Source organism: Hymenobacter sp. HDW8, assembly GCF_011305775.1.
Lineage (GTDB): Bacteria > Bacteroidota > Bacteroidia > Cytophagales > Hymenobacteraceae > Hymenobacter > Hymenobacter radiodurans.
The window spans coordinates 2,412,376-2,525,079 of record NZ_CP049907.1 but is presented as its reverse complement, the minus strand read 5'-3'; the positions used below and the strand labels follow the sequence as shown (position 1 = coordinate 2,525,079).

Here is a 112,704-nt window from a genome sequence, read left to right as displayed (position 1 = left end):
GGGTTGCTTGGCCAACAGCTCGCCAATAAAGCCGAAGTCGAAGCCGACCATATTCAGGCCTTGGCCCTTATGAACCGCCTCCCAGGCCTTGGTGTAGTCTTCCTGGAAATAATAGCCTCGCGCCATCTGCTGCCACGCCACCGCATTGTTTGGGTCGGCGGCAATGGCCTTTTGCAGGTATTCCATGCCAGTGGTCAGGTCCTTTTTCTTTTTGGATTGCTCGAAACGAATCAGGTAGCTAGCGCCCAGGTCGCTGAGCGTATTCCCATCGGCTGGGTTAACGGCTAAGGCTTGCGAGAGTAGCTTGATCGACTCGTCGGGCGTGGGGTTGCGGCTGGTTACTACGCCCAAGCCACGGTAGGCATCAGCGTTTTTCTGATCGAGCAGCCACGCCAGATTGAAGCGGTACATAGCCGTGTCGGGCTGGTTTTCAGTTAAGTACTCAAAGCCTTTGGTGGAAAAAAACTTGCTAGCCTCGGCCCGCGAAGGGAAATTGCGGTCGATATCAGCCAGGAAATTTGGGCCAACTACCTGCTCGGCCTGAGCCGTGCTGATGCCGCCAAATAATGGCAACAAGCGATTGGCCTTGCTGACAGGAGCGGTAGCCGCCGCCGCTTTTTCCTTTTTATTTTTGCGCTGTGCCAACGTAGGCGTGGCACCAAAAGCCAGCAGCAGCGCCGCCAGTACCAGAATATTTTTCATGCAACAGGTAGAAAGAAAATGCTAAAAATTGCCCCCCAGCATCAAAATGCCGGTCGGGCTCTCGTACAAATATAACGCCCTCAGCCCAAGGATAGTCTATGGGGGACGCTGTAGCTGATGGAAGGCACAAATGGGCGGCGAGTACACACCGATTAAGGCAGGAGGCTAACTGGGGGGCTTTTTTAGTGGCTCGCTACAGGCTGGCAAACCAGTAAGCAAATCCACGAGTATATGCGGGCTAATCCGGAGGCAATTCCAGTGTGGAAGCGCCCACTATCTATTCCCTTTCGATGCGTGTTTCTCGTGTATTAGTGCTGTCAGCGTTGCTTGTGTTGCTACTTGTAATAGTCGGGGCCAACGAATATGCGGTGGCCCGGCCCAGCCGCCGCACCCAGGATATTGCCTACGTAGCTGCCACCGAGGCCAGCTTCAGCACCGAGCGCCACCGCCTCGATGTATATGCCCCGCGGCGCAAAGCGGCTGACAGCCAGCCAGTTGTGCTCTTTATTCACGGTGGCAACTGGGACAGTGGCAGCAAAAGCATCTATACCTTCATTGGGCGGCGGCTGGCTAAGCAGGGCGTAGTGGCGGTCATTATCAACTACCGACTCTCGCCCGAAGTGCAGGTGCCTGCTATGGCCGACGACTGTGCCCGCGCCGTGCGCTGGACCCAGCAGCACATTGCCGAGTATGGCGGCGACCCCCAGCGTATTTTTCTGATGGGGCACTCGGCTGGGGCAAGCTTAGCGGCGCTGATTGCGACTGATAACCAGTACTTCACCCGGCTGGGAGTAGCCCAAAATCCCGTGCGCGGCGTCATCCTCGACGACCCCGCCGGCCTCGACATGTACGACTATCTCCTCAAGAAGCAGTATGCCGGCGACGAGCAGTACCTCACCGCCTTTGGCCGCGACCCGCAGGGCTGGAAGGCCGTATCGGCGCTGTATCACCTCACGGCCGCCAGTCCGCCTTTTCTTACGTTCGTGGGGGGCAAAACGTATCCTTCCATTGCCAGTAGTAGCCAGAAGTTTCGGAGCCGGTTGGTGGAGCTAGGCGTGCGGCCGCAGTTCACGGTGCTGCCAGATAAAAAGCACATTCCGATGGTGTTACAACTGTATTGGCAGCACAACGTAATTTACCGGCAGCTACTGCCGTTTATAAGCAAAGCCAACTGATAGTTGAAGGTATATAAGAATGCTGGCTGCTAGGCTGACTTAAAAAAAGTCACAAAAAATGTAGCCGGAAACTAATTAAAAATCAGACATAAACGTAAAGGGGTATTTCCAGATTTTTAAAATGCTATAGGCCCCTTTATCGTTATAAATCAGGTAGATGAAAAATAAGGAACAGTTGCTTACCTCATCTGGGGAATTGAACCGGATGCGGATTCTGGGCCGCTATACGATTCTTCGTACGCTACCTGAGAACTTACTCGATGATTTGATTTGTCTGACGGCCGCTCTGTTTGATGTGCCAATAGTGCTGGTGTCGTTTGCCGCGGCCGAAACGGAGGAGCAAGCGGCTACTTATGAGGCATTTGGCTGGGATACTAGCGGAGAAGAGGATTTCGGCACCGTGGCCATACGACGGAGCGAAACCGCGTTGCTCGAAGAAATGGCCCCCAAGCCGCTGGAACTGGCAAATCCTTTTGTGACACGCGCCCTCAACTTCCGGTTTTACGCCGCCACCTCCCTAAAAGGCACCCACGGCGATAACCTAGGCAACTTGTGTGTGGTCGGCCGGCGGCCGCGCACGTTTTCCCCCACCGAGCGCGATGTGCTGAGCAATATGTCGGCCTTGGTAAGCCGGCTCCTCGACGTGCGTCGGGTATTAGGGCCAGCGAGCCTGGCACTGGCGGGCTTGTGGAACACTATCTATGCGGCCAGCGCCGATCCGCTACACCGCATTATGGCCCTGACGGATCGGCTGAAGAATCAGGAAGATCTGGAAACCATTACGGCTGTTATTCAGCGGAAGCTTATCTGTAAAGATGCCAATCTGATAGCGGGCATTGCTAATCAGCATATCAGCAGCCTGCTAGAGAATCAATAACAAAGCGTGGCTAAGCGCCTGATTATTACATGGTGGAAGTTGCCTTTCTCTGCACTGATTGAGTGTCGGTAGCCGAAGTGAGCACCTGCTCTATATAGGCCTGCGCCCGCAGTAGCTCCTCTGCGTATGGCTCGTAAAGAACTCGTGTGGGTGGTCCATCCGGCACTAACTCCGCATCCCACAGGCCAGATTGGTGCCAGTTATCCTGAAAATCCCAGTCGGGCCGGTCGATGATAGGGTAGAGGCAAACGCCCCACAGAGGAACCCCCTGCTGCAGCGCAATGGCACACTCCCGGGCGATGTGCTGCATCCAAAGTGGCCGATCAATACCCGGATGACTGGTTTCGGTGAGTACTACCGGGCGCTGGTAGCGTTTGTAAGCCATTTGCAACAGCGCACTCAGCGGCTTCCAGCGCGGATCAAGCGGCGAATCGGCCCAGCCCAGCGTTTGGCGCGGCTCTAGCTGCCACTGGTTGTCGTAGTAGAAGTTGAAGCCCAGAATATCCAGAAAATCGGGGGAGCCGCCGAGTTCGGGGCACAATCTGCCCGCCAGCATATCTACCGATTGAAACTGATTGATAGTGAACTCAGTAGTCCGGTTGCGCTCGGTCCGACTGGCGCCAATGCGGGGCACAATGTTGATGAGCGGCTCTGTGGTGAGTATACGAATGCCAGGATCCATCTCACGTAGAGCCGCCGTACCTTCGATGTAGGCCCGCATCAGCCCGCGCTTTACTTCCCAACCCTGGCCCACGCAGTAAGGAGAAGTGCCGCGCACATCGCCCCCCAGCCACGACATAAAGCTGACCTCGTTGATGGGCGTCACGATGAGAACGTCGTCGGGGCGCTGGCTACGGTAAAACTCCACGAAGGCGCGGCACAGGGCGGCAAAGCGCCGGGCGAACATCGGGTGCAGTGGCGTCAGGTCGTCGGGGTATCCGAAGTGGCAGAGGTCCCATACCTGTTGGATACCGTGGCGCTGCCCGGTAGCCAGCATCGACGCTACCGTGCTCCAGTCGTAGTGGTAGGGTGTACGCTCCACTTGGCTCCAGCGGATGCCTTCCCGCACTGTGCGAATACCGAAGGGATGCAGTGCCTGATAATCGGCGTCTAGCTTCTGAAAGTGACCGGTAAGATGCAGAAAATCAACCCGGTGGCCAAAAGCATTAAGCTGATCAGTACATTCGTAGCCACCCATCCAGAACGACTGAAAAGGGTTCTGGGGGGCTTTATCATAAACGTGGTACATGGATGTGTCGTCGTAAGGAAGTTGCGGGCAGGCGGGGGGCTTTTGGTAGCTCAGGCCACTGCCTAAACGGATGTTTTGTGCGCAACCTCTGTGATAGATTTGGCTTCGATAAAAATGCGCTTGAACTCAGGATGCTGGGCTTTAATAGCACTCTGTAGGCGCACAATAGCCTGCTCTACTTCCCCAGCCGAAAGGTTATCATGAAAATCAATGTCGAGGGCCAGCACTACGTCGCGCGGGCCCAAGTGCAGGGTCAGCGGCCGGCGAACCTGCCGAACAGTGTCGTCTGCACAAGCAAGCTTTTCCAGTGTTGCAATCGTCTCGTCGTCTACGCCCTCCCCTACAAGCAAACCTTTGGTCTTGTAAATCAAAAAGATGGCGACTCCAACCAGCATAATACCGATCAGAATAGAGGCGGCTCCATCCAGGTAAGGATTGTTGAGCGAATGGCCAAAGTACACGCCAAACAGGGCAATGGCTAAACCCAGCAAAGCCGCCATATCTTCCATCAGAATGGCAAATACTGAGGGGTCTTTGCTGCGGACTATACTGCTCCAGAATGGCGCATTGCCTCGCTCCCGATTGAAAGCTTTGAGGGCTAAATAACAGGAGGTGGACTCAAAAACGATGGCTAAGCCCAGCACCACGTAGTTCCAGGTGGGATCGGTGAGGGGTGAGGGATGTTGCATGTGGGAAATGCCCTCATAAAAAGACATGCCGCCGCCAACGGCAAACACAAGCACCGCCACGATAAGCGACCAGAAGTAAAGCTCTTTGGAGCGCCCGAATGGATAGCGGGCATCGGCTGGCTTCTGCGCCCGGTTTACTCCCAATAATATCAAGCCGCCGTTGCCGCTGTCAACCAACGAGTGAATCCCTTCTGACAGCATCGCTGAACTGCCCGTGAAGTAGGCGGCTACGAATTTGGAGATGGCAATAGCAATGTTGGCACCAATAGCCCCGTAAATGGCGGTTTTTGATTCGGAGTTGTTGCCCATAAGGAAGGAAAGACAAAGAAGTTCACAGCTACGCAGACTACAGCACAGAGGTTAGTAGAAACACGAAGCGGCAGCGTTTCTAGCCGCCAACACGTAGGCCACCAGTAAGCCATTCGACAGCCAAAAAAAGCCCCCCAGACGCCTGAAACCGTAGCTAGCTCAACTACTAGCTGAACATTCTGCTTTTCTCCGACTTTTAGGGCGCCGTCTACCTCATCTCTGCCCCCGACTGTCTCCTTCCGACCTATGCCTCAACTCGACTCAGCAAAGCCGCCTACTCTTCGCCGCGACTTAGGGCTGGTGCAAGCCACCGCCCTGAACATGATTGATATGGTGGGCATTGGGCCGTTTGTGGTGCTGCCGCTGGTCATGCACCTGATGGGCCCCTACTTCCTGCTGGCCTGGATGGTGGGCGCGGCTTTGGCGGTCGTCGATGGTATGGTGTGGGCCGAGCTGGGGGCGGCCTACCCTGAGGCCGGCGGCAGCTACCGCTTTCTCAAGCTAGCCTATGGCGAAGCTAAGTGGGGCCGGCTGATGTCGTTTCTGTATGTGTGGCAAACCCTGGTGCAGGCGCCGTTGGTGGTGGCGTCGGGAGCCATTGGCTTCGCTCAATACTTTGGCTATCTGGTGCCGCTTACCGAGTGGTGGCAGCCTAAGCTGGTGAGTGGCGTGGTGGTGCTGCTGCTTATTGCGTTGCTCTATCGCCGTATCGATGATATTGGGCGCCTGGGGGTGCTACTGTGGGTGGGCGTATTGTGTCTTATGGGTTGGCTGATTTTTGGAGGCATCACGCACTCAACTCACGAAGTGGCCTGGCTGCCCGTGGGGGGCATTTCGGACGTGCCGGGGCTGCTGTTTTCGGTAGCTTTGGGGCAGGCCGCCGTCAAAACCATCTATAGCTACTTGGGCTACTACAATGTGTGCCACTTGGGGGGCGAAATTCGTAATCCGGAGCGCGTTATTCCGCGCAGTATCTTCCTTAGTATTCTCGGAATCGCGGCGTTGTACTTGCTGCTAAATTGGAGCGTAGGCACCGTCATTCCGTGGCAGCAGGCCCAGCACTCCGAGTTCATCGTGAGCACCTTCGTCGAGACAATATATGGCAGCACGGCTGCCAAGCTGGCTACGGCGTTGGTGCTGTGGGTGGCGTTTGCGTCGCTGTTTGCCGTGCTGCTGGGCTACTCGCGCATCCCGTACGCCGCCGCCGCCGATGGTGAGTTTCTGCCGGTATTTGCCAAAGTGCATCCTACCAAGCAGTTTCCGCACGTTTCCTTGCTCATACTCGGGGGCGTAGGCTTCGTGTTTAGCCTACTGTTTCGGCTGGGTGAGGTGATTACGGCCATTCTGGCCATGCGCATTCTAATTCAGTTTGTAGGGCAGGCAGTTGGCTTAGTGGTACTCCGCCGCCGCCGCGGCACCACTGGTTTGCCTTTCCGAATGCCATTATATCCCCTGCCCGTTATCATAGCGGTAGCGGTGTGGCTGCTGATTTTCTGGAGCACCGGCCCCGCCTTTATGCTTTCGGGCCTGACGGTAATTGGGGCGGGTGTAGTCGTGTTTCTGCTCTGGAGCCGTAAGTTGGAAAGATGGCCTTTTGAGAAATAAAAGGCTAACCTTCTCAAAACATGGTGAATGTCTTAAGGAAGTTTAGCGCTGACTATACATTCATAAAAAAGCCCCCAGATTATTCTGGGGGGCTTTTTTGGATTCATTTGCCTTAGCCGCGCCGGAGCACCTGCGCCGCCTCCTTGGCGAAATAAGTCAGGATGGCGTCGGCGCCTGCGCGCTTGATGCTGAGCAGCACTTCCATCATGGTACGCTCGCCATCTACCCAGCCGTTTTGGGCCGCCGCTTTCACCATCGCGTACTCCCCCGATACGTTGTAGGCGGTGACGGGCAAAGTAGTCGCATTGCGCACTTCCCGGATGATGTCGAGGTAGCTCAGCGCGGGCTTAATCATCACCATGTCGGCGCCTTCCTGCTCATCGAGGGCTAGTTCGCGTAGCGCTTCGCGGCGGTTGGCGGGGTTCATTTGGTAGGTTTTCTTGTCGCCTTTTTTGGGCGCCGAACCCAGCGCGTCGCGGAATGGACCGTAGAAAGCCGAGGCGTACTTGGCGGTATAACTCATAATGCTCACGTGGGAGAAAGCGTTGCGGTCGAGCACATCGCGAATGAAAGCCACGCGGCCATCCATCATATCAGAAGGGCCGATAATGTCGGCGCCGGCACGGGCCTGGGCCAGAGCCATTTGGCCGAGTACTTCCAACGACGCATCGTTCATTATCTCACCGCTTTCGGCATCTACAATACCATCGTGGCCATCGGAGCTGTAAGGGTCCATGGCTACGTCGGTCATGAGCACGACCTCTGGGAAATGGCGCTTGATGTCTGCTACCGTGCGCAAGTACAAGCCCTCGGGGTTGGCGCTTTCGCGGGCCAGGCGGTCTTTCAGCTCCTCGTTAATCTGCGGAAATGGAGCAAATGATTTGATGCCAAGCTCTACACAGGCGCCAATTTCATCGATGATACGGTCGGCGGAGTAGCGGAAAATACCCGGCATCGACTTCACTTCCACCAACTGATTCTGGCCTTCGGTGAGGAAAATAGGATAGATAAAATCGTGGGTGGTGAGGTTGGTTTCCTGCACCATATTGCGAATGACTTCAGACTTGCGGTTGCGCCGGGGGCGGTGCGTGGGGATAAGCGCCATAGGTTGTTTTTCAGTAATAAGACGAGGTAGAACAACGGGTGCAAAGGTAAGGTTACCGTAGCGCCCCAATCCCTGTGAGCCTTGTTGCCACTGGCGGAGTTAAAAAGCTTCCCGGTTTAAAGATTAAAAAACTCCTGAAAGATTTCGGTCCAGGCGTGCGGGCCACCCATTCCCAAGATCAGGAAATAATAGCCCAGCAACACAATCAGCGCCCCAATGCCCAAGCCCAGCCAGCCGCCCAGCACTAAACCTACTACTACCCCGCCCACTACCAGCAGCCCACCCAGCGCAAGGTTTAAAAGTTTTCGGTCAGTTGTAGTATGGTTTGCCAATGCAGCCGAAGGAGTCTTCTTGAATTGCACAACCGGTAGCCCCCTTTGCGCCAGACTTTTGGGCTTAAGTGAGCTGGGCATTACCTGCTTATTCTGGCTTGAGGGAGAAGTAGCCACAACGTCCAGCGCATAAAATGCGCGAGTTTTGCTGACCGCAGCCGTCGCCACGGAAGTACTGTCTGCTAGTACGCTGGTGTATGCCAAGGGCTTAGTTTTGGGCGGTTGAAAGGTGAAGGCTGCTTGCTGGCCTCGGCAACCGACAAACGTTACCAATAAAAAGGCCCCCCAGAGGCGCCAACGTATTAAACTCATGGGTTGAAAATCAAAAAAAATTAGCGGACTTCCCGGCGTGGAGAAATCCGCTTAGTGAGAGCAGAAAACAGGATTTAGAAAGCCAATAGCACCGATTCGATGATGTCGCAGGCTTCGTGCAGCTGCTCTTCGGTAATAACCAGCGGGGGGCAAATCGGATGATATCGCCGTGGGTGGGCTTGGCTAGCACACCGCGCTCCATCAGCGTCACGCACACATCCCAGGCGGTGCGGCCATCGTCGGTGGGCCGAATAATTACGGCGTTGAGTAGGCCTTTGCCCCGCACCAGTTCTACTACATCGGGGCGCTTTTGCTGGACTTTGCGCATCCGCTCGCGGAATATTTCGCCGAGAATGCGGGCATTATCAACCAGATTTTCATCCCGAATGACGTCCAGAGAAGCCCGCATAACGGCACAGGCCAGCGGGTTGCCGCCAAAAGTAGAGCCGTGCTGCCCCGGTTGAATCGTGAGCATCACCGCATCCTGCGCCAGCACCGCCGACACCGGCATAGCGCCACCCGATAAGGCTTTGCCCAGAATCAGAATATCGGCGTGCACACCGTCAGCATAACTGGCCAACCACTCGCCGGTCCGGCCCAAGCCGGTCTGAATTTCGTCGGCAATAAACAGAACATTATGCGCTTTGCACAACGCCTGTGCCTTTGCCAGGTAGCCTTCGGACGGCACCACTACGCCCGCTTCGCCCTGAATAGGCTCTACCATAAAAGCGCACACCTGATGATCCTTTACGGCTTCTTCCAACGCCTCTAGGTCGTCGTAGGGTACTACTTGGTAGCCAGGGTTATAAGGGCCAAAGCCGCCGGTGCTATCGGGGTCGGTGCTGAAGGAGATAATACCAGTGGTGCGGCCGTGAAAGTTGTGCTCAGCCACCAATATGCGGGCCTGGTTGGGGGCAATCCCTTTTTCCTGGTAGCCCCACTTGCGGGCTAGCTTGAGGGCAGTTTCCACAGCTTCGGCGCCGGAGTTCATCAGCAGCGCTTTGTCATAATTGAATAACTCGCACAGCTGCTTTTCGGCCAAGCCAAGCTGATCGTTGAAGAAGGCGCGGGAGGTTAGCGTGAGGCGCTGGGCCTGCTCCACCATCGCCCCAATAATACGCGGGTGACAATGACCCTGATTCACGGCCGAATAAGCCGACAAAAAGTCGAGGTACTGCTTGCCCTCCACGTCCCAGAGGTGCACGCCCTCGCCCCGGCTCAACACCACTGGCAAGGGGTGATAGTTGTGGGCGCCGTAGCGGTCTTCGAGGTCCATAAACTCCTGACTGCGGTGGGCGGTGGCGGTGGTTTCCATAAACTAGAGCCTGAGTGGGGATAAAGCCGGAAGAATTTCCTACTTCGAAAGTACGCAAAAACGCTGGGAAGGGTGTTGGGGGGCTTTTTGGCCAGGCTGCGCGAGAGTAACAGGTAGGATAACCTAAACGGAAAAGCAGTGTTTGCGGCCGGCAAGCAGAACCCGGAAGATGTGGATATGGACTTCGCCAGCGCTGGCACGCTCAAAGACATGAAAAACATTCCGAAGTAGGAAAAGCCCCCCGCATTAATAATAGTGGAAATCGGGGTGGGCCTGAGGCAGTAGCGCTTTATCAACGACGATGCTTTTGACATCAAAGTATAGGGCCGTTTCAGTATTAATATAGTGACCTGGTTCTGTGGTCAACTCCCATTCCGTAATAAGCACTCGGTAGGGCCTGATACCTAGAAGCGGCTTTACCACAACGTGCTCCACACCTTTCGACCATGCTCCGCGCAACTGGGCTTCGCGGGCCAGAAGCTGTTGGTCGTAGGACGGTGCGCTGAAAAGCAGCTCTTGCCAGGCCCGGCGCGGTATGCCTATCCAACTGAAAACACCAATATATAGTACCGGCCCCCAGCGTAATAGCCAAGTGGGTAGCTGCCACCGAATAGGGCGGGCGTAGTAGGTTAAACCAGCCCAGATACTCAACAGCCCAGCCGGGAAGAGAAACAACAGTAGGCCGTTGATGGCGCGGTCGGGGGGCATTTGCTTCATAACGCCAATAAACAGCAGCATACTCAGCGCGTAGCTTATCAGCATAAAAAAAGCCCCCCAATACCAGGGAAGCCGGATAGTAGTGCCCAGCCAGCCCCGGCGCTGCCAATAAAAAGCCACGAAAAGCCCCAGCACCGTCGGCAGCAGTAGCTTAAAGGCCAAGCCACGGCGCACCAGCAGCCGAAACATAGCATCGGGTGTGCCGGGTATGGCTGCTAGCACTTGCTGCACCAGATTGGCACCGTTCGCCTCCTGCGCATACCCTTCAAACTGCATGCGGACATAGTTGCCGGGTGCTATTACCGTAATTACGGCCACTACCAGTGTCAGCAGTAGCAATGCACCCCACCAGCGCAGTTGCGACCATTGGGCGCGGTACCAGCTGATGCCCAGCACAAGCGCCAAGCTTAGCAGCAGGTGCAGCAGCGTCATTTCATTGGCGGCCGCGGATATTACAGCACAGCCAACCGCAAGTGCTCGCCAACCAAGCCGGCTCTTAACCTTAGTAGCCTGTCGGGCGCGTTCGGAAGCAATGAACACGAGCAGTAAAGTAAGGCCTGCCAGATGGTACACCACGGAGCCCGTAAACCAATAGATGGCCGAATACGGGTCAGGAATCATGTGCAGGTAAAATATCAGAAAAATTCCCGCCGCCACGGCGGCCTGCAAGCGCGGCAGCTGCCGCTGGCTAAGGGTGCGCAAACCCAAATAAATAGTCCCCAGCGTAGCGAGCAGGGCGAGGGCCGGGGTCCAGCGAAATCCATCGTACCAGCCATAAACCAGCGGATTGGCCGCCGTTACCAACAGAGAAGACGAAAAGCGCCCCGTCCAGCGCAGATACAGCTCTATCTGCTGAGCCCACAGGCCGGTGGTGCGCACATTGGCGGCATTGTAATAATCATCCATGAAGGGATGATTATAGTAGCTCAGGAGCAGAAAGGGTGTCACCGCTGCCACCGTTACTGCCACCAGAATTAGGTAAGGCAAACGGGAGGTGAGCCGAGTAAAAAGGGCCATAAGCAGGCTCAGATCAGACTGAGAGAAGCTATATAGATGAGCCGCGGCGCTATCCGTCGGCGTTCGAAGCGGGAAAGATACAACAAGCGAACCGTCGTACTTTTGCCCATCATCTTGTTACTAGTTCATGCCCGCAACTCCGCAACCGCTCCATCCCGGCGACTTTTACTTTACTCCTGAGGGCTATATGGTGTTCACCGAGCAATACCACCGGCGGCGGGGCTATTGCTGCAAAAGCGGCTGTCGACACTGCCCGTGGAGCTTTGGCCGCGAGAAAAAAAAGCCCCCCAGCGGCGCTACGGGCAGCTAACATGCTATTTTTCAGTGGGCCAGTTTGACGTTGTCGGACTTTTACCGATATTTGCGTCCCTTTTTCCAGTACTGAAACCTCTAAGTTCCTGATATCATGGCCCGAGTTTGTGATCTAACCGGCAAGCGTACCCGCGTAGGCAACAACGTGTCGCACGCCAACAACAAGACGAAGCGCAAGTTTTACCCCAACCTGCAGAAGAAGCGCTTCTACATTCCCGAGGAAGATGCTTGGGTTACGTTGAAAGTAGCTACCAGCACTATCCGCACCATCAACAAGAATGGCATCATGGCCACCTTGAAGAAGGCCAAGGAAAAAGGCTTCATCGTTTACTAAAGATTTTTCGGCAGTTTTAGGAGCCGAAAGACGCGACGGGTAAACTACCCGGCCCAAACGCAACGTTTGGGCGCTAGCCGCAGTCTTTCTTTTATTATGCCCCTATCCTTGCTGAAAAAAGCCCCCCGGCTGGTTCGTGTTGCTTGCGTAGCGACTCTGCTGGCGAGTTTTGCACCAGAGGTTAGCGCTCAGCGCGCCGCTGGCCCCGACCGCCCCGCCGATTTTATGGACCCCGCCTTTCACCGGCAACGGAGAGAGCTGCTGCGACAAAAGCTGCCAGCTCGCTCCGTTGCCGTTTTGTTTGCGTCTCCCGTCCGCAACCGGGCCAACGACGTGGACTTTAAGTATCATCAGGACCCGGACCTTTTCTACCTCACTGGCTATGAGGAGCCGGATGCCGTGCTGGTTCTTTTCAAGGAGCCACAGACGGTGGGAGGGCAAAGTGGCGTAACCGAAGCGCTATACGTGCAGCCTCGCAACCCCAGGGCCGAACAGTGGACAGGGCGCCGCCTCGGGACGGATGGGACCAAGCAGCAGCTCAAATTGCAATATGTAGCTGATAATAAAGAATTTGCTGCTGCCAAATTGCCTTGGAGCAGCTTCGAGCAAGTTCTTTTCTTAGATCAGCCCCAGGATGCCCGCGATGATACCAGCAACCCCGGCGATGTGTACAGCCTCATCCAAACCTTCCGTCAGGGGGCAAACTTTCCCGCCGACTACAATCCGAGTCGCAATGAGGCGTATGCAATGATCCGCAGGTACTCTGGTACGCCAGGTACCGCCAACTTAGCTCCCTATCTGACCAACTTAACTCAAGAGCAGCCTCAACTGGGCTCCGACCGCTACCTGCAAGCCTATTTGAAAGCCAGCACCGACGACGCCCGCAAGCAAGCCGTTGCGGCCTTGCCCACGTCGCGCTTCGATGGGGCTGCTTTGTCGACTTTGTTGGATGAAATGCGGGAGATTAAGACCTCTGAAGAGATAAAGCACTTGCGGCAAGCCATTCGTATCTCGGCGGTTGGCCAGCAAGAGGTTATGAAGGCCATGAAGCCGAATATGACCGAGATGGAAGTGCAGGGCCTGCACGAGTTTGTATACCGGAAATATGGGGCCGAATTTGAAGGCTATCCCAGCATTGTAGGCGCCGGCAATAATGCTTGTGTGCTCCACTACACCGTCAATGATAAGCCGCGCCTTGGAAACGACTTAGTGCTGATGGACTGCGGGGCCGAGTATCACGGCTACACCGCTGACGTAACCCGTACCATTCCTGCCACGGGTAAGTTTACCACCGAACAGCGCCAGATTTACGAGTTGGTGCTAGCTGCCCAGCAAGCCGGCTTCGAGCAGTGCAAGCCCGGCAGCGCTTTTCGAGCACCTGACGAAGCGGCCCGGAAGGTGGTTACGGAAGGATTGCTCAAACTGGGCATCATTAAAGACGCCAAAGAAGCTCGACAATACTTCCCGCACGGCACTTCGCACTACCTTGGCCTTGATGTGCACGACCGTGGTACTTACGGGCCACTGCGCGCGGGCAATGTCATTACTGTCGAGCCAGGAATTTACATTCCCGAGAACAGCCCCTGCGATAAGAAGTGGTGGAATATCGGGGTGCGTATTGAAGATGACGTGCTGGTAACGGACAAAGGCTGGGAAAACCTATCCAAGGAGGCTCCGCGCACCGTGGCCGAAATTGAAGCACTTATGGCTAAATCGAGCGCCCTAGATGACTTTAAGCTTCCGGAGCTGAAGTAGCTCTGAGCTGGAGTTTAGGGTGCATTTGCCTTAAGCCAAAGTAAAAAGTAGAATTTACATTGTGCTGACCATTTGGTAATTCCGCAAAGGCTCGTACCTTTGCAGTCCTTAATCCAAAAACCCCCAGTCGAGATGGCTAAGAAAGGAAACCGGGTGCAGGTAATCCTGGAGTGCACCGAGCACAAGAACTCGGGCCAGCCAGGCACCTCGCGCTATATCACTACGAAGAATCGTAAGAACACTCCTGAGCGCATTGAATTGAAGAAATTCAACTCTGTGCTGAAGAAGATGACCGTTCACAAGGAAATCAAGTAAGCTGAGCAATGGCTAAGAAAGTAGTAGCAACCCTGAAAGTAGCGGGCGGAAAAGACTGGGCTAAAGTCATTCGCGCCGTGAAGTCGCCAAAAACTGGCGCTTACACCTTCCGTGAGGAAATGGTGCTCGTAGACAAAGTACAGGAGTATTTGGCCTCCGGGACCAAGTAATTTGACGCCTTTGTGGCGTTCCTGTAGTAAGTGAAGAAGTCCCGCCAGCAGTGGGACTTTTTTGCGTTGTAGCGCGAAGCTCCAGCTTCGTGCGTCGTTGCCCAATTAGTTTAGCTAGCTTGTGGTAACTATTTGCATGCAACGATACGCGAAGCTGGAGCTTCGCGCTACTTCCTCACCCATGGGACTTTTCGACTTTTTCAAAAAGGATAAAGAAAGCAAAGAGCAGCAGGAGTCGCTGGACAAAGGGCTGGAAAAGTCTAAAACCAGCTTCTTCGATCAGCTCAGCAAAGCTGTTGTTGGTAAAAGCAAGGTAGACGAGGAAGTACTCGATGACCTAGAAGGTGTGCTGGTGCACGCCGACGTAGGCATCGACACTACGGTGAAGGTTATCAAGCGCATCGAAGACCGCGTGGCTCGCGACAAGTTTGTGAGTACCAGTGAGCTTGATCGTATTCTGCGTGAAGAAATTGCCGAGTTGCTCTCCGAAAACAACTCCGGCAGCGCCGTTCTCGACCGTTCTGATATGGGTGCTTATTCGGGGCCCTTTGTGATTATGGTAGTAGGTGTGAACGGGGTAGGCAAAACCACAACTATTGGTAAGCTAGCGCATCGCTTTCATTCAGCAGGGAAAAAAGTGGTGTTGGGAGCTGCTGATACCTTCCGTGCCGCCGCCGTGGATCAGCTTATTGTGTGGGGACAGCGTGTGGGTGTACCCGTGATTTCGCATGGCATGAACACCGACCCTGCTTCTGTAGCCTACGATGCGGTGCAGAAAGGCGTGGAGATGCAAGCCGATGTAGTGATTATCGATACGGCCGGGCGCCTGCACAACAAGGTGAACCTGATGAACGAGCTAAGCAAGATCAAGCGCGTGATGCAGAAGGTGATTCCCGATGCGCCCCACGAAGTGCTTTTAGTACTCGATGGCAGCACCGGTCAGAACGCTTTTTTGCAGGCGAAAGAATTTACTCGCGCTACGGAGGTATCGGCTTTGGCCATTACCAAACTCGATGGCACCGCTAAAGGCGGCGTGGTTATCGGTATCTCCGACCAGTTTAATATTCCCGTGCGCTATATCGGTGTAGGGGAGAAGATGACCGACTTGCAGTTGTTTGACCGGCATACGTTCGTTAACTCGTTGTTTTCTAAGAAGTAATTTGCAGGATTAGAAAAAGCCCCCCAGTGCTGCTCGTGCGGTGCTGGGGGCTTTTTGCTTCATTCACGCAGCGAGATCATCCCATATAAGGCTGGAAGCAGATCAACTAGCCTTGCCTGTATGAAGTTGTTACTTGGTTTTTAGCATAGCATGGAAGGAGAGCAGGAGCCAATGCAGGCTATTGAACGTTCGGCCTAGGAAAAGGCGTTGGCTCGTACGTACCTTTGCGCTCCCATTTTCGCGACATGCGGCTAGGGGCCAATTCATTCAGGATTAGGCGCTTCAATCTCTTCCTGACATACCCAATTGACATGAAAGTAAAAGGCACTCGGGCCAATAAAGTAAACGTCATCACGCTGGGCTGCTCCAAAAATGTAGTGGACTCGGAAGTGCTGATGGGCCAGCTCCGGGCCAACCAGTTCGATGTAACGCACGAGGCGGCGACTAGTGATGCTAACATCGTGATTATCAATACCTGCGGCTTCATTGATAACGCCAAGCAGGAAAGTATTGATACCATTCTGCGCTACGCCGACGAGAAGGAAGCAGGCCGATTGGAAAAACTCTACGTAACGGGTTGCTTGTCGCAACGCTATAAGTCGGACTTGGAAGTCGAAATTCCGCAGGTAGACGCGTATTTCGGTACGCTGGAATTGCCGCAACTGCTGAAGACGCTGGAAGCCGACTACAAGCACGAATTGGTGGGTGAGCGGCTGATTACCACGCCTTCACACTATGCGTACTTCAAAATTGCCGAAGGCTGCAACCGACCTTGCTCGTTTTGCGCCATTCCGTTGATGCGCGGCAAGCACGTAGATCGGCCGATGGAAGACTTAGTGCGCGAAGCCAAGCGTTTGGCTTCTATGGGCACGAAAGAATTGATTCTTATTGCCCAAGATCTGACTTACTATGGCTTGCAGGCGTATGGTGAGCGGAAATTAGCTGATTTGCTCCGCAACCTGTCCGACGTAAACGGCATCGACTGGATTCGGCTGCAGTACGCGTATCCTTCGCAGTTTCCGCTGGATGCGCTGGATGTAATGGCCGAGCGCTCCAACATTTGCAAGTACTTAGATATGCCTCTGCAGCATATCTCGGATAACATGCTCAAAACCATGCGTCGGGGAATTAGCAAGCGCCGGACGATAGAGTTGGTAGAGACCATGCGCCAACGCGTGCCGGGCATTGCCCTGCGCACGACGCTGATTGCGGGCCATCCCGGCGAAACGGAACAGGATTTCGACGAGCTGTATGATTTTGTGGAGCGCACCCGCTTTGATCGGTTGGGCATCTTCACGTATTCGCACGAAGAAAATACTCATTCGCACTCGCTAATTGACGATGTGCCTGCCGAGCTAAAGCAGGAGCGCGCCGACCAGATTATGGAGCTGCAGCAGGGTATTTCGATGGAGCTGAACGAGCAGAAAGTAGGGCAAACGTACAAAGTACTGTTTGACCGCAAGGAAAGCGGCTACTTCGTGGGCCGTACGGAGTTTGACTCGCCGGAAGTAGACAATGAAGTATTGGTAGCCGCTACGCCCGACACCCACGTGCGCTTAGGCGACTTCGCGCCCGTGCTCATTCACGACGCTTCCGACTTTGACCTTTATGGTACGTTAGTGCGCTAAACCTAGCATTGAACCAGGTAGAAAAGCCCCCCAGAGCCAGCTAAAACTTGCTCTGGGGGGCTTTTTGGTGCATTTGACTACAAACGACCAGCTCCCATTAGGGCAGAATACCCTCACAGACAGATATCTCACGCTACTTTTTGCTGCCCAGCGAGGCCGGAGCTAAAATAGGCTCGGCCGCCGACGGAATTGGCGCAGCGGTGCGCGACCGGCCTTTCAAACGGAGAAAGGGCGTCTCGAAGTAGCGGTAGCTTACCCAGGCCATAGCCGCACTGATCAGCAGTGCCAAGGCCGAGTAAACCAGCACGAAGCTCAGATCTTCAGGTCCGGGCCAGAAGCGGCGCACACCTATCAAAGCTATTTGCAGGCCGATGGGGTGGAGGCAGTAAAAACCGTAGGTAAAAGTGCCCCAGTAGGTAAAGAGGCGGTTGCGGCTCATTTTGTAAAACGACTGGGTGGCATAGTTTTGCTCCAGAATAACAAATACAAAAAACAGCGCTAGCACCACGCGCCGCCCAGTGAGCAGCACAGGGCCGGTAAGCAAGTGCTCTTGCCCCAAAATCAGAATACAGCCCGCTACGTAGCCCAACACGATGGTCAGCCGAGACCAGGAACCTACCCAATCCCGAAAGCTGGGCCGGTGAAAGGCAAGCCACGCCGCGCCGCCGCCCATCACCAGATCGGACAGAACAGAGAACGTGTGCTGGTAGAGTACATCGCCGTCGGAGCGATAGAGGTAGCGGAAGGCCAGCGAGGAAGCAATGAGTAGGATAAATAACGTGGGTCGGGCCCGACGAAACAACAACAGGAGCAGCGGCCAGAACAAATAGAATTGCTCCTCAATCGCCACCGACCACAGTACGCTCAGGTTGAAAGCGGCCGCATCTATTCCATCGTGAAACAGCGCCATATTGGCCAGAAAGGTTAGATAATAGAGGGGGCTGGCACTTTCTACCCATTCCTGCCCCATCTTCGCTTTCAGCACGGGCATTACCAGAAAGCCGAAGGCCACGCAGGCGTAATACAAGGGCCAGATGCGCACAATGCGGCGGCGGTAAAAAGCGGGAATGTCGTAGCGACCCCAGTTTTTCTCCTCTTCTAGAAGCAAGTAGGTGATGAGAAAGCCCGACAGCACGAAGAAGAAATTGACGCCTACGTGACCCGTGCTCAAAGCATTAAGACCGTAACGGTAGGCCGCCGTTGACTGCACCTCGGGGCTGGGAAGATTGATGAAACTGTGAATAAGAAAAACGGCCAGACACGCCACTGTCCGTAAGCCGTCGAGGTTGGGAAAGTAAGGACGTGAAGCCATGTAGCGGGACTAAAAGGGAAAAGTGAGGCTAATTTACTGAAGGCCGAATACAGCGTCGATATAGTTCTATGAATAAAAATGGCTGGTATTTCGGAGGCATTACGGCCAAATTCGGGAGGTCGGCACGGGCAACTACGGAAATAGCCCGTTACTTTGTTGGGCTTTGCTGGTTAAACCAGCTTATCACACTCCAATCATGCACGTGACCACCCTCCCGTACGCCGCTACCGGTGCTTTTTCTGCTTTAGTTACCGATTACTTAGCCCAGCAAGCAGCGCTGAAGCCTTTCTATCACCGCTTCCCCACCTTAGAGGCCTTTGGGGGGCAAATTGAGGAGAAACAAGCCAGCTATTCTGCTGAAAGTCGGGAGCGGCTGGTGGTTGGTCTGCGGGAGCAATATAAAGAGGTGAATTTGCCCCCCAGCGTAGCGGCTAACCTTGAACTGCTGGCGCAGCCCACTACCTTCACGGTTACCACAGGGCACCAGCTAAACCTGTTCACGGGGCCTCTGTACTTCATTTATAAGATCATAACTACCGTCAAGCTGAGCCAGCAGTTGAAGGAAAAGTATCCGCAGTACGACTTTGTGCCGGTGTACTGGATGGCTACCGAAGACCACGATTTCGCCGAAATCAACCACTTTCAGCTGTTCGGTAAGCGCTACGAGTGGCAGACTGAAAATGTAGGCGGTCCTGTTGGTCGGATGACGTTGGACGGGTTGGAGGAGAATGTGCTCAGCCAGTTGTCGGCGGATGTGCCAGCCGCTTTTATAGAAGCATACCGCAAATCATCGACCCTAGCTGAGGCCACGCGTCTGCTTGTGACGGAACTGTTTGGTGAAATGGGCTTGGTTTGTTTGGATGCCGATATGGCCGCGTTGAAGCAGGCGTTGGTGCCCGTGCTGAAACAGGAAATTAGCGCCCAGGCTTCCTTTAAAGCGGTGCAAACCACCAATGAGCAGCTTACGGCTGCCAACTATAAGCCGCAGGTGTATGCCCGCCCGGTCAACCTGTTTTTTCTGACTGACCAAGGCAAGCGCGAGCGGATAGAACCCGAAGACAACGCTTTTGTGGTGCGTAATACGGACCTGCGCTACAGTACGGAGGAATTACTGGAGCTAGCCGGTAAACAGCCCGAATGCTTTAGCCCCAATGTGGTGTTGCGCCCGCTGTATCAGGAGCTGCTGCTGCCCAATTTGTGCTATATCGGAGGTGGCGCGGAAGTAGCCTACTGGTTTCAGCTCAAGCAGGTTTTTGCCGATAACCAAGTGCCTTTCCCAATACTGTTGCTGCGCAATTCGGGCCTATATGTGGGTAAGGCTAGTGCGGGCAAATTACGTAAGCTAGGCCTGACAGCTAACGCCTTATTTCAGCCGCTGCCGGAGTTGAAAAAACAAGTCGGCAGTGCAATAGGCCAAGAGGAAGTGAGCTTGAAAGCGCAGCAAGAAGCGCTGGGGGGCATTTTTAAGGAGATAACCGACCTCGCGCAGCGCCTCGACCCTACGCTGGTTAAAACCGTAGCGGCCGAAGCTCAAAAAGCGGCCGCTGGCATCGGTAACTTGGAAAAGCGCCTGAGCAAAGCTGCCGAAAACAAGCACGAAATTGTTTTTACCCAGCTTACGGCTTTGAAAGACAAGCTTTTCCCCAATGGCGACTTGCAGGAGCGGGTGGAGAATGTGCTGAGCATTATCATCAACAACCCTGAGTTTCTGCAGCAGCTGCTCGACGCTTTTGATCCGCTGGCGCTGGAGTTTACGGTGCTGGAGGAAGAGTAGACTTTTGCTTATCTACGAAGCGTGAGTTTGAGTGCTCAGGTCGCTTGAGGGGCTTTTTGCTGATCCTTTTATGCTGAAAGCAGACATACGTCGCACCTTTTCAACTCGCCGCCGCACGCTAACAGAAGCAGAAGTGGAACGACGCAGTGCGCTGCTTAGCCAGCAGTTATTCGAGAGCTTTCCCGTTGCCGACTGGCGCTGGCTGCATGTGTTTCTACCTATCGCGAAGCAGCACGAGCCGGATACCTGGCTGATCATTCACCGCATCTGGGCTGAGTTTCCGCTAGTGCAGTTGGCCGTACCCATAGTGCAGGCCGACGGTCATACGTTGCGCCACTATCACCTTACCCCTGACACGCCCCTGGTTACGAATCGTTGGGGAATACCGGAGCCGGTTGGAGCGGAAGAAAAGCCCCCCATGGTCTTTGATGCGGTGCTGGTACCGCTGCTGGCGTGCGACTTGAGCGGCCATCGGGTAGGATATGGCAAGGGTTTCTACGACCGTTTTCTGGCGCAATGTCGGCCGGAGGTGCAGCGGATAGGGTTGTCGCTGGAGCCACCCGTTATCCAAGTTGTGGATGTAAACACTACTGATCAGCCGCTGACGGCTTGTATCACGCCTGAGCAAATATTCTGGTTTCGCTAAGGCCGAGGTGCCGCCAGGCTGTCCGATGCGACTATTTCTACGCCCGTAATGCGGGCCTGACCCCAGGGAGCAATACTAATATTGACGAGAAGTGGCTTCCGTGCTCCTCGTCGCTCCAACTCCTGACCGGTTCCTTCGGGTACGTAGTAGCGCTCCAGATTGTAGCGAATGCGCAGGTTGCGGCGCCAACGGTCGGCTACCCAGCCGCGCAGCACCACTTGGTCGGCGGGTACGTCGGGTTTTTTTGCATACACGCGCACTGCCTCATACGCCTCGCCAGCCGGCCGAAGTACCACGTACACCGGGTCGCCGCGCCGTGGGCGCGGACCGGGCTCCCGCCACAAACTGGTGGGCAACTGACTAATGGAATAATTCAGCGTAACGTAGTCGCCGTAGAGGAGGTCGCGCGGATCGATAGGGGTGGTTCGGAGGGTAATGACGCGGCCATAGGCCGTGGTAGCGTAGCCCGCCGCCGCTACGGCCACAATAAATAGCACCTGCGCCAGAATCGTGAGTAGCAATAACCGCCGCCGACGCGCCAGTGGCACCTGATCTGATAAGAGCGAGAACATACGGGACGTGATTAAATGTGATTAGCGACTACTGGCGCGGGCATTGCGCCGCCGCAAATACCAACTCAACCCAAGTAATAGCACGCCGCCACACAGAAAGAAGAGCGACTTATCCATGAATTCCCAAGTCAGCTTGAAGTAAGCTACCATAGTAGTCAGGATAAATAAAATGGTCCCCAGCGTGATGCGGTCGGGGTTTTGCTCCACCTGCGCCCGCCACAGTACGGCTCCTGAGTAAGCGTAAAGTACGACCAAGGAAGCAATGGCTAGCGGCAAACCGCCTGGCAAATAAAAGCCCGGCAGCAGCAGCAGCCAATCGGTGGCACTGCCCATCCGGTCGCGGGTACGCTTGCCGGCCAGTGAAAGAGCAAATACGAATACGAGGGCCGCTACGTAGGCCAGCAATGGTGGCCGCAGCATGCCCGCGTAGCTACCTACTTCCCCATAAAGCGCGAGTCCCAGCATAAACACAAAGGCCGTAATCAGGGGTGGCCCTTGCAGGGCGCGGCCAGCGGGGCGGTCGGTTTGCCAGTCGCCAGCGGCGTAAATGAGCATGGCCGGCACGAAAAACCACGTGATTTTGGCGTGCAGATGCCCGATAAGCAAACCTGTTTGCCAGAGCAGGCCGCTAGCCAATACACCGCCCAGTAGCACATCGGGGAGGCGCCACCAGTAGTAGCCTAGTCCGCCCGCCGTCAGTATAGCCGCCGCGTAGCTGAAAGCGCCCAACTGGCCGGTGGTATAGCCCTGCACCACGCCCCCGATTACCACGGTGAGTACAAACAGAAACCGACTGCGGTACAGATACGTGAGCAAGGTGCCTGCTACGGCCCAGGCTACGAGCCCCGTTACGTCGTAACCGATGAGCTGGTACATCTGCCCGGTCAGGATGATGGCTGCTCCAAAGAGAATCAGGCCTAACCCCACCAAACCGATGCCCACTGAACTATTGCCCCGGCGCAGAAAAAACTCGCCGCTGGCGTAGGCGCCCAAAAAGCCCCCCAGCAGCAGCCCAATCCGCAGCCACTCCGGTAGGCCCTGCCAGTTGGCCGCTACCAAACTCAACGCACTTAGGCCAACCAGCAAACTGCCCAGCAGCGGCAGCAAGCCAATAGCCCGCACATCTTCCGGGTATAGCTCCAGCAATTGTCGGTGCTGCTCGGGGTGATAATCCCCTTCTTTACCCAGTCTGGCCCATCAGTTTCGAGGAGTTTGCGGCTCATGTGGGCAAGTTAGAAAGTTTGGAGATTGACAAGTATAGAGAAGTAGCGGATGAAAGGATATGGCCAAGATTTGCTGAGTCGATTTTTATAATCTTAGAACCGCAACAAGACGCGTCATGTCGCTTTTCAACTCAATTTTCTAGCTCGCGTCATCTCACGCTTACCGGGCGGACCAGGAATTTTCTCCACTACCCATCCCGCCGCCTTTAGGCTGCGCCGGAAGCTGCCTTTAGCACAGTAGCTCGTCAAAATGCCCCCCGGCGCGGTAGCGGCAAATAGCTGATCGAACACGGCATCGGTCCACATGTCGGGTTGCTTTTCGGGAGCGAAGGCATCGAAATAAACCGCGTTGTAATGCGCTGCGGGCAGGGCAAAATCTTGTAATGCCGTGTGGAGCTTTCGTAAGGTGAAACGGGAAGTGATGGGCACGGCCTCATTCCAAGGCGCAGCATGCAGCTGGTAGTGAAACTCCTGTAGCTCAGGGTTTAGAATGTAGCGCTCCACGCCCAGCGCAGCAACAACGTGGGGAGGTAGTGGATATTTTTCCAGCGTATCGTAGTGAATAAGCTGGGGCGCACTCAGGCCGCGCTGCAAGGTGAGCAAGGCATTTAAGCCGGTGCCAAAGCCGATTTCCAGCACTTGAATTTGCCCCCCAGACGCCAAAGCTGGCTCTAGTCCTGCGCCCAGGTACACGTGCTGCGCCTCCTGCACGGCGCCATGGGTGGAATGATAATGCTCATTCAGCGCTGGCACGTACAAGGTGCTGGAGCCGTCTTGCGTCACTCTTACTTCTACCTTTGGCTCCGCGCGTAATTCTTCGTTGCTCATCTTTCTTATTCAAACATGGCCCGTGTAAAAGTAGCTCTGCCCGACGCATTCCCGCTTACTGTTCAGATTCCGGTCCGCATCACCGATCTCAACTACGGCGCCCACCTCGGCAATGACGCCCTGCTAAGCATCTTACACGAAGCCCGCGTGCAATTCCTCCAACATTGCCAGCTACCCGAATTCGACCCGGCTACCAAAACCGGCCTCATCATGGCCGACGTGGCGATGGAATACAAAGGAGAAGGCTTCCACGGCGACATGCTGCACATTCAATTAGCCGCTACCGATCTTCACCGCTACGGCTTTGATGTGGTGTATTGGGTAAAAAACCAAGATGGGAAGGAAATAGCCCGCGCCAAAACCGGCATGCTGTGCTTCGACTATAACACCCGCAAGCTCCGAAATTTGCCCCCCGACATGGAAGCGCAGTTTGGACTCGCACCTACTACGTAATGACTATCTTCAAGCTCTAGCTGTTACCTATTCCTATGCTTCCATTCACTCGAATTATTTGCCGGTTAACGCTGCTACTCAGCTTTGTAGCCGTCGGGTTAATGGTCCAAGCCCAATCTTCTCCAAAGAAGCCCGCTCAGGTAAGGCTGCCCATCGATTCTACCAAAGTATACACATACGTAGAGCATATGCCTGTGTACTCAGGTGCTGGCGACATGAAGGGCTTAACTGCGGATTTTCTGCGCGAGTTTCAAGCTGCCAGCGCCAAAGGCGGCTGCTCACCACATACCCCGGTCTTCGTTAGCTTCGTTGTCGGGCCCAGCGGCGGTATTTATGATGTCACTAGTGTTCATGAACTGCAAAACGTTTCATATCCCAAGCTGTCGGCCACGTGCGAAACGGCGCTAATAAAGGCCAGTCAAAACTTGTCCCGCTTTAAGCCTGGAATGCAGAATAACCGCCGCGTAGCAGTAAGATACATCTTGAAGTTGAGCGCCACGAAATAAGTCGTAACTCAATAATAGGCGCAGAAGTCTATATTCTGGAACCCAAGCGCCTGCTACGTTGTATCTTTGCCCTATGATATCCTTGCCCGTACTGACCAAGCGCGACATTCGCAAACTCACACCCGACGAGCTCAAAGCCTTTATGGTGGAGCACGGCGAAAAGCCTTTTCGTGCCAAGCAGGTGCTGGAGTGGCTCTGGAAAAATACGGCCTCCTCGTTTGAGGAGATGAACAATATCAGCCTGTCCACGCGCGAGCTGCTAGCCCAGCACTTCGTTATCAATGGCGTGACGGTGCAAAACCACCAGCTCTCCAACGACGGCACCATCAAGTCGGCGTTTCGTCTGCACGATGGCAATATCGTGGAGGGTGTGCTCATTCCGCACGATACGCGCATGACGGCCTGCATCAGCTCGCAGGTGGGCTGCTCGCTAACCTGTAAGTTTTGCGCCACCGGCTACATGGAGCGCAAGCGCAACCTCGACGCGGCCGAAATCTACGACCAGGTGGTGCGCATCCGGGAGCAGTGCGAAAGCCAGTACGGCACGCCGCTTACCAATATCGTGTACATGGGCATGGGCGAGCCGCTACTCAACTACGCCAACGTGGTGAAAAGCGTGGAGCGCATCACCGCCCCCGACGGCCTGAACATGGCCCCACGCCGCATCACCATCAGCACGGCCGGCATTGCCAAAATGATCAAGAAGCTGGCCGACGACGACGTGAAAGCCAATCTGGCCCTGAGTCTGCACGCGCCCAACGATACCAAGCGCAACGAAATCATGCCTATCAATGAAGCCAACTCGTTGGCGGCGCTGAAGGAGGCATTGCAGTATTATCACCAGAAAACCGGCCGCAAAGTCACCTACGAGTACATCGTATTCGAGAACTTCAACGACACGCTGGAAGACGCCGCCGAGCTGTACGCCATCAGCAAGTGGCTGCCTTGCAAGGTGAACCTCATTGAGTACAACCCCATTGAAAACGCCGATTACCAGAACGCCGAAGCCGACAAGATCGCCGCCTTCCACAAGTTCCTGGCTGACCGCGGCGTACAAACCAACATTCGTCGCTCGCGGGGCAAAGACATCGATGCAGCCTGCGGGCAGCTAGCTGTGAAAGAGAAGCCAGTAGCCGCCTAAGTTAACCAGCTACAAAAAAGCCCCCCAACAATAATTGGGGGGCTTTTTTGGCTTTCATTCTTCGTGTAAGCCGCTATTTTACTTTGCCGAATCGATAGGTAACTTCTAAATAAGCGGGCACAACTATTCCGTCTTCGCCGTCGGTACCGTACAAAATTCCAATGCTGCCGCTCAGCCGGGCGGCGGCTATACGCAAGCCTGCCAAACCACCAAAGCCACCATCGACGATGTAGGTCTCATTGAGAAGCGATACACGGCGCGACACGCGTGTAGCGCCGCCAATTACCACTACCGGGCTGCTTTCTACTTCGCCGTCGGCGAATAAATAGCCGAGCCCGAGCGTCACGTTATTGTCGGCGGTGCCGTAGGTGCCGAGGCCATAGCCTATGCCGCCCGTTTCGCCAAATACGCTGGCAAACAAAATACCCGCTCCCACGCTGAATTTCTCCGTCACGGCAACACCTACTTTGGGCGTAATAGCTAGAATATTCAGCCCTGCGCCCGGAAATAACCCCACTAGCCCACCAATGGATATGTTATTGGTAATGCCATAGTTGCCTCCCACGATGAAAATATCAATGTCCTGCACATAGCCCTCACCTTTTCGCAGGGTGCGGGCGGTAGGTGCGAAAAAGAGGCGGGTGCCGTTGCCAACTGGCTCCCAGCCCCTTCCGGCCTGGTCTGATGTCAGCGGCTGCATGTTTTTTATGTTGGCCTGCTGCACCGTGATGCGCCCTACGTCCGTAGTCTGAAACTCATATTCTCCGGCCCGCTGAGCTACGAGTCGGCCGATAAAGGAAGTGCCCGTACGAAGTTCTACGGAATACATCTGACCCAACGAGTCAGGCGTGCCAATTGCACCCGCGGCAAGGCCAGGAGTAGCACTTAGCAACTTCTGGCGCTCTTCAATGCTGGCGCGCACGGCCCGGAAGTCACTGACAGTAAAGGGGCGTTGCTTGATGCTGCCATCGAGCATGGTCGCTTGTAGCGTAATTGAGCTATCAGGCGTGAGAGCTTGAAGGAAACGGGCTTCCCGGAAGTCATCGAACGAGAAGAACGGAAACAGCCCGTACGTAACCTTCTCCTGCTTATCAATCGATTCGCCTACAATTGGGCTCACCGTCAGTACTCGAGTTTGGGAACTGGTAGTTTGCTGAGCTACTGCATGTTGGGGCGTAAAAAAGCCCCCCAAGCCAAGCAGGAGCAATAGAAGACGGTAAAGTGATTTCATACAAAAAAGTACATCAGGGCAGTGCCGTAAACGTACTCGTTTGCTTCAATATTTAAATACCACTAGGTCTGAATAATCAACCTTTTATTTTCGCCAAGTGCCCTGCGCCCGCGGGCGGCCCGTGGCGATTTCTTCATTTGACTCGCCAATGGGCACTTCGCTTACTCGTATGCGCACAGCGTGGGCTTTGGGCTGTACCTTTTGCCCAAAAGCATCGGCAAACTCCTGCGTGAACTCGGCCCCGAAGAAGATAATCAGCGACGAGTAATTAACCCACAGCAGCAGAATAATAACGGAGCCCGCAGCACCGTAGGCCGAAGCTGGTTCGGCCTGTGCGATATAAAAGGCAATCAGAAATTTGCCCAGCACAAATAAGCAAGCCGTAATAAAAGCGCCAATCCAGACATCGCGCCACCGGATAATAGCGTCGGGCAGGAAGCGGTAGATTAGCGCAAACAAGGTGGTGGTAATGGCAAGAGACAGCGCCAGATCAAGCAAGCGAATAAAAAACACCGCTACGCCGGGCAACAGTTGCTGTAGGTAATCGGTGAAGGCAGTAAGCACTGCGCTGACGACGAACGAGATAAGCAGAAGCAGAGCCACGCTCAGAATCAAGCCAAACGACAGCAAACGGTCGCGGACAAACTGCCATATACCGTTGCGAGGTTTTACTTTCAGATTCCAGATGTCATTGATGCTTTCCTGTAGCGTAACGAAAAATGTAGTGGCAGCAAAGATCAGGGTAGCAATACCAATGAGCGATGACAAGCCGCCTTGTTGTGACTGGTTGAACTCGTTGATGGAATCCTGAATGAACTTGGCCTCCTCAGCCCCAACTATACCTCTGATTTGCTGAAAAAGCTGGCCTGTAATGGCCTCAGCACCAAGGATCGTGCTGGCCGAAGTGATAACAATGAGCAGCAGAGGCGGGAGCGAAAATATGGTGTAGTACGACAGCGCCGCCGCGTGGCGAAACGAGTTGTTCTGCATAAATTCGCCAGCCGTAGATTTGAAAATGCCAACGATGTCGGAAAGGCGATAGGGCGTCATAAGAAAGGGAAAGCGAACGATAGGCTTGGAGTACTGGCTACTAGTACGGGCTGGAAGTGCCATGCGTTCGGTTGAGTGTTTCATATGGCCACCCACTCGTGCTTCTCGTATAGATGCGCCCGCACCTCAACTAGTCAGCAAAGCTCAACGCTAGGTCGGTATTTTTCACATCTTCTATCTTCTTGTTAATGAAGGCTTTTTGTCCTTTCCTGCGCACCGTTGGTCTCAGCATGGTGATTGCTTTTTCGCTTTACACGATGAGTTGCCAACGCATTCGCGAGGTGGCTACTATCAGCGCTACGCCAGCTTATCCGGCCGGCCAGGGCTTCGACCTCGCTGGCTCCGACGAGCGTGCCATTGCCATTGCCGACACCGTGATGGCTCGCATGGGTGGCTATCAGAACTGGCAGAATACCCGCTACTTGGCGTGGAGCTTTTTTCGGGGCCAATACCAGATTTGGGACAAATACACCGGCGATTTTCACTGGGAGCAGGACAGCTTAGTGGCCAATTATAACCTGCTCACGCGCACTGGCAAAGCCTTTAAAAGCGGCAAGGAAATAACGGACACACCTGGCGGTCAGGAGCTACTCGAAAAAATGTATCCGGTTTGGGTAAATAACTCGTGGTGGCTCATCATGCCTTTTAAGCTGAAAGATTCCGGCGTGACGCTTACTTACCGCGGCTTAGGTACCACCTTCGAAAACGAGCCTGCCGACATCCTGCAAATGACGTTCAAAGACGTAGGCGTGACACCCGAAAACCGCTACGAGATTCGGGTGCTGCGCAGCAGCGGGCTCGTGCATGAGTGGTCGTACTTCGCTAAGGCCGATGATCCACAACCTACCTTTCGCCGCCGCTGGAGCGACTACGCTCAGCACGGCAACATACTGCTCGCCTCTGACCGCAGCGACCCTACCAAGCCTGCGCGCATCACTGATATAGCCGTTCGGCAAACTGTTCCGGTTGGCATTATGGACAGCCCTGTACCGGTGCAGAAGCTGAAAAGTTCACTATAGTTGGTGTTTGGGGGCTTTTTTGAAGCTCTACGACTTCACAAGCTTCCACCGCAACGTCTCAATAGGAGCTTCGCGCAAGCGCGCCGATAGCTCCGCATCGTCTTGGAACTGAAGCTGAGCCAACATACTAGCCTCGACGCTCACGGTGAAGTGAGAAGCTGCAAAGGGCCAGGGCGTAATGGTCACGGGGCCATCGGCGGTTGGGCGGGTCACGTCGTAGCGCCTCCCATCAGGACCTTGACTGATTTCGAGGGCTCGACCCATCTCCGGCAGCTCCCGACGACAGAGAATCAGGGAGAGTCGGTCGCACCACTGCATGAGGTCGTAGGCTTGTTGGGCATCTGCTTTATTGATGCCTAAGCCTTTGCGCCAGCGCTGCTGATTGGCTTTTTGCTCGTCTAGAAAAGCGTCCAACTCCTTTTTTTGCCCCCTGAGTGCTTCGTATAGAAAGCTCAGATGCATACTGGTAAGCAAGCTGCGCCACTGGCCCTGAAATCGCGCGGCCCGAAGTACGTTGGTGGCCTGTTCCATGGAGAAGTCCACCATCGTGAAATCAGCGGGGGCACCAGTGGGGGTGAGGCCGTAGTGGCCGTCCCAGGGGCGCTGCTCGTCGTCGTGCTGGGCTATGGCTGCCAAGAGGCCTACCCAGCGGTCGGTGGGCCCAAACGGAGTCCAATGCCAAGCTATCTGCGCGGCTAATAGGGCATGTGATTGTTGGTAAATAATCTGCCAGCCGTCGGCCGTGTAGTTGACTATCATTTTCTCACAGCAGGTTCGCGCAGAGATACACGCATGTTAGCAGAGAACGGTCGTTGCAAAAAACAGTTTTGCAATCACAAAAAAAGCCCCCCAGATAATTTCTGGGGGGCTTTTTTTGTGAAATCAAAAGCTTAGCGACCTACAGCTACTTGGGGCTCAGCTTGATGAAGGTGTAAGAGCATATCGGCCGTCATTTTATCTAGGTCAAACTCAGGCTGCCAGCCCCAATCCTGGCGGGCGCGGGAGTCGTCGATGCTGGCGGGCCAGGAGTCGGCAATCTGCTGGCGCGAGTCGGGCTTGTAGGTTACCTCAAAATCCGGCTCGTGGCGCTGAATAGCGGCCGTAATTTCGGCTGGCGAGAAGCTCATGGCCCCGAGGTTATAAGAAGAGCGCACTTTGATTTGCTCGGCCGGGGCGTGCATCAAATCCAGGGTGGCTTTGAGCGCGTCAGGCATGTACATCATCGGTAAGTACGTGTCCTGCTGCAAGAAACACTCGTAGGACTGGCCGGCTACGGCTTTGTGGTAGATATCCACGGCGTAATCAGTGGTGCCGCCGCCGGGCAAGGTTTTGTAGCTGATCAGGCCGGGGTAGCGCAGGGAGCGTACATCGAGACCGTGGTTTTTGTGGTACCATTCGCACCACTGCTCCCCGGCCAGCTTGCTGATGCCGTACACCGTGCTGGGGTTCATAATGGTCAGTTGGGGGGTATTTTGGCGGGGCGTATCGGGCCCGAATACGGCAATGGAGCTGGGCCAATACACCTGCGCCACTTTATACTTTACCGCCAGGTCCAACACGTTCAGCAAGCCATCCATGTTTAGGCGCCAGCCAAACTCCGGGTTTTTCTCCGCCGTGGCCGACAGCAACGCGGCCAGGTGGTAAATCTGCTTGGGACGATACTGCGCAATAATGGCTTCGAGGCGGGGGCGGTCGAGCACGTCGAGCAACTCGAAGGGGCCGGCCTCTTGCAGCTCCGGTTGCTTGGGCGGGCGCACGTCGGCGGCAATGACGCGATGAGCGGCGTAGCGCTGGCGCAGGGCGTGAGTGAGCTCGAAGCCGAGCTGGCCGCAGGCACCAATAACGAGAACGGTATCGCTGGGAGTGGTTTCCATGCTGAGAAAAGGGGAATGTGGGTGGGGTGGGACTACAAAGATACCGGGTCGGGTGGTTATGCCAGTAACTTGCCCGTCAGCAAGCATAGCGGCACTCGCTCCGCAACTCCCGTGCCCAGCCCAAGCTCATCAGACAGATGCAACCGCTTTTGTCTACTTTTGGGTAACCCTCAAACAATACTGTATGCGGCGTTTTGTCCTGCTACTGGCCTTTTATTGCTGTATTGCCTCTGTGGCGCAAGGCCAAGCGGCCGCACCTGTTACCACCTACCGCAACTTGGTGATGGAAGGCGGGGGCATTCGGGGCATTGCTTATGGCGGCGCGTTGGCTGAATTGGAAAAACAGGGGGTGCTGGCGGGTATTCAGCGCGTTGGCGGGACCTCGGCGGGCGCCATTCAGGCGGCGTTACTGGCCGTAGGCTATTCACCGCAGGAGATTATCGAAGTAGTAAATAATACGCCTGTGCAGCGTCTGAATGATGGTCGCCTGATATTTTTTGGCGGTAGCACGCGCTTACTCAAACAGTACGGCTGGTACCGCGGCGACCAGTTTACGAAGTACCTCAGCGACTTAGTGGCCCGCAAAACCCAGAATCCCAACCTCACGCTGGGCCAGCTTCACGCGCTAGCCCAGCAAGGCAAGGGCCGCGACCTGTACGTGACAGGCACCAACCTCACTACCCAGCGCACCGACGTATTCAGCTACGAAACCCACCCAAACTTGCGCGTGGCCGACGCCGTGCGCATCAGTATGAGCATTCCGCTGTATTTCCGGGCGGTGCTGCTCGATGAGCAGGGCCAGGTAGTGCGCAAGCCGGCTAAAGAACAGAAAGTAAACGTGTTGGTGGATGGTGGATTGCTAGCCAATTACCCGCTCAACCTGTTCGACCACGCTCGATATTTGCCCCCCGGCGCTGCCACCCCCGACGCTGGGGGGCTTTTTATCAACCCCGAAACCCTAGGCTTGCGCCTCGACCGGGCCGAGCAGATTGCCTATGATACCCAGCCCGATGGCCGCCGCCAACTGGCGCCCTACGACATTCATGATTTCGGCAGCTACATGGGCGCATTTTATACCTTGGCCATCGAAAATCTGAACCCCACGGCAGCCACCGACTGGCCGCGCACCGTTAGTATCAATACGCTGGGGTTCAATCCCAAAATCAAGCAGGTATCGGCGGCGCAAAAGCAGTCGTTAGTAGATAGCGGCCGACAAGGAGTGCAGGATTTCTTTGCACGAACGCAAGCCAAAAAATAACGGAAATTGCCCCGGTTTCTGTGTAGTAATTGACATTCAACCTTTCCCATCCTATGTATACCACCCTCCAACCCGACCTTGAAACCCAGCTGGCCGATATCAAAGCCAACGGGCTGTTCAAGAAAGAACGCGTCATTACCTCGCCTCAAGGCGCGACTATCGAAACTAATGAGGCTGGCGAAGTGCTGAACTTTTGCGCCAATAATTACCTGGGCCTGTCGTCGCACCCCGAGGTGATTGAGGCGGCCAAGGCGGCTATTGATAGCCACGGCTACGGCATGTCGTCGGTGCGCTTTATCTGTGGCACTCAGGACATTCACAAAAAGCTGGAGCGCAAGCTGGCTGATTTTCTGGGCACCGAGGATACCATTCTGTATGCGGCCGCTTTCGATGCCAACGGCGGCGTATTTGAGCCGTTGTTCAACGAGCAGGACGCTATTATTTCCGACGCGCTGAACCACGCTTCCATTATCGATGGTGTGCGTTTGTGCAAGGCCCAGCGCTACCGCTACACACACAACGACATGGCGGACCTGGAAAAGCAACTTCAGGACGCTACCGCTAAAGGCAGCCGTCACCGCATCATCGTCACCGATGGCTCCTTCAGCATGGACGGTACCATCGCCCGCCTCGACCAGATCTGCGACCTCGCCGATAAGTATCAGGCGCTGGTGATGGTAGACGAGTGCCACTCGACGGGCTTTTTGGGCAAAACGGGCCGTGGTACCCACGAGCTGCGCGGCGTGATGGGCCGCGTGGACATCATCACTGGCACGCTGGGCAAGGCGCTGGGCGGTGCCATGGGCGGATTCACCACGGGCCGCAAAGAAATTATTGAAATGCTGCGTCAGCGCAGTCGGCCGTATTTGTTTTCTAACACGCTGGCCCCGGCCATTGTAGGCGCATCATTGCGCGTGCTGGAATTGCTGAATGAAAGCACAGAGCTACGCGACCGGCTGGAAGAAAACACCAAGTATTTCCGCGAAAAAATGACTGCCGCTGGCTTCGATATTAAGCCCGGCGAGCACCCTATTGTGCCGGTAATGCTGTATGATGCCAAGCTAGCCCAGGAATTTGCGGCCAAAATGCTAGATAAAGGCATTTATGTTATCGGGTTTTACTACCCCGTCGTGCCGCAAGGTCAGGCCCGGATCCGGGTGCAGCTGTCGGCCGCGCACACCCGCGAACATCTGGACAAAGCTATTGCTGCCTTTATCGAAGTTGGTCGGGAGCTAGGGACGCTGAAAGACCGAAGCGCCGCTCAGCCCGAAGCCGGCCAAGTAGTTACGAATACCCCTTAATCGACCTTAGTCAAGATAAAAAAGCCCCCGGATACTTTCTGGGGGCTTTTTTGTGCTTCTGTTGGTTTGTATCCCGCTCTTGCTTTCGCCCGAATACGGAATTGCCTAGTTTGGACCGCCGCTACTGCCGAGGATAGCCGAACGCATAACGTTCTGCGTAAGTGACCACCTAGGCCTTTCGCAGTTTCTATGTCAGTATACAATATTGCCCTCGTCATGATGGGGGTGGCCATCCTGGGCGTAGCGTGGCTGCCGTCCTTGCTGGAAAAATATCCGCTTTCATACCCCATCCTGTTTATCGGGCTAGGTATGGCTGCCTATTCGTTGCCCCTCGGCTTGCCGCCCGCCGATCCTTTTGCGCACCCTAAGCTGGTCACGCATTTGTCGGAGCTGTGCGTGATTGTGGCGCTGACTGGCACCGGACTCAAAATTGACCGTCCGTTTTCATTTGGCACCTGGCGCACTCCCATCCGGCTGGTATTGGTGCTGATGGTGCTTACTATTGCCGGTATCACGGTAGCGGGCATTACTCTGGCCGGTTTGGCTTTACCCTCAGCAGTATTGCTGGCGGCCTGCCTGGCGCCCACCGACCCGGTATTGGCCGGTGACGTACAAGTGGGCGACCCCGGCGAAGGTCGCGAAGACAACGTTCGCTTTGCCCTCACCGGCGAAGCGGGCCTGAACGATGGGCTGGCTTTCCCTTTTGTGTATCTAGCATTGGCCCTGCTGCCGGCGGCAGAATCCTTATCTGCCCGTCTGATTGAGTGGGCCTGGATGGACCTGATCTACCGGGTGGGCGCTGGCGTGATGCTGGGCTGGCTGTCGGGCCTGCTGCTGTCCTACCTGATCTTCAACCTACCCAAAAAGCTCAGCATCAAGCCCAGCGCTTATGGATTTGTGGCGCTGGCTGTCACGCTTACCAGCTATGGTGTAACTGAGCTGGTGCACGGCTACGGGTTCTTGGCCGTATTTGTGGCCGCCGTTACGCTGCGGGGGCGAGAGCGTAAACATGAGTATCACAAGCAGATGCACGCCTTTACCGATCAAATGGAGCGTCTGCTAATTGTGGTTATTCTGATACTCTTTGGTGGTGCCATTATCGATGGATTGCTGGCGCCGCTCACTTGGTCGGGTATGCTGATTGGCTTATTGCTGGTGCTGGTGCTACGGCCTCTGGGGGGCTTATTGACGCTGCTGGGGGCCCGAAAGGTGAATGTAGCCGAACGTAGCGTGATTTCCTTTTTCGGAATAAGAGGCATCGGCTCTATTTTCTACCTGGCTTTTGCGCTGGAAAAGGCTGAGTTTCCGCAAGCGCGTGAATTGTGGGCCATTCTGGGCTTCACAATGCTGGTATCGATTAGCCTGCATGGCGTGCTGGCAACGCCGGTGATGAATTGGCTGGACCGCCGCCACGGCCGAAAAATTGCCGCCGAACTTAGTGAGTGCGAAGAAGATGAGGAAGTTAAAGTAGCTACGGTTGAGTAGAAAACCTTAGTTAAGCCGCGACTTCCGTAGCTGCTGACGCTGGGGAGGTGGGAGTTTTGGCGGCCAAATCGAACAGCATCTCGTTTAGCTTGGCGCGCAAATCAGAGGAAGACAGATTGCGAAATACCTCTCCGGCACGCACCAGCGAGATCTGACCGGTTTCTTCACTCACTACCAGCACTACACTATCGGTAACTTCCGTGAGGCCGATGGCGGCGCGGTGCCGCAAACCTAGCGAAGCCGGCACGTCGGGGTTTTCGCTGACGGGCAGAATACAGCGCGCCGCCTTGATGCGGTTGTTGGCAATAATAACGGCGCCATCGTGCAGCGGGCTGGTTTTGTTGAAGATGCTCATCAGCAGGCGCTTACTAACGGCAGCATCAATCAGGTCACCCGAATCGGCGTAGAACTTTAGCTCCGAAGTCATGGTAAAAGCAATGAGGGCACCAGTGTTTTTGCCCGCCAGACTTTTGGCCGCTTCTACAAACGGTACAATGCTCATGCGTTCAGTAACTTGTTCGCGGCGCCACGGAAACACACGTACTCGATCGAAGGCCGTTGCTTTGCCAATGGTGAGCAAAAAGCGCCGGATCTCCTGCTGAAACAGGATAATGCCCGCCAGCACACCCACGCTCATAAACTGACCTAAAATACTGGTCAGAAGCTCCATGCCGGCGGCTTTCACCACCAGATAAAGTAGGTAAATGGACATAAAGCCCAAAAAAACCTTCAGCGCCACGCTCCCCGTTAGCAGCTTGTACAGCTGATAAAACAATACCGTGACCAGTAAGACGTCAATCACGTCTATCCAGCCTATGCGCAGGAAGCCGACGGAGAATGAGCCGATCACGAGGAGGAGGGAATGAGGGTTTGTTGCACGAGCCGCACAGTGTGCACGGCTTCCGCTACATCATGTACGCGCAACAATCGCGCACCGTTGAGCAAAGCGACGGTATTTACGGCAATTGTACCGGTGAGCGCAGCGTCGGGAGTGAGGCCTAGAGGCTTGTATACCATCGACTTGCGCGAAAGACCGGCCAGTACCGGCAAACCCAGCAGCGCCAGTTCGGGTAGGCGACGCAGTAGCTCATGGCTTTGAGCCGGCGTTTTAGCGAACCCGAAGCCAGGGTCGAGAACGATATCCGTTACGCCGGCGGCATACAGAAGAGCCAGCTTATCGCGGAAGTAACGCACGAGATCTGTTACGATATCGTCTTCGTAGTGCGTTTGCTGCGCCATATTCTGAGGCGTGCCGCGCATGTGCATGAGCACGTACGGTACCCCAAGCCGACCCGCCGTAGCAAACATATCGGCATCAAGTGTGCCACCGCTCACATCGTTGATAATATCGGTGCCGATGGCTACTGCTTCAGCGGCTACATCAGCCCGGAAAGTATCGACGGATAAGACTGCTTCAGGAAAAGCCCCCCGCACGGTCTCCAAGGCGGGCAGCACGCGGGCTTTTTCTTCTTCGGCCGAGATATCCTCAGCGCCCGGCCTAGTGGAATAGCCCCCCAGATCGAGAACAGCCGCGCCCGCCTGCAGCATTGCGTCGGCCCGCCGCAGCAGGTCGTCGGTGGTGGCGATGCGGTTGCCGGCGTAGAAGGAATCGGGGGTCAGATTCAGAATACCCATGACCTGCGGCTGGCGCAGATCCAATACCCGTCCGTCGCGGCAGCGCAGGGTTTGCCTCGGGGAAAAACACGTATCTTTCGCGGCGGTCTGGAGCATGATAATCTAGGGTCTGAGCGCTTAGGGACTTGGTTTTAGGCAAAAAGCTGCATGGTTCGGGCTTCTTTCAGCAGAAGTCAAAGCGAAACAAGCTTGCGCCACAATTGGCCCTAGTTCTCACTGCCAGCCTACCTTCCAGGTGCCCACGTATCCACGATCCGAAGTTCCTTAAATCTATAGTGAAAATCTTGCAAACCCAAACCCAGCAGGAGTACGACCAGGTGATAGAGCAGTGCCGGGCGCTGTTTCTGGCCAAAACCCACGATTACGGCACGGCTTGGCGCATTCTGCGCTTGCCCTCCGTTACTGATCAGCTGTATATCAAGGCCCAGCGCATTCGCTCCATTCAGGAAAAAGGCACCCAGCTGGTAGCCGATGGCGTGAATGAGGAGTTCATTGCCATCATCAACTACTGCGTGATTGCCCTGATGCAGCTGCACTTGCCCGCCGATTCATCCCACGATTTGCCCCCCACGGAAGTAGCCGCCGCCTACGACCGTGAGATACAAGCCAACCGGGATTTGCTCTTCGCCAAAAACCACGATTACGGCGAGGCCTGGCGGCAAATGCGCGTGCCTAGCATCACTGATATTATTCTGATGAAGCTGCACCGCACCAAGCAGATTGAGGACCTGGGGGGCAAAACGTACGTGTCGGAAGGCGTGGAGGCCAACTACCGCGATATGCTGAATTACGCCGTATTTGCCTTGATAAAGCTGGAAGGGGAAAAGGGTAAATCAAAGGCATAGAGCGCTAGGCAGAGCGGCGCCGAAGCATGCCCGCCTGATATTTTCAATCATAGTATCTGCTACTTCCCCGACCTTTTTGTTTGCGTATGGGGTTTTAAGCCCCAACTTAGTAGCCAACTCTTAGCCTCTTAGCGCCTTGAAGTCTGCCAGATCCATCCAATTAATGAAACTTATCACGCATATCTGCTGGGTGCTGCTCGGCGCGGTTTTTATTTTTTCGGGATTAATAAAGCTCAACGACCCAGTGGGTATGGGCCTCAAGCTGGAAGAATATTTTGAGGTGTTTGCTGAAGATTTCGGCTCCTTCTTTCTGGTTTTCAAAGGCTTTGCCCGCACGATGGCTATTCTGCTCAGCTCGCTGGAGGTAGTGCTGGGCGTGTCGTTGCTGCTGCGCTGGCACCTGCGCAAAACGCTGCTCACGTTGCTGGTGCTGCTCGTGTTTTTCGGCTTCCTGACGTTCTATTCGGCCGCCTTTAATAAAGTAACCGACTGCGGCTGCTTTGGCGATTTTATTAAGCTCACGCCCTGGCAGTCATTCTCCAAAGACTTGTTTTTGTTAGGCTTATGGGCAGTGGTATTCTTCAATCAGCGCTTCCTGCGGCGGGTATTCGCCAAGGGTACGCTGGGGGTAATGTATATCACGGTGGCTTCGGCCGTGGCTATTGGCATCGGTGTGCGGGCCTTGGGGCACCTGCCATACTTCGATTTTCTGCCTTATAAAGTGGGCAACGATATCGGGGCCCTGATGAAACCGCAGGAGCAGGCGCGCTACAAGTATGTGCTGGAGCGCAATGGTCAAACGCAAGAGTTTGACCAATACCCAACCGACACAACCTGGAAGTACAAAAGCATGGAGGTGCAAAACCCCGAAGCTTCCCGGCCGATTATTACCGACTTTGCCATCTTCGATAGCGACGGCAAAGACCATACGCAGGAAATACTGAAGGGCAATAAGTTGTTGCTCATTGTGCAGAACACAGTAAAATCGGACCGCGACCGATACAATCTGATAAATGCCCTGATTGCCAGCGCCAGTAAGTCGCCGAATAAGATTATGCCGCTAGTACTCACCAGCAGCAGCCCCGCCGACATTGATGCTTTCCGCCACGATGTTAATCTGTCGGCTCCGATTTACTACGCCGATGCTACCGTGCTCAAATCCATGATTCGCTCCGATCCGGGCATTATGGTGCTGCAAAACGGCGTCGTGAAGGGCAAATATCATTACCACGACATCCCCGATCAGGAAACCGTCGATCATCTTTTATAGCGAAACTCTCCTTTAGGATGACTCACGTGACAGTGATGACGAACTAATTTTGCCCCCCAACCTATGTTTTCCTTTGTACTGCGCCGCCTAGGACAAGGTGTGCTGATACTGGCCGGCGTAGCGCTCACCGTCTTTTTCCTGTTTGCGGTACTGCCCGGCGACCCCGTAGCGCTGCTGGCCGGTCAGCGCTCCGACGTGGCCACTCGCGCTGCCATTGCCGCTGATTTGGGCCTTGATCAGCCCTTGCCTGCTCAACTAGTTGGTTACCTCAACGATGTGTCGCCCGTGGGCCTACATCCGCGCGACTCTGCGGGCGTGGCCAAGTATGGTGGCACGGCCCTGCTGCCGCTGGGGGGCAAAAATGCGCTGGTACTCAAATCGCCTTATTTGCGCCGCTCTTTCCAAAGCAATAAAGACGTGCTGAGTATCCTGCTCGATCATTTCACGGGTACACTTTGGCTGGCCCTGGCCGCCATGCTGATTGCCGCCGTGTTCGGTATTCTGTTTGGCGTAATAGCCGCCGTGCGCCCCCATTCCTGGCTAGATCGGGCGCTGATCACCACGTCTGTGCTGGGTATTTCGGTGCCTTCGTTTGTGGCCGGTATTCTCATTGCCATGACATTTGGCTTTTACTGGAGCCACTGGACGGGCCTCAATCTGACCGGGCAGCTCTACGAAACCGATCCGTTTACGGGGCGCCACTTAGTGCTACGGAATCTGTTGCTGCCAGCTTTTGCGCTCGGCATCCGTCCTCTGGCCGTTATCACCCAGCTTACGCGCTCTTCCATGCTTGATGTATTGAGCCAAGATTATATTCGGACGGCGCGGGCAAAAGGACTTTCCAGCTACCAGACAATTGTGGGCCATGCGCTCAAAAATGCGCTCAATCCGGTTATTACGGCTGTGTCGGGGTGGCTAGCTTCGCTGATGGCGGGGGCCTTTTTTATCGAGTATATCTTCAACTGGAAAGGCTTGGGCACCGTGACGTTGCGAGCCGTCGAAAACCTAGATTTTCCGGTTGTCATGGGTGCTACCATCTTTATCGCCTTTCTCTTCGTTGTCATCAATATCGTGGTCGATGTGCTGTATGCTGTGCTTGACCCTCGCGTGCGTCTTTCCTGACAGCTGTATGTAGGCTAGGGGCACAGTACCTGTGCTCGTGGTCCAATTGATAAGCAGAAGCGGGTGAATAGAATAAGAATCTGATAGGCAGTATGATAACCGATGATAGCCTTTACCTGATTGGAATGCCGGGAGCGGGCAAAACGACGCTCGGCCGAGGGGTGGCTGTGCGCCTGGAAATGCCTTTTCGTGATTTGGATGAGGAGATTATCGCTCATGAAAAGCGCAGTATTCCCGAAATATTCGCTGCTGAAGGACAGGATTATTTCCGGGAGGTAGAAGCAGCCGTGCTGCGGACATTGGTAGCCGAGCAGCCCCGCATGGTACTGGCTACGGGCGGCGGGACGCCCTGCTTTCACCAGAATATGGACCTGCTGCTCGCCACAGGCACCCCGCTGTATTTGGCCGTGCCGGTGCCCGAATTGGTACAGCGGCTTCGTCGTAGCCTCAGTCGTCGGCCACTTCTGACGGATATTCCCGACGAAAAGGCACTAACAGTTCATATAAGTGAAACCTTAGCTCTTCGCCATCAGTTTTACGACCGCGCGCCATTGCGCTGCGAAGGGATCTGCACGGTGGAGGCGATGTGGCATTTGCTGCATTCGTATTACACCACTGGCTAGTCAGTTGGCTTCTTCGCCAGCCCATAGTGCGTTATTTGCGCTGTGGTTTGTACTTTTGCTCTGAATAAGAAGCTTATTTGTATATGAATACCGCTCCCTCTCCCACACCTGATTTACAACCCACCCCGGTAAAAACGCCCGGTGCCATTAAGCCCAAGCATAAAGGCTCAGCGCGGTTGTTTGAAAATCCGGTACTGGAAAGACTTACGCATACCCATATTGCTCTGCCTGTATCCATCTTCATGATTACGGCCTTAGGCAGCCTCTATTACGGGCTTACGCATGGCTTGATTGCAGGCTTTTCGGCTTTCGGCTTGTTTCTGCTAGGCTGGTTTATGTTCACATTCGCGGAGTACGCAATGCACCGCTACCTGTATCATTTGCCGGCTACTACGCCCAAGCGTGCCAAGTTTCAGTACACCATGCATGGCGTACACCACGAGTTTCCCAAGGATAAGTCGCGCTTGGCAATGCCGCCTATTGTATCGGTTTTTGTCGCCTCGCTGCTTTTCTTCCTGTTTCGGTTTGTGTTCGGTAACGCTGCTTTTGGTATTCTATCGGGCTTTATCTTTGGCTATGCACTCTATTTGTTTGTGCACTATGCTATTCACGCTTACGCCCCGCCCAAAAACTTTTTGAAAGTATGGTGGCATCACCACGCCCAGCATCATTATCGGCAGGATGAAATTGCTTTCGGAGTGAGTACCACTATCTGGGACCATATCATCGGTACTATGCCAGATCAGAAAACCAGTAAGTAGAATGCCAGTACTTTGCTCAATAAAAAAGCCCTCCAGAGCAGTTCTGGAGGGCTTTTTTATTGAGCAAAGTGTATGCTAGCGTCGCATTTTCCGCACTAAGAACGCGATGAGCACCACCACGATAAACACACCGATCAGCGCGGTCCAGGCACCGGCCTGGAAAATGTCACCTATCAGGTCGCAGCTGCTGAGCGAAAACGTGAGCAGTACGAGGAGGCCGAGGAGGAAAGGACGAAAGTTTTTCATAAGATATCAGACGGAGGAGAGGGAAAGCCAGCACAAGGCCGGACTGCCTGATGATACTGCCTTGGCTTCTAAAAGGTTAAGAAGGCCTACTAAACGTATGCCTGACGGCCATCAGAACACAGTGGCAACATCCTTGCGGTCTAGAGTGGGTTATCAGAATCAGAGGGGCGCGAATGCCTTGTCACTTATTATCTATCTGCCAAACAGATAGGATTCACCACCAATTTGCCTACTTTTCGTTTTCCTTCTACCTAAAATCTAATTACCGTGAAATTATCGTTCCTCTTTCTCAGCAGCTTCCTTTATCTGCTGCTACCCATCAGGGGAATAGCTCAGACCGGAAAAACCACTCCGGGTACGTCGGTTTTGCAGAAAGCAACAACAACTCCAGCGCCACCGGCCGCTCCCACCACATCGGAGGCTAAGCCCATAGAGCCCACTAATCTGACAGGGACGGTAGTTAATGAAGCTGGCAAGCCTCTGGCTGGGGTTACGGTGAGCTTAGTAGGAGCGCCGCAGGAGTCCAGCATTACCAACTCGGCGGGGGCTTTTTGCTACGCTCCACCCTGGCTTCGCCCGTGCTGCGCGTGAACTATGCCGGATATGAACAACAGGAAGTAGCCACCAAAGGAGCAACTCCGATGGCCATTCAGCTCAATAAACTACCGAACTACGAACGGCAGCGCAAACAACAGAAAAAGGCGGCCGAAAAGGCGTATCGCAAACCTTAGTAAAACGACACAGGCTCATACTGACGGACATTTCATCCGGCGTGCCTTAGAGTTGTAGTGCTAGAAAAGAGAAAGGCCAGTAACAGACTGATGTATAGTCTATTACTGGCCTTCTTGGCGCTCCCTCCTGGGCTCGAACCAGGGACCCTCTGATTAACAGTCAGATGCTCTAACCGGCTGAGCTAAGGAAGCGGTTATGGCGACTTTATCAGTCGTTGCGGGTGCAATGTTAGGGCAAAGCTGTAAAAATCACAAATGCTTTCTACTTTTTCTTTCAGCTGAATTTATTAATTCGTGATTGTCAGCAAATTACCAGACAGCGAAGTGGCGTACTGACGGAGCGGACGGGGGGCGGGGCCACCGCGTGGCTGGCCTTGCAGCGTAAATTGCGAGCCGCAGCAGTCGTCAATCAGAAATAAGCGGGAAGCATCAATAGTTACCGTGGAACACGCCGCATCGTAGGGGCGATAGGGGCAGTTGCGCTCAAAAGCCAGGTACGTGGTAGCATTTTGGCGCACGATGATAAGTCCTCGCACACCGCCGGCTATCTCCACTGAGCCGTTGTCGGTGCGCAGCTGCGGGTAGCGCTGGTCCAGAATGCTTATGCTCTCATTAAAGCTAACAAAAGGGATTAGCGGCTCGGCGCTGCTGGAGTCGCCACAACTTGCCAAACCGAGTGCAATGGTGAGTGACAAGGCCATAAAGGCACGCTGGGGGGCTTTTTTAACGAGAATAATCATAGAACCCCTTCCCCGTTTTACGGCCATGATGGCCTGCGTCTACTTTCTGCTGCTGAATGCGGCTGGGCCGAAACTTAGGATCGAAGTGAAACGCTTCAAACATGGCGCTGGTCACCGAGAAGTTGGTATCGACGCCAATCAAATCCATGAGCCGAAACGGGCCCATCCGAAAGCCGGTGGCTTCCAGCAACTCATCTACAACCTCAAACGACGCTACCTGTTCCTCGACTAGCTTCAGGCTCTCCACGTAGAAATGCCGGGCCACCCGATTCACGATAAAGCCCGGCGCATCGGCGGCGCGTACAGGCTGTTTGCCAAGCTTTTCAGCCAGAGCCTGCACGGCATCGGCTACTGCTGGAGCCGTGGCTACACCGCTAATTACTTCAACCAGCGGCATAAGCGGCGCCGGATTGAAGAAGTGCATTCCTACCACCCGCTCCGGGTGTGGAACTGCCGCTGCTAACCGCGTTATCGGCAACGATGACGTGTTCGAAGCTAGAATGGTCTGGGGGGCATTTTGGGCCGCTAAATTCTGGAAAAGCTCATGCTTCACCGTCAGCCTCTCCACCACTGCCTCTATAATCAAGTCGGCCTGTACAACGGCTAAGTTAGTGGTCGGACGGAGGCGGGCTAAGGCGGCTTCCCGTTCTGCGGGGGGCATTTTTCCCTTCTCCACCAGCTTACCCAAGCCCGACGCAATAGCAACTTCTGCCTTCGCCAGAATATCGGCGTTCAGGTCAAATAAGATGGTCGGGAAGCCGTGCTGCACGCAGAGTTGCGCGATGCCCAATCCCATTGTGCCCGCACCCACCACCGCTATTGTCTTGATCTGCTGCGGAACCGATTGCTCAGGAGCTATGGCGTTTTCAGTGGATGTAGTCATAGCTAATCAAGCAAAAAAGGGAAGAGGCGGGCGTGTGACCTAGGTTAAAAGCGCAGCGGTTTATTAAGAGATAATGCCCTCAAACTGCCGCAGAAACCGCAAATCGTTCTCCGTGAACAAACGCAAATCCTTGATCTGATATTTCAGCATTGTAATGCGCTCAATGCCCATGCCCCAAGCATAGCCAGAGTATACTTCGGGGTCGATGCCAGAGTGTTGAAGCACCGCCGGATCAACCATGCCGCAGCCGCCAATTTCCACCCAACCTGAGCCTTTGCAGATGTTGCAGCCCGTGCCTTTGCAGATAAGACAGGTGATATCAATTTCAGCACTAGGCTCGGTGAAAGGGAAAAACGACGGCCGGAAGCGAATGTTAATATCCGCCCCGAACATCTCCTGCACGAAGTAATATACCGTCTGCTTCAGGTCGGCGAAGCTGACGCCTTCATCAATAAAAATGCCCTCCACTTGGTGGAACATCATATGGGCGCGGGCCGAAATAGCCTCATTGCGATACACGCGGCCGGGCATAATGCTGCGAATAGGCGGCGCTTGCGACTCCATCACGCGTACCTGCACGGTGCTGGTGTGGGTGCGCAACAGGAAATCCTCCTTCGGCTCACCGGGGTTGCGGCGCACGAAAAACGTGTCCTGCATGTCGCGGGCCGGATGGTTTTCGGGGAAGTTCAGGGCCGTGAAGTTGTGCCAATCATCCTCAATTTCGGGGCCTTCCGCTACATTAAAGCCAATGCGAGCGAAGATGCGCACCATTTCCTCGCGCACCAAGCTCAGCGGATGGCGCGTACCCAAGGCCTGTGGGGCCGGCAAGGTATAATCGAATTCAGGGTTCTGTGGGGCATTTTCGCGGGTCGCCTCCAGCTCCTGCTGACGCTGCGTGAACCGATCGAGGGCAAGTTGCTTGAGCTGATTAAGCTCTTGGCCAACAGCACGGCGCTGCTCCTGGGGTACGGTTTTGAGCTGATCGAACAGGTCGGCTAGCTGCCCCTTGCGGCCCGTAAAGGCTAGGCGAAACTGCTCTAATTGTTCGGGTGTGGAAAGGTCGTGGGCTTCAATGGCCGCCCGCAGCTGGGTGATAGTCTCCTGCATAGTATAGCAAAGGTACACGTCCGGCTCAAAATCCGATGGACCCTATTACAGCGCGTATCAAATTCGGGCTTTGCAGAAATTGGTACGATTGCTGCAAAAAGCTAGACAGAAACGGGGTAAGACTAAACGTGGGGCGCCACCCGTTTGTCTTCCGACGGTGACCAGAGGTACTGGTCCGATACTCATCGCCAACTCACCCTTCCTATGAAATCCTTTTTGTTATCTGCTCTGGCGCTGGTCGCCATCTTCCATACTTCCGCTCAAGCGCAAACCAAGAATAGCACCCAGTCAACGACCAACGAGTGGTTTGAGCCAGCCGCTCCGGCTGCTCCAGCCTCTGCTGACGACGACGTATGGGGCAGCGCCCCAACAACGACTACAGCCGCTCCAGCTGCCGCTTCTGAAGAAGAAACCGGCTACCGCACTGGCTGGATGAGTGCCCCTGGCATTAGCCTGAGCACTCACCAGAAGCCTACCACCGATTATTGGGGTAAGCCGTTGAAAAAGCAGACCAAGGCTGCTAAGAAAGCCGCCGCTACCGTTGCCGCCGCTGGCACAGAAACGGAAGCCGCTACCGAAACTGATCCTATGATGCGGTCTTCTGGTGTGATGGTAGCGCCGGGCATGAGCAGCTCGCCATACCGTGGCGTGAGCACCGATTACTGGGGCCGTCCGTTGAAGCGCAAAATTCGTCGCTCTTCATCCTCATCCCTGGCTGCACAGCCTGCCACGGCTCCCGCTAACGCTGACGACGATACGCCAGCTTCCTGGTAATTAGCCATCAGTTGAGTAATTGTCTAGAGTACGTAAATACGATTTTCAGCCTCATCTATCCGTGCTGCCAAAATGCACGTATACGGCAAGAGTACCATCAATCATTAGTTTATTGTGATGATACAAAGGGTTTAACTGGCGTTGTCTTTGCTTTTCTGAAGACTTAGCCAATGTAAAATTGTCCCCACAGAACACACTATATGTATTCGATGTGGGGTGAAACTCAGAGTAATGGGGTAACGGCGATAGGCTGTTGCCCCTTTGCTTTGCTTATACAGCCACCTCTACCCCTTACCCCATGAAAATCAGTTTACTTGCCTTCGTGGCTCTCGTGTTTCTGTTTGTGGTGGAGCCCGCGCAGGCTCAAACAAAGAAAACCACCACGACTACCAAAAAAACCACCAACGGCTATCACCGCACTAGCAATGTGCGTGCGAAACCCCGCGCCGGTGCCTACTCCCGCTACGACCGCTCCGGACGGCGCAACGAGGAGACCACAAAATTGGCCCCCGGTATGCGCCTGAACATGCCCAGCCCACCCACTACCGACTATATGGGCCGCCCGTTGAAAAAGCCTGTTGCGAAGACCACCTCTAGTTCTTCAACGCTTTCTTCGGAAAAAGCACCCGCGAAAAAAACGACGACAGTTACCACGAAAAAGAAGCAGTAACCGCTTGGTTTTCAAAGCTAAAGTTGAAGGTGCCTGAATAGTTTTTTGAATAATCGACTACTATTCAGGCACTTTTGTACGAGAAATCGTATTAGGGGCGTTACAACCTGTAACAGCTAACCTACATTACTATGCTTCGACTTGCTTTTTCAGCCTTACTCTTGACCGCCTTCGTGGGTGGAACCAAAGCGTTGGCCCAACAGCAGCCCGCACCGGCTGCTCCTAAAGCTGCACAGCCCACATCTGAAGCCGCGCAGCCCGCGACGCAGCCAGCAGCCCAGCCTGCTGCTAAAACTGATGCGCCCCCATCTACTTGGATTGCAGCAGCAGCTTACGCAGATGATGCCGAGAGCGACCCAATATCGCGTAGTGGTGGTCAGCAAGTAGCTCCTGGCTTTACCGCCGCTCCTACCCACCGCGTCACCACTGACTATATGGGTCGGCCCCTGAATAGACCAGCTAAGCGCACCCGCCGGGTAGAAGCCCAGCCAGCTCAGGCTCCCGCACCAGCTACCAACACGATGGGCAACCAAACGGCTCCCGTACAGCCTGCTCCAGCCAAGCCAGCTCCTGCTGGGAGTGACTGGTAAGAGCTAGCAACGACTTGCAAAAAAGCCCCCAACAACTTGTGTTGGGGGCTTTTTTGTGTGAAATAATTTTGATCAAGCACTTATTAGTTGGCTCTATTCAGCAACCACTAGTTCCTCAACTGCTTTAGGCTGGGCCCGATAATACAAGGTGCTGCTGTTTTCGGGCCGCAGAATTTCTTGAGCGGCTGCCAGCACGTGCTCGGGCGTAACGGCCTGAATACGGGCACTTTCCTCGTTTACCAAGTTGGCGTCACCCATAAGCTTACTGTAAGCCAAGTTCATCGCGCGGTTGAGGAGCTCAATTTCGCTGAATACAATGCTGGCCTCAGCCTGATTCTTAACTTTTTCCAGCTCCTCAGCGGTTACGGGCGTAGCGCGCAATTCGGCTACTACGGTTTCTACGGCGGCATCTGCCTCTTCTAGGCTTACGCCGGTGTTGAGTTTGCCACTGATAACAAGCAGACCAGGCTCCAAGGAACCCGTGCAGGAAGCGGAAATGCCGTTGAATAATTGCTGATCCTTCACAAGCCGCTGATAAAGGCGCGATGATTTGCCCCGGCCCAATACGTCCGAAAGCAGATCAGCAGCAGTGTAGGCCTCATCGGCGCGACCGGGCATGTGGTACACTTTGTAGAATGCACTTACAGGCACATCGGCCGTGATTTCAAGAAAGCGGGCTTCTGTTTGTCGGGGCTCAACGGGCAGCTGACGCTCGTAGCGCGGACCACCGGGAATGGGGCCAAACCACTTTTCAGCCAGACGCTGGGCTTCGGTCAACGACACGGCGCCCGCAACTACCAGAATAGCGTTTTGGGGGCATAATGCTTGGCAAAGAAATTTCGGACATCATCCATCACCGCATTCTCGATGTGGCTGATTTCCTTACCGATAGTCGACCAGTTGTAGGGATGGTGCTGATAAGCCAGTGGCCGCAGGCGCATCCACACGTCGCCGTAGGGCTGATTTAGATAGTTCTGCTTGAACTCCTCCACTACCACTTTGCGCTGTACTTCCAGGCCATTATCAGAGAAGGCCAGCCCGAGCATCCGGTCCGATTCGAGCCAGAAGCCGGTTTCGATATTGGCAGCGGGCAACGTGAGGTAATAATTAGTAATGTCGGGGGAGGTAAAGGCGTTGTTTTCGCCCCCACGCGCTGCAATGGCTCATCGTAGCTCGGAATATTCACCGACCCCGAGAACATCAGGTGTTCAAACAAGTGGGCAAAACCAGTATGACTTGGGTCTTCATCGCGCGAGCCTACATTATAGAGCACGTTCAGCACGGCCATCGGCGTAGAATGGTCTTCGTGTACGATGCAACGCAGGCCGTTGGCGAGGGTAAATTCTTGGAAGTGTATCATCAAAACCTAAGGTAGAGTCGAAGAGGTGGGTTAATAGCAAACCGTCAGTTAGGCTATTCGGTTCGGGCGGCTGTCAGCGGCGCGCCTCCAGCCGGAACGTTACGCAGGAGTCGGTGCGGAATAGAACGCGGGTTTGGTAGTACTGTTGCCATGGCCGCCAAGCTTTGGCTCCGCAAGCAACTACAGTGCGGGGTGGAGTGGCCCAACCGACCTGCCAAGGCCCCACCCGCGTGATGCGGTGGCCATATTGCGTCGTGATGGCAGCCATATAAAATTCAGGGCTGTCATTAAAAATACCGTTGTCGCCCAACATGTACTCACGCAGGTGAGGAAGCTGCTTGGCCTGTGCCCGCAAATGACGACCGTATAGTAAGGACGAGTTACGCAGAGCCACATCGGTAGAGCGACGGATGAGCAATAGCTGAACGCCGTAGGGTAGGGCTGCTATCAGCAACACCGCCGCTAACCGAGCGGTGGGCGAAGGATAACGGTGGTAATGAGCCGCCACGGCACGCCCTGTCCATACCAAGCCACCAGCGGCCAGCAGAGCCAGCAATGGATAAATGGGCGCATCGTACCACAGAAGCTGGGTCTGGACTGCCGATATAACCAACAGAAACGCAACCGCGACACTTCCCAGCACCCGACTTAGCCACCAGCCCCGACTGCGGCGCGGCATCCACCAGCCCAGCCCCATGCCTATCAGCGCTGCCACCAGCCACGCCTGAAACTTCGTTTCGGCCAGCTTGCTTAGGTACCAGTAAACCGGATGGCCGTGACCTTCCAATGCCTCCCCAGCCGGCCCGCCTACCTCATACTGCCACACGCCAGCCAGATAGCCGGGCGCAATCAACTCACGCACGGTATACCAGGTAATTCCAGTACCTAAAATCAGCAAAAAAGCCCTCCAAGGAGAAAATTTGCGTAATCGGCGCAGCTGCCCCGTCAATAAGGTTGCTAGAATGATACCGGGCCCAAACAGCAGCCCCGCAATGCCTTTCGTCAAGACGGCCAACGCAAAGGCCGCACCTGTTCCCCAGGCATGGCGGGTACGGCCCGTAGCCAGATAGGCCAGCCAGTTGAGTGTGCCCAGCGTAGTCCAAAGGGTGAGCAGAGCATCAAAGTCGCCGGTACGCGAAACGTGTAAGGTCACATAGCCCTGCGTTGTCAGCAGAATCAGGGCGGCTAATAAGCCTGCCCGCCAGCTCCCCAGCCATCGGCTGCCGGCAAAATATACCACCAGTACTGTGGCCAGCGCTGCTAGCGCCGAGGGCAAGCGCAGGGCTACTTCTGTGGGTCCTAATAGCTTAAAGCTGAGCGCCATGAGCCACGGCGCCAAGGGTGGTTTGCTGTTCCAGAGGTCGGGCTCGCCGCGGTGAGTGAGCACCAGCCAGTTGTTGCTCCGCAGCATCTCAAGGGCATTGAGACCAGTGCGCGACTCATCCCACTGTTGGGCGGGTAAGCTGCCCAGCAGCCAAAACAAGGGTAAGGCGGAAACGGCTAGCACCAGCAGGAGCCGAACCAGATGCTGCGTAAGGGTGGGAGCGGAGCGAGAGCGTGGCAAAAAGCGAATAGCTAATCCAGTGGTAGGGTTGAACTGGAAAGTTGGTGAAAAACCGGCAGTTGAAAATTTTACGGGCTAAAAGATAGTGGCGGGCTCCTTCAAGCTCCAGTGTGGCAGGATAGCCTGCTTACTTGGCCTTATTGCGTCACCGTTTTAACTCAAAAGGGGTGAACTCCGGACAAAGATAGGAGAGAGCAAGAGCAGGATAGCGTGCTCTTCTGCCCAAACCCGTACTTTTGAACCCCTATCATTCCCTCCCATTCTTCTCATGTCAGTAGCTACCCCCGCCCTTCAGTTCGACCGGAAAGAGTATACTCAAGAAGTACTATTGCACTTATACCAAGGCCTGCTGAAGCCCCGCCTTATTGAAGAAAAAATGCTCATCCTGCTGCGTCAGGGCAAAGTGAGCAAGTGGTTTTCGGGTATTGGGCAGGAAGCCATTTCGGTGGGTAGCACACTGGCGCTGGAAGCCGACGAGTATATTCTGCCCCTGCACCGCAACCTGGGCGTATTTACGGGCCGCAATGTACCACTGGATCAGCTGTTTGCGCAGTGGCAAGGCAAGACCACTGGCTTCACAAAAGGCCGCGACCGGAGCTTTCACTTCGGTACCAACGAGCACCACATTGTGGGCATGATCAGCCACTTAGGTCCCCAGTTAGCCGTGGCCGACGGTATTGCGCTGGCTGATTTGCTCGATAAAAACCCAAAAGTGACGTTAGTGTACAGCGGCGACGGTGGAGCCTCAGAAGGCGACTTCCACGAGGCGCTGAACGTAGCGGCAGTGTGGCAGTTGCCAGTCATTTTTATGATTGAAAACAACGGCTATGGCCTCAGTACGCCTAGTCGGGAGCAATTTCGGTTCGGCTCATTCGTGGACAAAGGCCCGGCATACGGCATAGAAGCGGTGCAGGTAGATGGCAACAACGTGTTGGCCGTGTACGACACCGTGCGCCGCCTCGCGGAGGATATGCGTCAGAACCCCCGGCCCGTGCTGGTAGAAGCGCTGACCTTCCGTATGCGCGGGCACGAGGAAGCTTCGGGGACCAAATATGTCCCCCAGGAGCTGTTTGAAGAGTGGACCAAGAAAGACCCCGTGACTACCTATGAGCAGTGGCTGTTGCGTGAAGGTATTTTGGATGAAGAAGCCAAGATGCGCTTTCGCGAAACCATCAAGCGGGAAATAGAGGAAGGGCTGCGCGTGGCCGACGCCGTGCCCATGCCAACGGCCAACATAGCGGAGGAAATAGCCGATATGTACCGTCCCTTCGAAGCGCCTGCCCACGAACCCGCCGAAAATGCCCCCCAGACCGATAAACGCTACGTGGATGCTATCGGCGACGCCCTGCGCCAGAGCATGGAGCGCTTCCCTGAGTTGGTGCTCATGGGCCAAGATATTGCCGACTACGGCGGCGTGTTTAAAATAACGGATGGCTTTGTGGCGCAGTTTGGCAAAGACCGGGTGCGCAATACGCCGCTGTGCGAGTCAGCCATTTTGGGCGCGGGCCTCGGACTCTCCATCAAAAAGAAGAAAGCCATGGTGGAAATGCAGTTCGCTGATTTCGTGACCTGTGGCTTCAACCAAATTGTGAATAACCTAGCCAAAAGCCATTACCGCTGGGGTCAAAACGCCGATGTAGTGGTGCGCATGCCCACCGGCGCAGGTTCGGCAGCGGGACCGTTTCACTCCCAAAGCAATGAAGCTTGGTTTGTGCACACGCCGGGCCTGAAAGTTGTTTTTCCCAGCAACCCTTACGACGCTAAGGGCCTGCTGAACGCTGCCATTGAAGACCCAAACCCTATTATGTACTTCGAGCACAAACTGCTCTACCGTTCGGTAAGTGGGCCAGTGCCGGATGAGTATTACACGGTGCCTATTGGTAAAGCTAAGGTGGTGCGCGAAGGTGATACGCTCAGCATCATCACCTACGGTTTGGGGGTGCATTGGGCTACTCGACTCGCCGAAGAAATGGACCTCGATGCCGACATCTTGGATTTACGCACGCTGTTGCCTTGGGATGAAGAAGCCGTGCGCCAGACGGTGGAAAAAACTGGCCGGGTGTTAATACTCCACGAAGATACCCTCACGGGTGGTCTGGGGGGCGAAATTGCGGCCTGGATTGCCGAGCATTGCTTTGAACACCTCGACGGCCCTGTGCAGCGTGTCGCTTCTCTTGATACAGCCATTCCATTCTCGCCGCCACTGGAGCAGGCTTTCCTTCCTCAACAACGTTTGCGCGAGAGGGTAGAAAAGCTGCTCGCTTACTAGCGAATTCGTGAAGCTGAGGCCGCTAACATTTGGTTGACGGCCTCAGCTTCACGCAAGCTGCCTAAGCTTTTTGCGTTGGATTAATAATTGAGGAGAGGTGGTCGAAGTTTGGCCGAGGCTAGTTGCTACTGCCCAATGATAGCGAGTATTCTTACGTATTTAGCCATGTTTACCCCTAGCTGCCGCTGGCTGTTTGTGCTTGTCGCTCTGACTTTTGCTACTGCCTGCCGGCCCTACCGCCTGCCGAGCCCAACAGCACCACCCCAGCCCAAAGCCACTACCAGTACGGGCGACAATGGTGGCGTAGCACCGGTTACGGCACTTAAAGGCCAACGCAACAGCTATGATAAAAATGGCTTGTTGAAAAAGAAGAAGTACGAGCGCCGCCGCATCAAGCGTAAAGTAGGGCAGCGAATGCTCTTTGGGCGGCCACTGCCATTTCAGTAAGTTGGCTGTGAATTGCCTGACCAGCGCAACTTTACGTATAGTCAAATACTATTAAAAACCCCTCAGTATTAGGATGTCCGGGGGGCAAATTTATCGAGTTCATACCCTACTACTCGTTACTCCCATGCGTTTTGCTATCCTGTTACTCGTCGGATTTGCGCTTAGCTGCTCCATCTCTACCGCTTCAGCCCAAACCGCGGATACCAGCCCGGCGCGGTTGCGGGCCGAGAATCGCAAAGCTTTACGTGAAGCCCGCAAGTACAAGTCCGAGTATAAAGAGTCGCATCTGGCCGTGAATCGGGACGACTTGCACCGCAGTCAACCCCGGGCACTTCCGCAGGATGGCCGGGGCCGGTTGCAATTCGATCACACCGGTACGGCGAAAGTAAGCGAACCATCCCGCGTGAATCTGCGTCTAGGAAAGAAGAAAAAACTCATTCAACCTTCCTCCGAATTATGATTCCTTGGCAACAGCTCACCCAAGCAGACCAACTGACTGACATTGCCCGCGAGTCGCACGAGCAGCCAGTTCTCATTTTCAAGCACAGTACTACCTGCTCTATCAGCGCGGCAGCGAAAAGCAAGCTAGAGCGTCAATGGGCCGATGCTGGCCTGGGTGATGCTAAAATTTATTACTTGGACTTGTTGCGCTTTCGCCCCATTTCCGGCGCCATCGCCGAAACGTTTGGTGTGCGGCACGAGTCTCCTCAACTCCTGCTTATTCAGGATGGCGAGTGTAGCTATAATGCATCCCACATGGGTATTCGCCTCAGCGAGGTGAAAAGCCTACTCAGCGCCTAAGCTTACGAACCTAATAACACAGTGTGGCCCAGCCGAAGCAATGCTTCAGCCGGGCCGCACTGTGTTGGGGGGCTTTTCTACTCGTAAGAGAAGTGAACCTGCTGGCGAATTTCCGGGTTCAGACTGAGCGCCACGGGGCAAGTACGCGCTGCGTTTTCGAGCACTGCACGGTCTTTCGCCGAAAGCGTAGCGGGCATCTGAAAGTGAACATCGATCTGGGCGATACGGCGGGGCTCGCTCGCCATGTGCTTGGTTACGGAGAAGGTTGTGGAAGTGAGGTCGAGGCCGCTGCGGTCAGCCACAATTCCCATGATGGTCATCATGCAGCTACCAAGCGCCGTGCTTACCAAATCGGTGGGTGAAAACCCCTCGCCCCGACCGTGGTTATCTAGGGGAGCATCAGTGAAAATAACGTTACTGGAAGCACTGTGCGTGGCTTCGGTGCGTAATTGACCCGTATAGCGGGCGGTGGCGGTGCTCATAGTCAGATAGTAAGAAAGAGTGCAATACTTTGAGCGCAAATTTACGTACTTTCGGTGGGGCCGCTGTCAGGAGGCCAATTTCGTTTGAATTTCTCAGTTGTATAGCTGTGTTGCTACCCATACGACCTCTGTTTTTTTTCGGCATTGCCCTGCTGCTGTTGGGAGCTGGATCGGCTGCCCAGGCCCAGGCCCAGGATGCCACCCCCAACGAGACGCCTTCGTATCGGAAGGAGTTTACGTATGGTGTAAACTTTAACACCAGAGGCGGCCTGATTGGGGGCGTTAACGTGCGCTCTACCCGCGTGCTGAACGACAAATGGTCGCGCTTCTGGAGTATTGAGGGCGTAGAGGTAAAGCACCCCAAAGAGCAGCGCGTCGGCAACCAGTTTACGGGCGGTACTTATGTACTGAACAAGTCGAACTACATGTTCGTGCTGCGGCCATCCTTTGGTGCTCAGCGCGTTATCTTTCGTAAAGCACCGGAGTCGGGTGTGCAGGTAAATGCGCTGGTTGGGGGCGGCCCGTCGGTGGCTTTGCTGATGCCGTACAATATTTACTACGATTACACCGAGCGCGTTGGTGGCCGGCCCGCCGGTGCCGAAGACATTCGAACCGAGCAGTTTGACCCGGCTATACACGGCGAGTCCCAGTTCATTGTCGACAGAGCCCCATTATTCAGTGGCGCCAATAACGTAAAGCCGTCTGCTGGTGTTCACTTGCGCGGCGCACTCAGCTTTGAGTATGGCCGTTACCGTGACGCCGTGGCGGGTATCGAAACCGGATTTTTGTTTGAGTATTTCCCCAGCCGCCCTACTATCCTGCGGGCTACAGGCATCTCCGATGCGAAGCTCAACGAAACCTTCTTTCCGTCGGTGTACCTCACTATCTATCTGGGGACTCGCGGTTAGAACAGGGTGTAAAAGCCCCCAGCCTACCTGCCCTGTAGCGGGAACCAGTATAATGGTCCGTTGCAGGGCATCTTTATTCCCTTCTCGTTTGTTATAGCGTCTGCTGTGCGGGCCAAGCCCAACATGCGGCTAACTCCTGCCTGACCCTTACCTTTGTAGTATGGACGAACTGTTGCTGACCTTACCAATTATTCAGCCCGAGCCGGCGGCCCCGGCCCGGCCGCGCAAGCCTGATTGGCTGCGCGTAAAACTGCCTGTCGGCCCCGAGTACGCTAAAGTTCGTCGGCTTGTAGATGAGCATAAGCTGCATACCATTTGCGAAAGCGGCAATTGCCCCAATATGGGCGAGTGCTGGGGCGCAGGCACGGCCACCTTTATGATTCTGGGCAACGTGTGCACGCGCTCCTGCTCGTTCTGCGCCGTGGCCACCGGCCGCCCCAATGAATATGATACCGACGAGCCCCGCCGCGTAGCCGAAGCCATTCAGCTGATGGGCGTAAAGCATGCCGTAATTACCTCCGTAAACCGCGACGAGCTGAAAGACCGTGGAGCCAGCATCTGGCTGGAAACGGTGGTGCGCATAAAGCAGCTGTCGCCTACCACCACCATCGAGACCTTGATTCCGGACGTGAAAGCCAACTGGGAAGCATTGGATACCATGATTGCTGGCGGTCAGGAGGTGGTATCACACAATGTGGAAACTGTGGGTAGCTTGTACCGATTGGTGCGCCCGCAGGCCAAATACGACCGCTCACTGGAGCAGATTCGTCGGACCAAGGCTGCTGGTAAGCGCACCAAATCTGGCATTATGCTGGGCTTGGGCGAAAAGAAAGAGGAGATGTATAAGGCCATGGACGACCTCGCCGCCAACGGCCTCGACATCCTGACCTTAGGCCAGTACCTCCAGCCTACGAAGCGCCACTTAGAAGTGGCCGAGTTTATTCACCCCGATCTGTTTGCTCACTACCGCGAGGAAGGTCTTGCGCGCGGCCTGAAGTATGTCGAGTCGGGGCCGCTGGTGCGCAGCAGCTACCACGCGGAGCGCCATGTAAACGTCCCGATTTAAGTTTACCTGAGCAGCATCAAAGCAAAGGACTCGTCTATCAGAAATGGAGACGAGTCTTTTACTTTAGCGCCATTTTGTAGCCGAGATATATTCAATAGTTTTGAATGTTCAGTTTCTTATAAATCAACCCAGTACTGCAGCTTGAAGGAATTTTTTATGTTTCGTGGACGGCTACGCCGTCGGGCTTTCTGGGGCAGAGTCGCTGCCCTCTACACTGGATTCCTGCTGACTTATGCCAGCCTTGATATGTGGGTGTATTACCAAGCTGATAAGAAAGACTATGCGATATTGGCACTGGTATTTCTGCTTACTGTAACTACGGCCTTGGTTGTTGTCCAGACTGTCAAACGCCTGCACGATACCAACCTGACAGGAGGATGGTGGTGGTGGCTGTTGGTAGTACCAATAATAGGAAATCTGTTTGGGGCTGGAATCCCGCTGGTAGACGGCACAGCCGGACCTAACCGCTTCGGCCCCGATCCTAAAAAGCGCCTTGCTTACAGCCCACCTGCCAACGCTGAAAATTTGCCCATTATATAAAAGCAAAAAGCCCCCCAGTAGTATACTGGGGGGCTTTTTTATAAAGAATAAAGAGGGAAATTAACGACGGGCGTTAGAATTGGTCCCTTCCTGGGGAGGATAATTCTCTAAAATGCCCCCCACAATGCGGTACACTTCCTCCTCAGAGATGGTGTTCTTATCTATCTGCGCTTGGCCCTGGCCGCGCCACGCCAATTCCTTGCGCTTAGCGTCTACAAGGTCGATGATAACAGTGCCGGCTTTGTACTGAGTTACAGGCGAATATGGACCGCGGCCGTACATGCCATAGCCATAGTAAGGATAGCCATAGCCACCATAATAAGGCGAAACCTGTTGCTTATCCTCTACTTTGGCGTTGTAAGCAACGTACAAATCGGGGCTTTGCTCGGCGTAGGTCAGGCCTTTTTTCTTCATTTCGGTTTCTACTGCGGCCCGCATACGCTTGTCGAGGAAGGACTCGTAGCCACGGGCCGGCCCGCCCTCAGCATCAGCGGTTTGCTGCGGATACCACGACCACGTTTTGAAGGTGCGGAAATTAACTGAGTGGTCGTAGTCGGAAGTGACGCCTACCCGAGCAGAAGAGCAACTGGTAGCGCCCAATAACAGTGATAAGCCTACGGCTACCAAAGTAACCGGACGGCGAAATAAACTTGTGAATGCGTTCATATACGTTGGCGAAGAGTTGAGTGAAAGAGCTACGCGCACTGCGGGACTAACGTAAAGTGAGCCCCTCAAAGTACGTGCTTAACTCTGGCTATACAACGCCGCGGTGGGGGGCAATGTTCCAAATATGGAGGTCTGCAAAATGAGTAAAAGCAAATTTTTTCAAGGAAAAAACCTTGATCAACTTGAAATTTCTATATCTTCCCAAACTTAAACCTGACCTATGCACAAACTCTACCCTTGCCTGTTTGGCCTCGCTTTACTTGCTTCCTGCAGCGCCGTCCGCGACGATTCCTTTAGCTCTTCGCGGAGCAACAAAAAACCAGTAGCTCATAACACGGTCGTGGAGTGCATTCTCTACGATGGCATGACCAAAGAATCCACTCAGCTCACCAATCTCGGCGTAAACACCCAAGTCCAAGTGCTCGACACGGTTGACGCATACTTTGTCCGGGCCCGCGTGACGGAGAATGGGAAGGTGCTCAATGGCTACCTCTACCGCACCTGCTTTTCCCAGCGCTAGCGAGTAGCCAACTAGTCACAAAAAAGCCCCCCACGCTCGGCGTGGGGGGCTTTTTCTTTAGGTATGACAATGCTTAGTACGATGGGCCACGGTCGGTTTCAACCAACTTCTCCTCAGCATCTACATACTCCTCAATGGGCGTGCAAGCGCAGATAAGATTCCGGTCGCCAAACGCGGAGTCGATGCGGCTGACGGCAGGCCAGAACTTGGCGGCGCGCACATACTCGATGGGGTAAGCCGCCTGCTCGCGGGTGTAAGGACGGGTCCACTCATTGGCCATGATGGTAGCAGCGGTGTGCGGTGCGTGCTTGAGCAAGTTGTCCTTGGCATCAGCGCGACCTTCTTCCACCGCCCGAATCTCGTGACGAATCTTGATCATGGCGTCGCAGAAGCGGTCGAGCTCCTCTTTGCTTTCGCTTTCGGTCGGCTCCACCATCAGCGTGCCAGCCACGGGGAACGACACGGTAGGCGCGTGGTAGCCATAGTCCATCAAGCGCTTGGCAATGTCTTCTACCTCAATGCCAGCCTTCTTGAAGTGGCGGCACTCCAGAATCATCTCGTGGGCGCACCGGCCTTTCTCCCCCACGTACAGCACTGGGTAGTGCTCTTCTAGGCGAGCCTTGATATAGTTGGCGTTCAGAATAGCGATGCGCGTAGCCTGCGTCAACCCTTCACCGCCCATCATAGAGATGTAAGCATAGGAAATAGGCAGAATGCTGGCTGAGCCCCACGGAGCAGAAGAAACGGCGCCCGTAGCTTTCTCGTGGCCAACTTCTATCACCACGTGACCGGGCAGGTAAGGCGCCAGATCAGCAACTACGCCAATCGGACCCACGCCAGGACCACCGCCACCGTGAGGAATGCAGAAGGTCTTGTGCAAGTTAAGGTGGCATACGTCGGCGCCAATGGTGGCAGGCGACGTGAGGCCTACTTGGGCGTTCATGTTGGCGCCGTCCATGTACACGCGGCCGCCGTGCTGATGAATAGTGCGGCAGATGTCGATGATGGTTTCCTCATACACGCCGTGCGTGCTCGGGTAGGTCACCATCAGGCAGGAAAGATTGGCAGCGTGCTGCTCCGCTTTCTGCTTCAAGTCAGCTACATCGATGCTGCCATGGTCGTCGCTCTTCACCACTACTACCTGCATGCCAGCCATTACGGCCGAAGCGGGGTTGGTGCCGTGGGCCGAAGCCGGAATCAACGCAATGTTGCGGTGGCCTTCGCCCCGACCTTCGTGGTAAGCGCGAATAACCAGCAGGCCAGCGTACTCGCCCTGTGCGCCGGAGTTAGGCTGCAAGCTAACGGCGGCAAAGCCAGTTACCTCGCACAGCCACGCTTCTAGCTCTTCGAAAATCTGCTTGTAGCCTTGCGCTTGCTCGCGGGGAGCAAAAGGGTGAAGGCTACCGATTTCGGGCCACGTCACCGGAATCATTTCGGCGGTAGCGTTGAGCTTCATGGTGCACGAGCCCAACGGAATCATGGAGTGAGCCAAGCTCAAATCCTTGTTCTCAAGCTGCTTCATGTAGCGCAGCATCTCATGCTCCGAGTGGTGCGTGTTGAAGATGGGGTGGGTGAGGTAATCGCTGGTACGAACCAAACCTTCCGGCCAAGTCAACTCAACATCAGCAGGCATCTCGATGGAGCCAGCTTCTTTGCCCAGTACTTTAGCGAATACGCTTACGATGTCGGCGACGTCTGACGCCTCCGTGTTTTGGTGCAGCGAAATACCTACGCGTACCTCATCGAAGTAGCGGAAGTTCAGGCCTGCGGCTTCAGCTTCGCGCTTCACAGCTTGCTGGAGTTCTTGGCTTTCCAAACGCAGGTTCAGCGCATCAAAGTAGAACTCATTGCTCTGCTCCACGCCCAAGGCCGTCAGCGCCTTTTCCAGCGTTTGAGTCAAGGCGTGAATGTTTGTGGCGAACTGACGAATGCGCTCTGGGCCGTGATACACAGCGTACATACCAGCCAGCACCGACAACAGCACCTGTGCGGTGCAGATATTAGACGTGGCTTTCTCACGACGAATATGCTGCTCACGAGTTTGTAGCGCCATGCGTAGCGCCTTGTTGCCGGCCGCGTCGATGCTTTGACCGATGAGACGACCCGGAATAACGCGCTTAAACTGGTCTTTGGTAGCGAAGAAACCGGCGTGCGGGCCACCGTAGCCCATCGGTACACCGAAGCGCTGGGAGTTGCCTACACAAACATCGGCGCCCATTTCGCCGGGCGACTTCAGCAGCGTCAGCGCCATCAGATCGGCAGCTACGGTTACGAAGAGGCCGCTGGCGTGGGCTTGGGTGATGAAATCGGTGTAATCGAATACTTGGCCGTCGGCGGCTGGGTACTGAAGCATAGCGCCAAACAGCGCCTCATCGGAAAGGTCGGCGGTGCGGTGGTCACCGATTACCAGCTCAATGTTGAGCGGCGTCGCGCGGGTACGCAGCACGTCGATGGTCTGGGGCAATACTAGCTCCGAGACGAAGAACTTCGTGGTGTTCTTTTTCTTGGTCTGGCTATGAAACATGTTCATGGCCTCGGCGGCAGCCGTGCCTTCGTCGAGCAAGCTGGCGTTGGCAATTTCGAGGCCGGTGAGGTCAATTATCATCGTCTGATAATTGAGCAAAGCTTCTAAACGACCTTGGGCAATTTCCGCTTGGTAAGGCGTATAGGCGGTGTACCAGCCGGGGTTTTCGAGAATATTGCGCTGGATAACGGGGGGCAGCTGGGTATCGTGGTAGCCCAGGCCGATGTAGTTTTTATAGATTTTATTCTGACCAGCTATCTGCTTAAACTTTGCCAGAAAAGCCCGCTCGGTGAGGGCCGCCGGCAAGTTCAGCGGCCGCGGGAGGCGGATGGCCGCCGGCACGGTTTCGTCGATAAGCTGATCGAGGGATTCCACGCCAATGGTGCGCAGCATTTGGGCTACAGCAACTTCGTCGGGGCCGTTGTGACGGTCCACAAACACATCAGCGGGCTTGGTTTTCAGCAACATAAAGAGAAGATAGAGGTGGCGAGAAGATGTGGCTGCACAGGCAGCCGAACCTTTAACAAAGGTAAGGCGAAAACCTCTCCGGACGATAGGATTATTAGGCTGATGGCGGTGGTAGCGCCTATACGCCAAAATATTTAACCAGATTTGCCCCCCCAACCCACCCAATCCGTTTTCTCAAATGCGCCCCTTAACCATTGGTATCATTCGCGAAGGAAAAACGCCCCCCGACCTGCGCGTGACGCTCACCCCCAAAAAATGCGTGGAGGCCGAAACACTATTTCCCGGCCTACGCATTGTGGTGCAAGAATCTCCCGTGCGCAGCTTTAAAGACCAGGAGTACCGCGACTTAGGTATTGAAGTTCGCCCGGAAGTGTCGGACTGCGACATACTGCTAGGGGTGAAAGAGGTGCCACCCGACAAGCTCATTCCGAATAAAACCTATATGTTTTTCTCCCATACCGTGAAGAAGCAGCCGGCCAACCGGGAGCTGTTGCGGCAGGTCTTAAAGAAGAATATCACACTGATTGACTATGAGTTGCTGACCAATGAACAAGACGAGCGAATAGTGGCTTTTGGGCGCTGGGCCGGGATTGTGGGCGCTTATAACGGACTGCTGACGTATGGCCGCAAGCACAACTTGTATGAACTGAAACCGGCCTACCAATGCATCGACATGGAGGATATGCAGGAGGAGTTCTTCAAAGTCAAAAAATTGCCCCCCATCAAGATGGCCGTGACGGGGTCGGGGCGGGTGGCGCAGGGCGCGGTGGAGGTGCTCGACAAAATGGGGATTCGGCGGGTGAGTGTGTACGATTATCTGTACCTGGATTTCCACGAGCCCGTGTATACCCAGCTTCGGAGCAGCGACTACAACCGCCGCCGCGACGGCCGCGTGTGGGATACGCCCGATTTTCACCGCAACCCGCAGGAGTACGAATCTACGTTTGGGGCTTTTTTGCCTGTTACTGATTTGCTGCTAGCCTGTGCCTACTGGCACCCAGCGGCGCCTAAGCTGTTCAGCGAAGCGGACACGCAACGTCCAGATTTTCGCATCAATACCATCGCCGATATCACTTGCGACATGAATGGCTCCGTTCCTACTACCAAGCGGAGCACCAGCATTCAGGATCCGGCTTTTGACTACAATCCGCAGACCGGCGAACTGGAGCCGCCCTACTCCAGCCCCACTAATATTACGGTGATGGCCGTGGATAACCTTCCCTGCGAACTACCCCGCAATGCCAGCCGAGACTTCGGCCGGCAGCTGTTAGACAATGTATTCCCGTATTTAGTGAGCGACAAACCCGAGCCGATTATCGAGCGAGCTACCATCGCGGCGGGGGGCAAATTGACGCAACGCTACGCGTATCTGGCTGATTACGTGGCCGACTAGAAAAGTCATTATCAATCTGCCATAGAAAGGCCCTTCTCTCATTGAAGCATATTATTCAATGGGAGAAGGGCCTTTCTATGGCAGATTGATAACCAGAAAAGCGCTTACAGAGATGACTTATACGCCGCGCAGCACGGGGTATTTAGCCTGCACCAGCATATACACACCATAGGCCATCAGACCCAAGGCGACAATGGCGAGCACAACGGGACCCATGCTGGCTAGCAAGTCGAAGGCACCTTCTGTACCCTGAGCTTTGCCTGAGTTAGACTGCATGGCGGCCTGCAGGAGGAAATAGCCGATAATTGCCATTACAATACCCCGAGCCGTGTAGCCAATCTGGCCCGTGCGAAATACGATCTGCTGCTGTTCGGCGGGGAGGCTGCTGCTATTCACATGCTTGGCAAACTTGCCCGAGTAGGCCCGGTAAATCTGGTACAGGCCTGCCCCAATAACACCTAGCGCAACGGCGCCAACCAGCCACTGACCATACGGCTGGTCCAATATTTTTGCCACTATCGACTGTTGGGTGCTGCCTCCACCATTGTCGGCGGCCCCGCCGCTGAATGCAGCCCGGCCCGCCGTATAGGCAATACCGGTATAAAGCAATCCACTACCTGCATAGCCCAATCTGCGAGCCAGACCCTTGGCGTCGGAGCCTTTGTCCTCCGTATCGCGAAAGGCCTGCACTAAGCGCCAGATAACGTAGCCTAGCAAGCCGAAGGCAACCAAGCCTAGGAGAAACCGACCAAAGGGCAGATCCTGGATGGTTTGCAGGGCCTGCTCTTTATCAGCTGTTTTGCCCCCCTGCGTACCCGTAGCGGCCATTACTGCAAGGGTACCCAACACAATATACACAACGCCTTTGGCTGCAAAGCCAAAACGGGCCAACGCTTTGATGCCCGACGAGGGGGAGTGAGGTAGAGAAGAAGTGAGTGAGGAAGTTGACATAGCTGGAAAGTAGAAAAAGAGCGGAAAGAAAGAACCAGGTGGAAACGGGCAACCCTAAGCACTCATCGAGTATAGAGTGGGCCCTCCCAGCAAACCTTCAGGTTGGTATAACTCGGCTCCGGCACGAAACAGGGGTTCGTTTTCGGCTAAGTCGAGGGTGAAGATTGGCTTGCCATCCAGGGCGCCGCTAAGAAATAAGCGCTCCAAATTGCCCCCCGCTGCCATGTACGGAATAAAGAATTGATCGGCCAATTCTGCAATCAGCAAATTGCGGATGTCAGCGGTTTCCTGAGTTATAGTGGTCAGTTCTTCTTCGAAGGGAGTGAGAAACAGCAGCCGGTCTGCCGCTAATTCTGCTTCATATTCCAGCCCCATATTCGTCCGCATACCTCGGCCGAGGGCATACACGATGGGTTGCTGCTCACCTTGCAGTAGATAGCGAAATACAGTTTGCTCCAGCAAGGAGTGAAAGCCGGACAGCACACAATGACTGTTCGTTCGTTGCTCCACAGCCCACAGACAAGTGGGATGCTCAATGTAGCCGGGATAGTTGCGGGAGCAAAGAAAAGCGGTCTTTGGAAGGGTCAGCAGGTCGAGGTTTCCCAAGGTGTGCAACTCTTCCGGGGCAATATTCATACGCGGAAGACTAGAGAAAACTGGCGGCTAAAAGCCTTACAGTCAAAATGAAAGCATAACGTAGCTGCGGAAAATAACAAAAGCCCCGCACTAGCTAGCTACAGCTGGTACGGAGCTTTTGTTATTAAAGGTCAACCGTGGGGGTTAAAAATTACGGCTAAACCAAGATTTTATTTCGTCGGCTGTCTTGCCCGCTTTCTGCTGCAGCTCGCCCAGCCATTCATCTTGCTTGCCTTCCTGATACTCCATATCATCGTCGGTGAGGTTGGCGTGCTCCTGCCGAAATTTACCTTTTACTTCATTCCAGTTGCCGCGGGCACGCCATTCGGTGCTTTTGTCAATATCCATTGTCGTAGGGCTTAAGGGTGGAAATGAACTACTTACCCTCTAGCTTACGCCTACTGCGCTGTAAAGTTGAGCTTAGGCCATTAGAAATGGGTGGTATTGGCCAGCGCAATGGTAATCCATATGGCCGCCCCGCTTATTAGCCCAACTCCAAAGCCAGCTGCTGCATTACCCAGTTTTTTTCGTTGTGCTTGCTTCTCGTAGCCACGGGCATAGTTTGGGTCATTCAGCAGAGTCTTGTCTGGCACGATAAGATTCTTGTCGTTGGGTGGTGAAGCAGCGATAGCAGCTCCAGCAGCCACACCACCTAGCCCACCGAGCACCGGAATGCTTATGGCAGTAGCACCGAAAGTACCCCAAAAAGCGCCTGGGGCTTTAAAATGCTTCCGGGCGTCTTCACGACCCTGCGTGGTCATCTCTTCTGGTGTGCGCCCCAATACCGACGCCGACTCTGGTTTGCTTATAAGCTCTTTGGTGCCATTAGCATACCGAATCAAGAAAACCTCGGCAGCCTGCATAAACAACGTGTCCGAACTTGGTGGCTCAGTGCTAGGGACATAAGATACCTCGGTAGGCGTAATGGCCAGCACGTGCACCTTTATTTCATCGCCATTGCGACGCAGGATTGTGTCTTGGGCTTGCGCGCGCAATGCGCTGCAGAGTAGTAAGTATGTGAGTAGAAAAAGACGCATATGAATAGCACGCTATAAGATGAGAGAAGTTAATTAAGTGTTGAAATCAATACGCGTTAAACAGGGCAGCTATAATAGCAACGGTTGCTACCGCCCCCGCAGCTATTCCTACGCCAAAGCCACCGGCTGCTTTGCCTAGCTTCTGCCGTTGGGCTTGCTTTTGATACCCACTCACATAGTTTGGGTCATTTAGTAATGCCTGATCAGGTACAATCATATTGTGACGTTTGGGTGGGGTAGCAGCAATGGCGGCGCCCGTCGCAATACCGCCTAGCCCATACGCTGGCGTACTTAAGAACGTAGCCCCGGCAGTACCCCAGAAAACGCCTGTGGCTTTAAAATACCTTCGCGCATCTTCTCTTCCTAAATCATTCATTTGCTGCGGAGTACGTTCCACTCCAGACGAAGGGGTAGTAGTTGCGGCAGTCACGATTTCTTTAGTGCCGTTGGCATAGCGAATCAGAAATACCTCGGTTGCAAGCAGATGTAGCGTGTCGGTGATAGGGGGCTCGGTGGTGGGTACGTAGGCTATTTGAGTGGGCGTGATAGCCAGCACTCGAGCCTTCACCTCGTCGCCGTTGGTTCGGAGAATAGTGTCTTGGGCGTGCACGCTTACTGTGACGCAAAAGAGAACGCAGCTAAGTAGAAAACAGCGCATGTTGGTAGTTATCAAGTAGTGAGGTAGAAAGAAGCATGCGCTTAGCGCCGACGCGAGTTAAAGCCGACCAACAGACTGAACCGGGCCCCTCCATTGCCGGGTACCACCGCGAAGTTCACCGGGAAGTTGATGCCATTCGAGCGGAAAGAGGTGCCGATAGCCAGCGCTACATTGGCGCTCACCGGGGTCAGATTCGGGCCCAATCCAAACTCAAACCCCTTTGGCCCCCTGATACCAACCAGCGCATTGATGCTCGGGATAAACTTGCCTTGCTCTAAGCCACCTATCAACGGCACAATTTCCAGTAGCCCGGCCGTGCCGTTGGGCATCCGGAAGATGCGGGTTTCAAACTGCCAGCCAAATTGGGTAATAAACGGGTTCAAATTGCGCAGATAGCTGCCCTCGCGTGCTTTATCCAGCACGCCTTGGGAGAGGATGGTAAACCCAATACGCGGGCCATTCAAATGCACTTCCTCGTAGGCCGACGCTTCATCGCCGGGCACCACGGGGCCAGGCGCTGGGGGTGAGCCAGCAATAATTTGGGGGGCATTTTGGTTGGGTCCCAGTACTTCCTTGGTGCCGTTGGCGTAGCGAATCATAAATACATCGGAGCGACGCACGGTGATAAGCGGACCGTCGGGGTTGTCGGTGCGCTTATAGCGCACTTCGGTAGGGGTTAGCTCCAGAACTTTGACCTGAAGCTCCTCACCATTTTGCTTAGTCAGTAGATCTTGGGCCTGCCCCGAAATGACCGTCATGGCCAGCACCAACAGAGAAAGTAGAAAGCGTTTCATATTAAATAGGCGGTGAAGTGAAATCCTGTCCGAAGGTGCCTACTTACCAGCTGAAAACACGAACCAATTTTTGCGATTATCAGACTTTTGAAACACTTATTTTATGTCGTAAAAATCTGATTTATAGTAATTATACACATTAGAAAATTAGACTTTACAAAAAGCCCCCCAACCGCTATATTTAGTTTTTCTATCTGACTCTATGGATGACTTACGCACGACGCTGGTCACTTTCTCGCCCGAAGACCGCAAAGAGTTTGGCCGCTTCGTGCAGCGACAGCGTAAAAAAGTGAATGGTCGCATGGACTCGCGCCTCTACGAGCTGCTGCTGCATGCTAAAGCATATTCAACTGAGGACCTACTCGCCAAGCTATATCCTGATGAGCCTAATGCAGTAGCTTACTATGCCTTGCGCAAGCGCCTGATGCGCCACCTCACCGATTTTTTGCTGCTGCGCCAGCGTCAGCTCGACCCCACGGCGGCATCGTCGGTGCGCGGCCAACTCACGCTGGCGCAGTACCTTTTTGACGTAGGCGTACCCCGCCTAGCCTGGAATATTCTGCGCAAAGCCGAAAAGCTGGCTCACCAGAACGAGCAGTATGAATTGCTAAACACTATTTATAATCTCCAGATTGCCCAGGCCAGCAGCGAATATGCCGATGAACTGACAGACATCATTCGCCGGCGGAACCACAATAAAAAGGCGGCCGACGAAGAGGAGCGCGCCGGTATTGCCGATAGTCTCATTCGGGAGCGGCTGCGCCAAGCCCGCAGCCGGGGCCGGGCCGGCGAGGCCTTCGATGGAATTATGCGCGACGTGCTACGCGAGTATGATTTGCAGGAAGCGTTTGCGCGCAGTCCGTCGTTGCTGTACCGCCTCATGTCCATTGCCCGCAGCTCCATGCTGGTGCGCCGCGACTTTGTGTCGTTTGCGCCGTTTGTGCGCCGCTGCTACACGCTTATGGAAAAGCGCCACGGCTTTCGGCCCGCCCACCGCTATTACCAGCTAGGGCTGCTTTATATGATTGCGCACGCCCTGTACCGCTCGCGCCGCTTCACCGAGTCGGTGGCTTACCTGGAGCAATTGCGGGCGGCGCTCTACGCTGGCTCGCGCAGCTACATGGCCGATTTTTATCCGAAATACATCTTCCTGCTGGCTGCTAACTACTCCTTTCTGCGCCGTAATGCCGAGAGTATCAGCTTGCTGGAAAACTTGTTGCAGGGCCGCGAAGTAGCCTTGTCGGCTGCCGACCAGCTCACGGCGCGGCTAGGATTGGGCTTTCACTACTTCGCCGAAAACCAGTTTGCCAAAACCAACCAGGTGCTCATCGGCATTGGCCGCTCCGATCATTGGTGCGAGCAGAAAATGGGCGTGGAATGGGTGTTCAACAAAAACATGGGCGAGATGCTGGTGCAACTCGAACTCGGCAACTCCGACCTCGCCCTGAACCGCCTGCGCGCCATTGAGCGGGGCTTCCGAGAACGATTCGGCGAGGGCGGCCCATATCAATATGTGCTTTGCTACCTGAATTTGGTGCGCGAAATTCTGGACGACCCCACCGCTTGCCGTCACCCTCGCTTTCTGGAGCGAGTTAGCCAGATGGCGGATGCCGTGCCCCTGGATAGCGAGCGGGAAGACCTACATGCCATGAGCTTCTACGCCTGGCTCAAGGCCCGCGCTTTGGGTCGACCTTACTATGACGTGCTGATGGAACTGTCCGGCGCTGGTCAGGCGCAGGAAAAAGAAATAGTATGAGCAATAAAAAAGCCCCCCAGACCGAGTCTGGGGGCTTTTTTGTGAGCTAAAAGGCAGAACTAGTCTTTCTTAGCAGGAACTTCTTCTACAAGCTTGTCAGCTTCTTTGTTCTGAACAACGGCAGTATCGCCAGCCTCAGGAGCAACTTCAGCTTTCACGTCAGCAGCAGCGTTGTCGGTTGCGTTTTCAACGGCGTCGCCAGCGTTTTCAACATTGGTAGCAGCATCGGTAGCAGCACCTTCGGCAGTAGCTTCAGCGCTTTTCTCAGTGCTCTCGGAGCAAGAAGCAAGAGCGAAAGGAGCGAAAGCGGCTAAAACGAGCAGAGATTTGAAAGAGAATTTCATGGCTAAAAGGAGTATGTCGTGTGAATAGATACAGGCTTCATACCCCTATCCACTAGAAAGTAACCCGCTGCCGCGCTAAAATTTCTAAAAAAGGGAACATAAGCAGCGTAGGAGATGCTCCTTGACTATGGTAAGGCCTGCACCGCGACCAACACGAGTTTAAGCTTAACTTTTAGGTGCTGATGCCAGTATAGCAAGAACGTTCTTTCCTGACTTGCCTTTCTGACCTATGGATTCCACCGCCCAAACCCCCCAAACTCCTCCCACGCCTACCATTCCGCTCGGCGTAACCGATCAGCAGAACGCCGCGCTCCTCGATGATACGCTGAAGCTGCTCAACGGCGGTGTTCCCGACCAAGCCGACAAGCATGGGTTGGCTGAAATTGACCGCTGGATAGAGGTACTCAGCGCTTCAGAGCGCACTGGCCTGGCCAAAATACTTCAGGAGATGAAAACCCTGCGCGAGCAGTTAATCGATAGCGATACCGAGAACCACGCCATCGCCGAAACGCTGGCGACATTGGGCGCCGAAGCCAATAAAGTGGCCGATGAAAGCAACAATCACTTCACCGCTTCTCTCAATCATTTAGGGAAAGTACTGATTAAGCTAGGCTCGTCGCTGTCGCGATAAATATCGCTTTACTCACATAAAAAAGCCCCCCAACAGTAGTCTGGGGGGCTTTTTTATGTGAGTAACTCTGCAAAAACCAGGTGTGCGTTGGCACTAGGAGCAGCAACACGCGAGCCAGTACCTATTTTTGCAGCCTCCATTTCCTTGTACTCTATGTCAACCACCGCACCGTCCGACCTCACGCTTTACGATCCGTTTGCCCGGATGCAGTTTGGCGACCAACACTGCTTTTTGTGCGGTTCGCCCACCGATCCGGCCACCGATTCGGTAGCAGTATTTGCGGACTGGCTGCAGGAGCGTTACGGTTTGGCGGAGCGGCAGATTCTGCTGCTCGACCAGAGTATCCGCTTCTACAAAGAGCTGCGTATTCCGTGCTGTCCGCGGTGTCGTACCCAATACGTTGAGCCCCTGGAGGCGCAAATGCAGGAAACGGCCAAGCTAGGCTTAGCCGGCTGGCAGGCGCTGCCCGAAAAAACGCTGTTTCTGTGGTTAGGGAAAATGTTCTACGGCATTCTGACTACCGAACTGCTCACCGAACTCGACCCCTTAGTAAAGCCGCGCTACCCGCTCGCCGAGAATGCGCAGATGTTCCGCCGATTCCAAGCGTTCTTTCAAACGTTTCAGGCCCTGCGCGTGCCCATCGAGTTTGAAGACTTCACACCGGCTTCCATCTTTATTCTGGAAACCGCCCCGCATGAAGACACCATTGCCTTTGAGTATGACGACGACCTGACCACCATGGTGTTCAGTATTAAGCTCGATAATGTGGTGCTGATGGCTTGCCTGATGGATAATGGTATCATTCGGCAGGCCATGCGCCAGGTGGTTGCCGACGCACAGCGTCCGCTTCACCCTATTCAGGTGGCCGAGTTCAAAGCTCGCGTGTACTATGCGGCCTATCTGTTCGGCGTGATACCCGATTACTTTGTGCGTCCGCAGCGACCCGGCGACCAGCACCTGACCTACGATACGCTCATCGACGACGTGACGGGGGGCATTTTTGCACCTTGGCTAAACTCCGCCTACGCACAGTCATTGCAGGAAATGTGGAAGCGTTGGCAAATCCCCTATACCGCTATTCTAAGCGACCAGGATGAGCCGTTAAGCTTTCTGTATCAGCCCGATGGGAAGCCCCGCGAGATGACAATCTATGCACCTGATTCAGAATAAAAACAGGTAAGTCGGGGGATTTTTGGGTGGGTAGCTTAGCTAGCCTGCCACTGTAGTTCGGGCTTAGCCACGCGACTGATGCGTACGTTGTCCCACTTGCCGTAAAGCTTTTCGTCTTTATGCACCAGCAAATCGATGGTACGGCGCAGACGGCGATTCATCGTATCGTGTAGCACATACACGCCATCGAGCTTAGGAGAAATACCGGTAACGTGCACTAAGTCACCGTATTCGAATTTGCCACCGTTCTGCTTAAGCATGTCGCGCGATAAAGCTATCCAGCGGTCTTTGCTGGAATGATTGCGCTTGATGCGAGAATTATCAGCTGTAATTAGTGGATCAGAGTCGGTTTGTCCGGGCTCGGCCCAATATACGGTGGCCGTTACTTTATAACCGGGTAAGCGACGGGGTAAAACAGCAGCTACGGGTGCTGGTGAGTCAAATATAATGTGCCGGGGTGTCAGGTTGGCAACAGCGGGGGTAAGCGGAAGGGGAGCGGAGGTACTGGTTTGGGGAGGAAAAAGGAAGGTTAAGATGAATAACGCAATAGACATGACAGTTGATCTGGTGACTCTTCTACTCGCCCGAAGAGGATGGGCCGCCCGCGCATTTATACGGACGAAAAGTTCTAACCCTCACTTATCGCAAAAGGTTGCAACCCCTTCTAGTTAGTAGACGAGTAGTGGCTTGAAGGGGATGAAATGGCTGTTTTTAGCAGTAAATAAATTTATAATTGACTCAATCTAATATTTATTGATTGGTTTAGCGCTATCGCCCCCAAATCTTATAAGTGACAGGAGAAGGCGTTGCCCAAACTGGCTCAAGCCTGATACGCTGGCAGTGAAGGACAGAACCAGAGAAAAACCTGGCCTCTTTGGAGCCGTAAGCAAGCCTAGCCCGACGACAAGGTACCGGGTACTTACTCACCAAAGCATCCTGCACATTTCTACTCTTATCACTATGAATATTACTGCTTCGTCTGCGCTATGGCGTACCGCTACCTCACTCTGCACCTCATTGTTATTAATAGGTGGAGCTAGTTGCTCATCGCCTTCGGGTGAAACGGCCTCCACTGGAACCAACTCAGACTCTACGGCTACTAGCCAAGCCGTTGCCCCCGCCAACTCGCCGCTTCAAGTAGTAGCTGAGTTTCGCGAGCCTCAGATTGTAGGAGTGGCCGTCGCGCCCGATGGGCGAGTATTTGGCGTTTTTCCGCGGTGGGACAATAATCCTGTTAATCCCATTGCAGTCGTTGGAACTGATGGCTCCGTGAAGCCTTATCCCGATGCCAACTGGTGTATGTGGAATGACTCGGTGCGCAATGAGCCCCAAAAGCACTGGATCTGTCCGCAGAGTGTACACGTCGATCAGGCTGGTATGCTATGGGTGCTCGATCCGGCCGCGCCCGGTCTGAAAGCTACTGTGCCTGGCGGCCCTAAGCTGGTTAAGATTGATCCTAAAACCAATAAGGTTGTACAGAACATCAGTTTTCCGGCATCAGTAGCACCCCGTAAGTCTTATCTGAATGACGTGCGCATTGACACCCAGCGCAACTTCGCTTACATCACCGAGTCAGGCATGGGAGCCATTGTAGTAGTCGACTTGAAAAATGGTAGCTCCCGTCGACTGTTGGCCGATCACCCGTCTGTGCATCCAGAGCCGGGCCTAACCTTGAAAGCAGACGGCCACCCCATGATTGATCCGATGGGTAAGCCTATGGCTCTGCACGCCGATGGTATTGCCCTAAGCCGAGATGGTGAATACTTATATTGGTCACCACTAACCAGTCATTCACTTTATCGCATCAAAACCGAGGCACTTCGCAACGCCGCGCTATCCTCAACTCAACTAGGTAACCAAGTAGAGAAAGTAGGCACTATTCCCGCCACCGACGGTATGGAAATCGATGCTAAAAACAACGTTTATCTAACGTCTTTTGAAAACAACGCCATCGTGCGGCGTACGCCGGCTGGTAAGCTGGAAACAATAGCGAAGGAGCCGCGCTTGCAGTGGCCCGACACTTATGCGATTACCGCTAATGGCGACTTGTATTTTACAACTTCAGCCATTCACAAAACGCCTACCTGGAATAAAGGAGTAGGTAAGCAGGATCAGCCTTACCGCATTTTCAAGACAGTTCTTCCGCAATAATTGCTGGGTTGTATTAGCTTATTTATTAAAGCCTTTCCTCACTTTGAGGAAGGGCTTTCCTTTTATTTTGAATAGATTGGCTTCACCGCAAAGCGTAACGATTGCGGTCTAAAAAGTAATCGGTTGAATTACAGGCGTATTTGTAGAACCGAATATGGGTTTTTAGCTTTGTACTAAGCTGTATACATTTGCCCTGACTCACTTAGCTCCTTTACAGATGGACGCTTACTCTTACATCGCCAATGCCCACGGCGACTATATAGATCAGCTTTACAAAACGTATCAGCAAGATCCGGAATCGGTTGATTTTGGCTGGCGTAAGTTTTTTGAAGGCTTCGATTTTTCCCAACAGTTTACCGACGGTGACAGCCAAACCGCTCAGCCTGCGGGCTCAGGGGTGCTAAACGCGTCTGCTTCTACTACTGAAGCAGAGGCAGTCCGTGCTGTGGACACAGTAGCCGCCGATAAGGAAACGCAGGTTCGTAACCTGATTCACGCTTTCCGTAGCCGGGGGCATCTGCGGGCACGTACCAACCCGGTGCGCGAGCGCAAAGACCGCAAAGCCCGTCTCGACATCGCTGATTTTGGCCTAAGCGAAGCCGACCTTGATACTTCGTTCAAGAATGGAGAGCTATTAGGGCTGGGGACTAGCGCAAAATTGCGCGACATCGTGGCGGCGCTGGAGAAGATATATACCCGCACGATCGGCTTCGAGTATATGTACATCCGTGACCCCCAAATTCTGGACTGGTTCCGGGATAAGGTGGAGAAGGATTCATTAAGCTTTAACCCCGGTATTGAGTACAAGAAGCGCATTCTGCGGAAGCTGAATGAAGCGGTAGTATTCGAGAACTTCCTGCATACCAAGTTCTTGGGGCAGAAGCGCTTCTCGCTGGAAGGTGGCGAAACCACTATTCCCGCTTTGGATGCCATCATCAACAAAGCGGCCGATTTAGGGGTGCGCGAAGTGATGATCGGTATGGCCCACCGCGGTCGCCTGAATGTGCTGGCCAACATCATGGGCAAGACCTATGAGCAAATCTTCTCGGAGTTTGAAGGCACTGCCGTACCCGACTTGACCATGGGCGACGGGGACGTGAAGTACCACATGGGCTACTCATCGGAAGTAGACACGGAAGCTGGGCACAAAGTAAACCTGAAATTGGCCCCCAATCCATCACACTTGGAGGCAGTTAATCCAGTGGTTGAAGGTTTTGTGCGGGCTAAAATTGAGCATCAGTACAGCGACGATTATCATCAGATTCTGCCTATTCTAATTCATGGTGACGCCGCTTTGGCGGGCCAGGGAATTGGCTATGAGCTAACCCAGATGTCATTGCTGGAGGGCTACAAGACCGGTGGCACTATTCACTTCGTTATTAATAACCAAGTTGGTTTCACCACCGACTTTGAGGATGCTCGCTCTAGCATCTACAGCACGGACTTAGCTAAGATTATTGATGCGCCGGTGCTACACGTGAATGGCGACGATCCGGAAGCTGTGGTATTTGCCGTGCGATTAGCCACCGAGTATCGTCAGCAGTTCCACGCCGATATCTTTATTGATATGGTGTGCTACCGCCGTCATGGCCACAATGAGTCGGACGAGCCCAAGTTTACCCAGCCTACGCTCTACAACATCATCAGCAAGCACCAAAACCCGCGTGAGGTGTACAACACCATGCTCGTGCAGCGCGGTGACGTAGATGCGGAGCTAGCTAATCAGATGGACCGCGAGTTCCGGGAGATGCTGCAGGCTCGCCTGGATATGGTGAAGCAGAAGCCATTGCCTTACAACTATCAGGCTCTCGAAAATGAGTGGCGCAATTTGCGTCGGGCGAAAACCGAAGACTTTGAGCAGTCGCCCGAAACGGGCATCAACGAGGAGGCAATTGCCAAAGTTGGCAGGGCACTGACTACGCTTCCCGAAGGATTCCGCCCCCTGAAGCAGATTGAGAAGCTGATGGAAGAACGTCGTAAGATGTTCTTTGAAACGCGAATTCTGAACTGGGCCGCGGCTGAGCTGCTGGCGTATGGTTCCTTGCTGCAGGAGCAGCATATTGTGCGGGTAAGCGGCCAGGATTGCCAACGCGGCACTTTCTCGCACCGCCATGCCGTATTGCACGACGCGGAGACTTCAGCGCCTTATAACTCATTAAACCACATTGGGGAAGGACAGGAGAAGCTTCGGATCTTCAACTCTTTGCTGAGTGAATACGCTGTATTGGGCTTCGAATTCGGCTACGCTATGGCCAACCCCACGGCTCTTGTAGTGTGGGAAGCACAATTTGGTGATTTCGCCAACGGCGCCCAGACGATGATCGACCAATTCATTGTGTCGTCGGAGAGTAAGTGGCAGCGGATGAATGGAGTGGTGATGCTGTTGCCCCACGGCTACGAAGGTCAAGGGCCAGAGCACTCCAACGCCCGCCCGGAGCGCTTCCTGCAGCTTGCTGCTGAGAATAATATTGTGGTGGCCAACATTACCACACCAGCCAACTTCTTCCACGCCCTGCGTCGGCAGTTGACGTGGAGCTTCCGCAAGCCGCTGGTGGTGATGTCGCCCAAGTCGATGCTGCGCCATCCGCTGTGCGTGTCGCCGGTAGAAGAGTTTACGGGGGGCAATTTCCGCGAAGTACTCGGTGATGTGTATGCTGATGCTAAGAAGGTAAAGCGCGTATTGCTGTGCTCCGGCAAAGTATACTTCGACTTGCTGGAAGAGCAGCAAAAGTCTCAGCACAAAGACGTTGCTATCGTGCGTTTGGAGCAGTTGCATCCTTTCCCCCAGAAGCAACTGAACGTAGAGCTAGCCAAGTATCCGAAGGCTAAAGTATATTGGGTTCAGGAAGAGCCCGAAAACATGGGTTACTGGAACTACATGCTCCGCTTCATGCGCCGCGAGTTGGAAGACGTAATTGCCCGCAAGCCTTCGGCTTCGCCAGCTACCGGCTACAACAAGGTGCACGTAAAAGAGCAGAAGGATATTGTGGCCCGCGCTTTCGGCATCGCATCTGCTGAGGTCGACGCCGAAAATATCAAAGGCACCGTAGAAGTAGCAAAGAAGCAGGACTAATGAAGTGCGCGAACCATCCGTTCGCGCACTCAGCAAGTGCGTCGAAAAAGCCCCCCAGCCGTGAATTTTCAACGTAATTGGCTTTTTGTTTCAGCAGTAATGGTGGCAGCGAGTACGTCAGTCACCTAGATTATCACTCTCCCGAAACTCTTCAATCGTTCCACCTATGGGTCTGGAAATTAAAATCCCCGCCGTCGGCGAATCTATCACCGAAGTGACCATTGCCAAATGGCTCAAAAGCGACGGCGCGGCCGTGAAGCGCGACGAAGTTATTGCCGAGCTGGAATCAGACAAGGCTACCTTTGAGCTGCCTGCCGAAGCAGATGGTACACTGCAAATTTTGGTAGCTGAGGGCGAAACGATTGGTATCGGCACCGTCATCGCCAACATTGGCGGCGAAGGCAATGGTGCGGCACCCGCCGCTGGTAGCGCAACTCCAAGCAAGGAAGCCACCCTGGCTCAGCCTCAGGCTGACCCCGTAGCGCCAGGCCAAAAGGAGTCGGGCAACAACGGCAGCCAAGGCTCAGCGGCTGAAAAAGGCCCCCAGACTGCCAAAGATCCGATTACCCAAGGCGAGCAAAATCCTCAGGCGAGTGACCAATCAGGTTATGGCGGTTCAACTGCTGGCTCAGCCGATAAGCCGACTGCACCGGCCGCGGGCGGTGCCGCTCCAGCTACTGGCGGTGGCGAGGTGAAAGAGATGAAGATTCCGGCCGTGGGCGAGTCCATCACGGAGGTAACGGTAGCCAAGTGGCTGAAAGCCGATGGCGCCCAAGTAGAGCGCGACGAGGTAATTGCCGAGCTGGAATCAGATAAAGCAACGTTTGAGCTGCCTGCCGAGGCCGCTGGCACCTTGCGCCACGCGGCTCAAGAAGGCCAGACAATTGCCATCGGGACGGTTATCGCCCGCATCGAAGGCGGGAGCGGCGCCACTGCGGGAGCAGCTCCGGCTGCCTCAGCACCAGCGGCCGCTCAGTCCACAAGTTCAGCGCCGGCACAGCCTGCCGCTGCCGCCGCTTCGGGTAGCGCTACGTATGCAACGGGTACCCCTTCGCCGGCTGCTGGCAAAATTCTCGGTGAGAAAGGTATTGCCGCCACTGACGTACAAGGTACCGGCCGCGACGGACGCATAACCAAGGAAGACGCGCAAAATGCTCAGGCTCGGCCGGCTGCTCCGGCTCCTCAAGCGCCGGCGGCTACACCTGCAACTAGTACACAGCCAGCCGCTTCTGCCAGCGCTCAACCAGCCGGAGAACGGAATCAGCGCCGCGAGCGAATGAGCAACCTGCGCAAGACCGTAGCGCGCCGCTTAGTAGCAGTGAAAAATGAAACGGCTATGCTCACCACTTTCAACGAGGTGGATATGCAGCCCATCATGGATCTGCGCACGAAGTACAAAGACAAGTTCAAGGAGAAGCATCAGGTTGGCTTGGGCTTTATGTCTTTCTTCACGAAAGCCTGCTGCGTAGCGCTGAAAGAATTTCCCTCGGTAAATGCTCAGATCGACGGAACCGACATCGTATTCAACGATTTCTGCGACGTAAGCATCGCGGTATCAGCGCCGAAGGGCTTGGTGGTGCCAGTGATTCGCAACGCGGAACAGCTGTCATTCGAAGGCATTGAGCGCGAAGTGGTACGCTTGGCCGGTAAGGCTCGCGATAATAAGCTCACCATTGAGGAAATGACCGGCGGCACATTTACTATCACCAACGGCGGCATTTTTGGCTCAATGATGAGTACGCCCATTATAAATGCCCCCCAGTCGGCTATTCTGGGTATGCACAACATTGTGCAGCGCCCTGTAGCCGTGAACGGGCAAGTAGTGATCCGGCCCATGATGTACCTAGCCCTGAGCTACGACCACCGCATCATCGACGGCCGCGAGTCGGTCTCGTTCCTAGTGCGCGTGAAAGAGCTGCTGGAAGACCCAACGCGTCTGCTTTTAGGCGTTTAAGTCATTCTGTGCAAACGTAAAAAAGCCCCCCAACAATGTGTTGGGGGGCTTTTTTTATACTAATTGAACTACAAAAATATGGTTGTGGAAAGGGCGGAAAGCTACTCGACGGTGACGGCAATAGTTTGAGCTTTCACCTTGGCTTCTTCGGCCTTAGCACCCGCAAAATTCTCTTCCACGGCCTTATTGAACAAGCCAATCCACTGGCGCTGGTAAGGGCCACGGGCTGGCATAGCTAGTTGTTGGGGAATGGGCTGACCCGTGCGGTTGGCCCGGCCAAACAGGGTGCTGCTCCAGTAGTCGTAGAGCGACGTAAGATGGTTGGGCCAATGCACCGCGGCCACCGCGCTAAAGATGGGTGAGAGCAACGCATCTTGGTTTACCTTTTGGCAGAAGCAATCCACCAAAACCTTGATGTCACCTTCGGTACGGATGTCGGGAAGAGCAGTTGGCATAAGTAGCTAGATAGCAGTGGGGTGATACATACGACAAGATTCCGACACCGTTGCCCCGCTACTTTAAGCGTGACGAGTGCCCATGGTAAACATACATAATCTGAGATTATTAATTCAATTTAATGTTAAATAAATGATACTGTTGAGCCGTGAAAGCGAGCTATTAGCCTGATACAAGCACTTTATTGGCCTATCACTTTTTTTCAAGCTCAAAAGGTTCATTTTCCACTTCTTTGGGTTGCGCTTTCCGGCCACCGAGCACTACTAGCATCACCGCTATTACAATCAGCGCCGCGCCGCCGAGCATATTTATATTGAGCACTTCCCCTCCAAAAGCCCAGCCTAGCAGCACTGCTACTACCGGGTTCACGAAGGCATACGTACCGGCCAGCGCAGGCTCTACTGCTCGCAACAGCCAGATATAAGCGGTGAAGCCCACAATGGAGCCAAACGTAACCAGATACACGTAGGCGCCCCACGATTTGGCCGTCACTTGCGCCAGGTCGAAGCCATTGGCTTCGCCTCGTATCAGGCCTACTACCAGCATAACTAAGCCTCCACAAATCATCTGCATTCCGCCTGCTACAAAAGGGGAGGGAGCCGCCTGTTTTTTCTTGGAATACAACGAGCCAATGGCCCATAGTAGGGCCGCTGTGAGCACCATAGCAATGCCGATTCCCTGCCGCCCCGGCAAGGCAACGTGGGAAGCGCCCGGGTGGCTCGCCAACAAATAAACGCCCCCCAGACCGATCACCAAGCCCAAGGATACCAGCGCGGTAGGTCGCTGCGATACACCGCTCAGCCAACCTAACAAAGCCAGAAACATGGGCACGGTAGCTACCAGCAGAGAAGCCATACCCGTCGGGATATACTGCTCGCCCAGGGTCACGCCGCCGTTGCCGAAGCCCAGCAAGCATATCCCGATAATAAAGGCGGTAAGCCAACCCTGAGCGCTGGGGCGCGGGGCTCCGCGCAGGCGCATAAAACCGTACAGCAGCGCCCCGGCCAGCGCGTAGCGCGTACCCGCCATCAGCAAAGGCGGTATGGAGTCGATAGCGAAGCGGATACCCAAGTAAGTGGAGCCCCAGATAATATATACCGCCGCAAAAGCAAGCACCAGTGCTAAACGGGTAGGGGAAGTAGTAGAAGTCGACATGAAACGAAGCGAGAATGAGGCTGCAAACCTACGCTGGTTTTGGCGGGGCTGCCAGCTAAACCCTAGTACGAAGTTCCCGGCTTGCAGCGTTTCAGCCAGGATGGCGTTCTTTGCCACGTACTCCAACTACTCTGCTGTGCGTTCTATCTTTCTGCTCCTTCTCGCGGCCTTGCTGAGCTGTTCGCTCGGGGCCTCGGCCCAACTGCTGCAACCCAAGCCAGCTTTCACCCGCGCCGACTCCCTGCGCGGCGCCCTCACGCCCCTGCGCACCTGCTACGATATCAACTATTACCACCTCGATGTAAAGCTGGATGTAGCTAACAAGTCTATCAGCGGCTCCAACCTGTTTTACTTCACCGCTACTCAAGATTTCACGCGTCTGCAGTTTGATCTGTTTGCCAATCTGAAGGTGGATAAGGTAGAGTACCAAGGCAAGTCAGTGCCCTACACGCGGGAGGCCAATGCTGTATTTGTCACTTTTCCGGCTCCTATTCAAAAAGGAAGTCGGGCCGAGTTTCGGGTGTTTTATTCGGGGAAGCCTACAGTGGCCAAAAATGCCCCCTGGGATGGCGGCTTCGTGTTTACCCAGGATAGTAAAGGTAGGCCATGGGTGGCCACCGCCTGCCAGGGCGTAGGCGCCAGCATCTGGTGGCCTACAAAAGACCATCAAGCCGACGAGGTAGACAGCATGCTGATCAGCGTGACGGTACCCAAAGGCCTCAAGGATATCTCAAATGGGCGGCTGCGCAAAACCACCAAGCTCAAGGGTGGCGCTACCCGCTTCGACTGGTTTGTAAACAACCCCATCAACAACTACGACGTGGCCCTCAACGTGGCCGACTACACCCATTTTGCGGATGAGTACACCGGCGAAAAAGGTAAGCTAACCCTCGACTATTGGGTGCTACCTGAGAACCTGGCCAAAGCCAAAACGCAGTTCGCGGCCAACGTAAAGCCTATGCTCAAGGCCATGGAAAACTGGTTTGGCCCCTATCCATTCTATGAGGATGGCTTTAAGCTGATAGAAACGCCGCACTTAGGCATGGAGCACCAAAGCGCCGTGGCGTATGGCAACAAGTACCAGAACGGCTACCTCGGCGCCGACCGCTCGGCTACGGGCTGGGGGCTGAAGTGGGACTTCATCATTATTCACGAAAGCGGCCACGAGTGGTTTGGCAACAACATCACCAGCAAGGACATTGCGGATATGTGGATTCACGAAAGCTTCACCACCTACTCCGAAGCCTTATTCGTGGAAACCCAGTTTGGCAAGCCGGCCGGTCAGCAATACATCCACGGACAGCGTCGCAACATCCGCAACGACAGCCCTATTATCGGGCCCTACGAGGTAAATCGGGAGGGCTCGTCGGATATGTATGACAAGGGCAGCAACCTGCTCAATATGATCCGTACGGCCTACATCCCCGACGACGCCAAATGGCGCGAGCTGCTGCGCGGCCTGTCCAGCACCTTCTACCACCAAACCGTGACGACCGACCAGATCATTGCTTACTTCAACAAGCAAACCGGCCAAGATCTCACACCTGTTTTCGACCAATACCTCCGCCATTCGGCCCTGCCTACGCTAGAAGTACGCTTTGAAGAAGGTAAAGCCCTGGCCCGCTGGATTGCCAACGTGCCCGGCTTTGTGCTGCCTATTCGGGTGCGCTCAAAAGGTGGTGAATACAGTACAGTACCGCTCATTACTTCCTTCCAGCCGCTAAACCTGCCGGGCCTCACTAAAAACAACCTGGAAGTAGACACCGAAAACTATTACATCGGTGTGCTGGTGGAATAAGAGCGTGTCCGGAAAAGGCGGTCATGCAGAGCGCAGCGAAGCAGCTCGCGTGCTGATGTTGCCACACTATCTGTCATGCGGAGCTGGTCGAAGCATCTCTACTGGTTTGTATTCTCAACGAAGCGGGAGAGATGCTTCGACCAGCTCCGCATGACAGTTACTAGCACAACGACTGTGTGCCTTTGATAGCCTGGGGGCAAATCCGGGCGGCGGCTTTCGGTACCCGGCATTTTTGCCGACCTTCGTGGCCGTTGATTTCCATTGAATTCACCTGCTGAATATGAACCAATACGACGTTACCGTTATCGGCTCGGGGCCGGGCGGTTATGTAGCGGCCATCCGCTGCGCCCAGCTCGGTCTCAAAACCGCTCTTATCGAAAAGTATAACACCCTGGGGGGCACTTGCCTCAACGTGGGGTGCATCCCGAGCAAGGCGCTGCTCGACTCGTCGGAGCACTACCACAACGCCCACACCGCTTTCAAGGAGCACGGCATCGAGCTGGAAAACCTGCAGGTGAATATGAACCAGATGATCGACCGCAAGGCCGGCGTGGTGAAGGCCAACGTCGACGGCATCGCGTATCTGATGAAGAAGAACAAGATTGACGTGCTTACCGGCGTCGGCTCGTTCGTCGATAAAAACCACATCAGTATTACGCCCACGGCCGGTGGCGAGGCCCAGCAGATTGAAACCAAAAACGTCATTATTGCCACCGGTTCCAAGCCCACGGTATTGCCGTTTATTGCCCAGGACAAAGAGCGCATCATCACCAGCACCGAGGCCCTGAATATTCGCGAAGTACCCAAGCACATGATTGTGATTGGCGGTGGCGTAATTGGCCTCGAAATGGCCTCCGTCTATGCCCGTCTCGGCGCGAAAGTGTCGGTAGTGGAGTTCATGGACAGTATTATCCCCACCATGGACCGTGGCCTCGGCAAGGAGCTGCGCCGCGTGCTGGGCAAAATCGGCATCGAGTTTTTCTTCAGCCATAAAGTGACCGGCGCCACCCGCAACGGCGATACCGTGACCGTAACCGCTACCAACCCGAAAGGGGAGGAAGTGAAGTTTGAAGGCGACTACTGCCTCGTGGCCGTGGGCCGCGTGCCGTACACCGCTGGCCTCAACCTGGAAGCTGCCGGCATCGAAATGGAAGAGCGTGGCCGCATCAAAGTGGATGAGCACCTGCAAACCAACGTGCCCGGCATCTACGCCATCGGCGACGTGGTGCGGGGGGCAATGTTAGCGCACAAAGCGGAAGAAGAAGGCGTGTTTGTAGCCGAAACCATTGTGGGTCAGAAGCCTCATATCAATTACCTGCTCATCCCCGGCGTGGTGTACACCTGGCCTGAAGTGGCCGGCGTAGGCTACACCGAAGAGCAGCTGAAAGAGATGGGCAAAGAGTATAAAATAGGTTCGTTCCCCTTCAAAGCCAGCGGCCGCGCCCGCGCCAGCGGCGACACCGACGGCTTTGTGAAAGTACTGGCCGATAAGTCTACCGACGAAATCCTGGGTGTGCACATGATCGGCCCGCGCATCGCCGACCTCATCGCCGAAGCTGTAACCGCCATGGAGTTCCGCGCCTCCGCCGAGGACGTAGCTCGCATGAGCCATTCGCACCCAACGTACGCTGAGGCTATGAAGGAAGCGTGCTTAGCCGCGACGGAGAATCGCGCGATTCATATGTAATTTCACGCTATCTGGTGAAATAAAAGAGGCTGCAACTCATAGGAGTTGCAGCCTCTTTTATTTGTGCTTTCTCGCTTACCGCTCCCTAAACGTGCTATTAACAATTAATACATTGCCCCGCTCCAAGATCACTCGTCACTACTAAATGAATCCCTACTAAAACAACAAACAGAAGTTTCGCTACTCTTCTCACTTTAGGCTTCGTGCTTCCATCTTGGTCGACGGCCGCTACCAAGATGAGAAAGGAGGGTAACAGCGCAATAAATAAGAATAAATGAACCACTCCTTGGCCTTGCGGATCATGCATGCCGCCCCCATAAAGTTTGATGCTTATGTCGTGCAGCGAGATGAGGCAGCCTGATAGCACCGCTTTCAAAATTGGATTGCGATTTCGGGAAAAGGCAATGAGCCAGACAACCAGCGGTACCACAATAGGCGTGTATAAGATACCAGCTGGTGCATTATAATGGCCGTTTAAACTATTGCATACAAGTAAGAGAAGGTCTAGCGAAAGAGCGGCGCCTAAGGGAAGTTTGCGGGTAAGGTTTCGTAGGGAAAGTGACATGTCAGCAGACAAAGGGTATGGCTCAAAGGTGTCGACTTAGCTTCGCTGCTTTCTTGATCTAGATCATATTCGGATTGGGTAACATACCTATCATTTGAGAATACCTTCCTGCGTCTTCTGCACCAGCTTAAACCAATCTCTGATCACAAGGTAGTGCTGACCATGAATCATGATGGTTTGACCTTCCAACAGCTTGCTTAGGTCCTCGATGGTGTGCAGGGAGAAGCCGTGTTGGCGGGCTAGGGCGAGGTAGCACGGGTTGACGTAGTCGCGCACGCCGCAGAGGATGAGCTTTGGGAGAGCCTAAAGTAGTGTACTACCAGGCCATTCTTCGAAGCCGAAAACGACAAAAGCGGCTGAAACTCTCCGGAGCTTCAGCCGCTTTTGCGTTTGTACAGAAACCGGGTGGTCTCAACTGCCGCGGTAGGTGGAGTAGCCATAGGGCGAGAGGGTGATGGGCACGTGGTAGTGCGCGCCGTCCTTAATCTCGAATACTACCTCAATGAAGGGGTAGAACGACTGTTGCTTCTTACTCTCGAAATAGGGCTGAGTTACGAAAGTGAGCTTGTAGGTGCCGGGCGTGCCAGCGGCGCTGGCCGAGGGCAGAAAATCGGGGATGCGGCCGGCGGCGTCGGTTTTCTTCTCGGCTACGGTAGTCCACGTTTTTTGCGCGGGGTTGTACTGGTGCAGGCGTACCGTTACGCCGGAGGCCGGCTGGCCCGTGCTGATGTCGAGAATGTGGGTGCTGAGCTGGTTTTTAGGTGAGGAAGCCTGGGCCACACCCAATAGGGGCAACAAACTCAACAGGCAAATGAGGAGGGTTTTCAATTTGCAAAGGGCATTATGTGGGAAAAGTACCGCTACCTGTCAGGAGCGGCTTGATGGGGAAGAATATCCCCACTATCTAAACGTTAAGCGGCGCGACATAGGTTGGGTTTTTTAACCTTGATGAAGTCATCTTTGCCATTGTAAAAAAAGCCCCCCAGATCATATGACGTACATCGCCTTACTACGCGGCATCAATGTGGGTGGCCACCGCGTGACAATGGAAGCCCTGCGACGCCTCTTCACGGAGCTGGGACTGACCAACGTGCGCACATACATCCAGACTGGCAATGTATTTTTCGACGCTCCGGAGCAGAACAGAGCCTTGCTGACCGTGCGTATTGAGCAACACTTGCAGCAGGCGTTGGGCTACGCAGTGCCGGTATTTCTGCGCACCGCAGAGGAGCTGGAGGAGCTGCTGGCGCTCAATCCATTCAGCCACCTCACGGTCACGGACGAGATGCGGCTGTGCCTGATGTTTCTGGCGGAGCCTGCGCCGACTGGTCTGGTACTGCCGCTTCGCTCGCCCAAGGCGGATATGGAAATTGTGCACCTCACCAATCGGGAAGCATTCGTCGTCTGGCACATTATCGAAGGCCGCCCGCCGGCTTCTACGAGCTTTGTGGATAAGCTACTCGGGCGGCAAACTACAACTCGGTTCTTCCACACCACCGCCAAAATTCTGGAGGCGGCCAGGAAAGGATGAGGTAGTCGGCGTTACGATATTTTCCCGCGCAATGATTGGCTGCCTTCTACGGAGCAGTTGAAGTACTCTCCAAAAAAGCCCCCCGGCGTTGATTGGCCGGCGCACGTATAGTAGCTTCCTGTTTCCAAAGCCCTGTACCTGCCCTGTATGCTATCTGAACCCACCTACCTGGCGGCCCGCGTGGTAGCCCCGATGATTGAAGCGCACTTTGCCCGGCATCGAGCGGCGGCTAGTGCACAGCAGGCAGTCAACCTGGGGCCACCGCCGTCGGCGCATCTGGTGGAGGTTATGATTGACGTGGCTTTTTGGGCCAGCTTGAGGCGGGAGGAAGGGCACCCACCCAAGATTTCGCTGGCCCTGCTGGAGCCTGGGCAGGCAACCCAGGCCGTGGAGTTTACCAAGCGGCGGCTTATTCCTTATAACCTGCTCAAGCTGGCGCCCGCCGTAGAGCAGCCCGGTATTCACCTCGGCGTGTGGCACGATGCGGAGGGCCTTTACGTATGGGGCACCGCCACGGGCACGCCGCCGCTGAGTCTGGTGCTGGAAGTAGTGGAGCCCGGCCTGCTGGTAGCCAAGCACCGCCGCGCCGATGGCTTCGGCAAGTTCGTGAACGTGGCTATCCTGCGCGGCGAGCAGCTCCAGCTGGTCGATATTGAAAATACGGCCGTCGATGACTGTTCGGCGCTGCAGAAGTTTCTGCCCGACCCAGGACTGCCGGATGCTGCCGGTGAGCTAGATAACGTGCTGGTGGAGCTGGCCGCCGTGATGCGCGCCCACGGTCGGGGTGGGCTGGTACTCGTGGTGCCCACTGAGTCGCAGAAGTGGCAAGAGTCGATTGTGCATCCTATGACGTACCCCGTGATGCCCGTGTACACAGGTATTGCCGAAATCCGGCAGCAGGAGCAAGCCAAATGGCAGTGGCGGGAAGAGGTACAACGGGCCATTGGGATTGTGGGGGGCTTTACGGCCGTCGATGGGGCCACCATCATCACCCGCGACTATCATCTGCTGGCTTTTGGGGCGAAAGTAGCTCGCGCCAGATCCAGCGCGCCGGTCGATAAAATGGTGCTCACGGAGCCGGTAGTAGAAAGCGAGGCTAAGTATATGCACCCGGCCCAGAACGGCGGCACCCGCCATCTTGCCGCCGCCCAGTTTGTATTTGATCAGCGCGATGCCGTTGCGCTGGTAGCCTCGCAGGATGGCTTTTTCACCGTCTTTGCCTGGTCAACTTCCTTGGAAATGGTGCATGCTCACCGCATCGATGTGCTGTTGCTATAGGGGGCTTTTTTTATCTTCTCATTCCATACAAGCCCTACAGTCGGACTTTAATGGCTACTTGCTTGTCAGCGAAGGGCTGCAAATCATTCAACTGCTGCTCAATTTGTTGTAGCCAGGCTGCCTGTTTGCTGTGGTCGGGATAAATTTCGCTGTCGTACTTATCGTGCATGCGTTGGGCCTCCGAGATGATTTGCCGATAGATAGTCTCATGCTTGATCTCCAGCTCTTTTGTGTCGGCTACCTGCTCTTTAATAGCTTTAACGAAGCGGCGCGCCTGTATTTCGGTTATATCAAAATGCCCCTGCTCGTGCTCTAAGGTGTGGGCTACATCCTGAGTGCCTTTGAAATAAGATTCTTGGCAGTTAAAAAAAGTCTCGACAGTTAGCTGGATGTTATCCTGAAATACCCGGCCCATGTACTTGTAGCGAATATTGCTGCTGGTAGCGGCCTCGAAAGGGCGGCTTTCGGTACTGCCTTTAAAGTCAGCCTGCTTCAGCCGCCGCGACGGGTGCCATACAATCTCTTTTTCGTAGCGCGACAGATCGGGCACCCGGAGCGCCTTGGCTCTAATGCGGTGGCATGTGCTCCGCATGTCAGGCACTTGGTGCTCATAAATCTGCAACACGTTAGCACCTAGTTGCCTGGCTTCATTCGTAGCCAGTGCTAGTACTTTCTCATAAGAACAATTTACCGCTAAGCCGGCGTCTTTGATGTAGATGTCGCCTAACTCTTTGGCTTGCTCATCTACTATTTCAGTCTCTTTAGTAACCAAAAAGCCCTCGTTGGCTGGCAATGGGCTCGCACGCTGGAGGGAGCTAACGACGGCCGTAGGAGCACAAGCAGTAAGAAATAAGAATAGGAAAGCAGCCGTGAATACGCGTCTCATGTAAGATTTCGCCAGAAAGAATGGGTTTGTGTATAAGAATAAGCTGGACTCGACTGGTGCACATATCTAGCCAAATCAAGGGCTGATTCTTGGTAAAAATGAGTGCGTATGAGCAGCAGACAAGGTTGTTAGGGTGCCGCTTGCTATTCTGCTCGCTTGTGCTTGTTGTAGTCAGCTTACTACTTTTTAGTCTGATGATTAGAAACCTACAGCCGTTTTTGCGTAAGCCCTACGGAGGAGGTACAAGCAGGGCTGTTGAGGTAGATAAGCCCGATGGGTACATCCCGCGTGTCGCCACTTCAAGGTATCAGCAAAGGCTTTGATGCCAAGCCCTGCTTATCTCGCTTTCATCTGAGAAAACAATAGCACAGCGAGAGTTGTGCTTACAGAATAGGGTACGTGCTTAAACCAACTTTTATACTTCTAAACCAACGCCTAATGAACAGACACCACCTACTGAGTGCTTGCGCCATTCTTCTGGCTGGCTTCACTGCTGCCTGCAAACAATCCGGCCAAGAGCAGCGCGCGCAGGCCCAGGATAACACGGAAGCTACGTCGTCGATCTCCGACCAAATCAACCGTCTGCCGCTCGAAACCCGGGAGGCCAATGTACCTGAGCAGCGCCCCACTTTTCCTGAGCAAACCCGCGCTAAGGGAATCAAATCGACGGTAGCCTTCGACGTAACAGTGGTAGCCAAAGGGCTCAAAAACCCCTGGGCTGTGGAGCCGCTGCCTAACGGCGACCTGCTGATAACGGAGAAGCCCGGTCTGCTGCGCATTGTATCGGCGAAGGGGCAGATAGGCGACCCTATTAAGGGTTTGCCCGCAGTGTATGCCAGCGGCCAAGGCGGTTTGCTCGACGTGGCGCTGAGCCCAAATTTCAGCACAGATCAGACTATTTATTGGTCATTTTCTGAACCTCGGGGAGATAAAGGCAATGCCACCAGCGTAGCGAAAGGCGTACTCTCCACCGACCGTCGCAGCCTGAGCCAGGTGCGGGTGATATTCCGGGCGTTGCCGGCTTACGATGGCGACAAGCACTTTGGCTCCCGCTTGGCGTTTGGGTCAGATGGTTTACTATTCGTGACCCTTGGTGAACGCTCCGACAAGGAAATACGGCCCCAGGCTCAGCAGATGAATAGCCATATGGGCAAAACCTTACGCATCACCTCCGACGGCAAGCCGGCCCCAAACAACCCGTTTGCCAAGCAAGCCGGCGCCCTGCCCGAAATCTGGACGGTGGGCCAGCGCAACGTGCAGTCTATGGCCTTCGACGAGAAAGGACAGCTCTGGACGGTGGATATGGGCCCGCAGGGCGGCGACGAAGTGAACCGGATTGAGGGAGGCAAAAACTACGGCTGGCCTGTGGTGACCTTTGGCGAAGAGTACTCAGGTGAGCCCGTTCCCAACTCCGTTACGACCAAACAAGGATTCGTGGACCCCGTGTATTACTGGGATCCGGTCATTGCGCCCTCTGGAGCCCAGTTCTACACCGGCGACGCCTTTCCGGCGTGGCGCGGCAACCTATTTGTGGGTGCGCTTAAAGACCGGGAGTTGGTGCGCCTGCAAATCGAGAATGGCCGCGTAACAGGTGAAGAGCGTCTGCTGTCCGACCGCAAGCAGCGCGTGCGCGACGTGCGGCAAGGACCAGACGGCGCCCTGTACGTAGTGACCGACGAAGCCGACGGCGAGCTGTGGAAAATTGCCCCCCAAGCTGGGTCGTAAAAGGGGGTACAAGCTTCTGGGGGGCAAATTGCCTCTGCCTGTACATGCCTCCAACACGTAAACGCCCGCCGAGATAGTATTCTCGGCGGGCGTTTACGTGCTGTTGTTGCTGGTAATTGGGAAAGGCTATTCTTCGAAATTTAGATTGGTTGGCATAGCGGTCATTTGGCGCAGATCGGTGGTGGGTACACTCGCATCCACCACCTCGAAGCTAAGGTTGTCAAACCAAATTTGGCCCGTTGAACTTAGCAAAGCACCGTAAGCAATATTGGTAGCCTGGGCTGGCACATCCAGCACAATTTCATACTTCTTCCAGTCAGTGGTGCCCTTCACGGCGCGATTGCTCATATTATCGAAAGCCAAGGATTTATGGCTCCCGGCCTGATCGACGCGCATCCACAGTCCGGCCCAGCTTTTTACATCCTTAGACTTGATGTAGCCCGTAAGGCGCACGCGCTTGCCCAAATATTGCTGGGCCGAGCTGGCCTGCATGAGGGTGCCGAAACCGTCAATATTAGAGTCAATGGACTTGATGGTAGCGGCCTTTTTACCAGTTTGGCCCGCGCCCGCCTCTATGCCCATCTCATACTTTTTAGGTTGGCTGCCGGCCACAAACCAGCCGGCCGGAATTTCAAAAGAAAATAAGCTAATGGTCACTGCCATCAAGAGGCAGCTTCTAAGGATGACGGTTTTCATAAAGAGATTAATTTAAGTGAATAAGGTGCTTGTATGCTTAAGGTAAGCATTTAAGCTAGAGTCTACTAACGACCAATATCCTTGCTAATGCAAACTGTTAGTTGAGAGAAAGAACGTAGTTCCACCAAAAACCAGAAGAGGCTGACGCTCCCAGAGCGTCAGCCTCTTCTGATTGAATGCGTGTGTTATTTTTTCAAGCTTAACACGTCTTTTAGCTCCTTTACCTGAAAGGAATTATCCATGTCGATAAACCCATTCATCATGGACGTATGACTAGAGCCGGCCAATATCATCACCTTATCGTCCTGCCCTTCGGTAAGCTTCTGCACCAGCGAATACATATACAGGTTGCGGCGGTACCACTCCGACACGAGGAAGGGGCCAACGAAGGCGTCGGCGGTGCCGGCCCGGTTCATTAGCGTGAGATAGAAGCTGTTCTCAAAGGCCCGGCTTTCGGGCTTGTTGTGGTCGAGTAGGAGCTGGGTAAGCGTGTAGGTTTCGAGCTTTTTGTTGGTGCTGGCCTGATAGGTAGCCATCAGCGACTCTACATCTTTCAGCAGTTTTTCCTGACGGGCGGCGTTCATGGCTTTCATCACGCTGTCGTAGGGGAAATCGGTCTTTTTGTAGTCAATCGCGTGAATTTTGGCCAGCTTGAGTTTCTTGCCCGCCCGAAAAGCCAACTGAAAAATCTCGTTCTTCAGGTAGAAATCCCGCTGCGACGGCTTGGTGTATTTGGCCGTTACGTACTCCTCATATTTGCCCCCCAGATACTGTGCATACAACGCATCCAAGTCCTTTTGCTCGTCCCAGGGCCACTCCACAAATATTTTATCTGGCTGATAGAGCTTGATCTTATCGGTCATCGTTTCCAGCTCGGCCTGCACCTTTGAAGTCATTACATCGAAGGTTTTCACCTTCACAACATCGGCTCCCGGATTATTGAAGTGAAACGTGCCGATGAGCAGCACTTCCGTTGGTTTAGTCTGCGCGAAGCTTGCGCTGGTGATAAAGAAGGCTAGCAGGAGAAGAAGTTTTTTCATGGAATGACCAGGAATTGGGCAGAGGTTATAGATAAAAAGGGGGCTAAATGAGGGAGTAGTAGCTTTCTAAATCAGGCCTAATGCTAGGGCAGCCGCGTGCACGTGCAGAAAGCAAAAGTGCGCTGCAGCTAAATGGAATAGCTACCCATTAGATGCACTAGCGCATCGAAAGGCAGCATGGGCGCAAACTTATTTTTGCGCTGGTTTTGCCCCCAGCGCTTCTCCCGCCACGCCTGCTGCTGCTGAGGGTCCAGAAACGTCCAAGCTACGATGCGGCTGCTTTTCTGACCTTGGGCCATATTGATGGTGCGCACCTCGGTAGCCCCCGCTTTTTCCAGCGACTTATACAGGCCGGGCAATGTTTCTTTTTTAGATACCAACGTCGTAAACCAGAAGATATTAATCTTACTCAGGGTGCTTTCCTGGGCCATGCGCCACAGAAACGTGGCCTCGCCGCCGGGATACCACAATTCCGTGGCCTGGCCGCCAAAGTTCTGGGTAGGCGGGGTCTGGGGGGCTTTTTGGGTGCCCAGGTTGTGCTCCTTACGCCGGCTGCTGGCCTCAGCTTCCTCTTGCGAGCCATGAAAGGGCGGATTGCACATTGTCAGGTCGAAGAACTCTTTGGGCTCGACGATATCGTTGAAAATCTGGGTGGAGGAAGTCTGGCGGCGTATGTCCACGTTGCCGGCTAAGGCGCCATTGCTGGCCACAATCTGCTTGGCCATGCGCAGGGCTACTACGTCTACGTCGGTGCCCACGAAGCGCCAGCCATATTCCTTATGCCCAATGATAGGGTAAATGCAATTGGCCCCCACGCCCACATCGAGCACCCGAATGCTTTTGCCCCGCGGAATCACATCACCATTTACGGAGGCGAGCAAATCGGCGAGGTAGTGAATGTAGTCGGCGCGGCCGGGAATGGGCGGGCATAAATAGCCGGCCGGAATATCCCAGTTCTGAATCCCATAAAACTGCTTCAACAGCGCCCGATTCAGGGCTTTTACCGCCTCGGGGTTGGCGAAATCAATGCTGGTGTCGTCGTACTTGTTCACCGCCACAAATGGCGCCAGCTCCGGCGAAGCCTTGATCAGCTGAGGAAAGTCGTAGCGGCCCCGGTGGCGGTTGCGGGGGTGGAGTGGGTCTTTCTCGGCGGAATCCTGGGGCGGTTGGGTGGTCATAGGTAAGACGTAAGTGCGGCAGCGGTAAGGCTACCTATTCAAGTATCAATGAAAAATAGAACGTCATGCGCGGAATGCTCGGCATGACCGCCTGCTTAAGCTACTATATGTACGCGTATGACAGGTAAGCAAAGCCAGTACAGCGCTATTCAGACGCTAGCAAACGCAAAAGCGGCCGCAGCTCCTCAGAGTTGCGGCCGCTTTTATGCCGAAGGTTAGTACGCTGGCGTAGATCGTTTTATCAAAAGCTAAGCCTCGGCCAATTTAACAGAAACGGCGGTTGGTCCTTTCTGGCCCATGGCCACTTCAAAGGTCACCTTGTCGTTTTCTTTGATCTGGTTGATCAACCCGTTGGCGTGCACAAAAATGCTTTCCTGGGTCTGCTGATCCTTGATAAAGCCGTAGCCTTTCGAGTCATTGAAGAAAGACACAATACCCTTGCGAATAACGTCGGGCTGCTCCATGTCTTCCTGCTTCATGGTCGTAATCTGTATGTCCTCCTGATTAATAACCTTTTTCTTTTTTGGATCCGGAGGAGAATCAACGATGTTGCCGTTTTCGTCAACGTAAGCGAGCATATCCTCTAGGCTCTGGCCTTTCACCGCGTTTGCTTGGCGCTCCTCCTTTTTCTCGGCCTTATCGGTACGCTTCTTTAATCGTTTTTTCTCATTCTCTTTTTTACCAAACGTTGCTTGTGATCTAGCCATTTTTATTTTTTGATTTTAAGTAATACACACTGTAATGCGAGGCAGAGCTGGAAGCTCAAAGCAGGCCATCATCTTAAGACAGATGGCGAAAAACTAAAGTTCAGCACAAAGCATAAACGTCTTAGTACAAAGCTGAACCGCGGGGAGCACCTGCCTGAGGAAAGGATAAACGGGGCAGGGAATCATCAAAGTTACAGCAATTCAACTTCTTCCTGTTGCTGGGGCAAGTAAAAGCTATCAAGTTCTATTACGGCACCGGGGGCAAATCGTGCAAATAGATAGCACCGATCCGCACCCGGAACAGGCGCAAGGTCGGAAAACCAACTGCTGCGGTCATTTTGCGCACCTGCCGGTTCTTGCCTTCGGTGAGCGTGATGGATACCCAACTGGTGGGGCCGTGGCGGTCGTCGCGGATTTTGCGGGTGCGGGGAGCAAATTCCGGCGCCGTGTCTAATTTAAATGCGGTGCAGGGCGTGGTCTGGTATTTTACGTCGCGAATACCAATTTCGACGCCTTGCTGTAATTGCGCAATGGCCTCGTCCGTAATTATTCCGTCGACCTGGGCGTAATATTCTTTTTCTATTTTTTTGCTGCGCACCAATTCGCTCATTTTTCCGTCGGTGGTGAGCAATAATAGCCCTTCGCTTTCTTCATCCAAGCGCCCAATGGCCATCGTTCCTTCCGGAAAATCGTGTAAGTCGCCGAGCAATTTCTTCTTTTTTAATTCACAGACGAACTGACTTAAATAACCATACGGCTTGTGAATTATAAAATGCTGATGCGACATGTACGGGACGAATTAAATTAACTGGATGCGTAAGCGCCGGATACTATAATTGTTTTGGCGGAAAATAGATGAATATGCAAATATGCGGTATCTTATTGCTAATCAATAATTAACCAGATACCAAGCTCACCGACTTCTGCCGTAGCGTACGTGCTAATCGCTCCAGCAAACAGCCATAAGTAGCGCCGCTTCGGCCCGCTCGACCCAACCTCGGCTCAACAGTCATCGTACAGCGGCCGATGGCAATGTATTAGCTAATGCCTATTTTTCATTTTCTGTTCCCCCGACCATGAAATCCGCTTTGTTTCTTCTCGCTGGTGCCGCCGCTCTGTCGCTGGCCGCCTGCAATACCGACAAAAAAGCCGCCGTGGATGCGGCCACAACGCCTTCAGCCGATACGGCCGTGGTAGCCGATAACGACGTGGTGATGCTCTACCGTGAGCAAGGCAACCGCGTAGCCAACCGCGTCACCACCGACTTAGGCATCACCGATACCGCCCAAGTGCGCGAGGTACGCCGCGTGTACGACACCCGCGCCACCCGACTGGGCGAAGTGGATACCCGCTACGCCTCCGACACCACCGGCCGTACCACGGCCCTGCGCGAGATTAACCGCGAAACCGACACCAAAATTAAGGACATTGTGAAGGACGATGACCGTTACATGACCTACGAAGAGAAGCGCGCTACCTACTACACCGGCGAAGAATACGCCGCCGAAGCAGAAGATGATAAGTCGACCACCACTACTACTGCTGCCGCGCCAGCGCCGGCTCGTCGTCAGGGCCCGGCCATCGTGAAGGTGGAAAGGAAGAAAAACGGTGAGTCGAAAACCGTGTATGCCGACGGTCGCACCGTGAAAGTGGACAAAGACGGCGACCGCAAAACCGAGTATCCCAACGGCACCAAAGTGAAGCGCGACGCCGACGACGGTGAGCGCAAAGTGAAAGACTAGTTTTAGCCAAACGCCTATCCAGCAAAAAGCCCGCACCGTGACTGATGCGGGCTTTTTGTTGCCTAGACTACTGCACTACACCTAGCGCTTGTAACTCTTTAGTAATGCGTTCGTTCCAGCGCGTCTGAGCGGCGTCGTTGGTGCCGTTGCCCGTTTCACCATCGTATTGCTCCTGCAGGCGGTTCATTTCCTGATAAGATTTCAGGTACTGATGCTGCAGGTGGCCGGCGTAGTAATCGACGGATAGTGTGTCTTGCCGAATCCGTTGCTTAAAGCGCTCCACTACCAGTTTCACTACATCGAAGTGCCGCTGCTCGTGGTTGAGGGTGTAAGGCGTGCGGGCGTGGTCGGCAATCCAGGAGGAGCTGCGCACCACGAAGGTTTTCATCGTAATGCGGAGCTGCATTTTGCCCCCCACCACCTTCGTGGAGCCTTGGTAGGCGAAGTTGGGAAACACCACGGCCGCCGTATTCCCCCCGAGCGGCGAGGGCCTGTGAAATCCGAAAAATCGAGGGGGCGCTTAGGGTCATAGAACAGCGTATCCGTGTCCTGATTCTCCGTGTAATCGGTGAAGAAAACCTGCACGCCGGTAGCCAGTTTGGCGTTGTGGGGGGCATTTTGCTTTACCCACGTGTGCAGGTACCGCATGGCTTCGGTCAGTGCTTGGCGCAGGGTGGGCTCTACGACGCCAAGCTGGCCGGCGGGGCGCCCGTAGCGGGCCGCACCCTGATACTCGGTTAATGCTATGGTTTGGCCATCGCGCTGCCAGTCGAAGGCCATTTTTATCGTAATGCGGCCGTCCACGCGGCCGGGCGCTTTCGAGTCAGCCGTTTCCGTGACTCTGCACTCGCGCAAACGGATGGTAAGAGGGCGTAGCTGCTTATTGGCCGGAAGGGCTTGCTGAATAAACTTCTGCATAGCGCTGGCTCCTCCGCCCTGCAAATCAACCGCTTGCGCTCTGGGAGCTAGTGTGGCAGCGGTAGCCGGCGGGATTAACGAGGCTACGGCGCGGCGGTCGGGGCGCTCATCTACCACCTGAGCTACGTAGAACTCCTGGGGGCAAATGTTTGGGTGGGTGCCAGCAACCGAATGGGCGGCACTGTGCCCGCCGACTGCGCCGCCAGTAAGAGTACCACGAAAAGGGAGGCTGCTACCCAACGCATTGCCGGGCGCACAAATGTCAGCAGCATGGAGGGATTAATGGGTGAAGCCAGAAGCCAGTAGTTAAGGCTTCTACATTGGAAACTTGCCAAAACGTTCCCGCCCAGCAACCGACAAAAAGCCCCCCAGCTTTCTGCCACCTGAACAATAACCCTTCGTAGCAGGCCGCGTTGTTAGTTTTTTATCCTAACCAACCATATGCTATGGAAACTAAACCCACGACATTACCGCCTCAAAAGCAGAATCAGCAGCCCGGCAAAGAGCAGGAAATGACGCCCCAGCCCGAATACATTCGGCCCAACTATAAAGGCAGCGAAAAGCTGCAAGGGAAAGTAGCCCTCATCACGGGTGGCGACTCCGGTATTGGTCGCTCCGTGGCGGTGCATTTCGCCCGCGAGGGCGCCGATGTGGCCATTACTTACCTGCCTGCCGAGGAAGAAGATGCTTATAAAACGCGCCAGTTGGTAGAGGAAGCTGGGCAGCGCTGCCTCACCCTGCCCGGCGACCTGCGCGACCGGCAGTACTGCGAACAAATTGTGCAACGCACCATCGATGAGCTGGGCGGCCTGAATATCTTGGTAAACAACGCGGCTGAGCAGTTTCCCAGCCAGGACATGAAGGAAGTATCGGATGAGCAGTGGGAAGACACGTTCCAAGTCAATTTCTTCTCCTTCGTGCGCGTAACGCGGGCCGCACTCAAGCATCTCAAAGAAGGTGACTCTATCATCTGCACTTCGTCGATCAACGCGTATCGCGGCAATCAGCAGCTCATTGATTATTCGGCCACGAAGGGCGCTATTACGGTCTTTGTCAGGTCGTTGGCTCAGCAGTTGGCGGACAAGAAAATCCGCGTCAACTCCGTAGCTCCCGGCCCCATCTGGACGCCGCTTATTCCAGCCAGCTTCCCCCGGATAAGGTAGCCTCCTTCGGCAAAGACACGACTATGAAGCGCCCCGGCCAGCCCTCCGAAGTAGGCCCCGCTTACGTATTCTTAGCCTCCGACGACTCCACGTATTTTACCGGCCAAACCCTGCACCCCAACGGCGGCGAAACAGTGAATACATAAGCTAATTAAGCTCTAAAAGGCAGTTAGTTATACCAAAAGGCCGTCATGCAGAGGCGAAGCCGAAGCATTTCGCTCGCTTCGTTGAGTTACTATTCTCACTAACACGCGAGATGCTTCGCTCCGCTCTGCATGACCGTCAAATTAGGTGCAACAATAATAAAAAGCCCCCCAGACTAAATCTGGGGGCTTTTTCGTGAATAACTATAGCCTGACTAGCAACTCCTGCCTACCTAGCTTGAGCGACAAATTTCCGTACCTTAGAAGACGCACTTCATCGCCTCATCCTCCCGCATGGAAACCCTCGATACTCCGATTGCTGCTGCCTCCGCACCCTTCGACCCTGCGCTGCTGCCGGAGCTGTTTGGGCGGCTCAAAACCCGCAGCGAAGTACTGCGTCGGGAGGGAGCCAGCGAGCGGATTGCGCGCTTGCGCCGGCTGAGCCAGTGGATAGAAAACAACCGCACGCGCATTCAGCAAGCCATGTACGCCGACTTCCGCAAACCCGCGGAGGAAGTGGACATGTCAGAAATTTACGTGTCGCAGGTGGAGCTGAAGCACACTATACAGCACGTAGCCAAGTGGATGCGCACTCGCCGCGTGGGTACGCCCCTGGCCATGATGGGCACGAAAGGGTGGGTGCAGCCTGAGCCCAAAGGGGTGGTGCTCATCATTGCCCCCTGGAATTATCCCTTCTACCTAGCCGTCGACCCCCTCACCTCGGCCCTGGCCGCAGGCAACTGCTGCATTCTGAAGCCCTCCGAAATGACGCCCGCCACCAGTGCCCTCATCCGGCAGATGGTAGAAGAAGTATTCGACCCCAGCGAAGTAGTGGTGTGTGAGGGCGACAAAGACGTGTCGACGGCGCTACTGAAGCTGCCTTTCGATCATATTTTCTTCACGGGTAGCCCGCAAGTAGGCAAAGTAGTCATGCGGGCCGCCGCCGAGCACCTTACCTCCGTCACGCTGGAGCTGGGGGGCAAATCGCCGGTGCTGGTAGACGAAACCGCCCATCTGCGCGATGCCGCCGAGAAAATCGTGTGGGGCAAATTCCTCAACGCCGGCCAAACCTGCGTCGCCCCCGACTACCTGCTGGTGCACGAAAAAGTCCGCGACAAGCTAATCGACGAAATCAGGGCCGCCACCCGCCGCCTCCACGATCCCACCGGTGAGGGCGTGCAACAGTCCAATACCTTCGCCCGCATTGTAAATAAGCATCATTTTCAGCGCGTTAGTAAGCTGTTGGAGGAGGGCCAGCGCCTGGGGGCGTTTTGGAGATGGGCGGGATTGTCGATTCGTCGGAGAACTTCATTGAGCCCACGCTGCTGGCCGAAGTGCCACCGGAAGCGGGACTTTGGAAAGAAGAAATTTTCGGTCCTGTACTGCCCCTGCGTACCTACAGCACCCTCATGGAAGCCGTGGACTTTATCAACGACCGGCCCCGCCCGCTAGCCCTTTACCTGTTTAGCCGCAGCGCGGAAAATCGTCGCTACGTGCTCAAGCGCGCTCCCGCCGGTGGCGTTGCCCTCAACGATACCATCATCCACCTCATGCACCCCGAGCTGCCCTTCGGCGGCCTCGGCAATAGCGGCATGGGTCGCGCCCACGGCCGCTACGGCTTCGACTCCTTCTCCAATCTGAAATCAGTGTTGAAGCAGCGTATCGGGCAAACCTCGATCAAATTGCTGTACCCGCCCTACACGCCCAAGGTGAAGCAGATGATGGAGATGGTAATGAAGTGGTTTTAGCGAGTCTAGGGTTCCAATAGAAACGCAATATTCTAGGCCTTAAACAGTAACCATCTGTTATCCTGACGCAGGAAGGACCTTTTCACGCCCGCACGAGTCGTTGTTACGATGGTCGTTCAGGCGTGAAAAGGTCCTTTCTGCGTCAGGATGGCAAGTTGAGTAATAGTAGAAGTCGAAAGATGAAGTAGAGAATGATGAGGTTTCAACGCATGCGTCTCGGCATTTTAAAGCCGGCATAAACCCTATTGCTAAATGGTTTTTTGCGCTTCAAACTACGCGGCATGCCGAGTATATCAGAAAAAATGCCGATATTTTCAGACCCGCATTCAGCGAGATTAACCGTTTGCTTCTGAATTGATTATGAATCCCACTCCTGCCCACCGCGTTCTTCTTAATGCCCTCGCCGATACATTCATCCCAAGCATTGAAGGCAAAACTGAGAAGGCAGAGTTCTGGGCCCAGCATGGCTCCCAGGGCATAGATGTCGACAAAGCTTTTGCTGCTATTTCGGCTCAACCGGAAGGGGCTCAGCAGGAGTTTAAGCAACTGTTGAAGCTGCTGGAAAACCCAGCTTTAGGACTCACTTGGTTTGGGCCGCTCAAACCCTTTGTGCGTCTGGATGCGGCCCAGCGCCAGCAGATGCTGCAAAGCTGGGCGGGAAGTAATGTGCCACAGTTGCGCAAAGGCTTTCATGCGCTGCGTAAGCTGCTCACATTCCTTTTTTACGGTTCGTCATCGGCGGAAAAAGGCAATGCTACCTGGGCGGCGCTGGGCTACCCTGGCCCACTCCCCGATGCCGTGGTAGACTCCTCGAAACCTCTTAAAACCCTGCGCCCCACCACCGACGTCACCTACGACTGCGACGTGCTGGTGATAGGCAGTGGAGCCGGCGGCGGGGTGGTGGCGGCGGAGATGGCTGCGACTGGCCATGACGTTCTGGTACTCGAAAAAGGCCCCTACTGCCACGGCTGCGACTTTACCCAGCGCGAAGTAGACATGATGGGTCAGCTCTACGATGCCCGCGGCGCACTCAGCACTCAGGATGGTGGCGTAGCATTGTTGGCTGGTAGCTGCCTGGGCGGCGGCACTACCGTCAACTGGGCCGGTTCGTTTCGCACTCCCGATTATGTGCTGGAAGAATGGGCCCGCGAGCACCAGGCACCTCACTTTACGTCTGCCGAATTCAAAAACAGCCTCGACGCTGTGAGCCGAGCCCTGAGTGTAAACACTGACTACACTCGGCACAATGGTCAGAACCAAGCCTTACTGGACGGCTCGGCCAAATTGGGGCAGAGCACAAAGCTTATTCCAAGGAATGAAAAAGGCCTTACCGATTCAGAGGAGCACTTTCAAGGCCTTGGCTACACCACTCTTGGAGACCGGTACGGCATCAAACAAGGCACTTTAAACACCTACTTACCCCAGGCTTTCGCTCATGGTGCCCGCCTACTGGCCGATACGCGCGTGGAGCGCGTGACGGTGCAGGCTGGTCAGGCTACTGGCGCCGAAGCTGTGCATACCACCTCCGACGGCCAGCAAATACGCGTGACGGTGCGGGCGCGGCGCGTGGTGGTAGCGGGCGGCGCCATCCAGACGCCGGCGCTGCTTTTGCGCAGCGGTTTGCGGCACCCGCACCTTGGTCAGCATCTGCATCTGCACCCCACGGTGGCTGTTTCAGGTCTGTATCCGCAGCTGATGAACCCGTGGCACGGGCCGAGCATGTCGGTGGTAAACGACTGCTTTACCCGCCTCGATGGCACCAACTTCGGAGTGAAGCTAGAAACGCCCCCCGCCCACGCGGGTCTAATGGCGATGGTGCTACCTTGGCAATCGGGTGAGCAGCATAAGCAGCTAATGCTCAACGCCGCTCATCTCGGCAACTTCATCGTGCTGACCCGCGACCGGGATGGCGGCCGCGTGACAATTGATCAGCACGGGGCTCCATTGGTCGATTATGTACTCAGCGCTTTCGACCGCAATACGATGCTGCGAGGCGTGCGTGCCGCCGCTGAAATTCACGTAGCGGCCGGGGCGCATACCGTGTATTTGCCTCACGGAACCTTGCCCACACTCCACGCGCAGAACGGCGTGGTTCAAAATCCCGAAGTTCTGGAAAAGCTACCGCACTTAGGCTGGAAACCGAACCAGTTCAGCTTGTACAGTGCCCATCAGATGAGTACCTGCCGTATGGGCGGCGTGCGCGCAACGCATCCGTTGTCACCCAGCGGCGAAACGTACGAGGTCAGTAACCTGTACGTGGCCGATGGCTCGGCATTTCCCGCCTGTAGCGGCGTCAATCCAATGCTGACTATTATGGCGCTGGCTCACTACACGGCCCAGGAAATTAAGGCTGGTTTGGTAGCTAATGGTGCAAAAACGAGGCAGCAACTGGCCGTTAGTGAGTAGATTCTGGTAAGTAGCGCAGGGGCAACTATCCGTAGTAGGAGGGAGGAGATGGCCATTTGCCGGATTTTCGCGTATGCAGGGCACACTCCTACCTTTTGTCCCATGCGTTCCGCTCCCTTCTTACTTGCTCTGGCCTTGCTGATGGCCACTACGTTTAGCTGTGCCCGTCGCAAAAAGGCGAACATTCCTAACGCCCCCACGACGACCACCGCTGCCCCGGCGCCTGCCCCAGCCGCGCCCGTTGAGCGCCGTGCTGCCCGCGACCTGACCGACGTAATGACCGACGAGCTAAAACTGCTCCCCGATCAGCAAGTGAAAGTACGCGCCATCCTAACTTCCACGGTAGAGCAGGTGAATGACGCCCAGAAAAAGCACGGTGCCGACCGCACGGCCCTGATGACTGACCTGAAAGCCATTAATGCTCGCTCCGAAGGCCAACTCAAGCAAGTACTCACGCCGACTCAATACCAACAGTACCAAACCAAAAAGCGGGCAATGCAAGCCGAAATGCAGTCTCGCAAGTCGGGCGGTGGACGCTAGATAAGATGCGCAAAACAAGAAAATGAGGTTGTCATGGTGAGCCTACTGAAGCAGTAGAAATGCTTCGACAGGCTCAGCATGACAACCTATCTAAAAAAGCCCCCCAGCGTGATGCTGGGGGGCTTTTTTGGCTTATTCATTTTATGAGGCGAGATAAATGTGAGATGAAGACTCGGAAAAATAGAGAATATCGTTGCTCTGGTCGGCGCTTCTTTTTTTCTGAGGCAACCGTTGGTCCATTACCTGCATCTTTCAAGCTACTCGGCACGCATTAGAAAAGCAAAGGCGCTGGTTATCAGAGCTTATTCATAAATTGATATGAAAGTGTCTTTGAAATCTGAAGAAAAGTATTCTACTTTGTATTGCCCACTACTAGGTTAGGCACTTAACCCGGTTTTTGCTCTCCCTGCTATGATTGAGTTGCGCGATATCCGTAAAAGCTACGAAGTAGGTCCCAACCGACTAACCGTCCTCAAAGGCATTGACCTGCACATTCGGGAAGGCGAACTGGTGAGTATTATGGGCTCGTCGGGGTCGGGGAAAAGCACGTTGCTCAACATTCTGGGGATTCTCGACGACTACGACAGTGGGGAATATCGGCTGGCGGGCAACCGCATCGACCGCAACCTCTCGCAGACGCGGGCGGCGCAGTATCGCAATCAGTTTTTGGGGTTCGTGTTTCAGTCGTTTAATCTGCTGAGCTTTAAAAATGCCATGGAAAACGTGGCCTTACCGCTCTACTATCAGAAAATAGGGCGCAAGGAGCGCAACCGCATGGCTCTCGAGTACCTCGACCGCGTGGGCCTGCTCGACCGCGCCGACCACTTGCCCAGCGAGCTGTCTGGGGGGCAAAAACAGCGCGTGGCTATTGCTCGCGCCCTTATCAGCCAACCCAAGCTCATTCTGGCCGACGAACCCACGGGCGCCCTCGATACCCACACCACCCAGGAGGTGATGGACATTTTTAAGCAGGTAAACCGCGAGGGCATGACGGTTATCATCGTAACCCATGAAAACGACATTGCCGCCCAAACCAGCCGCGTAATCCGGGTGCGCGACGGGCTGGTGATAGATGATGAACAAGGCACGGATGAGGAGATGCTGGCAGCTCAGCGCTTCATCAGCTAGCATACAAACCCCGCGACTAGAGCGAGTTCGTTAATCAAGCAACTCTAGCCACTCACGTCTTACCCTACAGAACAAACGCGCTAACCTTTCTGAGCTATGAAAAAGAACTTACTGATTTGGGTAATGCTACTGCTGGCTGGCACCGCCCAGGCGCAGGTTACGACCAACGTTTCGAAGAACGTATCTGGCACTGTAGACAAGCAAGCGTTGTCCAAGCAGATAACTCAGCTGATGCGCAATCCTAAGAAGCCGCATCAGGACTTGCAGTTTGCGCTCAGTGGCTGCCACGCCCAGCAGATAATTCGTGATAACAAAGCCGATGTGGAGATGTCGCAGCCGGTGTCGGTGAGCTATAGCAAGGGCGACTCAGGCTGGGGCGTGAAGCTCAAAGACGGCGTATTTGAAATGAAGCTCGACTTTGAATGGGCCAACGTAACAGGCCTGAGCTACGAGCGGGAAACGGATGACGACGATCAGAGCTACTACGAGCTGAAAATCAAAAGTCAGAAAAAAGGCGGCGATAGTATCACCTTCGATTTGCCCCTATACACTACTAACGAAACGGTAGTTAAGAACGTGATGCAGCGTTTAGAAAAAGTGCGTCAGAGCTGCAAGTAGGGCTAAAAAAGCCCCCCAGCAGGCCATACGTCGGCTCATTAGTGTCACCGACAAATTAATTTCCACAGTACGTCATAAAGCAGCCTCAAAAGCCGTGTTCGACATCGACAAATGGCAGGAAATTCTGGGCACGATGCGCCGCAACAAGCTGCGCACCTTCCTGACTGCGTTTGGGGTGTTTTGGGGTATTTTTATGCTGGTACTGTTGCTGGGCGCGGGCAAGGGAATGGAGAACGGCATCTTCAAAGAGTTTGGCTCCGGGGCTCGCAACAGCCTGTATATCAGCGGTGGCAAAACGTCTATACCCTATAATGGCCTCAAGCCCGGTCGCGAGATCAAGCTCACCAACGTTGATCAGGATGCTATTCGCCGCCAGATAGATGGCGTGGAGCTGCTGGCCACCCGCAACCGGCTTTTTGGCGAGTACACCATTATGCGGGGCACCAAAAACGGCTCGTACCAAGTGTTTGGGGCCAGTGCCGACTTCTTTGAGCTGAACGGTGAAGTGCTTCATTCGGGTCGCTTGCTGAACCCGATGGACGTGATTGAGCGGCGTAAAGTGATGATTCTGGGCGAAAAGGTGCGCAAGGTGCTTTTTGGTGATGAGTCGGCTTTGGGCCAGTACGTGCAGGTGAAAGGCGTTTTCTTCAAGATCGTGGGCACCTTCACCAACACTCAGAACCAAGGCCGCAACGAGGAACGGGCATACACGCCATTCAGCACTTTCCAAACGACATTCAATCAATACAATCAGGTGCAGCTTATGGGCCTGACGACGCACGCGGGTATTCCGGTAAAACAGGTCGAAGATCAGGTGCGCGTGCTGCTGGCTACCCGCCACAAGTTTGACCCTACCGATAAGGAAGCGCTTAACCTAGAGAACAACGAAGAGGAAGTACAGCGTTTTCAGGGATTATTCACTGGTATTAAGCTGTTTGTGTCCATTATTGGTGTGCTTACGCTGGTAGCGGGCGTGGTTGGCGTGAGCAACATTATGCTCATTATTGTGCAGGAGCGCACCCGTGAAATCGGGGTGCGCAAGGCTCTGGGTGCTACTCCTTGGAGCATTATCAGCATGATTCTGCAAGAGTCGGTGGTCATTACGGGCTTATCGGGCTACTTGGGGCTGCTGGCCGGCGTGGCCGTGCTAGATGCGGTGCGCTACGCGCTGGACCAAGCCGGCGGCACTACCTCCTACTTCGACCGGCCGGAAGTCGATGTGACGGTGGCCATCAGTGCTATTCTGCTGCTGGTAATTGCCGGGGCCATTGCCGGTTTGGTACCCGCTATGAAAGCAGCTAATGTGAAACCTATTGAAGCCTTAAGAGCCGAATAGAGTGTAGCGCAGACTTTTAGTTTGCGTTTTGATGGGGTCGCAAAAAAAGCCCCCCGCGTCTTCTCAACAATTCACCTGGAGCCTAGCATCATTCCCGAAAACCATGTTCGACCTAGATAAATGGAGCGAAATCTGGAGCACCATACGGCGGCACAAGCTGCGTACGGGGCTCACGGCGTTCGGCGTGTTCTGGGGAATCTTTATGCTGGTAGTGCTGCTGGGCGCGGGCAAGGGCTTCCGCAACGGAGTAGAGCAGGAGTTTGACGTAGCCAAAAACGCCGTTTTTGTTTGGACCCAGCGCACCAGTGTGCCCTACATGGGCCTCAAGGCAGGCCGGTTTATTCAGCTCACCAACGACGACGTGCGGGCCATTGAGCGCCAGGTGCCCGAAGCCGCGTTCATTTTGCCGCGCTGTGAGCTGCACGGCACCTTTACCGTGCAAGTGCCACCAAAAAGTGGAGCCTTCGCGGTGAAAGGCGAGTACCCTGGCTACCCCGCTATTCAGGCTCTGGATTTGCAGCGAGGCCGCTTTGTAAACGAAACGGACATCAGGGAGCGGCGCAAAGTGGCCATCATTGGCGACCGGGTGGTGGATGTGCTCTTCATGGGAGCCAACCCCATGGGTAAGTACATCAACATCAAGGGGATCTACTTTCGCGTGGTGGGCGTGTTTAAGGGCAGTGGCCGGCCCGAAGAAGCTCAGGAGAATGCGCAGACCATCTTTGTGCCGCTTACCACGCTGCAACTTGCTTTTAACCAAGTAAATAAGGTAGACTACTTCGCTTTTATCCCGAAGCCCGGCATTCCGGCGGCCATCGTGGAAACGAAGGTGAAAGAGGTACTGCGGCGCCAACACAAAGTAGCGCCCACCGACGACCGCGCCTTCGGCTCAGCCAATGTGGAGGAGGAATATGCCCGCGTGCAGGGTTTGTTCACGGGCATATCAGGTTTTAGCTGGCTGGTGAGTATCGGGACTATTTTGGCCGGTATTATCGGCGTAAGCAACATCATGCTAATTGTGGTGAAGGAGCGCACCAAGGAAATCGGGATTCGGAAAGCGCTGGGCGCTACGCCCTGGAGCATTGTGAGTTTGATTGTGCAGGAAAGCATCGTGCTGACGGCCGCTGCTGGTATGGTGGGCCTGCTGGCCGGTACTGCGCTGATGGCGGGTATTAATAAAATGATTGCGGGTGAGCAGATGAGCTTTTTTGCCAATCCGCAGGTAGATGTCGGCGTCGCGCTGACGGCTATTGCGCTGCTGGTTTCGGCTGGTGCTCTAGCCGGATTGGTGCCCGCCAGTATTGCCGCCCGCGTGCAGCCGGTGGTAGCTTTAAAGGATGAGTAAGGCAGAAATTGCCCCCAGAATAACTAATTCAAACTTTTACCCATGAAACGCTTCTTCCTCGCTCTCATCGTTTTACTGCTGTTGGCTGGTTTCGGCTGGCTGGGCTACTACTTCTATCGCCAAGCCAACGTGGACCCCATCGTGTACAAAACGGAGCAACCGTTCGTCGCTGATATCGTGAAGAAAACGGTGGCCACGGGCAGTATAGTGCCGCGCCGGGAGGTGCTGATCAAGCCCCAAGTGTCGGGAATTGTGGAGGAACTGTACGTGGAGGCGGGGCAGCCCGTGAAGGAAGGCCAGCTCATTGCCCGTATCCGTACGGTGGCCAACGCCGCCAGCGTCAACAGCGCCCAAACCGGTATTCAGGCCGCGCGTATTGCGTTGGAAACCAGCAAAACGGAGCTGGATCGGCAGCAAAAACTCTACGACCAAAAAGTAATTGCCCAACAGGAATACCTACGCTTCCTCAATGATTATCGGGCGAAGAAACAGGCTTTGGACGCGGCCGAAAGTAACCTCCAGATTGCTCAGCGCGGCGCCTCCCGCAACACCGGCGGCTCCTTGAACCTGGTTCGTTCGACCATCACCGGCTTGCTACTAGATGTGCCCATTAAAGTGGGGGCATCGGTAGTAGAGCGTAATAACTTCAACGAAGGCACCACCATCGCCTCCGTGGCCGACATGAAAAGCCTCGTGTTTGAGGGCAAAATTGACGAGAGCGAAGTAGGCAAAGTACGCGAGGGCATGGACCTGAACCTGACTATTGGTGCGCTGGAGAACCAAGCGTTTCCGGCCACGCTCGAATACATTGCGCCGAAAGGGGTGTTGGAAGAAGGCGCCATCAAGTTTCAAGTGCGCGCTCGTCTTAACCTCAAGCCGGGACAGTTTCTGCGGGCTAATTATTCGGCCAACGGCGATATCGTACTAGGCCGCCGCGACGACGTGCTGGCCATTCGCGAAAGCCTGCTCCAGTTTGGCAAAGTTAATAAGGACAGCGTGTTTGTGGAGATCGAAAATGCCCCCAGCAGTTCCAGAAGCGCATGATTAAGACGGGCTTATCGGATGGTATCAACGTCGAAATCGTGTCGGGCCTGAGCAAGGAGGACAAGGTGAAAGTGCTGGGCCCACCGGCTGAGGACGAGAAGAAAAAGTCATAAGACACCAGTAGGCACTGTGACTGGTATAGAACGGCGCTACCAGGGTAAAACTCTTACCCCGGTGGCGCCGTTTGCACACCACTACTTACATCCCCTCGCTGTGCGCCGCCAATCCTACACACTCCATTTCCATCCGAAGCTCAGCTTTAATGCTGACAAAAAACACGTGCGCGATGGCCTCTCCACGGTGCTGCGCACGGGCGATAACCTCTGGCTGAGCTGCGATGAGCGCACCACCATCGAGCGCCTGCGCCTTGTTGGCCCCCACGAGTTTGGCGAGCATTGCTCGTATGAGCTTACGGACCTCCTCGACCTACCTTCCGATGAGGACGAAGAGATTGATATTGAAGGCATGGGCGAGGCCGATAACTACCTCTGGCTGATCGGCTCACATAGCCTGAAGCGCAAAAAGCCCGACCACAAAGACACGGATACGGCCAAGCAAATCGCCCGGCTGGCCAAGATCGAAGAAGAGCCGAACCGGTACTTGCTGGCGCGTATTCCGCTGGTGCTGAACGCCAAAACCGGCAACTACGAGCTGCACAAAGAAGCGCCGCACCCAAGCGATCCGTCCAAAATGCTGACTGTATCGCAGCTGCACAGCAACAGCGACAGCGACGCCAACGAGCTGTTCGACTTTCTGTCGGAAGACCCGCATCTGAAGCCATTCATTAAAATTCCGGGCAAGGACAACGGCTTTGATATTGAAGGCTTGGCGGCGGCCCCCGATGGGCGGCTGTTTGTAGGATTGCGCGGGCCCGTTCTCCGGGGCTGGGCGATAGTGCTAGAGCTGCTACCGAAGGAAGACAAAAAAGGCCGCTTGCGCCTCGACAAAATAGATGGCGCCGAGCAGGTCTATTACAAAAAGCACTTTCTGGCCTTGGGCGGAATGGGGCTGCGCGAGTTGCGCCAAGTTGGCCCGGATATTCTGATGCTGGCCGGTCCTACGATGGATCTCGACGGCACCATTGCCGTGTACCGCTGGCCCAATGCATTGGTGCATCCCCAGGACAGTCTCATCGGTCCCGATAAGGTGGAGCGCCTTTTCGATGTACCGCACGGCCACGGGCCTACCTCGGGTCAGGATAAGGCTGAGGGTATGGCCGTGCTCGACGATAAGCACGTACTTATCGTGTTTGACAGCCCTACCGAAGCGCGCAAAAAAGCCCCCCACCAAGTCGTAGCCGACTCTTTTTTGCTGCCTAGCCCCGGTAGCTCACCCCAGCCGCAAGGGTAGGGGCACCGTACTTTTCTTTCACTCAATACCTGATAAGCACTCAGCCCGCCTCGTTTATGGCTTCTAATTCGCCTTTGGTTCGCACGCCCGAAACCACGCATCGCATTCACTTTCAGGATTGCGATATGCTGGGCCACCTCAACAATGCCCGCTACCTCGACTATTTCCTTAATGCCCGCGAGGAACACACCACCCAGCACTACGCCCTGAACCTGGGCGAATTGGCTCGCGAGTCGCAGGCCGGGTGGGTGATTACCAAGCATCATATCGCCTATCTGCGTCCCGCCAACCACGGCGAAATAGTGCTTATTCGCACCCAGCTTATTCATTTCGATAACTCCAACTTGGTGGTTGAAATGCAGATGCTGAGCGAGGATGGGGCTCGCTTGAAGGCACTGCTTTGGTCGGAAATGGCCTTTGTCAATGTGCGAACCGCCACCCGCACCGACCACGCCGACGCCCTAATGGACATGCTCGATGCCCTGGACATTGAAGACGTGGAATACGACCCCGACGGCTTCGATGAGCGCGTGCGCTACGTGCGCAAGCAGCTCAAGCGCGAGCGGGGCGAAAAGGAAAGCGCTGAATAACCTGTTGAGCTTTTTCTTCGTTAAACCTAAACCGGAGCCGCTCTGCGCGGCCCGGTTTTTTGTTTGCGTATTGTGTACTCTAAAGATCTAGAAACCATGTCATTATTTGGAAGTGATAAACTAAAAGGAAAGAAAATAGCCATCGTCGCCACCGACGGTTTCGAGCAATCGGAGCTGGAGGAGCCGAAGAAATATCTGGAGAATGAGGGAGCCGAAACCCACGTTATTTCGCTGAAAAGCGGCTCTATCAAGGGATGGGACAAAGACGATTGGGGCGACAAGGTGAGCGTAGACAAGCTCATCGGCGAGGCCCGCGTAGAAGACTACGATGCACTAGTACTGCCTGGGGGACAAATTAACCCCGACAAGCTGCGCGTGGAGCAAAAAGTAGTCGATTTCGTGACCGAGTTCATGCACTCAGGCAAGGTAGTGGCCGCCATCTGCCACGGCCCCTGGACCCTCATTGAAACGGGCCTCGTACGCGGTAAGAAAATGACCAGCTACCCCAGCATCAAAACCGACCTCAAAAACGCCGGCGCTCTATGGGAAGACAGCGAAGTAGTGGTTGATAAAGGCCTCATCACCAGCCGAAACCCTAGCGATATTCCGGCTTTCAACAAAAAGATTGTCGAGGAGATATTAGAAGGCGTACACGCCACGCGCTAACCACTTAGAATTGGTTGATAAGTAAAAAGCCCCCCAGAGTGTTTCTGGGGGCTTTTTTGTGGGCTGTTCCGGCTATCCGAGAAGCGCCAGCAGCTGCGACGCAAATTGGTGGTAGATGAAATAGAAACACACATCAAAACCCAGCAAAAAAGCCCCCTGCACCCACAACGAGCGCCCAAAGCCAACTAGTCGCTCGGGGCGGCGGTCGGTGGAAAGGGCGCGGGCTCGAAGCCAGCTGCCGGTAGCTACATATGCCACATCGAGGCCGGCATTGAAGAGCAGAATCTTTTCGAAGTTGAACTGAGCCGTGAGGCTATCGGCCAGCGTCATGCCAGCAACTTGGTTGGGATGGGCATTAAGTATCCCGTATACCGCTAGCGCCACATTCACCATATTCCAGCCTACGTTCATCTGATGGAAGTAGTGCCACTCAGTGCGCTTATCGGTGTGCATTACGAAGTAGCCGCTCACCACCAAGTTTAGCAGGGCCCAGGCTCCTAACACACCCATGCCACGCTCGGCCAGCATTTCTCGGCTACGGTTGAGCAGGGGCAGGGCGTCGGCAGGATCGGGGAGGGCGAGGAGCAGGGTAGCAAACAGCATAGCGAACAGCAAGGAAAACGACACAAAAAAAGGAAGCCACAACGGGCTTCCTTTTTGGAAAGAGTGATTGGGGCAGATTAGTTAGAAATGCCGATGCCGAGATACACCTGGAACACGCCATTCTTTACATTGTCGTAGGCATCGGCACCAGCGTCTTGCGGGTCGTTGTAGATGTCGGCCAAGCCCAGATCGTAGCGGGCACCAAGGCGGGCCGGACCAACGCGAGCTTCCACGCCACCTACCACGCCGTACTCCAGGCTATTGAGGCCAACATCTGAAATGCTGCGCTCACGACCAGCGTACTTGGCGTTTACAAGCAATGAAACCTGCGGACCAACGTGGAGGCTGACGTTATCGACGATATTGTAAACGAGTAGCACAGGCACTTGCAGGTAGTCGAGGCGAGTTTCCTCTTTGCTACCGGCTGGCCGGCCAGTTACTAAGTCAAACGCCTGGGCATCAAATCCTTTGCGCGAAAACAAGAACTCTGGTTGAATTGAGAATTTTTCGTTCAAAGCAAACTGGGCATATATGCCGGCGTGGTACGACTTGAGGCTTTCCAGATCTTGGTAAGCGTCTTTGTCCTGACCGCGCAAATCGGCCAGGTTGAAGCCTGCTTTTATGCCGAAACCATTGTTGCGCGAGTCGCTGCTGCCAACGCCATAGTCGGTAGAAGAGCGCACGCCAATCGGGCCATCCTGGGCGGAGGCAGAAAAAGCGGCAGCACAAAAAGTGAAGAGGAGGAGTAATTTTTTCATAAAACAGAACAAGTGAATCGAAGGGGTAAAAAGCGCTAGTTGGGTTGTAGAGAAAACAGGATGGGAGGCGCTTGCTTGGTTTTACACTTGCAGATTACGCGCTGGCGCAGCGGAGGTTGAAAAAATTTGTTGCCAAAGCAGGTAGCATCAATAGTTTGGGCGTGTATATTTGACTCTTTCCGGCCGCCGCCAGTTGGCTTTGGGGTATTAGCTCAGTTGGTTCAGAGCACTACCTCGACAAGGTAGGGGTCACTGGTTCGAGCCCAGTATGCCCCACTTAAAGCCGAGCCCCGCTACGTGTAGCGGGGCTTTTTTTGTGCTCAAGTGCTAACAAAGGTTACGGAATTGCATTGCTAAGTGGCAGGCTAGGCCGTCATGCCGAGCGGAGCATCTTGCGTGCTGATGCGATGGTAATAATCTTGCTACCGCGACCGTCATGCGGCGCGGCGCGCAGCATGACGGTCGAGTTTCATACTAATAACCTATTGCATGCTTTCAATTGCCTGGGCGCCGCTTTATGCCCACCCGCTGCCCGCTGGCCACCGCTTCCCGATGCTCAAGTACGAGCTGCTGCCTGAGCAACTTCTGCGCGAGGGCACAATCACGGAAGCCAACATATTCGCCCCCCAGCCGCCTGTCGCAGTCGAAATTCTGCGCACCCATACTGCTGATTATTATCGGCGTCTGCGGCTTGGGCAGCTTACGCGTCAGGAAGAGCGGGCCACGGGTTTTCCGTGGTCGGAGCAATTGATGGAGCGGGAAGTCACGATTTTGGGCGGCACAATTGAGTGCGCACGCCGCGCTTTGCAACACGGCGTAGCCGCGAACATAGCGGGCGGCACGCACCACGCCTTTGCCGACCGGGGAGAGGGTTTCTGCTTGCTCAATGACCAAGCCGCCGCCGCTAACTACTTGTTAGCTTACGAACTTGCTATTCAGAAAATCCTGATCGTGGACCTTGATGTGCACCAGGGCAACGGTACAGCGGCTATTTTCCAGCACGAGCCGCGGGTATTCACTTTCAGCATGCACGGGGCCCGCAACTACCCGCACCGTAAAGAGCAATCGGACTTTGACCTGCCCCTGGCCGACCAAACCGATGATGCTACGTACCTGAAACTGCTGGCCGATACGCTGCCGCGCTTAGTAGATGAGGTGCAGCCCGACTTTGTGTTTTATCTAGCTGGCGTTGATGTGCTGGCTACCGATAAGCTCGGCCATCTGGGCCTCACCCGCGAAGGCTGCCGTCAGCGCGACCAATTTGTGCTCAATCTCTGCCATCGACACCAACTACCGGTAGTGGTGTGCATGGGTGGCGGCTACTCCGAGCGCATCGCCGATATTGTGGAAGCCCACGCCAACACCTTTCGGCTAATGCAGGAGGTGTATTTCTAAATAACCACTTGCCACCGAAAGGCCCAGCGCCAATTCAGCTCGTAGCTCTCGATGTTGGCCTGCTGCAGAATGCGCTGCCAGTCGGCTTTGGTGAAGGCCCGCGCCACCGACAATGGCGCATCATTTCGCACCAAGTAGGAACCCCGAAACAACCGAGTCAGCCACTTGATGCTGTGGTAGGCTACCGGGTGCCGGTGCAGGTCATTAATAATCACCGCTAAACCAGCTTGTTGGTGTAGTTGGCTGAGCAGACTAACCAATTCAGGATCGGTGAAATGATGACAGAACAAGCTGCAAGTAATCACGTCAAAATGCTGGGCGCGAAATTCCGGCGCGAAAATGTCCTGTTGCAGGAAGCTTATTTCCGGGTAAGCCTGACTTTTTTCGGTGGCGTAATCCAGCATAAACGGGTTAGCATCAATGCCAACCAGCTCCACGGGTATATGGTGGCGCTTGGCCCAGCGAGCGATGTAGCGCAGGGTGTCGCCGCCGCCGCTGCCCAGGTCGGCGAGGCGCAGCGGCCGATTGGGGGGCATTTTAGCGCGCAGCCGGGCCAGCGCATCCGTCACGACTCCGTAGCCACCCAAGCGGGTATTAATGATTTCCAACTCATCCAGATTTTGCCGCAACGCCTCAGAGGCCAGAGTCAGGTCGTCCATGAGTTCGGGCTCGGTGGCCCGCTGGCGGAGGTTCATGCGACTGGGGGCTTTTTTGATGAATGGATGCGGGTGAAGCAAACAGAAAGCTTTCCTCGAAATTAATTGTCGCCAAAAGCCACTTTCAACAGCATAGCCTCCAGCGTCAGGCCCGGCCCGAAGGCGAAGCTTAGCACCGGCGCTTCCTTATCCGCTGCCGTCAGCGACTGAAGCAACTCGTGCAGCACAAACAGCACCGTCGCCGACGACATATTGCCGTAGTCACGCAGCACCTGGTAAGCAAAGCGATTGTCGTGCGTTGTCAGCCCCAATTCCTGCTCGATGGTTTCCAGAATTTTGCGTCCGCCGGGATGAATAGCGAAGTGCTGAATGTCAGTTAGTTGAATCGGCAGGTTTTCGAGCAATCCATCCGTCAGCTCCCGAATGCCTTTCTGAATGAGGCGCGGCACGTACGAAGAAAGCGTCATCTCGAAGCCAAAGTCGTTGATGTGCCAGGCCATATCAGCGTGCCCGTTAGGCTCAATCCCACAATGAAAAGCCGCGAGCTCCAAGCTAGCACCCGACGCCGCTGGCACGGCCCGCACCAGTGCCGCCGCCGATCCATCCCCAAACAAGGCGTTAGACACCAAGTGGTCTTCCTCCCGGTTTTTCTGAAAATGAATGGTACAGAGCTCCGTACTTACGATGAGCACATTGGCGCCAGCATCGGCTTTGCAAAAAGCGTCGGCCAGTTTCAACGCGTTGAAGGCCGCGTAGCAACCCATAAAATTGACGCAGGTGCGCTGCACATTAGAGCGTAAGCCCAACTTCTGAACTAGTTCCAGATCCAAGCCTGGGGCATACATGCCCGTGCAACTCACGGTAATCAAGTGCGTGATGCTAGCCAGCGTCACTTCGGGCACCTGCCGCAGACAGTCCTGCGCCGCCCGCACCGACAAGGGCA

General features: G+C 54.7%; 111 protein-coding genes, 2 tRNA genes and 4 pseudogenes (2 of these 117 cut by a window edge). 63 read left to right on the top strand and 54 right to left on the bottom strand.

The genetic code is table 11. The features are described from left to right. A protein-coding gene (locus G7064_RS10625) for a tetratricopeptide repeat protein (RefSeq protein ID WP_166073553.1) crosses the window boundary here: on the bottom strand, positions 1–702 show its 5' portion. 24 nt of this gene lie to the left of the window's left edge; only the first 702 of its 726 coding nucleotides appear in the window; it begins with the start codon at positions 700–702; the stop codon falls past the left edge of the window. A gap of 290 nt (positions 703–992) precedes the next feature. Here G7064_RS10625 and G7064_RS10620 point away from each other — a divergent pair, with 290 nt between their 5' ends. After that, on the top strand, positions 993–1,877 hold the full coding sequence (locus G7064_RS10620; RefSeq protein ID WP_166073552.1) for an alpha/beta hydrolase: 885 nt from the start codon (positions 993–995) through the stop codon (positions 1,875–1,877). A gap of 157 nt (positions 1,878–2,034) precedes the next feature. Then, positions 2,035–2,754 (top strand): hypothetical protein, encoded by a 720-nt coding sequence (locus G7064_RS10615; protein WP_133271371.1) that lies wholly within the window; start codon positions 2,035–2,037, stop codon positions 2,752–2,754. Positions 2,755–2,779: 25 nt separating this feature from the next. Here the strand turns inward: G7064_RS10615 and G7064_RS10610 are convergent, their stop codons facing one another. Continuing rightward, positions 2,780–4,003 carry an amine oxidase gene (locus G7064_RS10610; RefSeq protein ID WP_166073551.1) on the bottom strand — a complete coding sequence of 408 codons (1,224 nt, stop codon included), beginning with the start codon at positions 4,001–4,003 and terminating at the stop codon, positions 2,780–2,782. A 62-nt stretch (positions 4,004–4,065) separates the two neighbouring features. Beyond that, positions 4,066–5,001 carry a cation diffusion facilitator family transporter gene (locus G7064_RS10605; RefSeq protein WP_166073550.1) on the bottom strand — a complete coding sequence of 312 codons (936 nt, stop codon included), beginning with the start codon at positions 4,999–5,001 and terminating at the stop codon, positions 4,066–4,068. Between the two features lie 246 nt (positions 5,002–5,247). On the opposite strand from G7064_RS10605, the gene G7064_RS10600 reads away from it, so the two are divergent. Next, positions 5,248–6,606 (top strand): APC family permease, encoded by a 1,359-nt coding sequence (locus tag G7064_RS10600; RefSeq protein ID WP_166073549.1) that lies wholly within the window; start codon positions 5,248–5,250, stop codon positions 6,604–6,606. Positions 6,607–6,718: 112 nt separating this feature from the next. Here the strand turns inward: G7064_RS10600 and hemB are convergent, their stop codons facing one another. The 4 genes and pseudogenes from hemB to G7064_RS10580 all read right to left on the bottom strand — a co-directional run bounded on the left by hemB (position 6,719) and on the right by G7064_RS10580 (position 11,404). Then, the gene (hemB, locus tag G7064_RS10595; protein WP_166073548.1) at positions 6,719–7,711 is read right to left on the bottom strand and encodes a porphobilinogen synthase; all 993 of its coding nucleotides are present in this window, start codon (positions 7,709–7,711) and stop codon (positions 6,719–6,721) included. Positions 7,712–7,827: 116 nt separating this feature from the next. Beyond that, positions 7,828–8,355 (bottom strand): hypothetical protein, encoded by a 528-nt coding sequence (locus tag G7064_RS10590; RefSeq protein ID WP_166073547.1) that lies wholly within the window; start codon positions 8,353–8,355, stop codon positions 7,828–7,830. A gap of 74 nt (positions 8,356–8,429) precedes the next feature. Then, positions 8,430–9,670: pseudogene (gene rocD / locus G7064_RS10585) on the bottom strand (ornithine--oxo-acid transaminase). A 246-nt stretch (positions 9,671–9,916) separates the two neighbouring features. Next, entirely contained in the window at positions 9,917–11,404 is a 1,488-nt protein-coding gene (locus G7064_RS10580; RefSeq protein WP_166073546.1) for a DUF6056 family protein, read from the bottom strand. A gap of 127 nt (positions 11,405–11,531) precedes the next feature. Between G7064_RS10580 and G7064_RS10575 the strand changes: the two genes are divergently transcribed. The 7 genes from G7064_RS10575 (at position 11,532) to rimO (ending at position 17,077) form a co-directional block, all read left to right on the top strand. After that, positions 11,532–11,714, top strand: a complete 183-nt coding sequence (locus tag G7064_RS10575; protein WP_166073544.1) for a DUF5522 domain-containing protein — start codon at positions 11,532–11,534, stop codon at positions 11,712–11,714. A 96-nt stretch (positions 11,715–11,810) separates the two neighbouring features. Beyond that, positions 11,811–12,050, top strand: a complete 240-nt coding sequence (gene rpmB / locus G7064_RS10570; RefSeq protein ID WP_133271380.1) for a 50S ribosomal protein L28 — start codon at positions 11,811–11,813, stop codon at positions 12,048–12,050. Positions 12,051–12,146: 96 nt separating this feature from the next. Beyond that, entirely contained in the window at positions 12,147–13,805 is a 1,659-nt protein-coding gene (locus tag G7064_RS10565) for an aminopeptidase P family protein (RefSeq protein WP_166073543.1), read from the top strand. 132 nt (positions 13,806–13,937) lie between these two features. Then, positions 13,938–14,120 (top strand): 50S ribosomal protein L33, encoded by a 183-nt coding sequence (gene rpmG / locus G7064_RS10560; protein ID WP_044510387.1) that lies wholly within the window; start codon positions 13,938–13,940, stop codon positions 14,118–14,120. An 8-nt stretch (positions 14,121–14,128) separates the two neighbouring features. Further along, complete coding sequence (locus G7064_RS10555) at positions 14,129–14,290, top strand: DUF4295 domain-containing protein (RefSeq protein WP_133271382.1); 162 nt, start codon at positions 14,129–14,131, stop codon at positions 14,288–14,290. A 181-nt stretch (positions 14,291–14,471) separates the two neighbouring features. After that, on the top strand, positions 14,472–15,449 hold the full coding sequence (gene ftsY, locus G7064_RS10550) for a signal recognition particle-docking protein FtsY (protein ID WP_166075099.1): 978 nt from the start codon (positions 14,472–14,474) through the stop codon (positions 15,447–15,449). 311 nt (positions 15,450–15,760) lie between these two features. Further along, positions 15,761–17,077, top strand: coding sequence for a 30S ribosomal protein S12 methylthiotransferase RimO (gene rimO / locus G7064_RS10545; protein WP_166073542.1), 1,317 nt, complete (start codon positions 15,761–15,763; stop codon positions 17,075–17,077). Positions 17,078–17,210: 133 nt separating this feature from the next. Here the strand turns inward: rimO and G7064_RS10540 are convergent, their stop codons facing one another. Continuing rightward, complete coding sequence (locus G7064_RS10540; RefSeq protein ID WP_166073541.1) at positions 17,211–18,389, bottom strand: acyltransferase family protein; 1,179 nt, start codon at positions 18,387–18,389, stop codon at positions 17,211–17,213. Positions 18,390–18,585: 196 nt separating this feature from the next. Between G7064_RS10540 and bshC the strand changes: the two genes are divergently transcribed. Next, the gene (bshC, locus tag G7064_RS10535) at positions 18,586–20,163 is read left to right on the top strand and encodes a bacillithiol biosynthesis cysteine-adding enzyme BshC (RefSeq protein ID WP_166073540.1); all 1,578 of its coding nucleotides are present in this window, start codon (positions 18,586–18,588) and stop codon (positions 20,161–20,163) included. 70 nt (positions 20,164–20,233) lie between these two features. Continuing rightward, entirely contained in the window at positions 20,234–20,809 is a 576-nt protein-coding gene (locus G7064_RS10530) for a 5-formyltetrahydrofolate cyclo-ligase (RefSeq protein WP_166073538.1), read from the top strand. On the opposite strand, the gene G7064_RS10525 is transcribed toward G7064_RS10530, so the two are convergent. From G7064_RS10525 to mnmD, 3 genes are all read right to left on the bottom strand, one after another. Next, positions 20,806–21,381 carry a GDYXXLXY domain-containing protein gene (locus tag G7064_RS10525; protein WP_166073537.1) on the bottom strand — a complete coding sequence of 192 codons (576 nt, stop codon included), beginning with the start codon at positions 21,379–21,381 and terminating at the stop codon, positions 20,806–20,808. The two genes, G7064_RS10530 and G7064_RS10525, sit on opposite strands and share 4 nt — an antisense overlap. Positions 21,382–21,402: 21 nt before the next feature. Further along, positions 21,403–22,527, bottom strand: a complete 1,125-nt coding sequence (locus G7064_RS10520; protein WP_166073536.1) for a DUF2157 domain-containing protein — start codon at positions 22,525–22,527, stop codon at positions 21,403–21,405. A 203-nt stretch (positions 22,528–22,730) separates the two neighbouring features. After that, positions 22,731–23,432, bottom strand: coding sequence for a tRNA (5-methylaminomethyl-2-thiouridine)(34)-methyltransferase MnmD (gene mnmD, locus G7064_RS10515; protein ID WP_166073535.1), 702 nt, complete (start codon positions 23,430–23,432; stop codon positions 22,731–22,733). Between the two features lie 15 nt (positions 23,433–23,447). On the opposite strand from mnmD, the gene G7064_RS10510 reads away from it, so the two are divergent. From G7064_RS10510 to rlmN, 3 genes are all read left to right on the top strand, one after another. Continuing rightward, a complete protein-coding gene (locus G7064_RS10510) occupies positions 23,448–23,885 on the top strand; it encodes a thioesterase family protein (RefSeq protein WP_166073534.1) in 438 nt (145 codons plus the stop codon). A gap of 35 nt (positions 23,886–23,920) precedes the next feature. Then, positions 23,921–24,391, top strand: coding sequence for a hypothetical protein (locus tag G7064_RS10505; protein WP_166073533.1), 471 nt, complete (start codon positions 23,921–23,923; stop codon positions 24,389–24,391). A gap of 73 nt (positions 24,392–24,464) precedes the next feature. Continuing rightward, positions 24,465–25,532, top strand: a complete 1,068-nt coding sequence (rlmN, locus tag G7064_RS10500) for a 23S rRNA (adenine(2503)-C(2))-methyltransferase RlmN (protein WP_166073532.1) — start codon at positions 24,465–24,467, stop codon at positions 25,530–25,532. Between the two features lie 73 nt (positions 25,533–25,605). Here rlmN and G7064_RS10495 read toward each other — a convergent pair whose 3' ends face one another. Beyond that, a complete protein-coding gene (locus G7064_RS10495) occupies positions 25,606–26,763 on the bottom strand; it encodes a hypothetical protein (RefSeq protein ID WP_166073531.1) in 1,158 nt (385 codons plus the stop codon). Between the two features lie 84 nt (positions 26,764–26,847). Next, the gene (locus G7064_RS10490) at positions 26,848–27,813 is read right to left on the bottom strand and encodes a YihY/virulence factor BrkB family protein (protein ID WP_166073530.1); all 966 of its coding nucleotides are present in this window, start codon (positions 27,811–27,813) and stop codon (positions 26,848–26,850) included. 188 nt (positions 27,814–28,001) lie between these two features. On the opposite strand from G7064_RS10490, the gene G7064_RS10485 reads away from it, so the two are divergent. After that, positions 28,002–28,832, top strand: coding sequence for a hypothetical protein (locus G7064_RS10485; RefSeq protein ID WP_166073529.1), 831 nt, complete (start codon positions 28,002–28,004; stop codon positions 28,830–28,832). A gap of 27 nt (positions 28,833–28,859) precedes the next feature. Here the strand turns inward: G7064_RS10485 and G7064_RS10480 are convergent, their stop codons facing one another. Continuing rightward, positions 28,860–29,591, bottom strand: a complete 732-nt coding sequence (locus tag G7064_RS10480) for a DUF3891 family protein (protein WP_166073528.1) — start codon at positions 29,589–29,591, stop codon at positions 28,860–28,862. A gap of 131 nt (positions 29,592–29,722) precedes the next feature. Further along, positions 29,723–30,706 carry an NAD-dependent epimerase/dehydratase family protein gene (locus G7064_RS10475; RefSeq protein WP_166073527.1) on the bottom strand — a complete coding sequence of 328 codons (984 nt, stop codon included), beginning with the start codon at positions 30,704–30,706 and terminating at the stop codon, positions 29,723–29,725. A 184-nt stretch (positions 30,707–30,890) separates the two neighbouring features. On the opposite strand from G7064_RS10475, the gene G7064_RS10470 reads away from it, so the two are divergent. From G7064_RS10470 to G7064_RS10460, 3 genes are all read left to right on the top strand, one after another. Beyond that, complete coding sequence (locus G7064_RS10470) at positions 30,891–31,964, top strand: patatin-like phospholipase family protein (protein WP_166073526.1); 1,074 nt, start codon at positions 30,891–30,893, stop codon at positions 31,962–31,964. A 53-nt stretch (positions 31,965–32,017) separates the two neighbouring features. After that, positions 32,018–33,265: a glycine C-acetyltransferase gene (kbl, locus tag G7064_RS10465; RefSeq protein WP_166073525.1), complete on the top strand. Its 1,248-nt coding sequence runs from the start codon at positions 32,018–32,020 to the stop codon at positions 33,263–33,265. 189 nt (positions 33,266–33,454) lie between these two features. Beyond that, the gene (locus G7064_RS10460) at positions 33,455–34,750 is read left to right on the top strand and encodes a cation:proton antiporter (protein ID WP_166073523.1); all 1,296 of its coding nucleotides are present in this window, start codon (positions 33,455–33,457) and stop codon (positions 34,748–34,750) included. A 10-nt stretch (positions 34,751–34,760) separates the two neighbouring features. Here the strand turns inward: G7064_RS10460 and cdaA are convergent, their stop codons facing one another. After that, positions 34,761–35,600, bottom strand: coding sequence for a diadenylate cyclase CdaA (cdaA, locus tag G7064_RS10455; protein WP_133271400.1), 840 nt, complete (start codon positions 35,598–35,600; stop codon positions 34,761–34,763). Beyond that, positions 35,597–36,481, bottom strand: a complete 885-nt coding sequence (gene folP / locus G7064_RS10450) for a dihydropteroate synthase (RefSeq protein WP_166073522.1) — start codon at positions 36,479–36,481, stop codon at positions 35,597–35,599. The genes cdaA and folP overlap by 4 nt, the downstream gene beginning before the upstream one ends. A gap of 188 nt (positions 36,482–36,669) precedes the next feature. Here folP and G7064_RS10445 point away from each other — a divergent pair, with 188 nt between their 5' ends. From G7064_RS10445 to G7064_RS10425, 5 genes are all read left to right on the top strand, one after another. Next, entirely contained in the window at positions 36,670–37,230 is a 561-nt protein-coding gene (locus tag G7064_RS10445) for a DUF1599 domain-containing protein (protein WP_166075098.1), read from the top strand. Between the two features lie 163 nt (positions 37,231–37,393). Continuing rightward, complete coding sequence (locus G7064_RS10440; protein WP_166073521.1) at positions 37,394–38,500, top strand: BT_3928 family protein; 1,107 nt, start codon at positions 37,394–37,396, stop codon at positions 38,498–38,500. A 63-nt stretch (positions 38,501–38,563) separates the two neighbouring features. After that, the gene (locus G7064_RS10435) at positions 38,564–39,622 is read left to right on the top strand and encodes an ABC transporter permease (protein ID WP_166073520.1); all 1,059 of its coding nucleotides are present in this window, start codon (positions 38,564–38,566) and stop codon (positions 39,620–39,622) included. Positions 39,623–39,714: 92 nt separating this feature from the next. Then, the gene (locus tag G7064_RS10430; protein ID WP_166073519.1) at positions 39,715–40,245 is read left to right on the top strand and encodes a shikimate kinase; all 531 of its coding nucleotides are present in this window, start codon (positions 39,715–39,717) and stop codon (positions 40,243–40,245) included. An 83-nt stretch (positions 40,246–40,328) separates the two neighbouring features. Further along, on the top strand, positions 40,329–41,006 hold the full coding sequence (locus G7064_RS10425; protein ID WP_133271404.1) for a sterol desaturase family protein: 678 nt from the start codon (positions 40,329–40,331) through the stop codon (positions 41,004–41,006). A gap of 75 nt (positions 41,007–41,081) precedes the next feature. On the opposite strand, the gene G7064_RS10420 is transcribed toward G7064_RS10425, so the two are convergent. Both G7064_RS10420 and G7064_RS10415 read right to left on the bottom strand, forming a co-directional pair. Next, positions 41,082–41,252: a hypothetical protein gene (locus G7064_RS10420; RefSeq protein ID WP_166073518.1), complete on the bottom strand. Its 171-nt coding sequence runs from the start codon at positions 41,250–41,252 to the stop codon at positions 41,082–41,084. A 332-nt stretch (positions 41,253–41,584) separates the two neighbouring features. Beyond that, positions 41,585–41,782: a hypothetical protein gene (locus G7064_RS10415; RefSeq protein ID WP_166073517.1), complete on the bottom strand. Its 198-nt coding sequence runs from the start codon at positions 41,780–41,782 to the stop codon at positions 41,585–41,587. 21 nt (positions 41,783–41,803) lie between these two features. Between G7064_RS10415 and G7064_RS10410 the strand changes: the two genes are divergently transcribed. Continuing rightward, on the top strand, positions 41,804–41,983 hold the full coding sequence (locus G7064_RS10410; protein ID WP_133271405.1) for a hypothetical protein: 180 nt from the start codon (positions 41,804–41,806) through the stop codon (positions 41,981–41,983). Between the two features lie 115 nt (positions 41,984–42,098). On the opposite strand, the gene G7064_RS10405 is transcribed toward G7064_RS10410, so the two are convergent. The 4 genes from G7064_RS10405 to pheS all read right to left on the bottom strand — a co-directional run bounded on the left by G7064_RS10405 (position 42,099) and on the right by pheS (position 44,713). Continuing rightward, a tRNA-Asn gene (locus G7064_RS10405) sits at positions 42,099–42,175 on the bottom strand. Positions 42,176–42,270: 95 nt separating this feature from the next. After that, on the bottom strand, positions 42,271–42,723 hold the full coding sequence (locus tag G7064_RS10400) for a hypothetical protein (RefSeq protein ID WP_240935441.1): 453 nt from the start codon (positions 42,721–42,723) through the stop codon (positions 42,271–42,273). Further along, positions 42,707–43,606, bottom strand: coding sequence for a 3-hydroxyacyl-CoA dehydrogenase NAD-binding domain-containing protein (locus G7064_RS10395; RefSeq protein WP_166073516.1), 900 nt, complete (start codon positions 43,604–43,606; stop codon positions 42,707–42,709). Before G7064_RS10395 ends, G7064_RS10400 begins: the two co-directional genes overlap by 17 nt. A gap of 63 nt (positions 43,607–43,669) precedes the next feature. Next, positions 43,670–44,713, bottom strand: a complete 1,044-nt coding sequence (gene pheS / locus G7064_RS10390; RefSeq protein WP_166073515.1) for a phenylalanine--tRNA ligase subunit alpha — start codon at positions 44,711–44,713, stop codon at positions 43,670–43,672. Positions 44,714–44,917: 204 nt separating this feature from the next. On the opposite strand from pheS, the gene G7064_RS10385 reads away from it, so the two are divergent. From G7064_RS10385 to G7064_RS10375, 3 genes are all read left to right on the top strand, one after another. After that, a complete protein-coding gene (locus tag G7064_RS10385; RefSeq protein WP_166073514.1) occupies positions 44,918–45,487 on the top strand; it encodes a hypothetical protein in 570 nt (189 codons plus the stop codon). A 298-nt stretch (positions 45,488–45,785) separates the two neighbouring features. Further along, on the top strand, positions 45,786–46,157 hold the full coding sequence (locus tag G7064_RS10380; protein WP_166073513.1) for a hypothetical protein: 372 nt from the start codon (positions 45,786–45,788) through the stop codon (positions 46,155–46,157). A 131-nt stretch (positions 46,158–46,288) separates the two neighbouring features. Continuing rightward, complete coding sequence (locus tag G7064_RS10375) at positions 46,289–46,747, top strand: hypothetical protein (protein WP_166073511.1); 459 nt, start codon at positions 46,289–46,291, stop codon at positions 46,745–46,747. Between the two features lie 93 nt (positions 46,748–46,840). Here the strand turns inward: G7064_RS10375 and G7064_RS10370 are convergent. Together G7064_RS10370 and G7064_RS10365 are read right to left on the bottom strand one after the other, a co-directional pair. Further along, positions 46,841–48,107 (bottom strand): annotated as a pseudogene (locus tag G7064_RS10370) (M16 family metallopeptidase). Positions 48,108–48,180: 73 nt separating this feature from the next. Then, positions 48,181–49,671, bottom strand: a complete 1,491-nt coding sequence (locus tag G7064_RS10365; protein WP_166073510.1) for an ArnT family glycosyltransferase — start codon at positions 49,669–49,671, stop codon at positions 48,181–48,183. 268 nt (positions 49,672–49,939) lie between these two features. Here G7064_RS10365 and G7064_RS10360 point away from each other — a divergent pair, with 268 nt between their 5' ends. The 4 genes from G7064_RS10360 (at position 49,940) to ytxJ (ending at position 53,188) form a co-directional block, all read left to right on the top strand. Beyond that, the gene (locus G7064_RS10360; RefSeq protein ID WP_166073509.1) at positions 49,940–51,940 is read left to right on the top strand and encodes a thiamine pyrophosphate-dependent enzyme; all 2,001 of its coding nucleotides are present in this window, start codon (positions 49,940–49,942) and stop codon (positions 51,938–51,940) included. A 165-nt stretch (positions 51,941–52,105) separates the two neighbouring features. Continuing rightward, positions 52,106–52,387: a hypothetical protein gene (locus G7064_RS10355; protein ID WP_133271413.1), complete on the top strand. Its 282-nt coding sequence runs from the start codon at positions 52,106–52,108 to the stop codon at positions 52,385–52,387. 124 nt (positions 52,388–52,511) lie between these two features. After that, positions 52,512–52,847, top strand: a complete 336-nt coding sequence (locus tag G7064_RS10350) for a hypothetical protein (RefSeq protein WP_133271414.1) — start codon at positions 52,512–52,514, stop codon at positions 52,845–52,847. Next, positions 52,844–53,188: a bacillithiol system redox-active protein YtxJ gene (gene ytxJ, locus G7064_RS10345; RefSeq protein ID WP_205703467.1), complete on the top strand. Its 345-nt coding sequence runs from the start codon at positions 52,844–52,846 to the stop codon at positions 53,186–53,188. Before G7064_RS10350 ends, ytxJ begins: the two co-directional genes overlap by 4 nt. A 77-nt stretch (positions 53,189–53,265) precedes the next feature. Here the strand turns inward: ytxJ and G7064_RS10340 are convergent, their stop codons facing one another. Then, a complete protein-coding gene (locus tag G7064_RS10340; RefSeq protein WP_133271415.1) occupies positions 53,266–53,670 on the bottom strand; it encodes an OsmC family protein in 405 nt (134 codons plus the stop codon). A 107-nt stretch (positions 53,671–53,777) separates the two neighbouring features. Between G7064_RS10340 and G7064_RS10335 the strand changes: the two genes are divergently transcribed. The 3 genes from G7064_RS10335 to G7064_RS10325 all read left to right on the top strand — a co-directional run bounded on the left by G7064_RS10335 (position 53,778) and on the right by G7064_RS10325 (position 56,184). Next, the gene (locus tag G7064_RS10335; protein WP_166073508.1) at positions 53,778–54,578 is read left to right on the top strand and encodes a hypothetical protein; all 801 of its coding nucleotides are present in this window, start codon (positions 53,778–53,780) and stop codon (positions 54,576–54,578) included. Between the two features lie 172 nt (positions 54,579–54,750). Next, positions 54,751–55,644 carry a lipoyl synthase gene (gene lipA, locus G7064_RS10330; protein WP_394347235.1) on the top strand — a complete coding sequence of 298 codons (894 nt, stop codon included), beginning with the start codon at positions 54,751–54,753 and terminating at the stop codon, positions 55,642–55,644. Between the two features lie 156 nt (positions 55,645–55,800). After that, positions 55,801–56,184 (top strand): DUF805 domain-containing protein, encoded by a 384-nt coding sequence (locus G7064_RS10325; RefSeq protein WP_166073507.1) that lies wholly within the window; start codon positions 55,801–55,803, stop codon positions 56,182–56,184. A 60-nt stretch (positions 56,185–56,244) separates the two neighbouring features. Here the strand turns inward: G7064_RS10325 and G7064_RS10320 are convergent, their stop codons facing one another. Further along, the gene (locus tag G7064_RS10320; RefSeq protein ID WP_133271418.1) at positions 56,245–56,850 is read right to left on the bottom strand and encodes a DUF4136 domain-containing protein; all 606 of its coding nucleotides are present in this window, start codon (positions 56,848–56,850) and stop codon (positions 56,245–56,247) included. Between the two features lie 220 nt (positions 56,851–57,070). Between G7064_RS10320 and G7064_RS10315 the strand changes: the two genes are divergently transcribed. Further along, entirely contained in the window at positions 57,071–57,370 is a 300-nt protein-coding gene (locus G7064_RS10315) for a hypothetical protein (protein WP_133271419.1), read from the top strand. A gap of 73 nt (positions 57,371–57,443) precedes the next feature. Here the strand turns inward: G7064_RS10315 and gcvP are convergent, their stop codons facing one another. After that, positions 57,444–60,362, bottom strand: a complete 2,919-nt coding sequence (gene gcvP, locus G7064_RS10310) for an aminomethyl-transferring glycine dehydrogenase (protein ID WP_166073506.1) — start codon at positions 60,360–60,362, stop codon at positions 57,444–57,446. 178 nt (positions 60,363–60,540) lie between these two features. On the opposite strand from gcvP, the gene G7064_RS10305 reads away from it, so the two are divergent. Further along, on the top strand, positions 60,541–61,755 hold the full coding sequence (locus G7064_RS10305) for an NAD(P)-dependent oxidoreductase (protein ID WP_166073505.1): 1,215 nt from the start codon (positions 60,541–60,543) through the stop codon (positions 61,753–61,755). 117 nt (positions 61,756–61,872) lie between these two features. Here G7064_RS10305 and G7064_RS10300 read toward each other — a convergent pair whose 3' ends face one another. The 6 genes from G7064_RS10300 to G7064_RS10275 form a co-directional block, all read right to left on the bottom strand. Then, positions 61,873–62,706, bottom strand: coding sequence for a DUF1206 domain-containing protein (locus tag G7064_RS10300; RefSeq protein WP_166073504.1), 834 nt, complete (start codon positions 62,704–62,706; stop codon positions 61,873–61,875). A gap of 54 nt (positions 62,707–62,760) precedes the next feature. Then, positions 62,761–63,342 carry a DNA-binding protein gene (locus tag G7064_RS10295; protein WP_166073503.1) on the bottom strand — a complete coding sequence of 194 codons (582 nt, stop codon included), beginning with the start codon at positions 63,340–63,342 and terminating at the stop codon, positions 62,761–62,763. Between the two features lie 144 nt (positions 63,343–63,486). Next, entirely contained in the window at positions 63,487–63,690 is a 204-nt protein-coding gene (locus G7064_RS10290; protein ID WP_133271422.1) for a CsbD family protein, read from the bottom strand. 80 nt (positions 63,691–63,770) lie between these two features. Beyond that, complete coding sequence (locus G7064_RS10285) at positions 63,771–64,379, bottom strand: hypothetical protein (protein WP_166073502.1); 609 nt, start codon at positions 64,377–64,379, stop codon at positions 63,771–63,773. Between the two features lie 46 nt (positions 64,380–64,425). Then, a complete protein-coding gene (locus tag G7064_RS10280) occupies positions 64,426–64,989 on the bottom strand; it encodes a hypothetical protein (protein ID WP_133271424.1) in 564 nt (187 codons plus the stop codon). An 89-nt stretch (positions 64,990–65,078) separates the two neighbouring features. Then, positions 65,079–65,831 (bottom strand): hypothetical protein, encoded by a 753-nt coding sequence (locus tag G7064_RS10275; protein ID WP_166073500.1) that lies wholly within the window; start codon positions 65,829–65,831, stop codon positions 65,079–65,081. A gap of 202 nt (positions 65,832–66,033) precedes the next feature. Here G7064_RS10275 and G7064_RS10270 point away from each other — a divergent pair, with 202 nt between their 5' ends. After that, positions 66,034–67,587 (top strand): hypothetical protein, encoded by a 1,554-nt coding sequence (locus tag G7064_RS10270; RefSeq protein ID WP_166073499.1) that lies wholly within the window; start codon positions 66,034–66,036, stop codon positions 67,585–67,587. 59 nt (positions 67,588–67,646) lie between these two features. On the opposite strand, the gene G7064_RS10265 is transcribed toward G7064_RS10270, so the two are convergent. Then, positions 67,647–67,931 (bottom strand): hypothetical protein, encoded by a 285-nt coding sequence (locus G7064_RS10265; RefSeq protein WP_205711108.1) that lies wholly within the window; start codon positions 67,929–67,931, stop codon positions 67,647–67,649. A 229-nt stretch (positions 67,932–68,160) separates the two neighbouring features. On the opposite strand from G7064_RS10265, the gene G7064_RS10260 reads away from it, so the two are divergent. Both G7064_RS10260 and G7064_RS10255 read left to right on the top strand, forming a co-directional pair. Next, positions 68,161–68,562, top strand: a complete 402-nt coding sequence (locus G7064_RS10260) for a hypothetical protein (RefSeq protein WP_166073498.1) — start codon at positions 68,161–68,163, stop codon at positions 68,560–68,562. Between the two features lie 153 nt (positions 68,563–68,715). Beyond that, positions 68,716–69,732, top strand: a complete 1,017-nt coding sequence (locus tag G7064_RS10255; protein ID WP_166073497.1) for a hypothetical protein — start codon at positions 68,716–68,718, stop codon at positions 69,730–69,732. A gap of 35 nt (positions 69,733–69,767) precedes the next feature. Here the strand turns inward: G7064_RS10255 and G7064_RS10250 are convergent, their stop codons facing one another. Further along, positions 69,768–70,286 (bottom strand): hypothetical protein, encoded by a 519-nt coding sequence (locus tag G7064_RS10250; RefSeq protein ID WP_133271428.1) that lies wholly within the window; start codon positions 70,284–70,286, stop codon positions 69,768–69,770. Positions 70,287–70,692: 406 nt separating this feature from the next. On the opposite strand from G7064_RS10250, the gene G7064_RS10245 reads away from it, so the two are divergent. From G7064_RS10245 to odhB, 3 genes are all read left to right on the top strand, one after another. Further along, positions 70,693–71,883, top strand: a complete 1,191-nt coding sequence (locus G7064_RS10245) for an L-dopachrome tautomerase-related protein (protein ID WP_166073496.1) — start codon at positions 70,693–70,695, stop codon at positions 71,881–71,883. 217 nt (positions 71,884–72,100) lie between these two features. Then, positions 72,101–74,956: a 2-oxoglutarate dehydrogenase E1 component gene (locus tag G7064_RS10240; RefSeq protein ID WP_166073495.1), complete on the top strand. Its 2,856-nt coding sequence runs from the start codon at positions 72,101–72,103 to the stop codon at positions 74,954–74,956. Between the two features lie 166 nt (positions 74,957–75,122). Next, complete coding sequence (gene odhB, locus G7064_RS10235; protein ID WP_166073494.1) at positions 75,123–76,910, top strand: 2-oxoglutarate dehydrogenase complex dihydrolipoyllysine-residue succinyltransferase; 1,788 nt, start codon at positions 75,123–75,125, stop codon at positions 76,908–76,910. A 101-nt stretch (positions 76,911–77,011) separates the two neighbouring features. Here the strand turns inward: odhB and G7064_RS10230 are convergent, their stop codons facing one another. Next, a complete protein-coding gene (locus G7064_RS10230; protein ID WP_133271432.1) occupies positions 77,012–77,365 on the bottom strand; it encodes a group III truncated hemoglobin in 354 nt (117 codons plus the stop codon). Positions 77,366–77,558: 193 nt separating this feature from the next. Then, the gene (locus tag G7064_RS10225) at positions 77,559–78,521 is read right to left on the bottom strand and encodes an EamA family transporter (RefSeq protein WP_166073493.1); all 963 of its coding nucleotides are present in this window, start codon (positions 78,519–78,521) and stop codon (positions 77,559–77,561) included. Between the two features lie 136 nt (positions 78,522–78,657). Between G7064_RS10225 and G7064_RS10220 the strand changes: the two genes are divergently transcribed. Together G7064_RS10220 and lpdA are read left to right on the top strand one after the other, a co-directional pair. Beyond that, positions 78,658–80,319: a M1 family metallopeptidase gene (locus G7064_RS10220; RefSeq protein WP_166073491.1), complete on the top strand. Its 1,662-nt coding sequence runs from the start codon at positions 78,658–78,660 to the stop codon at positions 80,317–80,319. A 280-nt stretch (positions 80,320–80,599) separates the two neighbouring features. Beyond that, complete coding sequence (gene lpdA, locus G7064_RS10215; RefSeq protein WP_166073490.1) at positions 80,600–82,006, top strand: dihydrolipoyl dehydrogenase; 1,407 nt, start codon at positions 80,600–80,602, stop codon at positions 82,004–82,006. Positions 82,007–82,103: 97 nt separating this feature from the next. On the opposite strand, the gene G7064_RS10210 is transcribed toward lpdA, so the two are convergent. From G7064_RS10210 to uraH, 3 genes are all read right to left on the bottom strand, one after another. Then, positions 82,104–82,571 carry a hypothetical protein gene (locus tag G7064_RS10210; protein WP_166073489.1) on the bottom strand — a complete coding sequence of 156 codons (468 nt, stop codon included), beginning with the start codon at positions 82,569–82,571 and terminating at the stop codon, positions 82,104–82,106. A gap of 90 nt (positions 82,572–82,661) precedes the next feature. Continuing rightward, complete coding sequence (locus G7064_RS10205) at positions 82,662–82,847, bottom strand: hypothetical protein (protein WP_166073488.1); 186 nt, start codon at positions 82,845–82,847, stop codon at positions 82,662–82,664. Between the two features lie 135 nt (positions 82,848–82,982). Next, positions 82,983–83,399, bottom strand: a complete 417-nt coding sequence (gene uraH / locus G7064_RS10200; protein WP_166073487.1) for a hydroxyisourate hydrolase — start codon at positions 83,397–83,399, stop codon at positions 82,983–82,985. A gap of 163 nt (positions 83,400–83,562) precedes the next feature. On the opposite strand from uraH, the gene G7064_RS10195 reads away from it, so the two are divergent. Together G7064_RS10195 and G7064_RS10190 are read left to right on the top strand one after the other, a co-directional pair. Beyond that, on the top strand, positions 83,563–84,102 hold the full coding sequence (locus tag G7064_RS10195; protein WP_166073486.1) for a DUF1697 domain-containing protein: 540 nt from the start codon (positions 83,563–83,565) through the stop codon (positions 84,100–84,102). 147 nt (positions 84,103–84,249) lie between these two features. Continuing rightward, entirely contained in the window at positions 84,250–85,380 is a 1,131-nt protein-coding gene (locus G7064_RS10190; protein WP_166073485.1) for a putative sensor domain DACNV-containing protein, read from the top strand. 34 nt (positions 85,381–85,414) lie between these two features. Here G7064_RS10190 and G7064_RS10185 read toward each other — a convergent pair whose 3' ends face one another. Next, a complete protein-coding gene (locus G7064_RS10185) occupies positions 85,415–86,266 on the bottom strand; it encodes a hypothetical protein (protein ID WP_166073484.1) in 852 nt (283 codons plus the stop codon). A gap of 438 nt (positions 86,267–86,704) precedes the next feature. On the opposite strand from G7064_RS10185, the gene G7064_RS10180 reads away from it, so the two are divergent. Continuing rightward, a complete protein-coding gene (locus G7064_RS10180) occupies positions 86,705–87,991 on the top strand; it encodes a PQQ-dependent sugar dehydrogenase (RefSeq protein WP_166073483.1) in 1,287 nt (428 codons plus the stop codon). Between the two features lie 126 nt (positions 87,992–88,117). Here the strand turns inward: G7064_RS10180 and G7064_RS10175 are convergent, their stop codons facing one another. The 5 genes from G7064_RS10175 to G7064_RS10155 all read right to left on the bottom strand — a co-directional run bounded on the left by G7064_RS10175 (position 88,118) and on the right by G7064_RS10155 (position 92,399). Then, positions 88,118–88,687 carry a hypothetical protein gene (locus tag G7064_RS10175; RefSeq protein WP_166073482.1) on the bottom strand — a complete coding sequence of 190 codons (570 nt, stop codon included), beginning with the start codon at positions 88,685–88,687 and terminating at the stop codon, positions 88,118–88,120. Between the two features lie 185 nt (positions 88,688–88,872). Further along, positions 88,873–89,727 carry a DUF5694 domain-containing protein gene (locus G7064_RS10170; RefSeq protein ID WP_166073481.1) on the bottom strand — a complete coding sequence of 285 codons (855 nt, stop codon included), beginning with the start codon at positions 89,725–89,727 and terminating at the stop codon, positions 88,873–88,875. A gap of 128 nt (positions 89,728–89,855) precedes the next feature. Beyond that, entirely contained in the window at positions 89,856–90,905 is a 1,050-nt protein-coding gene (gene rlmF, locus G7064_RS10165) for a 23S rRNA (adenine(1618)-N(6))-methyltransferase RlmF (protein ID WP_166073480.1), read from the bottom strand. 248 nt (positions 90,906–91,153) lie between these two features. Further along, positions 91,154–91,612, bottom strand: coding sequence for a cold-shock protein (locus tag G7064_RS10160; RefSeq protein WP_133271446.1), 459 nt, complete (start codon positions 91,610–91,612; stop codon positions 91,154–91,156). 247 nt (positions 91,613–91,859) lie between these two features. Beyond that, complete coding sequence (locus G7064_RS10155; protein WP_166073479.1) at positions 91,860–92,399, bottom strand: pseudouridine synthase; 540 nt, start codon at positions 92,397–92,399, stop codon at positions 91,860–91,862. A 289-nt stretch (positions 92,400–92,688) separates the two neighbouring features. On the opposite strand from G7064_RS10155, the gene G7064_RS10150 reads away from it, so the two are divergent. Beyond that, on the top strand, positions 92,689–93,354 hold the full coding sequence (locus tag G7064_RS10150) for a T-complex 10 C-terminal domain-containing protein (RefSeq protein ID WP_166073477.1): 666 nt from the start codon (positions 92,689–92,691) through the stop codon (positions 93,352–93,354). Positions 93,355–93,421: 67 nt separating this feature from the next. Here the strand turns inward: G7064_RS10150 and G7064_RS10145 are convergent, their stop codons facing one another. From G7064_RS10145 to G7064_RS10135, 3 genes are read right to left on the bottom strand one after another with little or no spacing between them, the layout of a single operon-like run. Then, complete coding sequence (locus G7064_RS10145; protein ID WP_166073476.1) at positions 93,422–93,742, bottom strand: hypothetical protein; 321 nt, start codon at positions 93,740–93,742, stop codon at positions 93,422–93,424. Beyond that, complete coding sequence (locus G7064_RS10140) at positions 93,739–94,389, bottom strand: hypothetical protein (RefSeq protein ID WP_166073475.1); 651 nt, start codon at positions 94,387–94,389, stop codon at positions 93,739–93,741. The genes G7064_RS10145 and G7064_RS10140 overlap by 4 nt, the downstream gene beginning before the upstream one ends. A 5-nt stretch (positions 94,390–94,394) precedes the next feature. Further along, complete coding sequence (locus tag G7064_RS10135) at positions 94,395–94,544, bottom strand: hypothetical protein (RefSeq protein WP_166073474.1); 150 nt, start codon at positions 94,542–94,544, stop codon at positions 94,395–94,397. Between the two features lie 174 nt (positions 94,545–94,718). On the opposite strand from G7064_RS10135, the pseudogene G7064_RS10130 reads away from it, so the two are divergent. From G7064_RS10130 to G7064_RS10075, 12 genes and pseudogenes are all read left to right on the top strand, one after another. Continuing rightward, positions 94,719–95,581: pseudogene (locus tag G7064_RS10130) on the top strand (SDR family oxidoreductase). A 291-nt stretch (positions 95,582–95,872) separates the two neighbouring features. After that, a pseudogene (locus tag G7064_RS23255) lies at positions 95,873–97,326 on the top strand (aldehyde dehydrogenase family protein). A gap of 360 nt (positions 97,327–97,686) precedes the next feature. Further along, positions 97,687–99,732 (top strand): FAD-dependent oxidoreductase, encoded by a 2,046-nt coding sequence (locus G7064_RS10120; protein WP_166073473.1) that lies wholly within the window; start codon positions 97,687–97,689, stop codon positions 99,730–99,732. Positions 99,733–99,834: 102 nt separating this feature from the next. After that, positions 99,835–100,272, top strand: coding sequence for a hypothetical protein (locus G7064_RS10115; RefSeq protein WP_166073472.1), 438 nt, complete (start codon positions 99,835–99,837; stop codon positions 100,270–100,272). A gap of 411 nt (positions 100,273–100,683) precedes the next feature. Next, entirely contained in the window at positions 100,684–101,400 is a 717-nt protein-coding gene (locus G7064_RS10110; protein ID WP_133271455.1) for an ABC transporter ATP-binding protein, read from the top strand. Between the two features lie 96 nt (positions 101,401–101,496). Further along, positions 101,497–102,018: a hypothetical protein gene (locus G7064_RS10105; protein ID WP_166073471.1), complete on the top strand. Its 522-nt coding sequence runs from the start codon at positions 101,497–101,499 to the stop codon at positions 102,016–102,018. A 94-nt stretch (positions 102,019–102,112) separates the two neighbouring features. After that, the gene (locus G7064_RS10100) at positions 102,113–103,354 is read left to right on the top strand and encodes an ABC transporter permease (protein ID WP_166073470.1); all 1,242 of its coding nucleotides are present in this window, start codon (positions 102,113–102,115) and stop codon (positions 103,352–103,354) included. A 103-nt stretch (positions 103,355–103,457) separates the two neighbouring features. Then, positions 103,458–104,699 (top strand): ABC transporter permease, encoded by a 1,242-nt coding sequence (locus tag G7064_RS10095; RefSeq protein ID WP_133271458.1) that lies wholly within the window; start codon positions 103,458–103,460, stop codon positions 104,697–104,699. 42 nt (positions 104,700–104,741) lie between these two features. Then, positions 104,742–105,743: an efflux RND transporter periplasmic adaptor subunit gene (locus G7064_RS10090; protein ID WP_240935438.1), complete on the top strand. Its 1,002-nt coding sequence runs from the start codon at positions 104,742–104,744 to the stop codon at positions 105,741–105,743. Between the two features lie 129 nt (positions 105,744–105,872). Then, positions 105,873–107,093, top strand: coding sequence for a DUF3616 domain-containing protein (locus G7064_RS10085; protein WP_240935437.1), 1,221 nt, complete (start codon positions 105,873–105,875; stop codon positions 107,091–107,093). A 56-nt stretch (positions 107,094–107,149) separates the two neighbouring features. Next, a complete protein-coding gene (locus G7064_RS10080) occupies positions 107,150–107,683 on the top strand; it encodes an acyl-CoA thioesterase (protein WP_166073469.1) in 534 nt (177 codons plus the stop codon). A 96-nt stretch (positions 107,684–107,779) separates the two neighbouring features. After that, positions 107,780–108,349 carry a type 1 glutamine amidotransferase domain-containing protein gene (locus G7064_RS10075; RefSeq protein ID WP_133274576.1) on the top strand — a complete coding sequence of 190 codons (570 nt, stop codon included), beginning with the start codon at positions 107,780–107,782 and terminating at the stop codon, positions 108,347–108,349. Positions 108,350–108,421: 72 nt separating this feature from the next. Here G7064_RS10075 and G7064_RS10070 read toward each other — a convergent pair whose 3' ends face one another. Both G7064_RS10070 and G7064_RS10065 read right to left on the bottom strand, forming a co-directional pair. Beyond that, positions 108,422–108,976, bottom strand: coding sequence for a DUF6992 family protein (locus G7064_RS10070; RefSeq protein WP_166073468.1), 555 nt, complete (start codon positions 108,974–108,976; stop codon positions 108,422–108,424). A 53-nt stretch (positions 108,977–109,029) separates the two neighbouring features. Continuing rightward, on the bottom strand, positions 109,030–109,710 hold the full coding sequence (locus G7064_RS10065; RefSeq protein WP_133271463.1) for a porin family protein: 681 nt from the start codon (positions 109,708–109,710) through the stop codon (positions 109,030–109,032). A 201-nt stretch (positions 109,711–109,911) separates the two neighbouring features. Between G7064_RS10065 and G7064_RS10060 the strand changes: the two genes are divergently transcribed. Next, a tRNA-Val gene (locus G7064_RS10060) sits at positions 109,912–109,986 on the top strand. Positions 109,987–110,199: 213 nt separating this feature from the next. Continuing rightward, positions 110,200–111,105 carry a histone deacetylase gene (locus tag G7064_RS10055; RefSeq protein WP_166073467.1) on the top strand — a complete coding sequence of 302 codons (906 nt, stop codon included), beginning with the start codon at positions 110,200–110,202 and terminating at the stop codon, positions 111,103–111,105. On the opposite strand, the gene G7064_RS10050 is transcribed toward G7064_RS10055, so the two are convergent. Both G7064_RS10050 and G7064_RS10045 read right to left on the bottom strand, forming a co-directional pair. After that, positions 111,102–111,800: a methyltransferase domain-containing protein gene (locus tag G7064_RS10050; RefSeq protein ID WP_240731590.1), complete on the bottom strand. Its 699-nt coding sequence runs from the start codon at positions 111,798–111,800 to the stop codon at positions 111,102–111,104. The genes G7064_RS10055 and G7064_RS10050 overlap by 4 nt on opposite strands. Positions 111,801–111,862: 62 nt before the next feature. Beyond that, positions 111,863–112,704, bottom strand: the 3' portion of a protein-coding gene (locus tag G7064_RS10045; protein ID WP_166073466.1) for a type III polyketide synthase. Its footprint extends 277 nt past the window's final position; the window shows 842 of its 1,119 coding nt (coding positions 278–1,119); the start codon falls outside the window, past its right edge; its stop codon occupies positions 111,863–111,865.

Bases quoted from the DNA above. Each gene is read 5' to 3' on its own strand.
- G7064_RS10435 (WP_166073520.1), top strand. From the start codon at position 38,564: ATGTTTTCCTTTGTACTGCGCCGCCTAGGACAAGGTGTGCTGATACTG.
- G7064_RS10195 (WP_166073486.1), top strand. From the start codon at position 83,563: ATGACGTACATCGCCTTACTACGCGGCATCAATGTGGGTGGCCACCGC.
- G7064_RS10120 (WP_166073473.1), top strand. From the start codon at position 97,687: ATGAATCCCACTCCTGCCCACCGCGTTCTTCTTAATGCCCTCGCCGAT.
- G7064_RS10430 (WP_166073519.1), top strand. From the start codon at position 39,715: ATGATAACCGATGATAGCCTTTACCTGATTGGAATGCCGGGAGCGGGC.
- gcvP (WP_166073506.1), bottom strand. From the start codon at position 60,362: ATGTTGCTGAAAACCAAGCCCGCTGATGTGTTTGTGGACCGTCACAAC.
- G7064_RS10375 (WP_166073511.1), top strand. From the start codon at position 46,289: ATGCTTCGACTTGCTTTTTCAGCCTTACTCTTGACCGCCTTCGTGGGT.
- G7064_RS10105 (WP_166073471.1), top strand. From the start codon at position 101,497: ATGAAAAAGAACTTACTGATTTGGGTAATGCTACTGCTGGCTGGCACC.
- G7064_RS10155 (WP_166073479.1), bottom strand. From the start codon at position 92,399: ATGTCGCATCAGCATTTTATAATTCACAAGCCGTATGGTTATTTAAGT.
- G7064_RS10530 (WP_166073538.1), top strand. From the start codon at position 20,234: ATGCTGAAAGCAGACATACGTCGCACCTTTTCAACTCGCCGCCGCACG.
- rlmN (WP_166073532.1), top strand. From the start codon at position 24,465: ATGATATCCTTGCCCGTACTGACCAAGCGCGACATTCGCAAACTCACA.
- G7064_RS10180 (WP_166073483.1), top strand. From the start codon at position 86,705: ATGAACAGACACCACCTACTGAGTGCTTGCGCCATTCTTCTGGCTGGC.
- rpmB (WP_133271380.1), top strand. From the start codon at position 11,811: ATGGCCCGAGTTTGTGATCTAACCGGCAAGCGTACCCGCGTAGGCAAC.
- G7064_RS10600 (WP_166073549.1), top strand. From the start codon at position 5,248: ATGCCTCAACTCGACTCAGCAAAGCCGCCTACTCTTCGCCGCGACTTA.
- G7064_RS10210 (WP_166073489.1), bottom strand. From the start codon at position 82,571: ATGTCACTTTCCCTACGAAACCTTACCCGCAAACTTCCCTTAGGCGCC.
- G7064_RS10190 (WP_166073485.1), top strand. From the start codon at position 84,250: ATGCTATCTGAACCCACCTACCTGGCGGCCCGCGTGGTAGCCCCGATG.
- G7064_RS10360 (WP_166073509.1), top strand. From the start codon at position 49,940: ATGTCAGTAGCTACCCCCGCCCTTCAGTTCGACCGGAAAGAGTATACT.
- G7064_RS10440 (WP_166073521.1), top strand. From the start codon at position 37,394: ATGAAACTTATCACGCATATCTGCTGGGTGCTGCTCGGCGCGGTTTTT.
- G7064_RS10510 (WP_166073534.1), top strand. From the start codon at position 23,448: ATGGCCCGTGTAAAAGTAGCTCTGCCCGACGCATTCCCGCTTACTGTT.
- G7064_RS10285 (WP_166073502.1), bottom strand. From the start codon at position 64,379: ATGCGTCTTTTTCTACTCACATACTTACTACTCTGCAGCGCATTGCGC.
- mnmD (WP_166073535.1), bottom strand. From the start codon at position 23,432: ATGAGCAACGAAGAATTACGCGCGGAGCCAAAGGTAGAAGTAAGAGTG.
- G7064_RS10080 (WP_166073469.1), top strand. From the start codon at position 107,150: ATGGCTTCTAATTCGCCTTTGGTTCGCACGCCCGAAACCACGCATCGC.
- G7064_RS10475 (WP_166073527.1), bottom strand. From the start codon at position 30,706: ATGGAAACCACTCCCAGCGATACCGTTCTCGTTATTGGTGCCTGCGGC.
- G7064_RS10580 (WP_166073546.1), bottom strand. From the start codon at position 11,404: ATGGCCCTTTTTACTCGGCTCACCTCCCGTTTGCCTTACCTAATTCTG.
- G7064_RS10610 (WP_166073551.1), bottom strand. From the start codon at position 4,003: ATGTACCACGTTTATGATAAAGCCCCCCAGAACCCTTTTCAGTCGTTC.
- G7064_RS10480 (WP_166073528.1), bottom strand. From the start codon at position 29,591: ATGATAGTCAACTACACGGCCGACGGCTGGCAGATTATTTACCAACAA.
- G7064_RS10290 (WP_133271422.1), bottom strand. From the start codon at position 63,690: ATGGATATTGACAAAAGCACCGAATGGCGTGCCCGCGGCAACTGGAAT.
- hemB (WP_166073548.1), bottom strand. From the start codon at position 7,711: ATGGCGCTTATCCCCACGCACCGCCCCCGGCGCAACCGCAAGTCTGAA.
- G7064_RS10150 (WP_166073477.1), top strand. From the start codon at position 92,689: ATGAAATCCGCTTTGTTTCTTCTCGCTGGTGCCGCCGCTCTGTCGCTG.
- G7064_RS10295 (WP_166073503.1), bottom strand. From the start codon at position 63,342: ATGAATATTGCCCCGGAAGAGTTGCACACCTTGGGAAACCTCGACCTG.
- G7064_RS10270 (WP_166073499.1), top strand. From the start codon at position 66,034: ATGGATGACTTACGCACGACGCTGGTCACTTTCTCGCCCGAAGACCGC.
- G7064_RS10460 (WP_166073523.1), top strand. From the start codon at position 33,455: ATGTCAGTATACAATATTGCCCTCGTCATGATGGGGGTGGCCATCCTG.
- G7064_RS10395 (WP_166073516.1), bottom strand. From the start codon at position 43,606: ATGACTACATCCACTGAAAACGCCATAGCTCCTGAGCAATCGGTTCCG.
- G7064_RS10485 (WP_166073529.1), top strand. From the start codon at position 28,002: ATGAAGGCTTTTTGTCCTTTCCTGCGCACCGTTGGTCTCAGCATGGTG.
- ytxJ (WP_205703467.1), top strand. From the start codon at position 52,844: ATGATTCCTTGGCAACAGCTCACCCAAGCAGACCAACTGACTGACATT.
- G7064_RS10265 (WP_205711108.1), bottom strand. From the start codon at position 67,931: ATGAAATTCTCTTTCAAATCTCTGCTCGTTTTAGCCGCTTTCGCTCCT.
- lpdA (WP_166073490.1), top strand. From the start codon at position 80,600: ATGAACCAATACGACGTTACCGTTATCGGCTCGGGGCCGGGCGGTTAT.
- G7064_RS10260 (WP_166073498.1), top strand. From the start codon at position 68,161: ATGGATTCCACCGCCCAAACCCCCCAAACTCCTCCCACGCCTACCATT.
- G7064_RS10565 (WP_166073543.1), top strand. From the start codon at position 12,147: ATGCCCCTATCCTTGCTGAAAAAAGCCCCCCGGCTGGTTCGTGTTGCT.
- G7064_RS10305 (WP_166073505.1), top strand. From the start codon at position 60,541: ATGCGCCCCTTAACCATTGGTATCATTCGCGAAGGAAAAACGCCCCCC.
- G7064_RS10065 (WP_133271463.1), bottom strand. From the start codon at position 109,710: ATGAAAAAATTACTCCTCCTCTTCACTTTTTGTGCTGCCGCTTTTTCT.
- G7064_RS10255 (WP_166073497.1), top strand. From the start codon at position 68,716: ATGTCAACCACCGCACCGTCCGACCTCACGCTTTACGATCCGTTTGCC.
- G7064_RS10095 (WP_133271458.1), top strand. From the start codon at position 103,458: ATGTTCGACCTAGATAAATGGAGCGAAATCTGGAGCACCATACGGCGG.
- G7064_RS10275 (WP_166073500.1), bottom strand. From the start codon at position 65,831: ATGAAACGCTTTCTACTTTCTCTGTTGGTGCTGGCCATGACGGTCATT.
- G7064_RS10240 (WP_166073495.1), top strand. From the start codon at position 72,101: ATGGACGCTTACTCTTACATCGCCAATGCCCACGGCGACTATATAGAT.
- G7064_RS10055 (WP_166073467.1), top strand. From the start codon at position 110,200: ATGCTTTCAATTGCCTGGGCGCCGCTTTATGCCCACCCGCTGCCCGCT.
- G7064_RS10400 (WP_240935441.1), bottom strand. From the start codon at position 42,723: ATGATTATTCTCGTTAAAAAAGCCCCCCAGCGTGCCTTTATGGCCTTG.
- odhB (WP_166073494.1), top strand. From the start codon at position 75,123: ATGGGTCTGGAAATTAAAATCCCCGCCGTCGGCGAATCTATCACCGAA.
- G7064_RS10250 (WP_133271428.1), bottom strand. From the start codon at position 70,286: ATGTCTATTGCGTTATTCATCTTAACCTTCCTTTTTCCTCCCCAAACC.
- G7064_RS10590 (WP_166073547.1), bottom strand. From the start codon at position 8,355: ATGAGTTTAATACGTTGGCGCCTCTGGGGGGCCTTTTTATTGGTAACG.
- G7064_RS10340 (WP_133271415.1), bottom strand. From the start codon at position 53,670: ATGAGCACCGCCACCGCCCGCTATACGGGTCAATTACGCACCGAAGCC.
- G7064_RS10505 (WP_166073533.1), top strand. From the start codon at position 23,921: ATGCTTCCATTCACTCGAATTATTTGCCGGTTAACGCTGCTACTCAGC.
- G7064_RS10185 (WP_166073484.1), bottom strand. From the start codon at position 86,266: ATGAGACGCGTATTCACGGCTGCTTTCCTATTCTTATTTCTTACTGCT.
- kbl (WP_166073525.1), top strand. From the start codon at position 32,018: ATGTATACCACCCTCCAACCCGACCTTGAAACCCAGCTGGCCGATATC.
- G7064_RS10225 (WP_166073493.1), bottom strand. From the start codon at position 78,521: ATGTCGACTTCTACTACTTCCCCTACCCGTTTAGCACTGGTGCTTGCT.
- G7064_RS10160 (WP_133271446.1), bottom strand. From the start codon at position 91,612: ATGGCTAGATCACAAGCAACGTTTGGTAAAAAAGAGAATGAGAAAAAA.
- G7064_RS10300 (WP_166073504.1), bottom strand. From the start codon at position 62,706: ATGTCAACTTCCTCACTCACTTCTTCTCTACCTCACTCCCCCTCGTCG.
- G7064_RS10425 (WP_133271404.1), top strand. From the start codon at position 40,329: ATGAATACCGCTCCCTCTCCCACACCTGATTTACAACCCACCCCGGTA.
- G7064_RS10490 (WP_166073530.1), bottom strand. From the start codon at position 27,813: ATGACGCCCTATCGCCTTTCCGACATCGTTGGCATTTTCAAATCTACG.
- G7064_RS10380 (WP_166073513.1), top strand. From the start codon at position 45,786: ATGAAAATCAGTTTACTTGCCTTCGTGGCTCTCGTGTTTCTGTTTGTG.
- rlmF (WP_166073480.1), bottom strand. From the start codon at position 90,905: ATGACCACCCAACCGCCCCAGGATTCCGCCGAGAAAGACCCACTCCAC.
- G7064_RS10145 (WP_166073476.1), bottom strand. From the start codon at position 93,742: ATGAAAACCTTCGTGGTGCGCAGCTCCTCCTGGATTGCCGACCACGCC.
- G7064_RS10540 (WP_166073541.1), bottom strand. From the start codon at position 18,389: ATGGCTTCACGTCCTTACTTTCCCAACCTCGACGGCTTACGGACAGTG.
- G7064_RS10050 (WP_240731590.1), bottom strand. From the start codon at position 111,800: ATGAACCTCCGCCAGCGGGCCACCGAGCCCGAACTCATGGACGACCTG.
- G7064_RS10320 (WP_133271418.1), bottom strand. From the start codon at position 56,850: ATGAACGCATTCACAAGTTTATTTCGCCGTCCGGTTACTTTGGTAGCC.
- G7064_RS10355 (WP_133271413.1), top strand. From the start codon at position 52,106: ATGTTTACCCCTAGCTGCCGCTGGCTGTTTGTGCTTGTCGCTCTGACT.
- G7064_RS10575 (WP_166073544.1), top strand. From the start codon at position 11,532: ATGCCCGCAACTCCGCAACCGCTCCATCCCGGCGACTTTTACTTTACT.
- G7064_RS10415 (WP_166073517.1), bottom strand. From the start codon at position 41,782: ATGCTGGACTCCTGCGGCGCTCCTACTAAGCTCACCGTAACCCCAGCC.
- G7064_RS10605 (WP_166073550.1), bottom strand. From the start codon at position 5,001: ATGGGCAACAACTCCGAATCAAAAACCGCCATTTACGGGGCTATTGGT.
- rpmG (WP_044510387.1), top strand. From the start codon at position 13,938: ATGGCTAAGAAAGGAAACCGGGTGCAGGTAATCCTGGAGTGCACCGAG.
- bshC (WP_166073540.1), top strand. From the start codon at position 18,586: ATGCACGTGACCACCCTCCCGTACGCCGCTACCGGTGCTTTTTCTGCT.
- G7064_RS10245 (WP_166073496.1), top strand. From the start codon at position 70,693: ATGAATATTACTGCTTCGTCTGCGCTATGGCGTACCGCTACCTCACTC.
- folP (WP_166073522.1), bottom strand. From the start codon at position 36,481: ATGCTCCAGACCGCCGCGAAAGATACGTGTTTTTCCCCGAGGCAAACC.
- G7064_RS10075 (WP_133274576.1), top strand. From the start codon at position 107,780: ATGTCATTATTTGGAAGTGATAAACTAAAAGGAAAGAAAATAGCCATC.
- G7064_RS10090 (WP_240935438.1), top strand. From the start codon at position 104,742: ATGAAACGCTTCTTCCTCGCTCTCATCGTTTTACTGCTGTTGGCTGGT.
- G7064_RS10170 (WP_166073481.1), bottom strand. From the start codon at position 89,727: ATGAAAAAACTTCTTCTCCTGCTAGCCTTCTTTATCACCAGCGCAAGC.
- G7064_RS10110 (WP_133271455.1), top strand. From the start codon at position 100,684: ATGATTGAGTTGCGCGATATCCGTAAAAGCTACGAAGTAGGTCCCAAC.
- G7064_RS10470 (WP_166073526.1), top strand. From the start codon at position 30,891: ATGCGGCGTTTTGTCCTGCTACTGGCCTTTTATTGCTGTATTGCCTCT.
- G7064_RS10615 (WP_133271371.1), top strand. From the start codon at position 2,035: ATGAAAAATAAGGAACAGTTGCTTACCTCATCTGGGGAATTGAACCGG.
- G7064_RS10420 (WP_166073518.1), bottom strand. From the start codon at position 41,252: ATGAAAAACTTTCGTCCTTTCCTCCTCGGCCTCCTCGTACTGCTCACG.
- G7064_RS10620 (WP_166073552.1), top strand. From the start codon at position 993: ATGCGTGTTTCTCGTGTATTAGTGCTGTCAGCGTTGCTTGTGTTGCTA.
- G7064_RS10525 (WP_166073537.1), bottom strand. From the start codon at position 21,381: ATGTTCTCGCTCTTATCAGATCAGGTGCCACTGGCGCGTCGGCGGCGG.
- G7064_RS10325 (WP_166073507.1), top strand. From the start codon at position 55,801: ATGTTTCGTGGACGGCTACGCCGTCGGGCTTTCTGGGGCAGAGTCGCT.
- rimO (WP_166073542.1), top strand. From the start codon at position 15,761: ATGAAAGTAAAAGGCACTCGGGCCAATAAAGTAAACGTCATCACGCTG.
- G7064_RS10175 (WP_166073482.1), bottom strand. From the start codon at position 88,687: ATGAAAACCGTCATCCTTAGAAGCTGCCTCTTGATGGCAGTGACCATT.
- G7064_RS10555 (WP_133271382.1), top strand. From the start codon at position 14,129: ATGGCTAAGAAAGTAGTAGCAACCCTGAAAGTAGCGGGCGGAAAAGAC.
- pheS (WP_166073515.1), bottom strand. From the start codon at position 44,713: ATGCAGGAGACTATCACCCAGCTGCGGGCGGCCATTGAAGCCCACGAC.
- G7064_RS10230 (WP_133271432.1), bottom strand. From the start codon at position 77,365: ATGCCAACTGCTCTTCCCGACATCCGTACCGAAGGTGACATCAAGGTT.
- G7064_RS10135 (WP_166073474.1), bottom strand. From the start codon at position 94,544: ATGCTGCTGACATTTGTGCGCCCGGCAATGCGTTGGGTAGCAGCCTCC.
- G7064_RS10495 (WP_166073531.1), bottom strand. From the start codon at position 26,763: ATGAAATCACTTTACCGTCTTCTATTGCTCCTGCTTGGCTTGGGGGGC.
- G7064_RS10115 (WP_166073472.1), top strand. From the start codon at position 99,835: ATGCGTTCCGCTCCCTTCTTACTTGCTCTGGCCTTGCTGATGGCCACT.
- G7064_RS10385 (WP_166073514.1), top strand. From the start codon at position 44,918: ATGAAATCCTTTTTGTTATCTGCTCTGGCGCTGGTCGCCATCTTCCAT.
- ftsY (WP_166075099.1), top strand. From the start codon at position 14,472: ATGGGACTTTTCGACTTTTTCAAAAAGGATAAAGAAAGCAAAGAGCAG.
- G7064_RS10315 (WP_133271419.1), top strand. From the start codon at position 57,071: ATGCACAAACTCTACCCTTGCCTGTTTGGCCTCGCTTTACTTGCTTCC.
- G7064_RS10350 (WP_133271414.1), top strand. From the start codon at position 52,512: ATGCGTTTTGCTATCCTGTTACTCGTCGGATTTGCGCTTAGCTGCTCC.